The organism is Methylocaldum sp. MU1018, from assembly GCF_053646775.1.
Genome location: NZ_CM132195.1, coordinates 2789520 through 2904862, shown reverse-complemented (window position 1 = coordinate 2904862; position 115343 = coordinate 2789520). Strand labels below are relative to the sequence as shown.

At 59.4% G+C, this 115343-nt stretch carries 103 protein-coding genes, 1 other RNA gene and 4 pseudogenes (2 of these 108 cut by a window edge); 53 read left to right on the top strand and 55 right to left on the bottom strand.

The genetic code is table 11. From position 1 onward, the window contains the following. Positions 1-216, top strand: partial view of an acetylornithine deacetylase gene (argE, locus tag ACWJKU_RS13360; protein WP_454142866.1) — the end only. 951 nt of this gene lie to the left of the window's left edge; the window shows 216 of its 1167 coding nt (coding positions 952-1167); its start codon lies off the left edge, out of view; it ends in the stop codon at positions 214-216. A gap of 7 nt (positions 217-223) precedes the next feature. Further along, the gene (gene argA / locus ACWJKU_RS13355) at positions 224-1564 is read left to right on the top strand and encodes an amino-acid N-acetyltransferase (protein ID WP_454142864.1); all 1341 of its coding nucleotides are present in this window, start codon (positions 224-226) and stop codon (positions 1562-1564) included. Positions 1565-1653: 89 nt separating this feature from the next. Here argA and ACWJKU_RS13350 read toward each other — a convergent pair. The 10 genes from ACWJKU_RS13350 to ACWJKU_RS13305 all read right to left on the bottom strand — a co-directional run bounded on the left by ACWJKU_RS13350 (position 1654) and on the right by ACWJKU_RS13305 (position 18490). Beyond that, positions 1654-2786 (bottom strand): IS630 family transposase gene (locus ACWJKU_RS13350; protein ID WP_454148086.1). Its coding sequence is split into 2 segments (ribosomal slippage): positions 1654-2354 and positions 2354-2786, totalling 1134 coding nucleotides; the frame shifts between segments, so codons are not numbered across the junction. 234 nt (positions 2787-3020) lie between these two features. Then, positions 3021-4895 (bottom strand): glycogen synthase GlgA, encoded by a 1875-nt coding sequence (gene glgA, locus ACWJKU_RS13345; RefSeq protein WP_454142862.1) that lies wholly within the window; start codon positions 4893-4895, stop codon positions 3021-3023. Positions 4896-5142: 247 nt separating this feature from the next. After that, the gene (locus tag ACWJKU_RS13340) at positions 5143-6405 is read right to left on the bottom strand and encodes an alpha-amylase family glycosyl hydrolase (protein WP_454142860.1); all 1263 of its coding nucleotides are present in this window, start codon (positions 6403-6405) and stop codon (positions 5143-5145) included. A 234-nt stretch (positions 6406-6639) separates the two neighbouring features. Continuing rightward, positions 6640-7545, bottom strand: coding sequence for an NAD(P)-dependent methylenetetrahydromethanopterin dehydrogenase (locus tag ACWJKU_RS13335; protein WP_454142858.1), 906 nt, complete (start codon positions 7543-7545; stop codon positions 6640-6642). Positions 7546-7588: 43 nt separating this feature from the next. Continuing rightward, positions 7589-8044, bottom strand: a complete 456-nt coding sequence (locus ACWJKU_RS13330; RefSeq protein ID WP_454142856.1) for a globin — start codon at positions 8042-8044, stop codon at positions 7589-7591. Between the two features lie 213 nt (positions 8045-8257). Beyond that, positions 8258-9175, bottom strand: coding sequence for an NADP-dependent methylenetetrahydromethanopterin/methylenetetrahydrofolate dehydrogenase (locus ACWJKU_RS13325; RefSeq protein ID WP_454142854.1), 918 nt, complete (start codon positions 9173-9175; stop codon positions 8258-8260). A 144-nt stretch (positions 9176-9319) separates the two neighbouring features. Then, complete coding sequence (ppdK, locus tag ACWJKU_RS13320) at positions 9320-12043, bottom strand: pyruvate, phosphate dikinase (protein ID WP_454142852.1); 2724 nt, start codon at positions 12041-12043, stop codon at positions 9320-9322. A gap of 334 nt (positions 12044-12377) precedes the next feature. Then, complete coding sequence (locus tag ACWJKU_RS13315) at positions 12378-13061, bottom strand: LOG family protein (protein ID WP_454142850.1); 684 nt, start codon at positions 13059-13061, stop codon at positions 12378-12380. A 96-nt stretch (positions 13062-13157) separates the two neighbouring features. Beyond that, positions 13158-16007 carry an RNA polymerase-associated protein RapA gene (gene rapA / locus ACWJKU_RS13310; RefSeq protein ID WP_454142848.1) on the bottom strand — a complete coding sequence of 950 codons (2850 nt, stop codon included), beginning with the start codon at positions 16005-16007 and terminating at the stop codon, positions 13158-13160. A 164-nt stretch (positions 16008-16171) separates the two neighbouring features. After that, positions 16172-18490, bottom strand: a complete 2319-nt coding sequence (locus ACWJKU_RS13305) for a protein kinase domain-containing protein (RefSeq protein ID WP_454142846.1) — start codon at positions 18488-18490, stop codon at positions 16172-16174. 299 nt (positions 18491-18789) lie between these two features. Between ACWJKU_RS13305 and ACWJKU_RS13300 the strand changes: the two genes are divergently transcribed. Next, positions 18790-19281, top strand: coding sequence for an REP-associated tyrosine transposase (locus ACWJKU_RS13300; protein WP_454142844.1), 492 nt, complete (start codon positions 18790-18792; stop codon positions 19279-19281). Between the two features lie 150 nt (positions 19282-19431). Here ACWJKU_RS13300 and ACWJKU_RS13295 read toward each other — a convergent pair whose 3' ends face one another. From ACWJKU_RS13295 to ACWJKU_RS13250, 10 genes are all read right to left on the bottom strand, one after another. Then, the gene (locus tag ACWJKU_RS13295) at positions 19432-19950 is read right to left on the bottom strand and encodes a hypothetical protein (RefSeq protein WP_454142842.1); all 519 of its coding nucleotides are present in this window, start codon (positions 19948-19950) and stop codon (positions 19432-19434) included. A 270-nt stretch (positions 19951-20220) separates the two neighbouring features. Further along, a complete protein-coding gene (locus ACWJKU_RS13290; RefSeq protein ID WP_454142840.1) occupies positions 20221-20589 on the bottom strand; it encodes a hypothetical protein in 369 nt (122 codons plus the stop codon). 153 nt (positions 20590-20742) lie between these two features. Further along, the gene (locus ACWJKU_RS13285) at positions 20743-22317 is read right to left on the bottom strand and encodes a hypothetical protein (RefSeq protein ID WP_454142838.1); all 1575 of its coding nucleotides are present in this window, start codon (positions 22315-22317) and stop codon (positions 20743-20745) included. A 63-nt stretch (positions 22318-22380) separates the two neighbouring features. Further along, positions 22381-23892 carry a patatin-like phospholipase family protein gene (locus tag ACWJKU_RS13280; RefSeq protein ID WP_454142836.1) on the bottom strand — a complete coding sequence of 504 codons (1512 nt, stop codon included), beginning with the start codon at positions 23890-23892 and terminating at the stop codon, positions 22381-22383. An 11-nt stretch (positions 23893-23903) separates the two neighbouring features. Continuing rightward, the gene (locus ACWJKU_RS13275; protein ID WP_454142834.1) at positions 23904-24797 is read right to left on the bottom strand and encodes an acetoacetate decarboxylase family protein; all 894 of its coding nucleotides are present in this window, start codon (positions 24795-24797) and stop codon (positions 23904-23906) included. A gap of 22 nt (positions 24798-24819) precedes the next feature. Beyond that, positions 24820-25845, bottom strand: a complete 1026-nt coding sequence (locus ACWJKU_RS13270; protein ID WP_454142832.1) for an alpha/beta fold hydrolase — start codon at positions 25843-25845, stop codon at positions 24820-24822. A 264-nt stretch (positions 25846-26109) separates the two neighbouring features. Beyond that, positions 26110-28326: a GMC oxidoreductase gene (locus tag ACWJKU_RS13265; protein WP_454142830.1), complete on the bottom strand. Its 2217-nt coding sequence runs from the start codon at positions 28324-28326 to the stop codon at positions 26110-26112. A 991-nt stretch (positions 28327-29317) separates the two neighbouring features. Then, complete coding sequence (locus ACWJKU_RS13260; protein WP_454142828.1) at positions 29318-30166, bottom strand: class I SAM-dependent methyltransferase; 849 nt, start codon at positions 30164-30166, stop codon at positions 29318-29320. Between the two features lie 90 nt (positions 30167-30256). Next, complete coding sequence (locus ACWJKU_RS13255) at positions 30257-31426, bottom strand: acyl-CoA dehydrogenase family protein (RefSeq protein ID WP_454142826.1); 1170 nt, start codon at positions 31424-31426, stop codon at positions 30257-30259. A gap of 242 nt (positions 31427-31668) precedes the next feature. After that, positions 31669-32028, bottom strand: coding sequence for an exosortase system-associated protein, TIGR04073 family (locus tag ACWJKU_RS13250; protein WP_454142824.1), 360 nt, complete (start codon positions 32026-32028; stop codon positions 31669-31671). A 627-nt stretch (positions 32029-32655) separates the two neighbouring features. Here ACWJKU_RS13250 and ACWJKU_RS13245 point away from each other — a divergent pair. Then, positions 32656-34155: a DHA2 family efflux MFS transporter permease subunit gene (locus ACWJKU_RS13245; protein WP_454148139.1), complete on the top strand. Its 1500-nt coding sequence runs from the start codon at positions 32656-32658 to the stop codon at positions 34153-34155. 445 nt (positions 34156-34600) lie between these two features. Here ACWJKU_RS13245 and ACWJKU_RS13240 read toward each other — a convergent pair whose 3' ends face one another. The 4 genes from ACWJKU_RS13240 to ACWJKU_RS13225 are packed head-to-tail and all read right to left on the bottom strand — an operon-like array spanning position 34601 to position 36901. Then, a complete protein-coding gene (locus tag ACWJKU_RS13240) occupies positions 34601-35005 on the bottom strand; it encodes a CBS domain-containing protein (RefSeq protein ID WP_414675389.1) in 405 nt (134 codons plus the stop codon). Continuing rightward, positions 35005-35355 (bottom strand): P-II family nitrogen regulator, encoded by a 351-nt coding sequence (locus tag ACWJKU_RS13235; protein WP_454142822.1) that lies wholly within the window; start codon positions 35353-35355, stop codon positions 35005-35007. Before ACWJKU_RS13235 ends, ACWJKU_RS13240 begins: the two co-directional genes overlap by 1 nt. Positions 35356-35366: 11 nt before the next feature. Next, the gene (locus ACWJKU_RS13230) at positions 35367-36146 is read right to left on the bottom strand and encodes a DUF1538 domain-containing protein (protein WP_454142820.1); all 780 of its coding nucleotides are present in this window, start codon (positions 36144-36146) and stop codon (positions 35367-35369) included. Continuing rightward, positions 36143-36901 carry a DUF1538 family protein gene (locus ACWJKU_RS13225; RefSeq protein WP_454142818.1) on the bottom strand — a complete coding sequence of 253 codons (759 nt, stop codon included), beginning with the start codon at positions 36899-36901 and terminating at the stop codon, positions 36143-36145. The genes ACWJKU_RS13230 and ACWJKU_RS13225 overlap by 4 nt, the downstream gene beginning before the upstream one ends. Before the next feature lie 420 nt (positions 36902-37321). On the opposite strand from ACWJKU_RS13225, the gene ACWJKU_RS13220 reads away from it, so the two are divergent. After that, positions 37322-38554, top strand: a complete 1233-nt coding sequence (locus tag ACWJKU_RS13220) for a cation:proton antiporter (protein ID WP_454142816.1) — start codon at positions 37322-37324, stop codon at positions 38552-38554. A gap of 125 nt (positions 38555-38679) precedes the next feature. Here ACWJKU_RS13220 and ACWJKU_RS13215 read toward each other — a convergent pair whose 3' ends face one another. Together ACWJKU_RS13215 and ACWJKU_RS13210 are read right to left on the bottom strand one after the other, a co-directional pair. Next, on the bottom strand, positions 38680-39903 hold the full coding sequence (locus ACWJKU_RS13215; RefSeq protein ID WP_454142814.1) for a site-2 protease family protein: 1224 nt from the start codon (positions 39901-39903) through the stop codon (positions 38680-38682). A 144-nt stretch (positions 39904-40047) separates the two neighbouring features. Next, the gene (locus tag ACWJKU_RS13210) at positions 40048-40764 is read right to left on the bottom strand and encodes a DUF502 domain-containing protein (protein ID WP_454142813.1); all 717 of its coding nucleotides are present in this window, start codon (positions 40762-40764) and stop codon (positions 40048-40050) included. A 345-nt stretch (positions 40765-41109) separates the two neighbouring features. Here ACWJKU_RS13210 and ACWJKU_RS13205 point away from each other — a divergent pair, with 345 nt between their 5' ends. Next, positions 41110-42837 carry a multicopper oxidase family protein gene (locus ACWJKU_RS13205; protein WP_454142811.1) on the top strand — a complete coding sequence of 576 codons (1728 nt, stop codon included), beginning with the start codon at positions 41110-41112 and terminating at the stop codon, positions 42835-42837. Between the two features lie 284 nt (positions 42838-43121). Here ACWJKU_RS13205 and ACWJKU_RS13200 read toward each other — a convergent pair whose 3' ends face one another. After that, positions 43122-43373, bottom strand: a complete 252-nt coding sequence (locus tag ACWJKU_RS13200) for a hypothetical protein (protein ID WP_454142809.1) — start codon at positions 43371-43373, stop codon at positions 43122-43124. A gap of 30 nt (positions 43374-43403) precedes the next feature. Beyond that, a complete protein-coding gene (locus ACWJKU_RS13195; protein ID WP_454142807.1) occupies positions 43404-43895 on the bottom strand; it encodes a DUF2956 family protein in 492 nt (163 codons plus the stop codon). A gap of 308 nt (positions 43896-44203) precedes the next feature. Between ACWJKU_RS13195 and ACWJKU_RS13190 the strand changes: the two genes are divergently transcribed. After that, positions 44204-45316, top strand: a complete 1113-nt coding sequence (locus tag ACWJKU_RS13190) for an RNA ligase (RefSeq protein WP_454142805.1) — start codon at positions 44204-44206, stop codon at positions 45314-45316. 48 nt (positions 45317-45364) lie between these two features. On the opposite strand, the gene ACWJKU_RS13185 is transcribed toward ACWJKU_RS13190, so the two are convergent. After that, a complete protein-coding gene (locus ACWJKU_RS13185; RefSeq protein ID WP_454142803.1) occupies positions 45365-45973 on the bottom strand; it encodes an RNA ligase partner protein in 609 nt (202 codons plus the stop codon). Positions 45974-46168: 195 nt separating this feature from the next. On the opposite strand from ACWJKU_RS13185, the gene ACWJKU_RS13180 reads away from it, so the two are divergent. The 3 genes from ACWJKU_RS13180 to ACWJKU_RS13170 all read left to right on the top strand — a co-directional run bounded on the left by ACWJKU_RS13180 (position 46169) and on the right by ACWJKU_RS13170 (position 49752). Further along, the gene (locus ACWJKU_RS13180) at positions 46169-46552 is read left to right on the top strand and encodes a DUF6394 family protein (RefSeq protein WP_454142801.1); all 384 of its coding nucleotides are present in this window, start codon (positions 46169-46171) and stop codon (positions 46550-46552) included. Then, positions 46549-48261, top strand: a complete 1713-nt coding sequence (locus tag ACWJKU_RS13175) for a potassium channel family protein (protein ID WP_454142799.1) — start codon at positions 46549-46551, stop codon at positions 48259-48261. Before ACWJKU_RS13180 ends, ACWJKU_RS13175 begins: the two co-directional genes overlap by 4 nt. Before the next feature lie 78 nt (positions 48262-48339). Beyond that, on the top strand, positions 48340-49752 hold the full coding sequence (locus tag ACWJKU_RS13170; protein WP_454142797.1) for a M20/M25/M40 family metallo-hydrolase: 1413 nt from the start codon (positions 48340-48342) through the stop codon (positions 49750-49752). 22 nt (positions 49753-49774) lie between these two features. Here ACWJKU_RS13170 and ACWJKU_RS13165 read toward each other — a convergent pair whose 3' ends face one another. From ACWJKU_RS13165 to ACWJKU_RS13130, 8 genes are all read right to left on the bottom strand, one after another. Beyond that, a complete protein-coding gene (locus ACWJKU_RS13165) occupies positions 49775-50626 on the bottom strand; it encodes a radical SAM protein (protein WP_454142795.1) in 852 nt (283 codons plus the stop codon). Positions 50627-51021: 395 nt separating this feature from the next. Further along, positions 51022-51357: a hypothetical protein gene (locus tag ACWJKU_RS13160; protein ID WP_454142793.1), complete on the bottom strand. Its 336-nt coding sequence runs from the start codon at positions 51355-51357 to the stop codon at positions 51022-51024. Between the two features lie 212 nt (positions 51358-51569). Then, a complete protein-coding gene (locus tag ACWJKU_RS13155) occupies positions 51570-51869 on the bottom strand; it encodes an antibiotic biosynthesis monooxygenase family protein (RefSeq protein WP_454142791.1) in 300 nt (99 codons plus the stop codon). Between the two features lie 90 nt (positions 51870-51959). Beyond that, positions 51960-52616 (bottom strand): HAD-IA family hydrolase, encoded by a 657-nt coding sequence (locus tag ACWJKU_RS13150; RefSeq protein WP_454142789.1) that lies wholly within the window; start codon positions 52614-52616, stop codon positions 51960-51962. A gap of 64 nt (positions 52617-52680) precedes the next feature. After that, positions 52681-53193: a hypothetical protein gene (locus ACWJKU_RS13145; RefSeq protein WP_454142787.1), complete on the bottom strand. Its 513-nt coding sequence runs from the start codon at positions 53191-53193 to the stop codon at positions 52681-52683. A gap of 39 nt (positions 53194-53232) precedes the next feature. Next, positions 53233-53895, bottom strand: a complete 663-nt coding sequence (locus ACWJKU_RS13140) for a DJ-1/PfpI family protein (protein ID WP_454142785.1) — start codon at positions 53893-53895, stop codon at positions 53233-53235. A gap of 85 nt (positions 53896-53980) precedes the next feature. Next, positions 53981-54760, bottom strand: a complete 780-nt coding sequence (locus tag ACWJKU_RS13135; protein ID WP_454142783.1) for a class I SAM-dependent methyltransferase — start codon at positions 54758-54760, stop codon at positions 53981-53983. Positions 54761-54868: 108 nt separating this feature from the next. Next, on the bottom strand, positions 54869-55111 hold the full coding sequence (locus ACWJKU_RS13130; protein ID WP_454142781.1) for a hypothetical protein: 243 nt from the start codon (positions 55109-55111) through the stop codon (positions 54869-54871). 17 nt (positions 55112-55128) lie between these two features. Here ACWJKU_RS13130 and ACWJKU_RS13125 point away from each other — a divergent pair, with 17 nt between their 5' ends. After that, positions 55129-55266, top strand: coding sequence for a hypothetical protein (locus ACWJKU_RS13125; protein ID WP_454142779.1), 138 nt, complete (start codon positions 55129-55131; stop codon positions 55264-55266). 98 nt (positions 55267-55364) lie between these two features. Here the strand turns inward: ACWJKU_RS13125 and ACWJKU_RS13120 are convergent. The 3 genes and pseudogenes from ACWJKU_RS13120 to ACWJKU_RS13110 all read right to left on the bottom strand — a co-directional run. Then, positions 55365-55532 (bottom strand): annotated as a pseudogene (locus ACWJKU_RS13120) (hypothetical protein); the annotation flags it as partial. 132 nt (positions 55533-55664) lie between these two features. Next, complete coding sequence (locus tag ACWJKU_RS13115) at positions 55665-56519, bottom strand: hypothetical protein (RefSeq protein WP_454142777.1); 855 nt, start codon at positions 56517-56519, stop codon at positions 55665-55667. Between the two features lie 399 nt (positions 56520-56918). After that, positions 56919-57140 carry an addiction module protein gene (locus ACWJKU_RS13110; protein ID WP_454142775.1) on the bottom strand — a complete coding sequence of 74 codons (222 nt, stop codon included), beginning with the start codon at positions 57138-57140 and terminating at the stop codon, positions 56919-56921. A gap of 275 nt (positions 57141-57415) precedes the next feature. Between ACWJKU_RS13110 and ACWJKU_RS13105 the strand changes: the two genes are divergently transcribed. Then, a protein-coding gene (locus ACWJKU_RS13105) for an IS3 family transposase (protein ID WP_454142624.1) occupies positions 57416-58581 on the top strand; the annotation gives its coding sequence in 2 pieces (ribosomal slippage) (positions 57416-57671 and positions 57671-58581; 1167 coding nt in all). A gap of 15 nt (positions 58582-58596) precedes the next feature. On the opposite strand, the gene ACWJKU_RS13100 is transcribed toward ACWJKU_RS13105, so the two are convergent. The 4 genes and pseudogenes from ACWJKU_RS13100 to ACWJKU_RS13085 form a co-directional block, all read right to left on the bottom strand. Continuing rightward, a complete protein-coding gene (locus ACWJKU_RS13100; RefSeq protein ID WP_454142773.1) occupies positions 58597-58959 on the bottom strand; it encodes a GNAT family N-acetyltransferase in 363 nt (120 codons plus the stop codon). A gap of 61 nt (positions 58960-59020) precedes the next feature. After that, positions 59021-59335 carry a hypothetical protein gene (locus ACWJKU_RS13095; protein ID WP_454142771.1) on the bottom strand — a complete coding sequence of 105 codons (315 nt, stop codon included), beginning with the start codon at positions 59333-59335 and terminating at the stop codon, positions 59021-59023. Between the two features lie 282 nt (positions 59336-59617). After that, complete coding sequence (locus ACWJKU_RS13090) at positions 59618-60478, bottom strand: IS3 family transposase (RefSeq protein ID WP_454148137.1); 861 nt, start codon at positions 60476-60478, stop codon at positions 59618-59620. An 11-nt stretch (positions 60479-60489) separates the two neighbouring features. Further along, positions 60490-60690: pseudogene (locus ACWJKU_RS13085) on the bottom strand (transposase); the annotation flags it as partial. A 51-nt stretch (positions 60691-60741) separates the two neighbouring features. Here ACWJKU_RS13085 and ACWJKU_RS13080 point away from each other — a divergent pair. Together ACWJKU_RS13080 and ACWJKU_RS13075 are read left to right on the top strand one after the other, a co-directional pair. After that, a protein-coding gene (locus tag ACWJKU_RS13080; protein WP_454142769.1) for an IS3 family transposase occupies positions 60742-62006 on the top strand; the annotation gives its coding sequence in 2 pieces (ribosomal slippage) (positions 60742-61054 and positions 61054-62006; 1266 coding nt in all). Positions 62007-62147: 141 nt separating this feature from the next. Next, positions 62148-62558 (top strand): annotated as a pseudogene (locus ACWJKU_RS13075) (tyrosine-type recombinase/integrase); the annotation flags it as partial. A gap of 55 nt (positions 62559-62613) precedes the next feature. Here the strand turns inward: ACWJKU_RS13075 and polA are convergent. Further along, positions 62614-65328, bottom strand: coding sequence for a DNA polymerase I (polA, locus tag ACWJKU_RS13070; protein ID WP_454142767.1), 2715 nt, complete (start codon positions 65326-65328; stop codon positions 62614-62616). 219 nt (positions 65329-65547) lie between these two features. Here polA and rpe point away from each other — a divergent pair, with 219 nt between their 5' ends. The 8 genes from rpe (at position 65548) to ACWJKU_RS13030 (ending at position 73518) form a co-directional block, all read left to right on the top strand. Further along, the gene (gene rpe / locus ACWJKU_RS13065) at positions 65548-66246 is read left to right on the top strand and encodes a ribulose-phosphate 3-epimerase (RefSeq protein WP_454142765.1); all 699 of its coding nucleotides are present in this window, start codon (positions 65548-65550) and stop codon (positions 66244-66246) included. Then, positions 66246-66926, top strand: coding sequence for a phosphoglycolate phosphatase (locus ACWJKU_RS13060; RefSeq protein WP_454142763.1), 681 nt, complete (start codon positions 66246-66248; stop codon positions 66924-66926). The genes rpe and ACWJKU_RS13060 overlap by 1 nt, the downstream gene beginning before the upstream one ends. 147 nt (positions 66927-67073) lie before the next feature. Beyond that, a complete protein-coding gene (trpE, locus tag ACWJKU_RS13055; protein ID WP_454142761.1) occupies positions 67074-68564 on the top strand; it encodes an anthranilate synthase component I in 1491 nt (496 codons plus the stop codon). Then, positions 68561-69148 carry an anthranilate synthase component II gene (locus tag ACWJKU_RS13050; protein WP_454142759.1) on the top strand — a complete coding sequence of 196 codons (588 nt, stop codon included), beginning with the start codon at positions 68561-68563 and terminating at the stop codon, positions 69146-69148. Before trpE ends, ACWJKU_RS13050 begins: the two co-directional genes overlap by 4 nt. Positions 69149-69156: 8 nt before the next feature. Next, positions 69157-70185 (top strand): anthranilate phosphoribosyltransferase, encoded by a 1029-nt coding sequence (trpD, locus tag ACWJKU_RS13045; protein ID WP_454142757.1) that lies wholly within the window; start codon positions 69157-69159, stop codon positions 70183-70185. Further along, a complete protein-coding gene (gene trpC / locus ACWJKU_RS13040) occupies positions 70178-70981 on the top strand; it encodes an indole-3-glycerol phosphate synthase TrpC (RefSeq protein WP_454142755.1) in 804 nt (267 codons plus the stop codon). The genes trpD and trpC overlap by 8 nt, the downstream gene beginning before the upstream one ends. A 100-nt stretch (positions 70982-71081) precedes the next feature. After that, the gene (locus ACWJKU_RS13035; RefSeq protein ID WP_454142754.1) at positions 71082-71891 is read left to right on the top strand and encodes an inositol monophosphatase family protein; all 810 of its coding nucleotides are present in this window, start codon (positions 71082-71084) and stop codon (positions 71889-71891) included. A 262-nt stretch (positions 71892-72153) separates the two neighbouring features. Further along, positions 72154-73518, top strand: a complete 1365-nt coding sequence (locus tag ACWJKU_RS13030; RefSeq protein WP_454142752.1) for a L,D-transpeptidase family protein — start codon at positions 72154-72156, stop codon at positions 73516-73518. 65 nt (positions 73519-73583) lie between these two features. On the opposite strand, the gene ACWJKU_RS13025 is transcribed toward ACWJKU_RS13030, so the two are convergent. Together ACWJKU_RS13025 and ACWJKU_RS13020 are read right to left on the bottom strand one after the other, a co-directional pair. Continuing rightward, positions 73584-74969 (bottom strand): urease accessory protein UreH domain-containing protein, encoded by a 1386-nt coding sequence (locus ACWJKU_RS13025; protein ID WP_454142750.1) that lies wholly within the window; start codon positions 74967-74969, stop codon positions 73584-73586. Between the two features lie 262 nt (positions 74970-75231). Beyond that, positions 75232-75660: an FxsA family protein gene (locus tag ACWJKU_RS13020; RefSeq protein WP_454142748.1), complete on the bottom strand. Its 429-nt coding sequence runs from the start codon at positions 75658-75660 to the stop codon at positions 75232-75234. Positions 75661-75707: 47 nt separating this feature from the next. Between ACWJKU_RS13020 and cutA the strand changes: the two genes are divergently transcribed. The 8 genes from cutA (at position 75708) to ACWJKU_RS12980 (ending at position 82979) form a co-directional block, all read left to right on the top strand. After that, positions 75708-76037, top strand: a complete 330-nt coding sequence (gene cutA, locus ACWJKU_RS13015; protein ID WP_454142746.1) for a divalent-cation tolerance protein CutA — start codon at positions 75708-75710, stop codon at positions 76035-76037. Between the two features lie 71 nt (positions 76038-76108). After that, a complete protein-coding gene (dsbD, locus tag ACWJKU_RS13010; protein ID WP_454142744.1) occupies positions 76109-78346 on the top strand; it encodes a protein-disulfide reductase DsbD in 2238 nt (745 codons plus the stop codon). Beyond that, complete coding sequence (locus ACWJKU_RS13005; RefSeq protein WP_454142742.1) at positions 78343-78885, top strand: TlpA family protein disulfide reductase; 543 nt, start codon at positions 78343-78345, stop codon at positions 78883-78885. The genes dsbD and ACWJKU_RS13005 overlap by 4 nt, the downstream gene beginning before the upstream one ends. A gap of 120 nt (positions 78886-79005) precedes the next feature. Beyond that, the gene (gene aroQ, locus ACWJKU_RS13000) at positions 79006-79449 is read left to right on the top strand and encodes a type II 3-dehydroquinate dehydratase (protein ID WP_454142740.1); all 444 of its coding nucleotides are present in this window, start codon (positions 79006-79008) and stop codon (positions 79447-79449) included. Positions 79450-79452: 3 nt separating this feature from the next. Then, entirely contained in the window at positions 79453-79902 is a 450-nt protein-coding gene (accB, locus tag ACWJKU_RS12995) for an acetyl-CoA carboxylase biotin carboxyl carrier protein (RefSeq protein ID WP_454142738.1), read from the top strand. Positions 79903-79947: 45 nt separating this feature from the next. Continuing rightward, positions 79948-81294, top strand: coding sequence for an acetyl-CoA carboxylase biotin carboxylase subunit (gene accC / locus ACWJKU_RS12990; protein WP_454142736.1), 1347 nt, complete (start codon positions 79948-79950; stop codon positions 81292-81294). Further along, positions 81294-82172 (top strand): 50S ribosomal protein L11 methyltransferase, encoded by an 879-nt coding sequence (gene prmA / locus ACWJKU_RS12985; RefSeq protein WP_454142734.1) that lies wholly within the window; start codon positions 81294-81296, stop codon positions 82170-82172. Before accC ends, prmA begins: the two co-directional genes overlap by 1 nt. Before the next feature lie 3 nt (positions 82173-82175). Next, entirely contained in the window at positions 82176-82979 is an 804-nt protein-coding gene (locus ACWJKU_RS12980) for a zinc-ribbon and DUF3426 domain-containing protein (protein ID WP_454142732.1), read from the top strand. Positions 82980-83187: 208 nt separating this feature from the next. On the opposite strand, the gene ACWJKU_RS12975 is transcribed toward ACWJKU_RS12980, so the two are convergent. Continuing rightward, complete coding sequence (locus ACWJKU_RS12975; protein WP_454142730.1) at positions 83188-83877, bottom strand: hypothetical protein; 690 nt, start codon at positions 83875-83877, stop codon at positions 83188-83190. Positions 83878-84362: 485 nt separating this feature from the next. Continuing rightward, a protein-coding gene (locus ACWJKU_RS12970; protein ID WP_454142728.1) for an IS3 family transposase occupies positions 84363-85528 on the bottom strand; the annotation gives its coding sequence in 2 pieces (ribosomal slippage) (positions 84363-85276 and positions 85276-85528; 1167 coding nt in all). Between the two features lie 392 nt (positions 85529-85920). Here ACWJKU_RS12970 and ACWJKU_RS12965 point away from each other — a divergent pair. The 5 genes from ACWJKU_RS12965 (at position 85921) to ACWJKU_RS12945 (ending at position 92015) form a co-directional block, all read left to right on the top strand. Further along, positions 85921-87342: a form I ribulose bisphosphate carboxylase large subunit gene (locus ACWJKU_RS12965; protein ID WP_454142726.1), complete on the top strand. Its 1422-nt coding sequence runs from the start codon at positions 85921-85923 to the stop codon at positions 87340-87342. A gap of 121 nt (positions 87343-87463) precedes the next feature. After that, positions 87464-87823: a ribulose bisphosphate carboxylase small subunit gene (locus tag ACWJKU_RS12960; protein ID WP_454142724.1), complete on the top strand. Its 360-nt coding sequence runs from the start codon at positions 87464-87466 to the stop codon at positions 87821-87823. Positions 87824-87916: 93 nt separating this feature from the next. Beyond that, a complete protein-coding gene (locus ACWJKU_RS12955) occupies positions 87917-88810 on the top strand; it encodes an alpha/beta fold hydrolase (protein WP_454142722.1) in 894 nt (297 codons plus the stop codon). Between the two features lie 22 nt (positions 88811-88832). Beyond that, on the top strand, positions 88833-89633 hold the full coding sequence (locus ACWJKU_RS12950; protein ID WP_454142720.1) for a CbbQ/NirQ/NorQ domain-containing protein: 801 nt from the start codon (positions 88833-88835) through the stop codon (positions 89631-89633). Between the two features lie 45 nt (positions 89634-89678). Then, positions 89679-92015, top strand: a complete 2337-nt coding sequence (locus tag ACWJKU_RS12945; protein WP_454142718.1) for a VWA domain-containing protein — start codon at positions 89679-89681, stop codon at positions 92013-92015. Between the two features lie 73 nt (positions 92016-92088). Here ACWJKU_RS12945 and rnpB read toward each other — a convergent pair. Continuing rightward, an RNA gene (gene rnpB, locus ACWJKU_RS12940) (RNase P RNA component class A) lies at positions 92089-92458 on the bottom strand. Positions 92459-93065: 607 nt separating this feature from the next. Here rnpB and ACWJKU_RS12935 point away from each other — a divergent pair. Genes ACWJKU_RS12935 through nqrF form a run of 6 tightly spaced genes read left to right on the top strand, consistent with a single transcriptional unit; the run spans position 93066 to position 99065 of the window. Then, positions 93066-94424, top strand: a complete 1359-nt coding sequence (locus tag ACWJKU_RS12935; protein ID WP_454142716.1) for a Na(+)-translocating NADH-quinone reductase subunit A — start codon at positions 93066-93068, stop codon at positions 94422-94424. After that, complete coding sequence (locus ACWJKU_RS12930) at positions 94424-95629, top strand: NADH:ubiquinone reductase (Na(+)-transporting) subunit B (RefSeq protein ID WP_454142714.1); 1206 nt, start codon at positions 94424-94426, stop codon at positions 95627-95629. Before ACWJKU_RS12935 ends, ACWJKU_RS12930 begins: the two co-directional genes overlap by 1 nt. Then, positions 95622-96548 carry a Na(+)-translocating NADH-quinone reductase subunit C gene (locus ACWJKU_RS12925; protein WP_454142712.1) on the top strand — a complete coding sequence of 309 codons (927 nt, stop codon included), beginning with the start codon at positions 95622-95624 and terminating at the stop codon, positions 96546-96548. Before ACWJKU_RS12930 ends, ACWJKU_RS12925 begins: the two co-directional genes overlap by 8 nt. A 4-nt stretch (positions 96549-96552) precedes the next feature. After that, positions 96553-97218: an NADH:ubiquinone reductase (Na(+)-transporting) subunit D gene (locus ACWJKU_RS12920; protein WP_454142710.1), complete on the top strand. Its 666-nt coding sequence runs from the start codon at positions 96553-96555 to the stop codon at positions 97216-97218. Then, positions 97218-97826, top strand: a complete 609-nt coding sequence (nqrE, locus tag ACWJKU_RS12915; RefSeq protein WP_454142708.1) for an NADH:ubiquinone reductase (Na(+)-transporting) subunit E — start codon at positions 97218-97220, stop codon at positions 97824-97826. Before ACWJKU_RS12920 ends, nqrE begins: the two co-directional genes overlap by 1 nt. Positions 97827-97844: 18 nt before the next feature. Then, positions 97845-99065, top strand: coding sequence for an NADH:ubiquinone reductase (Na(+)-transporting) subunit F (nqrF, locus tag ACWJKU_RS12910; RefSeq protein ID WP_454142707.1), 1221 nt, complete (start codon positions 97845-97847; stop codon positions 99063-99065). Positions 99066-99102: 37 nt separating this feature from the next. Here the strand turns inward: nqrF and ACWJKU_RS12905 are convergent, their stop codons facing one another. Continuing rightward, positions 99103-99414 (bottom strand): hypothetical protein, encoded by a 312-nt coding sequence (locus ACWJKU_RS12905; RefSeq protein ID WP_454142706.1) that lies wholly within the window; start codon positions 99412-99414, stop codon positions 99103-99105. 124 nt (positions 99415-99538) lie between these two features. Between ACWJKU_RS12905 and sbcB the strand changes: the two genes are divergently transcribed. The 9 genes from sbcB (at position 99539) to ACWJKU_RS12860 (ending at position 108470) form a co-directional block, all read left to right on the top strand. After that, the gene (gene sbcB / locus ACWJKU_RS12900) at positions 99539-100978 is read left to right on the top strand and encodes an exodeoxyribonuclease I (protein ID WP_454142705.1); all 1440 of its coding nucleotides are present in this window, start codon (positions 99539-99541) and stop codon (positions 100976-100978) included. Positions 100979-101036: 58 nt separating this feature from the next. After that, the gene (locus tag ACWJKU_RS12895; protein WP_454142704.1) at positions 101037-101570 is read left to right on the top strand and encodes an SRPBCC family protein; all 534 of its coding nucleotides are present in this window, start codon (positions 101037-101039) and stop codon (positions 101568-101570) included. 4 nt (positions 101571-101574) lie between these two features. Further along, on the top strand, positions 101575-102573 hold the full coding sequence (locus ACWJKU_RS12890; protein WP_454142703.1) for a YVTN family beta-propeller repeat protein: 999 nt from the start codon (positions 101575-101577) through the stop codon (positions 102571-102573). A gap of 210 nt (positions 102574-102783) precedes the next feature. Then, positions 102784-103812, top strand: a complete 1029-nt coding sequence (locus ACWJKU_RS12885; RefSeq protein ID WP_454142702.1) for a hypothetical protein — start codon at positions 102784-102786, stop codon at positions 103810-103812. Further along, on the top strand, positions 103724-104401 hold the full coding sequence (locus ACWJKU_RS12880) for a reprolysin-like metallopeptidase (RefSeq protein ID WP_454142701.1): 678 nt from the start codon (positions 103724-103726) through the stop codon (positions 104399-104401). Before ACWJKU_RS12885 ends, ACWJKU_RS12880 begins: the two co-directional genes overlap by 89 nt. Positions 104402-104687: 286 nt before the next feature. Then, the gene (locus ACWJKU_RS12875; protein WP_454142700.1) at positions 104688-106208 is read left to right on the top strand and encodes a hypothetical protein; all 1521 of its coding nucleotides are present in this window, start codon (positions 104688-104690) and stop codon (positions 106206-106208) included. Positions 106209-106279: 71 nt separating this feature from the next. After that, positions 106280-107383, top strand: a complete 1104-nt coding sequence (surE, locus tag ACWJKU_RS12870) for a 5'/3'-nucleotidase SurE (protein ID WP_454142699.1) — start codon at positions 106280-106282, stop codon at positions 107381-107383. A gap of 401 nt (positions 107384-107784) precedes the next feature. Beyond that, on the top strand, positions 107785-108042 hold the full coding sequence (locus ACWJKU_RS12865; protein ID WP_454142698.1) for a FitA-like ribbon-helix-helix domain-containing protein: 258 nt from the start codon (positions 107785-107787) through the stop codon (positions 108040-108042). After that, positions 108039-108470, top strand: a complete 432-nt coding sequence (locus ACWJKU_RS12860; RefSeq protein ID WP_454142697.1) for a PIN domain-containing protein — start codon at positions 108039-108041, stop codon at positions 108468-108470. Before ACWJKU_RS12865 ends, ACWJKU_RS12860 begins: the two co-directional genes overlap by 4 nt. A 91-nt stretch (positions 108471-108561) precedes the next feature. Here the strand turns inward: ACWJKU_RS12860 and ACWJKU_RS12855 are convergent, their stop codons facing one another. From ACWJKU_RS12855 to ACWJKU_RS12840, 4 genes and pseudogenes are all read right to left on the bottom strand, one after another. Beyond that, complete coding sequence (locus ACWJKU_RS12855) at positions 108562-108786, bottom strand: IS110 family transposase (RefSeq protein ID WP_454142696.1); 225 nt, start codon at positions 108784-108786, stop codon at positions 108562-108564. Between the two features lie 274 nt (positions 108787-109060). Then, on the bottom strand, positions 109061-109741 hold the full coding sequence (locus tag ACWJKU_RS12850; RefSeq protein ID WP_454142695.1) for an HAD family hydrolase: 681 nt from the start codon (positions 109739-109741) through the stop codon (positions 109061-109063). A 92-nt stretch (positions 109742-109833) separates the two neighbouring features. Next, complete coding sequence (locus ACWJKU_RS12845) at positions 109834-110721, bottom strand: DMT family transporter (protein ID WP_454142694.1); 888 nt, start codon at positions 110719-110721, stop codon at positions 109834-109836. A gap of 297 nt (positions 110722-111018) precedes the next feature. Further along, positions 111019-112179: pseudogene (locus ACWJKU_RS12840) on the bottom strand (IS3 family transposase). Between the two features lie 47 nt (positions 112180-112226). Here ACWJKU_RS12840 and ACWJKU_RS12835 point away from each other — a divergent pair. The 3 genes from ACWJKU_RS12835 to ACWJKU_RS12825 form a co-directional block, all read left to right on the top strand. Then, a complete protein-coding gene (locus ACWJKU_RS12835; RefSeq protein WP_454148135.1) occupies positions 112227-112487 on the top strand; it encodes a site-specific integrase in 261 nt (86 codons plus the stop codon). 185 nt (positions 112488-112672) lie between these two features. Continuing rightward, positions 112673-114748: a glucoamylase family protein gene (locus ACWJKU_RS12830; protein WP_454142693.1), complete on the top strand. Its 2076-nt coding sequence runs from the start codon at positions 112673-112675 to the stop codon at positions 114746-114748. Positions 114749-114785: 37 nt separating this feature from the next. Beyond that, positions 114786-115343, top strand: the 5' portion of a protein-coding gene (locus ACWJKU_RS12825) for an ABC transporter ATP-binding protein (RefSeq protein WP_454142692.1). The gene runs 534 nt beyond the window's last position; 558 of the gene's 1092 nt are visible here — the first part of the coding sequence; it begins with the start codon at positions 114786-114788; its stop codon lies beyond the right edge, outside the window.

Below are 115343 nucleotides of genomic sequence, written 5' to 3'. Positions count from 1 at the left end.
TGCGAAGAGTTGAGCGGCTGCGGATCGGGCGCCGTCGCATTCGGCACCGAGGCGCCGTTTCTGAAACGGCTCGGGCTACAGACCGTCGTCATGGGGCCGGGGCATATCGAACAGGCTCATCAACCCGACGAGTTTCTGCCGCTCGAACATATCCGCTCGGGAACCGAAATCCTGGCCCGGTTGATCGAACGGTTTTGCATCCGGCCCACGGCCTGACCGAAAAATGCCCCTGTCGACTTCCCCTGAAAGCTTCGTCCGTTGGTTTCGCGATTCTTCGCCCTACATTCACGCCCATAGAGGCAAAACTTTCGTCGTGTCGTTCGGCGGGGAGGCCGTCGCCGACGGCGGGTTTCCGAACGCGATTCACGATTTCGCGATGCTCAACGGCTTGGGCGTGCGCCTGGTCCTGGTGCACGGCATCCGCCCGCAAATCGACGCGCGCCTGAAATGCCGTGGGGTCGAGGCACATTATCATCAGGGACTCCGCATCACCGACAAGACGGCGCTCGAATGCGTGAAGGAAGCTGCGGGAACCGTTCGGGTGGAAATCGAAGCCTTGCTGTCGCAAGGTCTCGCCAATTCGCCGATGGCCGGGGTGCGCATCCGGGTGGCTTCGGGTAATTTCGTCGCGGCCAAGCCGGTGGGCGTCCGCGATGGCGTGGATTTCCAGCACACCGGGGAGGTCAGGCGCATCGACGTCGACGGGATTCGCGGAGCATTGGACCGGGGCGATATCGTGCTCCTTTCCGCGATCGGTTATTCGCCCACCGGCGAGGTGTTCAATCTCAATGCCGAACAGGTGGCCACTTCGGCCGCCATCGCTCTCGGAGCCGACAAGCTGCTGTTGTTGACCGAGCAAGACTGTATCTCCGGCGCCGACGGCAAACTGATTCGGCAGCTTACGACCGGCGAGGCCGAGGATTTGCTGAAGAACGAAGACGCCTTGAGCAACCGCGAAGTGATTCCGCATCTCAAAGCGGCGGTCAAGGCATGTCGCGAAGGCGTGCAGCGCGCGCATCTGCTCGACCGTCACATCGACGGTGCCGTGCTGCTCGAATTGTTTACTCGAGACGGTATCGGAACGCTGGTCAGCAAAACGCCCTTCGAAACCATGCGTCCGGCCAAGGTTCAGGATGTCGCGGGGGTGCTCGACCTTATCGCGCCGCTCGAACAAGCCGGCGTTCTGGTACCGCGTTCCCGCGAGCGGCTTGAAACCGATATCGACGATTTCGTGGTGATCGAGCGGGACGGTCTGATTATCGGCTGCGCCGCCTTGCATGCGTTTCCTGAAGAGCGGATAGGGGAATTGGCCTGCCTTGCGCTTCATAACGACTACCGTGGCGAAAAACGCGGCGAACGCCTGCTCGAACATCTGGAAGCGAAAGCCCGCTCTTTGCACATGGAGCGGCTGTTCGCGCTCACCACCCAAACGGCGCACTGGTTCCGGGAACGCGGCTTCGAGCCCGCAAGCACCGCCGATCTGCCCGAGACGCGGCGGGCGTCTTATAACCCCCGGCGCGCTTCCAAGGTGTTGATCAAGCTGCTCAAGCCTTCACGATCTTGAGTCGATCATGTCCCGGTTTTGCGGCGCGAGCCTTGTGTAGGAGCCGGCTTTAGCCCGCGATCGAGCGATTATCGCGAGCTAGTACTCTGTCAGCCCTCAATTGTCGGGTAGAGCTTGCGGAGTTTGATCCGGGCGTCGGCGGTGGTGAACTGCCAGTTCGCTGTCACCTGGACTTGGTTGCGGCGCTGGGTCCAAGCGGCGACGTGCCGGACCAGATCGGCCCGCTCGCCGACCCGCTCCGGGAGGTCGCGGGCCAGGGCGCTCAGTTCAATTTCGGCCATGTCCAGCCAACTGCCGTGCTTCGGCGTGTGGTGAATTTCCAGCCGCTCGGCCAACTGCCGCGCCTCGTCCGGGGGAAAGGCCTCATACAAGCTCGCCGTCGAGTGGGTGTTGAGCTGATCCATCACCAGCACCACCTTCTCGGCGTCCCGGTACCGCCCCTCGACCAGGTCGCGCACGACGTGGGCAAAGTCCTTTCGGGTCCGGCCGTCGGTCACCTGGACTTCGCGCCACCCGGCCAGCGGCTCGAAGACCAGGAACACGCTCGCTACTCCGTGGCGGACATAGACGCTGTCGTAGCGTTCCACCCGGCCCGGCGCCCCCGGCAGCGGTTCCCGCACCTCGCCGATCAGTTGAGTGAAGGTCTCGTCCAAACAGACCACCGGTCGCTCGGCCTGGTACGGCCGCTGATAAACCTCCAGGACATCCTCCATGGCCGCGACAAACTCGGCCGAGGCCTTCGGCGGAATCACCCACATCTTCCGAAGAGGCGGCTTGAGTTCGTTTTTTTAAGCACGCGCCGGACCGTCTCATAGGAGACGGCGTCGACATAATCGAGTTCGACCATCCGCTCGGCCAACAGCCGCAAAGTCCAGCGCGGCTTGCCTTCGGGCGGGGCCGAACAGGCCAGGGCGATCAGGTGCGCCTCCTGAGCCCCGTCCAGCGCCCGTGGGTACACGCGCGGGCTCGGCCTCGGCAACAACGCGGCGGCCAAGCCCTCTTCCACGAACCGTTGCCGCACCCGCTCGATCGTGCGGAGACTCAGATTCAAGGCCGAGGCCACGTCGGTATCGATGCGGCCGGGGCCCCCTGCTGATTCGTCCACTTGAAGCAAAACCCGCGCGTGGGCCAACTTGCGGGCATCCGCCTTACCTTTGCCAATCAGTCCTTCCAATTCGCCCCGCTCCTCGTCTGTCAACGTCACCCGGTACTTCTTGGCCATCCGATCCTCCCGGCCGCTCAGCCTCGCCATGCTCATCTAAAGCATGCTCCATTAGACTCGCCAGAGGACGGGTGATACTGCACTAGAGCGTTTTCAATCCGGATGTAGAGGCGACTTCAGTCGCCCATCTCCCCACGCCAACGACACCAGCGTTCCGCGCGGAATGCCGTCAACGTGAGATGAAAACGCTCTAAAGCCCGCTTCCACGGTCCGCAAACCCATCCGGCAACCGCTCTATTTCTCGCGGATGTAGTCGTAGATATTGAGGTAGTCCTGCCCCGGATTCTTCCATGAGAAATCGTAACGCATGGCGTTTTTCATCAGTTCCCGGAAGTGCTCGGGGTAGTCGTAATAGCAGCTCAACGCTCGTCCCAGCGCCGATTCCAGTCCGCTGTAGTCGTAATCCTTGAACACATAGCCGTTGCGCTCGTGCAGCGGCTTGTACGAATAATCCTTGTCGAACACCGTGTCGGCCAGGCCGCCGACCTCCCGCACCACCGGCACCGTGCCGTAGCGCATGGCGATCAGTTGGGTCAGGCCGCAGGGTTCGAACTGGCTGGGCACCAGGATCATGTCGGCGCCGGCGTAGATGAGGTGCGACAGTTCCTCGTTGAAGCCGATCTCGATGTGGCAATCGGGGTTGTCGTTCAACTGGTGTTTCAGGCTCCAGAAATAGCTGTTGATCTGTCCGTCGGGGCTCGATCCGAGCAGCACGAACTGGCCGCGCCGGTGCAGCGTATAAAAGATGGCGTGGCGGATGAGTTCCAGTCCTTTCTGAGGGTCCAGCCGGCCGACGAAGGCGACGATGGGTTTTTCGTTGTCGGCGATCATCAGGCGATCCCGCAGCGCCTTTTTGTTCTTGTATTTTTCCTCGATATTGTCGACACCGTAGCGGTGCGGGATATGGCAGTCGATTTCCGGATTCCACACGTTGTAATCGATGCCGTTGACGACGCCGCCGTATTTCACGTGGTGGATGTGCAGCGTCGGCTCCAGGCCGAAGCCCTGGCCCTGGTCCTTGGCTTCGCTGGCGTGGCGCGGCGAAACGGTCGTGACGAAATTGGAATAGACCACGCCGGCTTTCATGAGGTTTAGCGCATGCGGATTGAAATTGTCCCGCAGCCGGTCGTAATGGAAATAGTATTCGGGCCGGTTGAGTCCGGTCGCTTGGAGTAGCTGGGCGCCGGTGACCCCCTGGTGCTTGAAATTGTGGATCGTAAAGCATACTCGCGGGTGCGTCATGCCGAGGAATTTGTAGATCTCGAACAGAAACACCGGCGCCAGCGCCGTCTGCCAGTCGTGGCAATGGATGACATCTGGATTCTTGCCGGATTTCCAGAGGAACTCCATGGCTGCCCGCGTGAAGAAGGCGAAGCGCAGAACGTCGTCGTTGAAGCCATAAATGCAGCCGCGGTTGAAGAAATTGTCGCTGGAATGCGGCTCGATGAAGAAGCACTTGCGGCCGTGCACGAATCCGAAATAGACGGTGCAGTGAATGGCGCCGCCGTACCATGGAACCCACAAGTCTTTGTAGGTTTCGCACAGGCCCCAGATGTGGTCGTAACGCAGGCAGTCATATTTGGGCAGGATGATTTCGACGTGATTGCCGCGGATCTCGAGTTCATTGCTGAGTCCGAACACGACATCGGCGAGGCCGCCGACTTTGGCGACGGGCGCGAGTTCGGGCGTGATCTGAACGATGAACATCGGCGGGACGGTCGAGACAGGGTGCCGGGCGACGGATTCGGTTTGAACCGGCGCGGGCGGTTCGGATTCCGGTTCGGGGGATTCCTCCGGTTTTTCAGAGGGTTGCGAATCTTGCGGCGAGGGCTCCGGCGCGGCGGCCGGTTCTGGAGTCGAAGATATATCGGAGGCCGGAACTGCAATGTCCGGCGATTTCTCCAAATCCCGTGACGACGCCTGCTCCGGCGCCGCGGTTGCCGCGAAGGAGGGAGCGGCCTCTTCTCTCGAGGCGCGATCGGACGGTTTCTCGGGAGTTATGAGGGGCGTCGCGTGATCCAGCGAAGTCTCGGACGAGACGCCTGCATCCGCGGCTTTCGATCGAGCGGCTTTGCTGCGGGATTCTTCCTTCGTCGCTGTTTTCTTCATGGCTGTTCCGGGGTTTCCTTTTTGAGATTCGGGAGCGTTTATTTTCGTATCTCGATGCGAGGTCTTGCGGGTCATGAAGTTGCATCCGGGTTGCCTGGTACGAACTCGAGGAGCTAGTTTAAGCGATCCTTTGTTTCGAAAAAAACGCCGCGCAAGCTCAAATCGGGCATTAGCCTATTTCTCGGCGGCTTGTGTCGGCTAGGCCCCGCCCGAAAATCCGTCGGGGCATCCTTGCGGCCGAAGAGGGCTATGGGGTCACCAATACCCGTCCCATCCCCGGCGTCAGTTCGAACCGGAACGGCGTCGGCAAGTAGTCCAGCGGCCATTCCGGCGAGACGTCGAACAGAGGCGGCTCGCTTTGGACCAGGCCGTACAGGTCGTCGGAGAAGAAGTTCTGCCGATGCCAGGGATCTTTGTTCAGGATGATTAATGCCTCGCTGCGGTTTCGGCTGGCGGCTTTCCGCATCAGCAAGATTTCCGGATTGGCATGTTCGAGCACTTGCGTGACGCTTTCTTCGTCGAACACCGGATGCCGGCTTTTGATCCGATTGATCTGTTTGATGTAACCGGTCAGATCGATACCGGTGTCTTCCCAATCTTCCGGCGTGGTATCGACGACATGGAGCGGTTTCCGGAAGCCGAATTCGAAGCCCATCGGTATCATTACCCCGGCGGAAAATAGCGCCGCGAAAAAATAACGCTGTTTGACCGCGTCGACATTCTGCTGGAATTCGGCGAAAGCCCGGGGCGTATCGTGGCTTTCGGGGAAGCTGATGGACGGTACGGTTTCTCGCGTGAGTTGATACTGCTCCAGCAGCCAGGAGGCGGAAAAATCCCACCACTTCGAACTGTTGAAGATGAAGTCGAAACCAGCTTGCGCCGTCTCCCGGATTTGGTCGGCGCTGCAACCCAGGGTCTCCGCAAGAAATACGGTTTCCGGATGCGCCCGCTTGGTTTCTTCGATCAGCTGCGCCCAGAAACGGCTGGGCAACTGGTAGGCCGCATCGCAGCGGAGCCCTTTGAAGCCCAGGCCGATCAGGTATTCGACAATCTCGCGGCAATACCGGTACAGACCTTCCGCGTCGGACGTATGTTGATGATCGAATTGGGCGAGGTCGCGCCAGACGACCTTTTCTCCGTCGTGCATGCAGAACGGGTGGGCGATGCGTTTGCCGTCCTTGACGAACCACTCGGGATGTTGCTTCAGCAAGGCGGAGTCGTAGGCGCAATGATTGATGACCAAATCCACCATCATGCCGAGTCCGAGACTTTCGGCTCGGCTCACGACCGCGCGCAGTTGTTCCTCCGGAGATTGGCCGGAGCGGGCATCCAGCAGTCGCGGATCGATCTGAAAATAGTTCTTGATGGAATACAGGCTGCGGGAGCGGCCGGATTCCTGGACCGGATTTACGAAGATCCAGTCGAATCCCATATCGGCCGCTCGTTCCAGATGCGGCGTCCAACGGTTCAGAGGACCGGCAAGCCGCGGAAAAAGATTGTAGATTTTCATGAATCTCGGGAATCGTTTGGCGTGAAACAGAGTGCCGAGCGGCAGTCCCGCCGCGGGTTGACGCTCGATATCAAATAGACTTGGGCCAACGCAGCCCGGTTCATCTCGCGTTTCCGCACAGGGTCTCTGAAAAACGCGCCGGCATCGTTTTTCGAGCATCAGTCGAAAAAGGATGCCCTGGAGCATCCTTTTTCGTATTTGGCCGAACTTGCGGAAAGGCGATGACCCGGAGCGTCAGACCATGGTCCGCGCGATTTTGAACGCCTCGCGGAAATCGTAAAAAACGGGTTCTTCCTGGGTCAGGAGCGAGCGGAGTAAGTGCTGTTGCAGCTTGTATTTGTAGTCGCCGACCGCCAGTGCACCGATGCCGACCGCGCCCGGCGAATTGACGGCGTGCTTGAGCGGAGTGCCGAGGTCCGTCCGCTTGACGCCCTCGATGCCCAACGGGGGAACCGCGTTGACATCCGCCGCGACCTTGAGCTGGAGGGCTTCCGCCAAAGTGCCGGCCTTTAGAACCTGAACCCCGGCCTTGGCCGTACAGAACACGATATCCGCCTTGTGAAGCAAGTGGGCCTTGTCGGCCTCGGATGCCGCGCAAGTGCCCTCCAATCGGGTCTCGAACAGGCGTCCGTAGGTAGCGGCTTTTTCCAGCGCATTATCGAGCGAGGCGTGATCGACGATCGTCGTTTCCGCTCCGCACAAGGCGGCGATCACTCCGGTGGCTATGCCGACCGGTCCGGTGCCGCCGAACACCACGGCATTGCAGCCTTTCAGTTCCTTGCCGTGCTTTTCCTTGAGCTGCTTTTCGGCTACGGCAACCAGCGCCGCCGCCGTGGTGAAGCCACCGCTGGGGTCGGCCAGGACGGAAAATTGAAAAGGCGGAACCATGGCCTTTTGGGCGGCTTCCAACATGCTCACGGCCAAACCGATGTCGCGCCCGCCGATGAACATGCCCGTTTTCTTCACGCCTTCCGGCCCGCGCGAAAAAATGGCGTCCTGGGTAAGGCCGTTGATTTCTTCCAGTTTTACGTTGTTGAGCGGAATGATCATGTCGAAATCCGCATCAACCGCCATGTTGATATCGAAAGGACTGTTATGGGGCATCGGATCGAGCATGTATAAAACGCTGCGTTTGGACATGTTTTGGTTTCTCTACTTCGATAATAAGGTATTGGGTCGGAGGTTATTCGTCATGCATGGATTTCATGACGGAAATACCGCGATCTACGACGGTTTTCCACGCTTCTTCGAGTTCCGGATTGAATTTCGGATCGCTTTCGGCCACGGTCGACAGAAGGGCTGAAAGCCAAAAGTCGTAAAGTTCCGGTTCTATGTTAAGCCTGTTTCTGGAATGCGATTCGCCGAGCTGGACCATTTTTTCCGCGGTAACGGGGCTAGGCTCGTGAAAGAACAAAATCAGATGCCTGATGCCGTGATCCAGCATTCTCTTCTGGGTTTCCCAATCGGTTTTTCGGAATTTCTCCTCGATCTTGGGAGACGATGAGAGGAAAACCTTGTAAAAATCATCTATGAAAGTCCCCGTGAGACGGCACCGCGTGTAACTCTTGTCCACCATCTCCTTGAGTATTTGATCGTTATCGGCATCCGAGACTTTAATGGCTTCTATAGTATTGCTCATTATTATGCTTCTCCTGGCTAATCCAGTTATTTATTACTATTCGTATGCCGACAATTAAATATCTGAATATTCGTCAATGAATCCTCCGATCGGCTGTCCCTAGCCCATGAGGTCATCGGATAAATAATCGCCAACTGGATAATGGCCGCTCGTTACGCGCTCCATTCGTCCATAGTAAGAGATAGCATATTAATGAATTTCTGCTGTGAGGCTTTAATGTCTCTTGGCGTATTCCCGGGCGACTTCGAAAGCGTCGTTGTAATCGAGAAAAACCGGCTTATCCGACTGGCGCAGTTGGAAACGCATTTTATTCAGCAGTTTATGCTGCGTCTGGTATTTGACGTTGCCGATCGCCAGGGCTCCGACGCCGACGGCGCCGCTGCGCGAGCCCTCGATTTCCGTGCCTTTGTGGTGGGGGCCGAGGCCGGCGATTCCGGACGGCGGGACCGCGTTGACGTCCGCCGCGACTTTGAGTTGCGGCGCTGCGGCGACCAGTTCGGCGCTCAGCACTTCGATTCCGGCCGCGGCGGTAGCGAAGACCACGTCGGCGGTCTTGATGAGCTCCGATTTGTTGGCGTCGGCGTCGCCTTGGATGTTGGTTTGGCCGTCACCGAACTCGGCATTGCACAGTTCCGCGATCTTCTGGGCTCTTTCCAGTTGGCGGCCGATGATCTTTACGTTGGCTCCGGCTTTGGCGGACAGCACGGCGGCGATCTGCCCGACTGGTCCGGTGCCGCCCAAGGCGAGTACGTTTTTGCCTTGCAAGTTCGTCTGATGGCGCTTTTCCAGCTCCCGTTCCACCATTGCGACCATCGCGGCGGCCGTGGTGAAGGCGCCGCTCGGGTCCGCGAACACCGAGATCACGAAGGGCGGAACCATGGATTTCTTGGCGGTGCGGAGCATGTCCATGGCCAATTTCACATCCCGCCCGCCGATGAAGATGCCGGTCCGTCTTACGCCGCTCGGGCCTCTGGAGAAAATCGCGTCCTGCACCAGGGCGGTGACTTCGCCCAGTTCGATGTTGAGATACGGAATGGCGGAAATCCAGCCGGCGTCCAAAGCCATATTGACGTCAAACGGGCTGAGATTCTTTTCCGGGGTGAACATATGCAGGATGAACGGTTTTTCCATGCGTGAATCCTCAATGATTTTTCTGGTGAAGACAAAAATTCGATTTTAACTGTCTGGCAGAGACGGGCGCGGAACGGCCGCGCCCAGCATAACACAGTTCAGACGCACGGGAATCGTCGCCCGGCGCTTGCTTGGGAGGGGCGATTATCGGCTTTCCAGCAACTGCGCATGCGCCGCCGCGAGCCGGGCGATGGGTACGCGATGGGGCGAGCACGACACGTAATTCAGCCCGACGGCGTGGCAAAACCGGATGGAGGTGGGATGGCCGCCCTGTTCGCCGCAGATGCCGACCTCGAGTTGCGGGTTGGTCTTGCGGCCCGATTCCACGGTCATTTGCATCAGAGCGCCGACGCCTTTGACGTCCAGCACCTCGAACGGATTGTCCTGCAAAATGCCGTATTCCGTGTAAAGCGGCAGGAACTTGTTTTCGGCGTCCTCGCGCGAGAAGGAAAACGTCGCCTGGGTCAGATCGTTGGTGCCGAAGGAGAAGAATTCGGCGATTCGGGCCAGGTCTTGCGCGCGCATGCAGGCGCGGACGGTTTCCACCATGCTGCCGAACTTGAATGCCAGTTCCACCTCGAATTCCGTTTCGGTTTCTCGCCGGATCGCGTCCACCCGGGCCTTGACGTGTTTCAGTTCCTGAGCGGTGATGACTTGCGGGACCATGATTTCGGGATTGACCGGCACGCCTTCTTTCAGGCATTGCGCGGTGGCTTGCAGGATGGCGCGGATCTGCATCTCGTAAATTTCAGGGTAGGTGATGCCGAGGCGAACGCCGCGATGACCCAGCATCGGATTGACTTCGCGCAGCTCCCGCACTTTGCGCAGCATCTGTTCCTTTTTGGCGATGACGCTGTTGACCAGATCCTCGCTCAAATCGTTCGCGGCATAAGGGGCATTCAGCGCGCTCAGGGCGGTGCCGCGTCCTTTCACGGCCAGCCGGTACTCCTTCAGCGCCTCGATTTCGTCGAGCAACTGATGTTCGCTCGGCAGAAACTCGTGCATCGGCGGATCGAGCAGTCGTATGACGACCGGCCGCGGCGCCACGATCTTGAGCAATCCTCTGAAATCGTCGCGCTGGATGGGCAGCAGTTTGTCCAGCGCGGCTTGCCGCTCCTCGAAGGTGTGGGCGAGGATCATATCCACCACGAGAGGAAGTCGCTCGCTGGCGTTGAACATGCGCTCCGTGCGGCACAGGCCGATGCCCATGGCGCCGTATTCCAGGGCGACGGCGGCGCCCTCGGGCGTGTCGGCATTGGCCAGAACCTTGAGCCGGGCGGCTTCGTCGGCCCAGGACAGCAACGTTTTCAGCTCATTCGAAAATTTCGGCGGAATGGTCGGAATTTCACCCAGATAGACATGGCCGGTGCTGCCGTCGATGGTGATGACGTCGCCTTCGCGCAGGGTGACTTCGCCCACCCGTGCCAGGCGCGTCCGGCTGTCCACCCGGATGCTTTCGGCGCCGGCGACGCACGCCTTGCCCATGCCGCGGGCCACCACCGCCGCGTGCGAGGTTTTGCCGCCGCGGCTGGTCAGAACGCCTTGCGAGGCGAAGAAGCCGTGGATGTCTTCCGGTTTGGTTTCTTCCCGCACCAGAATGACTTTTTCGCCGGCGCGTCCCAGGATTTCGGCCTGATCGGCGTCGAACACGCAGCGGCCGCTGGCGGCGCCGGGCGAAGCCGGAAGCCCTTGAGCGATGGGTTTCTCCGTGTGGCTCGGATCGATGCAGGGATGCAGCAGTTGTTCGAGATGGGCGGGATTCACCCGCAGCAGGGCTTGTTCCTTGCCGATCAACCCCTCGCCGTGCATTTCCACCGAGGTTCTAACCATCGCCGTGGCGTTCATCTTGCCGTTCCGGGTTTGCAGGCAATAGAGAACGCCCTTTTCGATGGTGTATTCGAAGTCTTGCACTTCCCGGTAATGCGCTTCGAGCTTGTCGCGCAAGTCGACCAGTTGGCGATACAGCTCGGGCATCTCCCGTTTCATCTCGTGTACCGGTTTCGGCGTGCGGATGCCGGCCACCACGTCCTCGCCCTGGGCGTTGACCAGGTATTCGCCGAACATCTCGTTTTCGCCGGTGGCGGGATTGCGGGTGAAGCCGACGCCGGTGGCGCAGTCGTTGCCCATGTTGCCGAACACCATGGTCACCACGTTGACGGCGGTGCCGTTGGCCATGTCCGGCGTGATGTGGAACTCGCGGCGATAATCCACGGCGCGTTTGCCCATCCAGGAACCGAAAACCGCCTTGATGGCGATTTCCAGCTGTTCGAAGGCGTCTTCCGGAAACGGCCTGCCGGTTTCATCCCGCACGATTTTCAGAAACCGTTCGCTGATGTCCTCGAGGTGCTCCGCGCTCAGCGCTATGTCGGCCTTGGCACCGACGGCCCGCTTGACATCCTCGAACGCGGCGTCGAACAGCGCGTCCGGGACGCCCAGAGCGATCTTGCCGAAGAGTTGAATGAAGCGCCGGAATGCGTCATATCCGAAGCGTTCGTTGCCGGTCTGTCGGATGAGTCCGCGCAGCGTGCTTCGGTTGAGACCGAGGTTGAGGATGGTGTCCATCATGCCGGGCATGGACATCGCGGAACCCGACCGCACCGACACCAACAGGGGATTGTCCTCGTCGCCGAACCGCTTGCCGGTCTTTTCCTCGAGCCGTTCGATGTGGTTGCGCACTGCGTCCAACATCCCGTCGGGAAGCCTCTTTTTCTCCAGATATTCCAGGCAGGCTTCGGTGGTGATGACAAAGCCCGGAGGCACGTTGAGGCCGATTTGCGTCATCTCGCACAGGTTGGCGCCTTTGCCGCCCAGAAGCTGTTTATTGCGGCCATCGCCCTCGGTAAAGGCGTACACGTATTTTGGGGTCATGCTCGCTCTCCTCGGATTGAAACGTGGTGTGGTTCGGAATTCCGGGTTTCCGCCCGGACGGGCGAAATGCGTCGGTGCGTCAGGTCGATGGCTTCTAGTTTGGTGTCGTCTCGTTCGTTGAACAAGTGGATTTGCGGCAAGCGGCCTTCCGGCCGGCACTCTCCGGATGCGGCATCCGATCCGCGAGGCCGATTCCGGACCTGCGGCCGGAGCATTTTCATCTCGCGTTGACGGTATTCCGTGCGGAACGCCAGTGTCGTATGCCGTGAGAGGGACGACTGAAGTCGCCCCTACATCGCGCCCATGTCGCCCCTACGACCGCATTGAAAACGTTTTAGCTTTCCGAAAATTCGACGGATTTCGCCTCGACGATTTTTTTGAGCTTCCATTCGCGGTGTTTGTTCATGATGTCGACGACTTCGAGGGGATCGTCTGTGATCGAGAGGTGCCCCAGATCGCTCCTGTCGATCAGTTGGTTGGCGAGCATCGTGTTGTCGATCCAGTCCAGCAGTCCTTTCCAATAGTCCGAACCGAACAAAATCAGCGGCACCGGATGGATTTTGTGGGTTTGCATCAGATTGAGCGCCTCGAACAATTCGTCCAGGGTATCGAAGCCGCCGGGAAAGCAGATATAACCCATCGAGTATTTCACGAACATGAGTTTTCGCACGAAAAAGTAGCGAAACTCCAGGCCGAGGGTTTGATACGCATTCGGCTTTTCTCCGCCGCGGGGTTGGATATTCAGTCCGATCGAAGGCGCTTTCTTGAGGCGAGCGCCCTTGTTGGCGGCCTCCATGATGCCCGGCCCGCCGCCGCTGATGACGGCGTAGCCGTGGCCGGCGAGCACCTCGGCGACGGTTTGCGCGGCCTGGTAGTACGGGCTGCTCGGCTTGATGCGGGCGGAGCCGAAAAACGAGACGGCGAAGCGGATGTCGGACAGCTTGTCGAAGCCTTCGATGAACTCGCTGATGATTCTGAACATGCGCCACGATTCGCTGCCTTTGAGATCGTCAATCATAAGCTTATCCTGGGGTTGAAGCGGGATGGCGCTTTAGAGTATGGCAGCGGATGGCGAAATTTCACCGGTGCGCCGTAGCGCACACCGGCCGAGCGCTTAGACCGTGATCATCAAGCGCACCGAATCCAGACGCAAGTGCGCTCCCTGAATGCAGTTGTTCATCTCGATGGCGTTCTCCTTGAACTGATCCAGCTCTTCCTGGCGCACGTTCGGATTGACTCGGCGCAGGGCCGCGAGGCGCTTGAGCTCGGCCGTCATGGCGTCGAGCATTCTTTTCGCGCTCTCGCCGACGATGCCGGGCAATCGCGCCCGCGCTTTCTTTTCGGCATTCCGGATCAGGCGATTGATGAGCTTTTGCCGGTTGCGGACCAGTTCCAGCGCGTGCTCGCGATCGAACTGCCGGGGCTGTTCGACGAGGCTTTCGAAGGGCAGGGCGCTGAGATCGTTGCCGTCCTGATCGAACAGGACGCGCAGCACCGTGGGCGGAAAGAAGCGGCCGATCTGCAAGCGCTTCGGGGCCGCGCATTCGATCAGATAAATGGTCTCCAGCAGCAGCCGGCCGGCCTCCAGATCCGGATGCCGGACCAGGCTCAGCGCGGCGTTGCCGTGCTCGCTGTTCAGGATGAGGTCCATGGCGCCCCGCACCATCGGATGCTCCCAAGTCAGGAACAGCATGTCCTCGCGCGCCAGTCCGATGTTCCGGTCCAGCGTGACCGTGACGCCGTCGTCGGGCAGTTCCGGGAACTGGGTGCGCATGTGTTCGCCGGGTCTGAGGATGTAGCAATGTTCCGAATGCTCCTCGACGGCGACCCCGTAAGCGTCGAACACCTGTTCCAAATAAGGCCAGGGATTGTGCTCGCGGTCGGTTTTTTCCATGAGCCGGACCAGGCGCTGCGCGGCATCCTTGCGGCAGGAGTTCAATTCCAGCAACCGGTCCCGGCCCTGGTGCAATTCTTCCTGGATGGCATCGGTCAACTTCCGCGCCCGTTCCACCAGTTTGACTTCGCCTTCGGCATCGGGCGTCCGCAACAAGGCGGCCAGGTCTTCCCCGAGCCGGCCGAACACGGGCAGTCCCGCCGGGCTGGGCTGGCTGAACGCATTCAGCCCCCGGTCGTACCAGCGGAACAGGACGCTTTGGGCGCTGTGCTCGAAATAGGCGACATGGATGCGAATGGTTTCGGATTGTCCGATGCGGTCGAGGCGGCCGATCCGCTGCTCCAGCAGATCGGGATTGAGCGGCAGATCGAACATCACCAGATGATGAGCGAACTGAAAGTTGCGCCCCTCGCTGCCGATTTCCGAGCAGACCAGCGCCTGGGCGCCGTTCTCGGTATCGGCGAACCAGGCCGCCGCCCGGTCGCGCGCCACGATGCTCATTCGTTCGTGGAAAACCGCCGCGCGCACGCCCCGGACGCGAAGCGCCTCCTCCAGATCGATGGCGGTCTCGGCTTTCGCGCAGATCACCAGAACCTTGGCCGATTTGAGGCTCTTTATGGTTTCGACCAGCCAATCCGCGCGGCTGTCGAGGCGCCACCATTCGACTTCATCCTTGCAATGCCGGGCATAGAGGGTTTCCGGATGCAACAGGTCTTCGATTCGGGGTTGAGTCTCGGCCAGCAGCCGGCTGTAGGCTTCGGGCAGCGGCAGGGGATAGGCGATCAGTTCCCGCCCGGGGAAACCCTTGACCGTCGCCCGTGTGTTGCGGAACAGGACCCGGCCCGTGCCGTGGCGGTCCAGCAGAAGCTGAATCAGCTCGCGACGCGCCTCCTCGGCGCGCTCCGGGTCGTCCAGCCGGTCCAGCAAATCGTCGGCCAGGTCTTGCGAGATGAGAGACTTCAGTTGGCTCAAGGTTTCCCGGTCCAGAATCGGATCGTCCAGCAGATGATTGATCACATCGGCCAGCGACTCGTATTGCATTTCCTCGAGCTGGAACCGGTCGTAGCTGTAGAAGCGGTCGGGGTCGAGCAGGCGGAGACGGGCGAAATGGCTGCGCTTGCCGAGCTGTTCCGGGGTCGCCGTCAATAGCAGGAGGCTCGGCACGGCCTTGCCCAATCGTTCGACGAACCGATACTCCGGACTGGCTTGCCGTTCCGACCATTGCAGGTGGTGCGCCTCGTCGACCACGCACATGTCCCAGCCGGCGGCGAGCGCAGCTTCCTGGCGTTCCTCGTCGTCCATGAAGAAATCCAGGCTGCACAGGACCAGTTGTTCGCTCAAAAAAGGGTTGCCCTCATCGGTCTGCCAGAACCGCTCCTCGTCGAACAGGGCGAAGCGCAAGTTGAAGCGCCTCAGCATTTCCACCAGCCATTGGTGCAGCAGAGGCTCCGGCACGATGATGAGGACGCGCTCGGCGCGTCCGGTCAGCAGTTGATGGTGGATGATCAGGCCCGCCTCGATGGTTTTGCCGAGCCCGACTTCATCGGCCAGCAGGACGCGCGGGGATTGGCGGTGAGCGACTTCGTGGGCGATGTAGACCTGGTGCGGAATGATGCTGGTGCGGCCGCCGCACAGGCCGCGTACCGGCGATTGCTCCAACTGGCCGATTCTTCGGAGTGTTTCATAGCGCAATCCATACAGCTCCGACGGATCGAGCTGGCCGGTGAACAGCCGGTCTTGCGGCTTGTTGAACTGCATGAAATGGTTGAGATCGACTTCGTCCAGGCTGCGCGGCGTTCCGTCCTCGTCCACTCCCCGGTAGGCGATGAGACCGTTGTTTTCCACCACCTCGACGACCTTGAGCTTCCAGCCCTCCGCGCTTTCGATCGAATCGCCCTTGGAAAATCGCACCCGCGTCAACGGCGAGTTGTCGACGGCATAGGTGCGGCGTTCGCTGCTGGCGATGAACAGGATGGTCACGCGATTGTTTTCGACATTCAACACGATTCCCAAGCCCAGTTCGGGCTCGGTTTCGCTGATCCAGCGTTGTCCGGGGACGAAAGTCGGCAAGGTTGTTTCTCCTGAGGGGCGATATTACGAGATGTCGATCACAAAATTGTAACAGGGCTGTTCGAATTGTCGGCGGTGGCATCCACTTTCAGTAGGAACGGGAAGGGAAGTTCAAGTTTCCGATAAGCTTCGGAGTTGGATGGAGGCGCGCCGGCCGGTTGCCCCTACTTGCGCACGACGGAGAAATACGACCTGGCGACGGCCTTGCTGTTGCCGGCGCGCACTCTGTGCTCGACGGTATAGGTGCCCGATTTCATATAGGAGGGCACGGCCAGTTCGTTCGAGGCCGAGTTGATGCCGCCCGCCGCGGCCAGCTTGAAATCGGAGCCTTCTTTGCCGACGCGTCTGCCGTTCGCCTTCAGCACCCAACTGAGTTCGACACCTGTGCTCCGAGTGCCGGCAGGGAGCGTCAAGGCATATGTCGTGACGAACTTTACCGATTCGCCGGGACTGACCTGGCGCGGAGTCGCCGTGGCGCTTTGGATCTCGACGACCGTTTTATCCGCCGGCTGAAGCGTTCGTTCGGCTGTTCCCGGATTCTCCGCCCGGGCTCCCTCCGCCGCAGCCTCTCTCGCCTGGCCGGCTTTGGCTTTGCGCGAAACCAGTTGGCGCTGGAGGGTTTGCACCTCTTTGGCATCCCCCAGGAGGGCCGCGGCGCGATCGATATAGGCTTGCGCCTTGTCCCATTGCTCTCGGTTGAGGGCTCGCCATGCGAGTCCGATGGTGCGGTCCGCCGCTTGCTTGCGTCGGGCGTCTTCGGCGGCGGATTTCTCGGCATCGGCCTGAGCCTCGCTGGTTTTCGCCTCGTTCGGCAATCGAGCGGCTTGCGCGTCATCGGAGAGGGGCGTCGCAGCCCGCTCGACGGGTTTTTGCCCGGTATGGTCTTTGGGGCGCCCCTTTTCGGCTTCGGATCTGCGGGCGTCGAGTTCCTGGCGCAAAACCTCGGCTTCCGGAAGGACGACCGCGATTTGGTCTATATGCGTCTGCGCCAGGTTCCAGTCCCCTCGCGTCATGGCTTCGCGGGCCGGCTGGGCGAACCGGTCGACGATCTCCTGAATGCCTTGCTTGGCCTGCGGCTGATCGGGAGCTAACGCGAGTACCGATCGATATTTGACGAGAGCATTGTTGTCTTTGGGGCTGATCAGGCGGCCCGCCCTGATGTCCTCGCCGGCCCGCGCCAACAGCTCGAATAATGCGTCGACCTCGGCCTCGTGCCGCTCGGAGTCCGTTTGCGCGCGGGTATCCGTCTCGACGGCCGCGCGGTCGGGCGACGGCGGAGCGACGAGCGGCTCGGCCTCATGCGGCGCGGCTTCTGCGGGCGGATCGATACCTGCCGGATCATCCTCGCGGGCGGTTCGCTCGGCTCCGAATAACGCCGTCAGTCGCTCGGCTTCCCCGAGCAGGTCGCGATTGAACCAGACAAGCCCGCCGACGCCGACCAGGACCATCAAAGAGATGGCCCGGATGCGCGAGCGTGGGGCATCGGAGCTTGGCCGGCGCGGCGGCGCATCGGCCGGGTCGGCGAACACGGTTTCGGCTTTCGCCTCCGGCTGCTTGGGCGCATCTTCAGCCGGAGCCGGCACCTCCGGCGCCAGGGAAAATTCACGCCGCCATGCCGCGACGCTCAGCGGGCGATTCGGCGAATTCAAGCTCAGGGCGTGGTCGACCGCGCGAAGCAAACCTTCGCTGTAGCGAGGTCCGCCGACCTGCACGGCGCGGACGAAGATTTCTTTCGCGGCCACGATGACGCTCTGGCTGCGCTCGAGCGCATCGGGAGGCGCAACGCCGGCTATACCCCGATAAAGGGTCGCTCCGAGAGCGTAGATATCGGTCCATGGCCCGAGCCGGTCGCCTTTCTCATAATACTGTTCCAGGGCCGCGTAACCGGGGGAAAGCATGGATGGGAGGGCCAGCGTCTTTTCTCCCAGGGACTGGCGCGCCGAGCCGAAGTCCAGCAGCACGGGGCTTCCGTCCTTGCGAAGCACGATATGAGCCGGCGTGATGTCGCAATGGACGAAGCCGGTGTTATGTATTTTCTCCAGGCCGTCCAGGACGGGGATCAGGAATCTGAGGAGTTCGCCTTGCTCCAGGGTCCTGCGGCGCTCGAGGACGGTGTGCAGGCTTTCGCCCTCCTCGTAGCCCATCACCATGTAAGCGGAATTGTTCGCGACGAAAACGTTGAGTACCCGCACGATATTGGGATGCTCCACCTTCGCCAGCATGCGCGCCTCGGCGATGAAAAGCTCCAATCCCGCGAGATACGGGTCGCTGCAATCCTCCGCGGCCGGCCGGATCAATGCGGCGCCGTCTCGAACCGCGAGCTTCGCCGGGAAATATTCTTTGATGGCGATGCGGCGGTCGAGCATGGAGTCGTGGGCGAGATAGGTGACTCCGAAGTTACCCTGACCTAGAACTCGTTCTATCGAAAACCACTGTAGGCGATAACCTGGGGTGAGCGCATTCTGGCGTATATTCTGTGACATAACGGTGCGGACGAAAGCGGGGCTGAGCGGCTTCTTCCACCGCAAGGAATGACATGACGGAGAGGGAGCAAATCGGATAGTCTCCGAAACCGTAGGGGTTTTACATTGTGCCGATTGAAAAAAGGTAAGGCAACCTAAACGGCAAAAAGTCAAGCGTGGCGGGGTGCGCATCGCGGGCGCAATAGCGGTCCCGCGTATTGCGCCGCATGAAACGGCGATTGGAAAAGCCATCGTAAATCCGACGTTCCCACGGTCTGCTATTGTTCCTGGGTTATTGGCTTTCCGGATGATGAATCCCGATGCCCGACTGCCGACGTCATCGTGTACCCGGCGGAACCTATTTCTTCACCGTCAATCTGCTCGAACGTTACCCGAATGATTGGCTCGTCCGGCACATCGACCTGCTTCGAACCGTGGTGCGGGCGGTTCGGATCAATCGGCCATTCCATATCGACGCCCGGGTCGTCTTGCCGGATCACCTGCACAGCGTGTGGATGTTGCCGCCCGGCGACGACGATTTCACCAATCGGTGGCGGTTGATCAAGCAAGGCTTTTCCAAAGCTTTGCCATCGACCGAACGGCGTTCAAAGGTCCGCATTGCCCGTGGCGAACGTGGGATATGGCAACGCCGGTTTTGGGAGCACGCCATCCGCGGCGAGGAGGATTATGCGGCGCATGTGGATTATTGCCACATCAATCCGGTGAAACACGGTTATGTCCAATGCGTGGCGGAGTGGCCGTATTCGACGTTTCACCGGTACGTCGAACGAGGTGTGTATCCGTTGAATTGAGCGGGTGGGGTGGAATCCGATATGGATGCGGGCGAGCGAGTTTGAAGCCCGTTCGGCGTAAGCTAGGCCGGCACTCGCCGCCGCCTAGCTCAAAACAAAACTAAAAAAGCTCGACGGCGGCTGGTCGGCCTTGATCGCCAAGTTATATGGTTAATCATAGCCAAATCTATTTAATACTTTGATTTCTGCGTTTCTTACTTCTTGCTCCAGCTCTTTGGTATATTGAGCCGGAAAACGATTTTTATCGCTCACATTGTATGGAGGCAAGCTTTTAATAATATCTTCATCAAAAATTTCACCTGCTAACTTCAATGCAATAATCAAATCTTCGATGAGGTTTTCATATTTCCCTATAAACTCTATTTCATTCCCTTTTTCACCTGCAAAGTCAATAAGCGCATCACCATAGCATCCCGGGTATTTGTCAAGTACATTTTCAATAAACATATGGAAATTATCAGATTTACAGTCCATATCAAGTTGATTCTTTTTGTCCCATCCGTTAGTCATTTTAAACTGCCAATATGAGCGATACAAACTAACTGGATGTCTGATAAATGCAAATTTAAACTTTTCAGGTGCAGGACATTTTTTTAAACCAATGTGCGGATCTCCATCTATTCTAAAGTCTTCACATTCTATGCCTGATGCGATAATTGCTTTTTTCACCCATGAACCTCCTGTTTTTGGGACATGTAAAAAACATGAGTGAGGAAGTATAAGCACGGTTTATTTACTCCATATAACGTGAAGTCGACCTCAAAAACAAAATCGAATCCAAAACCCATCAATATTCAACGTTTTATTTACATCCGTAACGTAGGATGCGGTGACGTAGGAACCGCGTCGTTCGAGTTCGCGATCGATGCGCATCCTTCGTCGGCACATCCTTGTATCTTGTTTTCCGTGATGGTCAGATCCCATGATCTACGCGAGCCGTTATCGGCGTGTGGCCTGTTCTATAGCCGGATCAATGAGCGGTGTTCCCTCGACAACAAAGCTGGATTGACCATAAATGTAAGGGATATACCATGCTTTTTGCGTAATCGTGCCGTCCAATAGCGCAACGGCTCCGGGGACGCTTTCGATTGCCTTGTCCATTGCCGCTTTCACGTTCGGCTGCCCGGTAGGGATAAAGATGATGATGTGTTTGGTATCGTCGCCCGTGACCCTAGAGGCTCCGCGCTTGAAATTAGCCCCTCTTGAGAGGTCGATGTTTTTTGATGACATCATTGTGAAGTCAGCCAAGCGAGTGGCGCAGCCTGAAAGGAGAGTAGCGGACAATATTAGCAGTATTGTTTTTTTCATGTGATTGCTTGTTATTGGTTATAGAAAATACGTGGTCATGCTCAACTCGACCACGTACAAATCATCAGCCGCATAGGGCGGATAGCGTACCCGCGTATCCCAATCGCAAACGGGCATCCAGGGAGCGCCCGGACAACCCTTCCGCCGCCAGGATCATTTCCAATCCAGCTTGTCGCTCCAGGTCAGATTGTCGTTGACCCAATAGCTGAAATTCCTTTTGTCGTCGCCGGGAGCGGGTTTGAGGTCGAGGACGAACAGGGCGCGGCCGACGCTACGGCGGCGGTAGCTGGGCTTGGTTCTTTTCAGGAGTTTGAGGAGCCAGTGCCCGGCGTTCTTTTCCAGGACCTGGTCACGCCAGGTACCGAAGTTAACGTAGGTATAGTTTTGCCCCTTCGCGATGTCCGGTTCTTCTTGCAGAGGGTTGTGGGTGTGGCCTTCGCCGTGGATGTGAAATCCGTAGATGCGATTTTCCGGCAGGAAGGCCGGGAATTTCTTCATCTCTTCGAAAGTGACCGCCTCCTGCCGGTGGTGGCTTCGGAACCAGGCGAGCAGTTTCATGAACCATTCGATCGACTTGAGCGCCAGCGTGTGGTGCAGCATGCGCGCGATGCCCAGCCACCAGCGTAGAAATTTCAGGCCGATACGCCGTTTCCGGGGGGAGCTTTCATAGGTGAAATCCCAGCTCAGCCACTCGGATACGGAGTCTTGCAGGAGCTTTTCGATGGTGCCGGCGATGTCGGGTCGGTCTTTGAGCTTCCGGGTTTCCTCGATGATGCGCGAAACCGCGGCATAGCTCGGCCGGTAGAGATCGAGTTCGTCGAGGACTCGTTCCAGGCGGCTTACCCCGAGGCTTTTCGCTTCCGCTCGGGCTATCCGTCGTTTGTCTTCTTCGGCCAAGGCTTGCTTGGCTTTCCAGATAAACCCGGACAGGACGCCCGCCGCTACCGTGTCGCCGAAGCAGGGATCGGTGAACGGCCGGTAGCGCAGTCGCTTCCAGGTTTCGGTCTGCCAGCCGTTTTCGATGGACCATTCCGGAAGCGCGCGGGAGTTGTCGCCGTCGCGCCATTGGCCGTGAGTGACGAACAGGCGGAAGCCGAGGTCCGCGTAGTAGAACGGGAACCAGGGAGCGCTATCGGGACTTTGGAACAGGCTTTCGTCGCCGTACATCCGCCCCACCTTCAGCCGGTAATCGGCCGGGATGTCTTTCAGTTGCCGGCCCAGGCATTCTTCGTAAAAGAGTTCGAGCGCATCGGGCGCGGACAGGATTTCCTTGTCGTGGTTGCCGAGCAGCACCAGGACGTCGACCTTTTTGACGCCTTTGCCTTGAAGCGATGCCGGCAACTCCCGGAGCATGCGGAAAAACGCGCAGTGACCGCCGGCATGCCCGCAGTGCTGGTTGACGATACCTTGCATGATCGTTTTCACGATGCCGGGAAATTCCGGATGGTCGCGTTCCCAGGGGTAGATTCCCCGTTCCGCCCAATGCTTGGTGCGGATCATGTCCACCACGTCGCCGTCCAGGACGAACACCAGTTCTTCGATCTTGCGCTCCCCGCACAGGAGGGCGATCTGGCCAAAGAAATCGTCCCAGTCGTCGCGGCTTTGCACGCCCACCGTGCCATCGGTGAAATGCACGTCGCTGATACAGACGCATAGGCGGTTAGGCCTGTCCATGTCGGCGACGTCGACGGCGTGAAAGAATTCGAGAGCATCGGGCGGGTTCATCATCGGTCCTCCAGAATCATGGTTTGTTTTAGTTCCCGAGAGCCGTCCCCGACGGGGCGGCTCGGCCTATCCGTACACGTCGTATAATTCGCGGAGGACGAACTTGGCGAAGCGGGCGACGACCTTCAGTCCGTCGGTCACGGTTTGCGTTTCCGTCGCCCGGATGCCGCCCAGCCAGTCCTTGATGCCGCCCATCGACGAATGCAGCATTCCGGTGCCGAGCGGCCGGACGTCGGCCGGGGCGTCCGGTTCCGTCGCGAGCAGTTGCACGGAGAGTGTGGATAAATCGCGCCACATATCGGGGCCGGGATCGTCGTGCAGGATTTGCTCTGCGTTCAGCCGGTAGCGCCGGTTTCCGCTGTCGAAACGAAGTTCGTAACCGATGCGCCGGGTTCGATTCGGCAGGCTGGCCATGAAGAAGCGGCTGTCGTCGAGCAGCACCAGGGGACCGAAAGCGGGACAGCTCAGATGGCCGGTGATCCGCGCGGCGTGTTCGGGGTCGGCGAGAAAGGCTTCGAGGTCGGCGATGTGGATGCAGAGTTCGATCTTCAAATCCTGCTTCGATTCCGGTCGCTGCGCGAGCGAGACATGGCCTTGAAAGCATTTCCGGAAGCGGATTCCGGGCGCCGGATCTTTCATGCGCGAGGGATTGTTCCGCGCTTCGGCGGTCGTTCCGGGCATGGCGCGCAGATAGGATTTTCCGTCGGCATAACCCATCTCGATCAGGGTGGCATGGTCGATCTTGCCGAGATAGAGATCCGGATCGAGCGGTAAGGGATATTCCGGCTTGACGACGTGAACCCGGATCGCTCGGGTTTGGCCGTAGGGGCTGTCGCCGTTTTCGATGCGGCGGTTGATCTCGCGGATGGCTTCCAGTTGATTGTTCAGGGCGGCGTTGGCGCTCATTTCCAGCATCTGGACATACAGATGCAGGGCGCCGCCCCGGTAGGTGCCGGTATTGCCCAAGCCCCACAGGACCCAGAGTTCCTCGGCGCCGTTTTTCACCGCTTCCATCAGGTTCGCGTCCTGCACGAAGCCGGTATCGAGATAAACGCCGCCGTCCTTGCGCACCGGGGGGAAGACGCCGGGCAGGGACATGCCGGCGATGATCATGTCCTCGTCGATGTCCCGATGGGAGATCACCTTGACCGCCTTGTTTGCGTAATCCAGCACGTTATAGCCGGCGGGCGGCGAATCGACCGCGCGGATGCGGGCGGTGTCGATGCCGAAATGAGGCAGCACCTTGTTGCGGAATCCTTTGGCATCTCCAAGACCTTCCAGATTTTCTACTTTCAGATAATCCTTGAGCGGCAGGAAGGCGATGGTGTCCTTGAGATTGAGCGTGCGCCAGCGTCGGCAGATTTCGGCGGGATTCAGCCCGGACAGCAGCATGGACATGTTCAGGCTGCCGCCGGAGGTGCCGTCGAGGTACTGGAATTCGAGGCCGGCCTCTTCCAGAGCGAGCAGGATGCCTGCCTGATAGGACAAGCGGAGGCCGCCCCCCGGAAGGACCAGCGCCCGTTTCGGCTGTCCCGGCTTTACGGCGCCGGTCAGGGGAATCGTGTTGGCTGAGTTCATGGCCGGCCTCCTCAGCGGTTCAGGTTGCCGAAGGTCTGTCCGACGATGGGGGCGGCGGGGGCGGGCGGCCAGGTTTCGTCCAAGGGCAGGTTAATGACGCTTTCCATGCCCTCCGGCGCGACCGTCGGCGGCTGGTCCTGGTGCAGGAACCAGCAATCCATGTGATCGTCCAGGGTGCCGACGGCATTGGGGATGAACGCCGTCATCAGCGGCTTTTCGGCGATTTCCAGGGTCTTCAGGGGTTCCGCCCGCGGATGGTCGCCCAGCACCAGCCGGGCCTTGGCGCTGTTGAACAGGCATAGGCCCGCCTTACCCTGAAAATAGATGTAGGACTTCATCAGCATGCCGCGGAACGAGCAGTAGTTGACCGTGTTCATGTTCAGCGGCAGGCGGGTCGAGGACGGACGGCCGATTTCGATATAGGTCACCAGCTTGCCGTCGAGGTCATACTGGCTGCTGACGGTATCGTCGCCGATCTTGAAATCGAGATTGGCTTGGTGTTTGGGCATGCCCCAGATGCCCTTGCCGCCTTTCACCGAAATCTTGGTGGATACCGGCAAGTCGACCACGTATTGCCCGCTGCCCCAGCAGTTCATGAACAGTAACGGCAACAGCGGCGGCGCGGGCTTGAGGCCGTGGGTGCAGGCGATGCCGATGCTGTATTCGACATAGGTGCCGATATTGGTGCCGAGATAGTTGATGACGGTGACGACCAGAAACCCCTTGCGCCCCACCCGCAACGGATGGACTTCGGCCGGCAAAAGGGCTTTCGCCTTGTCCGGATTGATCGGAAAGACCGCCATGAGAACGGGCGAGGGCGTGCATTGCACGGGTAGCTGGAAAGGAATGGTGTCGACCAGGGAATGTCGGCCCGAAATGGCTTTGATGCGTTTTGGAATACCCATTGTGATCACCTTGTTTTGTTTGTTATTTGGCTAGTTCTTGAATCATCAGAGGAAATACCTCGGCGGCGGCGTTCTTGCCCATGAAAACATCCAGATGGCTGTATTCGGGCAGCACGTGCAGTCCGTGGAAACCCGGCCGCAGCGCGTCGAAGTATTGCCAGGTTTTTTTCTGGCTTTCTGCCAGGAAGCAGCGGTTCTTCCCGCCAGTGAAGAACGCGAAGCGGGCGTCGGTTTTCGGCGGCGAAGCGGCGAAATCCGAGGGCAGACCCGGCAAACCGTCGACCGCGACTAGGTTACCCTTGCGCACGCAACGGGCCATTTGCTTGAAAAAGCGCAACGGTACGTTGCCGAATTCCTGCTTGATCCACTCGTGGGCGAGGTCGGTCAGGTTTTCGTGCCGCCACAGTGCCGGAAACCCGCTGCCGTAGGTGAAGCTGACCATCTTGCATACGGTGTTGTCGCATTCGTGGTGGATCAGTTTCACCAGGCCGGTAATGGCCTTGGCGACCGGGGTCGTCGCCTCGACGCCCCAATGGGGATTGACGTAGGGCGTCAATACGCTGATCGCGGGTACGGCGCAGTTGAGCTTGAAGATCGACCAGGCCGGCACCACCGGATGCAGCGACACGGCGTTGCTGACGATAGTGGTGACCTCCGGCACCAAGCCGGCGACGGCGGACATGGTGAAGCTGGTCGAGCCCTGGCAGTGAATGATGGCTTTGATCTTTTCCCGGCCGGTCTCCTCCACGATTTTGCGTACCGCCCGAGGATGATCGTAGAGCGCGGCCTGATCCAGAGTCCATTCGTTAGGCGCGAAGTCGATGCTGGCGCGCCAGTTTTCCAGCCAGACGTCGTAGCCGGCTTCCACCAGCGCGTCGACCACGGTGGTTTGATCGGGCGTGCGGAAAATGTTCGCCCGCACCCCGGCGCCGTGTACCAGGATGACGGGCTCCCGCGTGGGGGCCCGGTCCGCCGAGCGGACGTTGATGAGATTGAGCGCCAAGCCGTCGCCGGCCGTGAACGGCACGATGCGTTCCGTCAAAGACATGGGATGCTCCTTCCGCCGAGAATGAAAAAACCTACTGCGCGGCCCGATTGCGGCGTTGCGCGGTGCTCGGGCCAATCCGCCAGGAGCGGATTGGGACGTGCGGAGCACGGGGCGTAGCCCGAGCCGCCAGGACGCGGCGAGCACTCCTCATGTACTCCGCTGTACACCCCGGTTCCTACGCGCCGGGGCCCCTTCGACCAAGCTCGGGGCGGGCTTGCAATCGGGCCGCTCGTGACGGTTTTTTCACAACCTCTGCGACGGCAATTAGGGTTGGATGAAGTCCGCGATACGTTCGGCCAGGGCGGCAATGGTGCGGGACGGGTTCAGGCCCACCGCTCTCGGGATGATGGCGCCGTCGGCGACATACAATCCCGGATAACCGAACACCTCGCCTTTGTGGTCGACCACGCCGTCGGCGATGCTGGAGCCCATGCGACAGCCTCCCAAGGGGTGCGGCGTGATCAGGTCTTTCATGACTTCCCAGGTCGCCGGAACCATGGCCACGCCGCCGGTCGCTTCCGACAGCGTCTTGTGCATGTCGATCAGCGCCTGAACCGCGCCTTCGGATTTCTTGATGTCCCATTCCAGGTTCATCTTGTGGCGGAACGGCGGAATCCAACTGCGGGAAAGCTTCAGCACGCCGTCCGAGGCATCGACCGCCTGACCGAACCAGGGCATCACTCCCGACAACGGATCGCTGCCCTTGTCGAGGGATTTCAGGACCGAGAAGAAATGGCCGAAGCTGTGGTCCTTGCTCAGATTCTGAAGGGCGTCTTTGATCAGGTTGGGGAAGCCGCCGTCCTGTACCCAGAAGCGCTGCTTGTGGAAAAAGCCGTCGAGAAAATCGATGGCGCTGGTGATGGTGGGGCCGCGAGTCGGCGAAATCTGCCGGTTCGTGTAAATTCCGGGAGTCAGGAAATCGCCGTTGGAGCTCCAGCCCACGCCCAGCATCGCGCTCAGATCGGGCAGGGTGCCGTACTGATCGCGGCAGCGCAGCAGCAGTTCGTTGGTGCCCATGGTGCCGGCGGCGACGATCACTCTCTTGGCGTTCAAATGTCCCGGGATCAATTTTTTCTTCTTCGTGTCGATCACGTCGAAGTCGACCCGGTAGCCCGCGTTGCCGTGGAGGGGCGTGATGCGCTGGACCAGGTGCAGGGGCTTGACCACCGCGCCGTGCTTTTCGGCCAGGGGAATGTAGTTCAGATCCAGGGTGTTGCGTGCCTTGACCTGGCAGCCGATGTCGCAGTTGCCGCAGTGGACGCAGGTGCCCTGTTCCAGGCCGAACTCGTTGACGAAGGGCTTCGAGTGCTTGTCGTCGAAGGCATCGGGCTTGTCGTAGCTGAACGCGGGATCGAAAGTGACGGCCAGCGGCATTTTGCGGAAGCGCGCCCGATAGCCGCAGCGCTCCGCCGCTTCCTTCATGAGCTTCATCTTCGCCGGCCATTGATTGTCCGGCACTTCCTGCACGTTCAGCATCTTGCCGGTTTTTTCGTAATACGGCTTCAGCGCGTCATGGGTGATTTCCGCCGGCCAGCCCGACTCGAACGCAAAAGGTTCGGCCTCGACGAAAATGTTCGCGTAAATCAGCGAACCGCCGCCGACGCCGCAGCCCTGGGCCACGGCCATGTGCTTGTAGAAGCGGATATCGATCCAGCCGTTGTTCTTTTCGGGCTCTTCGTGAGACCACCACCAGGCATCTTTCGGCCCGCGCGGATAATTCTTCACATCCCAGCGGCGGCCGCGTTCCAGAATGCAGACCTTCATGCCTTTTTCCGCCAGACGGCAGGCGGTGACCGCGCCGCCGAAGCCGCTGCCGATCACAATCGCGTCGTAATGCAGGGTGTCGTCGGCGTGCTTGTCGAAGACCTGCTTGCCGAATTTCGGGATGACGTAGGCGTCCCACAGCTTGCCGGCGAAGAAACGGCCGAATTTTTCGACGGCGGCGGCTTTTTGCGCCAGGTTTTCGGCGTTCGGCACTTCGATGGTCGAAAGCAGGTCGGCCAGTTGTTTGATGCCCAAGGTCAGAATGCCGGCGCCCACCACCGGCCCGGTCTTGTCCTTGCCCTGGTGCAGGGTCGTGTAGAGGGTGGTGGTATCGGACCACAGATCGAATCCGGAATCATCTTTGACGTTTTTGTGCCCGGCGAGGTAATAGTCCTGGCCCTGATGCTGGAAGCCCAGTTCGTAGACCATATAGGTCATGTCGGGATCGTCGGTGGGCTTGAACAGGTTGAACACGCCGGCGGGCGCCTCGATACCCGTGCCCAGTGGCGGAAAATCGATGGTGCCTTTCAGTGAGCCGAGGTGGTTGGGATCGCTGACGAAACGGTCCAGATCGTCGATGCCGACCACCGCGTGCATGGCCAGGGTGGTGCCGTCCCGTTTGCCCCGCTGCGCGCCCTCCGCGGTATCGCTCGCTCCCAAGGCGAAATACCCCGACATGGTTTCCTTAAAGGTCAAGGATAACGTCGTCATCATCATTCTCCTTCTTGTTATGGGTGATGGATATAGTGTTATACGTCGGCGCGAGAACGCCTTTACGGCGGGCAGTCCGGTTTACCCTCGAGTCCGTCAATACGATCCGTGATTCGAAACTCTCCTGGAAGAACTGAATAATAGTCCGCCTTGCGAAAAACGACACCTAGATATTGGAGATATTTAACGCGATGAAATAAAAAACCTTTGGAAACAACGGAAGCTTGGCTTGCGCTGACGTTTCCCGGTCCTTGTCCGGTCGGCTTGGTATTTGCGCAAACCGCTCGATTCTCGCAGTTATTTGCGTTTATCGGGATGGCAATGGCGTGGGCTTCGGAGGTTTCGATCTTCCGGACGGAGAGGCCGGAAGCCGTTTGAGCGAAAGGCGCCTGAAAGACGCGGCCTATCGATGAACCGCATGAGCCGATCCGGCGGTTGCTGCGGCTTGCCAAAGGCCGGAGCAGGCTTCAGCTCGCGATTTTGTGCGCCTGCCGGCGCGGGCTTAGACGCGCTCCTGCGGATCGCCGTCTTTCAAGAATCGGGCTTTTCGAGCGATCGTAGCTTCGACGCTCCGGCCGCCGGCATCTTTTTTAGGAAACTCCGATTAAATCTCCAATTCGGAGGAGCGGCCTGGGCAACCGATTGATTCAACAGCCACTCCCCTCTCCCAGAGGGCAATGCCGTTAAGTTTGGCCGTCATGCCGGCATGACGAAGTAGGCCTTAACTTGACGGCATGGCCCAGAGAGAGGGTTGTTTCAGCTTCCTTTACGGGGGAGGGAATGCGGGTAGTTTTCCGCTCCGGACGATGGATGATTTTTGCCGCTGTTTAAATCGCTGCGACCCTCACGGAATTAACCTTGTCGATTTCGATTGAGTTTCCGTTTCTTGGGATTATGTTCATTTCTATGTTTCAGTATTTAAACGAATATTTAAATACTATTTGAAACTTCATCGCTCGCATTTTTTCTTTCGCGTCCGGAACGATTTCGGGCCATATTATCGGCCATCTTGCGGCCCGGACGATGCCAGATTCGGGTTGCGGTCGATAACGTACATGAACCGGACCAGCGTTCCCCGCTCGGCGTGGTCCTTGAACCAGCCGTTTTCGGCCATGCGGGCCTCGCACAGGAATTCGTTGCCTTCGGCGGCGAACTCGGGTTGAAGCGTCCGGGAGAATTCGTAGTTCTTTATCCAGTGATTGCGAACGTTCGCGGTGAAATCGTGCTGGGTGTAACGGAACGACAAGCCACGCAAGGTTTCGGCCATGCGCGTGTGACCGGGAAGCAGGATCGTGTCGGGATCGTTCTCCTCCTTGGCCTGAAAGGCCGCGATAATCATGCGGCCGCCGGGGGCCAGCTTGGCGTTGAGTTTGGCCACCGTCGCGCCGTAGTCGCCCATGAAATAGATGGAATCGATCGCCAGGATGACATCGTAGTCGCCGCCGGGGAGTTCGTCTCGAATCAGGTCGACGCATCGGAAATTCAGCGTGGCGGCTTTATCCTGCGTCCTTCGCTGCGCCTGGGCGATGGCGACGTCCGAATAATCGACGCCCAGCAGGGTGCAGCCGGCCTGCTGATGGATGTATTCCGTGATACACCCGTTGGAGCAGCCGACTTCCAGAACCTTTTCGCCGGGCTTGAGCAGGGAAGCCAGGAACTCCATCTCGTCCGCGTCCATCATGCCGTGCTGGCACAAGTCCCGGCCGTAAACCGCCTCGCAGAAGCGCGAGTGCGTCGGACTTTCGGCCGCGCGGCGAAAATATTCGTTGTACCAGGCTTTCGAAAACATCTGGGCCTGGCCCATGTCGGCCGTGTGATTCATGAGTTCGCTCATGCTCTGATCCATCGTGCGCCTCCGGTGGTTTTGTAAATTAAGGGATTCTAATATGGCAGCCGCCCTCGGGATTTGTCCCGAGCCTATTGCGCCTTGATGCCGCTAAAATCGGAAAAACGGCCATTCGGGTTCGAGTCCGAGCATGATCTGTCCGACCGCTTGCAGCTTGCCCGCGTTGATGAATCCGTGCTGTGTGATGACGTGAACGTCGCGGAAATGTTTCGAAAACGCATATTCCTCCCGGATTCCCGAGGCTCCCGCGATTTCGTGGACGATGTCCACCGCTGCCGCGGATTCGAGAACGGCGTGAGTCATGGCGAGTTGCATCCTGGCCTTGAGCGCTGTCGTGACGGGCCGGGCGGCGACGGCTTCTTGCCAGGCTTCCTCGAACACCGCGTAGAAGTAGGCGCGACCGGCGCCGACCCTGGCTTCGGCTCGCGCGAGCTGCGCTTGAACCACGGTATGATCCTTGAGCGTCTTGGTTCCGTACGCGGGCGTCTTCCGGGTGACGAGTTCGATCGCTTCATCGATGGCCGCGCGCGCGATGCCGAGCGCCGGCGGCACCAGGGCGGCGATCGCCGGCCAGACCGTCAGCCGGTAAAGAGGCCCTTGGTAAGCGCTACCCGGTTTCTGCAACGGACCCCAGGGCGTCGCCCAGTGTTCCGGAATGAAAGCATCCCGCATCTCGACGTCATGGCTGCCGCTACCGCGCATGCCCATCGTGTTCCAGTTGTCGACGATGTCGGCTTCGGACGCGGGAACCGCGATCAGCAGCGTTTCCGGATGGCCGTCGGGGCCCACGCGCAATTCGTCGCCATCGTGGATGTTGGCGAAGCCGAGAAAAACCGTGGCATGGTGCGCGCCGCTCACGAAAGTCGTGCGCCCCGAGATGCGATAGCCGCCCGCGACCGGCACGGCCTTGCGCGCGGGGTTGAAGGAGCCGACCGGAATCGCGCCGAACCCGAAAATCTCCCGTGCGGCCCGGTCGCCGAACCAGGGGGCGAACATATCGTGGGCAATCGCGATTTGCAGATTCCAGCCCGCCGCGCTGTCGATGCGGGAGACTTCCTCAATCGCGCGAAGGGCAGAGACCGGTTCGACTTCGAACCCGCCGAACGCCTTGGGCCGCCACAATCGATAAAGGCCCGCCTCCTGCATTGCCTTCGCCACCGGCGCCGGCAGCTTACAGTCGCGCTCGGCCTCGGAGGCGTAGCGGCGAATGATCGGTTCGATCTCTCGAACGGTTCTCAGAAGGGAATCGATGGTGGGCATGTGCGCCTCCTCCGTTTACGTCGTCATCGAATGCGGGCGCGGATCGACGGCCGCCTTTAGGCGTCGGAGTATATCAAAGGGCAAAAAGGCCGATGTTGATGCGACATCCCGGCCTGCGGACGCGTGGTCGGTTAAGGGGGGCGAAGCGTGGCGGCGGAATTCGCGGAGTGCGGTTCGTTGTTTACCGCATTCCGCGACTCCTGACTGGAATCCGACGACGGATTCGCGGAAGCGTTTACGAATTACAGGTAGCCGTCGCCATAGGTCGTGGGTTTTTCGAAGCTTTCCCACACATAGGCCGGCTCAACCAGGCTTTTCGACGGAATCGGGCTGGTAATGACGTCGACGAGGCCCGAGGCGGTTCTGCCGAGCGTGTTCAGCGCACCCATGATCAGTCCGCCGGTGCTTCCGATGACGGGATTGCTCTCTTTGCTGACATTCACGAGATTTTTCGGAACTTCACCGATGCCGGTGAACATATTTGCAGCCCCCCGGGTGAGCTTGTTGGTGACGTCCGAAAAATAGCCCTCCGCTTGGCTGGCCGGCGCATAAGCGGCAATGGCGAGGGCTGCGGTTAAGACAAGAGATTTTACGTTGCGCATGGTGTTTCCTCAGATAAATCTTGTTGTTATGTAGTATCGATCCGAAACTTGAGTGTAGAGCGGCAAATGGACGCAGTCAACAGGCGTGACCAAACGGGGTGATCTCCGGGGTTTTTTCGGCCGGCCGAGATCTTTCTGCCCGACGCGACGTTCCTGGCAGCCGAATGGGGGCCGCGTTATGCGTGCGACTTTAAACCGGCGGAAAATCTGTTCTGCTTCAAAGGCTTTTCGGGCTGAAATCCCTTCGTTCGAACGACGCCATGCTCGTCGCGCGGGAGAAATGTTTGCGAACGGGTGGGTTCCTGCTTATTCTAAACTGAACCGTTCAGTTTAGATGGGGCGATCGTGACCATGTCTTTTTCCCTTCGCCGAATTTCCCGCTTCGCTCTCCCGTTCGCGGCCGCGGCGAGATCTGCGGCATTCGCGTTCCGGTTGCGCGAGATACGCATCCGCGAGGCCGCTGGCGGCACGGTCGAGACCCGGGGCCGGTAGCGCGCCGTGGCGGCGAGATCGGCAGAGAAAATCCTTCCCGATAGTCGCGCCGGCAGCGAGCCGGGGAGCGAGAGCGAAGTCCGGGAGGCTCGGGAGCGGGAAGTCGGCCCGTCGGAATGGATCGGCTTCACCGCCATGATCTTCGGCGTCTTCATGGCGGTGCTCGACATCCAGATCGTCGCCAGTTCGCTGGAGCAGATTCAGGCCGGCCTTTCGGCGACGCGGGACGAGATCGGCTGGGTGCAAACCGCCTACCTGATCGCGGAAGTGGTGATCATACCCCTGTCCGGATGGCTGGGCCGGGCGCTGTCGACCCGGTATTTGTTCGTCCTTGCCTGCGGCGGCTTCACCTTGATGAGCTTTTGCTGCGTGCTGGCCTGGGACTTGTCCTCGATGGTGGTGTTCCGGGCTCTGCAGGGATTGTTCGGCGGGGCCATGATTCCGTCGATCTTCGCGGTGATCTATACCTTGTTCCCGCCTCGCCTGCAGCCGGCGATTACCATCCTGGTGGGGCTGGTGGTCACCGTCGCGCCCACCGCCGGCCCGGTGCTCGGCGGTTATCTCACCGAGGCGGTATCCTGGAAAGCGCTGTTCCTGATCAATCTCCTGCCCGGCTTGCTGGTCTGCCTCGGGACCTGGCTGTTCCTGCGAATCGACGAGCCCGAATGGGACTTGCTGAATCGGATCGATTTCCGCGGCATTTTGTACATTGTCGCTTTCCTCGGCAGCCTGCAATTCGTGCTGGAAGAGGGGGCCCGGAAGGACTGGTTCGAAAGCGGCGAGATCGTGTTTTTCGCTTGTCTTGCCGCGATAGGCTGCATCGCGATGTTTTACCGGGAGCTGACGCTCGAACACCCGATCGTCGACTTGTGGGCGTTCCGCAACCGCAATTTCGCCGTCGGCTGCATGTTCAGCTTCATCCTCGGCATCGGGCTCTACACCATGATCTATCTGATTCCGGTGTATCTGGCCGGGGTCATGGGGCTCAACAGCTTGCAGATCGGCCAATACGTCATGGTGACGGGGGTGTTCCAGTTCGTGTCCGCCTTCGTCGCCGGTCCTTTGGCCAAGGTGCTGGATTCGCGCCTGATGCTGGCTCTCGGGCTGGCTCTCTACGGGACCGGCGCCTGGATGAACGGCAATCTGACCGCCGAGGCCGGTTATTGGGAGTTTTTCTGGCCGCAAGCCGTGGAAGGCTTCGCTTTGATGTTCTGCTTTTTGCCGATCAACAGCCTGGCTCTCGGCACCCTGCCGCCGGAAGAGGTCAAGAACGCCAGCGGGCTGTTCAATCTGATGCGCAATCTGGGCGGAGCCATCGGCATCGCCGTCGCCAGTTCCTTGAAGATCCGTTATATCAAGGAACATTACGCCGTGTTGCGCGAGGCCGTCGCGGGAGGCTCGCGGGAGGCGGAAATTTTTATCGCGAACTTGCAGGCGCAGTCGGCCGGATTTCCCTTGCCGGACAGCGAGAAGGCGGCGCTCAAGCAACTTTACGGATGGGTGTTTCGGGAAGCCGAAGTGATGGCCGCCAACGATCTGTTCCATCTGCTGGGAAGCATCTTCTTCGCTTCCCTGCTGCTGATGCCGCTGGTCCGCAAGGTGGAGATGGGCCAGGGAGCGTCCGGCGGGCACTGATACGGCCGAAAACGGAGGATGCCTCCGAGATCGGCTATCCACAGATTCCGTGGACAACCTTGTGGATAAGTAGGGGGATAAAAACGGGCAACGCCTGATGGCTCCGGGCTTTGCGTTGGCCTGAACAGGTTTTTTTCAGAACCGGCCGTTGTACGGGATGAAATCGTAAGTAATTGATTTCGTATATCCGATTTGCGCCGGATCGATGGATCGATAAATTGCGGCGGGGCGGCGGCCGAGCGCCGATCGCTCGATAGCGTGTCCAGTCTTGACAGTGGATAAGTTCCGCTTCGTATCCAAAATGCGTATCCGTGACTCGGAAAGGCGCCGCGACGCGTCGGGCGGTTCGATCATCCGGGGCGTGCGCTTGCCCCGTCCGATCGACGGCGTCTCCGCGGTCGAAGGGTTCCGGAAGAGCTTGCCGGACGGCGGGCGGAGATGCGCCTCAGACGATCTGGTACAGTCCGTCCAGCACGAGTGTGTTGGGACTTATCATGCCCACGACGTTGCGGCCGTCCAGTACCGGGGCGCGCACCAGGTTGTGGTTCGCGAACAGGCGCGAGCAGTAGCGGATGTCCATGTCCGGGTGCACCGAAATCACCGGCTTGCTCATGATTTCGTAGACGTTGACCCGGTCCGGCGCCCGGTCTTTCGCCAGCACGTGCCGCGCGATGTCGCCTGCGGTGATCAAACCGTATTCGTCGTCGTCATGGCGCTTGTTGACCACCAGCACGGAAGTTTTCATCGATTTCATCTTCTTCAAGGCGTCGCTGATGGTGGCGATGCCGTCGATCGTTCCGAAATCGGTCTTCATCACGTCCCGGACCCGGATGATGGGTTTCTTGTCCATCAGATTTCCTCCTCGACGATGCGGGTTAATTTTTCCACCTGATGTGTGATTCCGACTGCGTCTTCCACGTCGATCTGAAGCGCGATTCCGGTGCCGGGCTTTTCGTCGAACTTGCCCGCACGGCCGATGGCTTCCAGGATATGCCGGGTCAGGTGTTCCTCGACCAGGAATAACAGCACGTCCCTCTGGCTTTCCAGGCTTAGTCCGAAAAACGTTTTCTCTTGCTTGAGTCCTTCGCCGCGGGCGTTGGCGATGACTGTGGCGCCGGTGGCGCCGTGCGCTCGCGCGGTTTTCAGAATGAGATCGGTTTTATCGTCTTCCACGAAGGCGATGATCAGTTTGAAGCGCATAAGAGGCCACCTTAGTCGTCGGTTGACTGGTTGCGCCGACTCCACCACATGGCGATCTGGGCGTAACCGAGCACGGTGATTATAGGGATCAGGCAGGTGAACGCAATCAGGCCGAACCCGTCCAGCAGGGGGTTGCGGCCGGGAACGGCAGACGCCAGTCCCAGTCCGAGCGCGGTGACGATGGGGACCGTCACCGTCGATGAGGCCACGTTGCCGGCGTCGTAGGCGAGGCCGACAATGACCTTGGGGGCGAAAGCGGTTTGCACGGCCACTAGGGCATAACCGGTCAGGATGTAGGCGTACGTCGGAGCGCCGGTGACGATCCTGAAGGTGCCGAGCGCGAGTCCGGAGCCCACGCCTATGGCGACGGCGAGACGCAGCGGCAAGGCTCTGATGCTTCCGGCCGAAACCTCCGAGGCCTTGACGGCGACGGCGATGAGCGTGGGTTCGGCCATGGCCGTGGCGAATCCGATGCTGCCGGCGAACAGGTAAACCCAGACATAGGCATGCCAAAGGGCACGGCCGGCATCGTGCCCGATACCGAGAAAATTCGGCGCCGTCAGTTGTTGAGCCATCAGATTGCCGATGGGAAACAGCGCTATTTTCAGTCCTACCAGAAATAGGGCGATGCCCAGCAGGACATAGACGAAGCCCGCGAGAATCCGGCCCGGGTGGGGTAGGGGCTTGCGTATGACCAGAAGCTGGAACAGTACCAGTATCCCGATGATGGGCGTTACGGCGCGCAGGGTCTCCAGCAGCATGTCGCCGAATTCGTGCAGCCACGCGATCATGCGATGATTCCGTATCCCATGACGAAGATCATGGACATCAAGGCGGCGAAGGCGAGCAGTCCGAAGCCGTCGCTCACGGGACTGCGGCCGGGAATGGAGGACGAGAGTCCCACGCCCAACGCGGTTACCAGCGGTACGGTGATGGTCGAGGTGGTGACCCCGCCGGAATCGTAGGCGATGCCGATGATTTCCGGCGGCGCGAAGATCGTCATGACGGCCACGCCGATATAGCCTCCGACGATCACGTAGGGTAGCGGCCAGCCGCGGATGATGCGGATCGTGCTGACGATCAGGGCGCAGCCCACCGCCAGGGCGACGCTGAGGCGAAGCCCGAGCGCATAGGATTTACGCGCCTCTTCCGAGGCCGCGATGGCGCCGCCGTCCGCGGCGATGCGGGCCGATTCGTCGGCGACGGCGATAAGGGCGGGTTCGGCCACGGTGGCGCCGAAGCCCAGGGCGAAAGCGAACGCCAGCATCCAAAATAAGCTGCCCTTGCGAACGAAGGCATAGGCCATGCCTTCGCCGAGCGGGAATAGCCCCTGCTTCAGCCCTTGCATGAAGAAGGTCAGGCCCAGAACGACCAGCAGCATCCCGGCGACGAACCGTCCGGCTTCGGGAATGGGTTGCTGGATCACCAGGATTTGAAAGAGCAGGACGACCGCCACGATGGGCACCAGGTCCAGCGCGCTGGCAAACAGTTGTCGAAGGAAGCGGTTATGCCAAACCCGTTCGGCGAAAGGAAATTTCAACCCCATAACTGCAATTTGCCCGATATTTGGTTTCGTAGACGCCTGACCCGGCGTGATCGTGCCTTGGCGAGCGAGTGTACCCCGGGGCCTAAGCCGTCCTTCCAAGTTCCGACCGAATCGGAGTGGAAAAGATTCGCCTCGAGCCGAGCGGAGCGTCCGGGGACCGGTCCAATAGTCGACCATTTCGGCAGGAGCGCGCAAGTCGATGGTCACGTTCTTAATACGAAATAATCAGGCGGCGCGCCGGGCCGAGGATACGTCGCAATCGGCCCGGCACGGCATGGCCGGCCGCAGTTCGTAGAAAACAGCGGGCAAAATCCGGCGGCGATGTCCGATTGCGGGCAAGGCTTGACTGCCGGGGCGTTTTTGCGTTTTCTAGGCTTTGGATTTACGCAGGGCCGCCAAATCTCGACCGGAAAATACACCATGGAATACGAGGCGCACGGGTTCTTTCTCGATCTTTTGATCATTCTCCTGAGCGCGCGGCTATTTGCCGAATTGTCGGCGTTCGTGCGAGTGCCGCCGGTGATCGGCGAACTATTGGCCGGGGTGATTCTCGGTCCCACGGCATTGGGTTGGATAGAACCGAACCACACCCTCCGCATGCTGGCCGAAATCGGCATCATTCTGCTGTTGTTCGAGGCGGGGCTCGAAACCGATATCCGCCAGTTGACGCGCGCCGGTTTCAAGGCCTCGATCGTGGCGGTCAGCGGCTTCGCCTTGCCGTTCATTCTCGGCTTCTTCGCGAGTTATCGGCTTTTCGGGCGTCCGCTGCTCGAATCCCTCTTCATCGGCGGAGCCCTGACCGCCACCAGCATCGGCATCACCATACGGGTGTTGACCGATCTGCGGCAGAGGCACTCCCACGAAGCTCAACTGGTGCTGGGGGCGGCGGTGATCGACGATATCCTCGGCGTGGTTTTGCTCGCGGTTCTCTACGAGTTTTCCATCGGAGGCGGGATCGGTTATGCGAATGCCGCCCGGGTGCTGCTGTTCATCGTGGTGTTTTTCGTATTGTCTCCCTTTTGCGCCAAGCTCATCGCGCTGTTGATCAGGCGCTTCGATAAAGTCAGCCAGACGCCGGGGCTGATTCCCACGACCGTCGTTTCCCTGGTGCTTTTCTTTGCCTGGCTGTCCAACAAAATCGGCGCTCCCGAGCTTCTCGGCGGATTCGCGGCGGGGCTGGCCCTGTCCCGACGATTTTTTCTGCCGTTCGGCCTGGCCTTGCACGGCGGTTCCGATTTCGCCGACCGCATCGACGATCAGATGCGTCCGATCATTTATCTGTTCGTTCCGATTTTCTTCGTGATGGTGGGGCTGTCGCTCGATCTTCGGGCGGTCGACTGGACCTCGCCCTTCATCTGGACGTTTTCCTTGGCCTTGATCGGCGCCGCGCTGGCGGGCAAGCTGTTCAGCGCGATTTTTATCGGCGAACGCTGGGCCGTGCGTTTCGCCGTCGGACTCGCGATGATCCCCCGCGGCGAAGTGGGCCTGATATTCGCCGAACTGGGAAGGACTTCGGATATTTTCGGCCACGAGACCTATGCCGCGCTGATCATCGTCGTCGCTTTTACCACCATCTCGGCGCCGCTACTGCTGAAAGGGCATTACCACCGGTTCGGCGATCGGCTCGAAACGAAATCGCTTCGCCGGCAGTGACGCCGGCACCGTGCGTAAAAAAAAGCAAAGTCCTATTCGAATTTTCTCATCCCGGCCTTCTCCCGGAGGGTGCGGGCGGCTTTACTTTTTCTGTCGGCAATCGTCCGCTCGCATGGCCGCCCCGGTCAATGAAGAGGTTTCGACATCGGCCGATCGGTTTTGGCTAAAGCCGTACTCGCATGAAGCGACAGCCATTTCAAAATGTCCTCGCGCCGGATCAATCCGAACAGCTCGCCGTTTTTGACCACCGGCAACTGATTCACGTCGCGCTTGCCGAAAAGATCCAGCGCCTCGGCCGCGTATTGCTCGGGAGCGAGAGTCGCCAGTTCGCGCACCGGCGTCATGATGTCGCCGACGGTCGTGGTGCTCCACGCGGCAGGCGGGCGCTTCGGCAGGTCGCGAAGGCAGATCATCCCGACGAACCGGCCGCGCTCCTCGACCGGAAAGGCGCGTTGCCCGCTCGGCATCAGATGTTCGTCGACCAGGTTCTGAAGCGACAACTGCGGTTCCACCCGCTCGAACCGCGTGTGCATGAGGCGCGTTACCGGCACGTCTTCGAGCCATTGGTGAATGAGCAGTTGGCGGTAGCTCATGACCGCTGCGTTGTTGAGAAACCAGCCGATCAGCGCGAGCCACAAGCCGTTGATGAATCCGCCCCCGAATACCGGCACGCGCAATCCCATGATCATGAGAAAGCCCGACGCCATCAGCACCCAGGCAAACCCTTGTCCGACGGCGGAGGCCCGGCGCGTGGCCGCCAGCAAATCGCCGGTCGCGCCCCACAGCGCGGCGCGGAGAATCCGCCCGCCGTCGAGCGGATAGCCCGGCACCAGATTGAACAGGCCGAGCATGATATTGATCGGACCGAGCCACAGAAGGAGGCTGACCACGGGGCCCAGAGCGGCAAACGCTTGCTGGGGGTTGTCCGGATCGATCTCGAGAGGGCCGGCGACGAGCTTGGCCAGCCCGAGAAACACGAAGCCGAGGGCGAGGCTGGTGATCGGGCCCACGGCCGCCATGTACAGCTCCGCGCGCCAGGACGGCGGTTCCTTTTCCATGTGCGCCATCCCGCCGAACATGAACAAGGTGATGCGCGGAATCGGAATGCCCTTGGCGCGCCCGACCAGCGCGTGCGAAAGCTCGTGCAGAAGCACCGAGCCGAAGAACAGCAGCGCCGCGGCAATGGCAGTAGTCCAGCTCAGCAGCGGTTCCCAGTCCGGGTGCCAGGCCGGGAATAATCCGGCTCCGAGACTCAACGTGATGAGAGAGAAGATGATCAGCAGGCTCCAGTCGACAAAGACTTCGATGCCCGCGACGCGCCCCAGGCGAAAAGCGGCTCGTGCTCCCATTGCGATTCTCCGTTCGGTAGGTCCGATCCGGGCGGCGAGACGCGCGCGTTGCGGCTGGCGCTCGATGGCCCTGGTCGAGGTATTCGGTTCTCCATCGACTGTTTGACAATTTCGGGCGACGTAAAGCATCCGGAAGTGCGGTCCTCAGTCCGGTTTGGCGGACGGTTTCGTCGCCGGCGCCCCGCTGCCGTCCGCCCGCGCGGCCGAATAGGCGATCCGCTCGCGCGTGCTGGTCCCGCACGAGATGACGAACTGCATGCCTTCTTCCACGGTCCAGTCGGTCGGCGTGACCTGCGAAAGCGGCACGATTTCCATGTAACCGGACGTCGGATTCGGGGCCGTGGGCATGTAAACGACCGCCAGTTCCTCGCCGCTGTCGGCATCCCGGACGATGCGGGTCACGAAGGCCACGGCTCGCATTTTCTCGGTGGGATAATCGATCAGCACCACTCGCTGGATTTGCTCCGGCTGGGCTTGAAAGGCCGAAAGCAGCCGCTTGGTGGAACCGTAGATGGCTTTCAGCACCGGAATCCTGTCCAGCAGCAGCTCGAACCCGATCAGCATCTGCCGCCCGACCACCCGGCTCGTCAGCCAGCCCAGCGTGAAGAGCAGGAACAGGGTAATCAGCAGGGCGATCACCGAATCGATCCAGCCGCCGGTCATCCAGCCCGCCAGCTTGGGCGAAAATGCGTAAATGGCTTTGTATAAGGTCGGTATCCAGGGCCGCCCGAAAGCGATCAGCTTGGCGAGGATGAAGTCGAAAACCACCCAGGTCAGCAGAATGGGGGCGAGGACGACCAGCCCTGCGAGAATGTTTTTCTGTAGGTAATGGGCGAAAGACCTCGATCGTTTGCGTGCCATATCGACTACGGACCTGCATTTTTCAAAGCCGTCGCGCGGCCGGATTTTCGAGATTTTCCAAGCTCGAAACCGGGCTGCGGATCGCCGGAAACGGCTTCGAGTCTCCGCGCGCCTTTCATTTCGAGAGGGTCCTGCGGCAATCTGTCCATAAGAAAATCATCGAATGATTATCCTGTTGTCCCTGCCCTGGGCGTATCATAGTATCGGTCGGCAGGGCAGCGCGATCATTCGGTTTTCAGGAGGAAAACACCATTTGTACCCCGGGCGCTCGCCGGTCGAGGGGAACGGCCCCGCAAGGCGCGGCCGAGGCGCCTGCGACGATAATGACAGATTACAGGAGAGTTTATGCAATATCCGGTCGATCGTTCGCGCCGCTGTTTCATTTTCCAAGCCGGCGTCGGTCTGCTGGCGGCGGCGGGCATGCCGGCATGGGTGCGCGCTATGGAAATGAACGGCATGACCAAATTGGCTCCCAACCGGGCATCTCCCGACTTCAGGCCGGATATCGAGCTCGAATTGGCGGTCCGCCAAGGGGCCGTATCCATCCTGCCGGGCGAAGCCACCCGGGTGCAGCAGTATGCCGCCAAGCTGCTGCGCGGTCCCAAGGAAACGCTGGCCGAACTGCCCGCAAGCTATCTGGGGCCGATCATTCGCTTGCATAAAGGTCAGAAGGTCCGCATTCATTTACGCAACGAACTGATGGAGCCGACCATCACTCATTGGCACGGAATGCACGTCCCGGCGCTGATGGACGGCCATCCGATGTACGCCATCGATCCGGGCGAGACCTTCGTCTACGAATTCGAAGTGCTCAACCGGGCGGGCCTCAATATCTATCATCCGCACCCGCACGAAATCACCGCGAGGCAGGTTTACTACGGCCTGGCCGGCGGATTGATCGTGAACGACGAGGAAGAAGCGCGGCTCGATCTGCCGTCCGGCGAGTACGAGATCCCCATCATTCTTCAGGACCGCCGGTTCAACGCCCAGAACCAGTTGATCTACGGCGCGCACATGCACGATCGCATGATGGGGTTCTACGGCGATCGGATTCTGGTCAACGGCCGCCCGGATTTCGAGCTCGACGTGGCCAGCCGCGCATACCGCCTCCGCTTCCTCAACGGCTCCACGGCCCGCATTTACAAGCTGGGCTGGAGCGATGGCACGCCGGTGACCGTGATCGGGGTCGACGGCGGCCTGCTGGAATCTCCGGAAAACTTCCCGTATGTGATGCTGGCGCCCGGCGAGCGGCTCGACGTCTGGGCCGATTTCAGCGGCCGGCCGAAAGGCGCCGAGCTGACGATGCGCAGCCTGCCGTTCTCCGGCGTGCTGCCGAAAATGGCCGAGCACATGATGCGAGGCGGCGGAAGGGGAGGCATGGGCGGCGGCATGATGGGCGGAATGGGCATGATGGGCGCCACGGCCTTGCCGGTCGGCAGCGATTATCCCCTGTTCAAGATCCGGGTCGCCCGCGAAACCGGCGACAGCCCCAAGCTGCCGAACCGGTTGTCGAAGATCGACCGGTACACCCTGAATGATGTGGCTAATCCGAACCGGCCCGTGCCGATCGCCATTTCCGAATCTCCGATGGCGATGCTGCTCAACGGCCGGCCTTATGCCTTCAACGACGTGCAGCCGGGCGAACGCATTCCGGTCGATACCGTGCAGCTTCTCGAAATCTTTCACGCCCAGGGCGGCGGGCACGGCGGGCACCTCATGGGCGGCATGGGCCACGGAATGGGAGGCATGAGAGGCCGCATGATGGGCAGGATGGGTGGCCACGGCGAAGGGCAGGGCATGGGGATGATGTTCTCCATGGCGCACCCGATCCACTTGCACGGCCAGCAATTCCAAATCATCAGCCGTACCGTGGGCGGTGAGAGAGCGGACGACTATGCGACGGTAAAAGACGGCCTGGTCACCGGCGGCTGGAAGGATACCGTGCTGGTCATGCCCGGCGAGCGAGTACGCATCATCAAGCCGTTCTATGACTTCAAAGGTGTGTTCATGTATCACTGCCACAACCTCGAACACGAGGATATGGGGATGATGCGGGATTTTTCGATCGAGTAGTCGCAGGATTGGTCTGCCGATCATATCCCGCCACGCCGGAAAACGATGTGTTGCAAGGGTGGGTTAGGCACGTATTATCACCAACCATTCTGTAGCGCAGAACTCTCTGCGCGTCGTAACCCACCGGCTCCGCGGCCTTGCTGGGTGGGTTACGACGCGCAAAAACATCACCGCAAATTTCCAGATTCGGCGCGATGCGCGCCTAACCTATGCCAGAAACATGAGGCGGAATCTTGTTTTCGGTTCAACCAGAGACCGGCAATCCTTCGCCGATGCCTGTCCCTCTAGTCGGCCCTCAGACGCTTTCCGTCGACCTCGATCAACCGGTCCAGCCGTATCACCAGCCCGCTTTTCAGCTTCAGAAACTCTTCCTTGTCTTTGGTGTAAATATCCTCGATGCGGTCTTCGACGGTAGCGGGATTGCCGGAACTGTCCCGGTATGTAATCTCGCTTGTTCGGCGCATTACCGCGAGTGTTTCCAGTTCGTCGTGGAAGTCGCAGCTGATGGGTTCGTAGTTTTCGGTCATCTGTCGCAAGAAACGAATCAGGTTGATGAAACCGGGCTCTCAGCCGCCCGTTCTGAAGGCCTTATAGAAGAACCATCCGGAAAGTCCGGCGAACGACAAGGCGGCCGTCGCGGACGCCCAGGCGGGCAGGGACAGCGGGCCGAAGCTCACGGACCACCCTGCCGGCAGCGATATCGCGAAGATGGCGGACATCGCGGCGAATACCGCTCCGCCGAGAGTCAAGGTTACGCCGACGCCGGGTTCGGTCAGGTCCGACGCGAAAACCGTTTCGTCCTCGTCTCGCAGTCGGTCGGCCGATTCGGCCTGTTTGAGCTTGAGCGCCTTCTTGCGCGCTTTGTCCCGTTCCCGAGCCTTGGCGCTCTGTTGCTTCTTGTAAAGCTCGATGCCCTTGGCGATGCCCTGCGCCACCAGTTTGGTTTGTTCCTTGGTCTGCCCCGGCTTCCGGATGCTTCTGGCGACCTTGAGCGCCTCTTCCTGGATGCTTTCGTTCGCTTGAGCCTGAATTGACGGTCGGAAATCGGTCTTGGACATGGCGTTTTGGGAGAAAAAATCTGATTTCCCCACGTTAGTCCAGAAACGGGGCGTTTGACAATCGCTTTCGCGAGAATACGGCGTCCGAGGGCGTCGTATCGGGGTTCAAACGGGTTGCCACAACTCTCCCGGGGGTTTATTTATCCCAGGGTGGGCACCTCGAAAAACCGTGCACTTCGCCCCGCTCGGTGCGAACGGTTCCCATCGGATCGATCGGTTCCGTTCGTGCCGAGCCTGTCGAAGCCTGAACGGAGTGAGTTTTTCGAGGTGCCCAGGTGCGGGTGATTCCTATCCGGAGCTTACGAATCGTGACCTCGAAAAGCGCAATCGAAGCCGAACGGATTCAGAAGGCGATGCAGTCGGGCAAGGCGACCGAGACCGAAAGCAGCGGTTTGCGCTATGTCCGGTTCGTTCACGATTTCGAGGATATCGCGCGCGGCACCGCCGTGTTCGGCGATGGGACCGTTTACGGCTATCCGGCCATCGGCCGGCTGCTCGCGCTGCGAACCGGGCTCGCCAAGCAACTCTCCGGCCCTTTCTGGATGGAAGAGAAAATCGACGGATTCAACATCCGCATCGCCTGCATCGAAGGCCGGCCGATCGCCCTGACCCGCGGCGGTTACGTTTGCCCCTTCACCAACGATCGGCTGCCGGATTTGCTGGACACGGCGATTTTCGACGACCGGCCGGATCTGGTGCTGTGCGCCGAGGTCGCTGGGCCGGACAATCCCTACATCGAGAGCGCGCCGCCGTTCATTGCGGAAGACGTGAGGCTGTTCATGTTCGACCTGATGCGGCGGAACGCCCCGCGCTTTCTATCGCAAGATGAGAAAATCGATCTGATCCGCCGCTATGCTTTGCCGTCGGTCGAGATCTTCGGACGCTTCGAAATCGGCGATATCAAACCCATTTCGGCCATCCTCAAGCGGCTCGACGAAGAGGGCAGGGAAGGCGCCGTGTTCAAGGAGGATTCGCTGCGCCAGCGGCGCACCAAGCATGTCACCGGCAGCGCCAATCTTTCGGACATCCGAACCAGCGTCTATAGCCTGCTGGATTTGTCGCCGGAATATTTCACCAGCCGGATCTTGCGGCTGGCCTTGTTTGCCGACGAGCAGGAGCGCGATGGCGCCGACGATCTGAACCGGCGGACCGGCGCGGCGTTTCTCGATGGGTTGAGAGAAGCGATCTGCCAGCATCATCGCGAGGGCCGGGTTTCCCATCGCTTCCGCTGCCGTTTCCGCGATCCGGAAAACGCCCGCCGCTTGATCCGATACCTGAAGCGGGCGTCGGGCCATGTTCAGATCGTCCAGCGCGAGCTGGAGCCGGATGGCGGGTTCTGGCGGCTGGAGTTCGACCGGATCTATCCGTCGTTGAACGGCCTGCTGAGCGACTGGCTGGCCGGAAGAATGGTGTTCGATTAGAGAGCGTTTTTCGGAGTGTCTCGATGGGCACGCTGCGCTTTGCTCATCCTACGTCGCTGGCTGGCGGGGAGGGCGGTGTTCGATTAAGGTTTCCAGGACGCTGCGAAGATTTTCCGGCATCAGGATTTTCACGCCGACTTTGTCCGCCCATTTTCTGAGGCCCTCGTCCGCGGACACCAGGACGCCATCCAATTCGTACGCCAAAAGCAGCACGTCCATGTCTTCGCGGCTGTCGATGATGCCCTGCCGCAACGCTTCCCGGTAACGCTCCCTGAGCCGGTTGATGACCCGCCCGGCATCCTGGATTTCGCCGGTTTCTCGGACCATCTTGGCGTATTCCTCGGCGATGTGCTGGCCGCGGTCGATGCGTTTGCGCACTTCTTCGATGAGTTCGTAAACGATCTGGGCGGGAATCTGCAAATTGAACTTGCGCGGCGAGCGGATGCGCACGCTGGCCTCGAAAGCCGGCGGCAGTTTGCCGAGATTTTTCATGAGGCGAAGCTCGTCGTATACCGAGCGCGGCATGAAACATTCGACGGACGTTTGGCGGACCAGTTCGAGAAAGCCGAGGATGGCGCCCGGAGAGTCGGCGCCGAATTGAGCATAGATGTCCGGATTGGTGAAAACGCTGGTATCGAGGACGAAGCGCTCGGTCATGGCGGACTCCCGACAGGGTTTCGGGAGGTTATAGCCAACCGGATCGAGGGCCGTCAACCGTCCGCGCGCGGCGCGCCGGGCCCGTTTCCATGCGGCTTGCGTTCGGCAAGTGTCGGGTCGATGCGGGAATGGCCCGGGTTCTGGATATAATCCGGCTCGTTGCCTGCAAGACGGGCTCATCGAAAGAAAAATCTCATGAATCTGGAAAAAGTCGTTTTCGGGTTCTTTATCGTTCTCGCCGCCACGCTCAATTTCGGCTTTTTCGTCGGCGAAATCGACAAGCCTCATCTTCATCACGTTTCCGAGCTGTTCGCCGCCATCGTGGTCAACCTGATCGCCACCGTGCTCAAGTTCGGCGATCGCACCCAGATCGGCGCGATTCATCTGGCCACCAGCCTGGTGGCCGATCTTCAGTTGATCGCCGCGGCGGTGTCCTGGGCCTACGCGGTTCATGTCTCGGCCGAGGGATTGACGCCCGGCGAGATGGCCGGCGTGGTCTCGCTGTCGGGCGGCGCGCTGCTGGCGAATCTCATTTCGGTGACGATCCTGATCGCCGAGACCGTGACGTTGCGCCGATGAATCCGAGACCGGTCAACACCGCCTTTTTCGTGGCGCTCCGCCACATGAGGGCGCCGCTGATCGTTTTGATCATGATCTTCGCGATTTCGGTCGGCGGACTCGTGCTGATTCCCGGGGTCGACGCGCAGGGCAATCCCTGGCGGATGGATTTCTTCCATGCCCTTTATTTCATCAGTTACACCGCGACCACCATCGGCTTCGGCGAAATCCCCCAAGCCTTCACCGACGCGCAGCGGCTTTGGGTCGTTTTTTGCATTTTTCTGTCGGTGATCGGCTGGGCCTACGCCATCGGCAAACTGTTTGCCGTGGTTCAGGACCGCGGTTTCAAGCAAGTGCTCACCGGGCAGCGCTTCGAGTACTCGGTAAAGCGGCTGAAAGAGCCGTTCTACCTGATTTGCGGGTATGGGGAAACCGGCCAGTTGCTGGCCCGTTCGCTGGATCACCTGAGCATTCGCTTCGTGGTGATCGATGTCGATTCCGAGCGGATCGACGAGCTGGATTTGCAGGATTACCGGTCGGATGCGCCGGGCCTGATCGGAGACGCCAGGCTGCCGAACAACCTGATCATGGCCGGATTGACCCGCCCCAACTGCGAGGGCGTCATCGCCCTGACCAACGACGATTCCGCCAATCTCGCCGTGGCCGTCGCGGTGCGTCTCTTGAACCCGGCCATTCCGTCGCTGTGCCGGGCAACGAGGGTCGACGTGGCCGCCAATATGGCCTCGTTCGGTACTCGGCACATCATCGAGCCGTTCGAGAAGTTCGGCGAATACCTCGCGCTGGCGATCCGGTCTCCCGGCTCCTACCAGTTGCTCCAGTGGCTGACCGGGCTGCCCGGTACCGAACCGGCCGCCGAGCGCAAGCCGCCTCGCGGCCGCTGGCTGGTGTGCGGGTACGGCCGCTTCGGCCAGGCGATCATCCGCCATATCGAGCACGAAAATCTGGACGTGACCCTGATCGATCCGAAGCCGCCCGGTAGCGCCAGCCGGTTGCGCCGGGTCGTCGGCGAGGGCACCCGAGCCGAGACGCTGCGCGAGGCCGGGATCGACCAGGCGGTGGGCATCGTTGCCGGCACCGACGACGATATCGATAACTTGTCGATCGTGGTCACGGCGCGCGAACTCAACCCCCATCTGTTCGTGGTGATCCGGCAGAATTTGCAGGCGAATCGGGAACTGTTCAGGGCCTTCGATTCCGACTTCACGGTGGTGCCGAGCGAAATCATCGCGCACGAATGCCTGGCGATCCTGACGACGCCCCTGCTGCCGCGCTTTCTCGCGATCGTCAAGCGCACCGACGATGCCTGGGCGGACAAGGTCATCGCCCGGATTTCCGCCGCGACGGGGACGCAGGTTCCCGCCACCTGGAGCGTAACCCTCGACAGCCGGCAGGCCCCGGCGGTCGTCGAGACGATCCGCCGCGCGACCATCCGCATGGATACCGTGTTGCGGAATCCCGCCGACCGTAGCCGGCGGATGCCCTGCATTCCGTTGATGGTGGTGCGGGGCGCCGAGGAAATCGAGACCCCGGAGCTGGAGTTCATACTGCGCGAGGGCGACAGCATCCTGTTCGCCGGGCTGTCGTCGGCCATTTCGGACCAGCAGTCGATCCTCCGCAATTTCAGCGTCTTGCACTATGTCTTGTTCGGCACGGAAATCGCCCATAGCTGGGTGTGGCGAAAGCTGACTGGCGCCAAGACCGAGTTCTGAGCCTCCGCGCCCTGGACGCCCCGTTCCCCGCTGTGACAGACTTTTCGTACGACGACTCAGAGCCGAGAAAACATACCGATGACCATTCACTCCGACGCGCTGCGACTATCCATCGATGAATTCTGGGACCGCGAAATCCTGCCCGCGCTCATCGACTACATCAAAATCCCCAATCTGTCGGTCGCGTTCGATGCGAACTGGCAGGCGAACGGCCACATGAACCGGGCGCGCCGGCTGGCGGTGGACTGGCTGCAGGCACATCCCATTCCCGGCTGGACCCTGCACGACCTCGGCATTCCCGGCCGGACGCCGCTGTTGCTCTTGGACATTCCAGGCGATCTGGACAAAACCGTGCTGATCTACGGCCATCTGGACAAGCAGCCGGAAATGGAGGGCTGGCACGACGGTTTCGGGCCGTGGACGCCGGTGCTCGAGGACGGCAAGCTCTACGGGCGGGGCGGCGCCGACGACGGTTACGCCCTCTTTGCCGCGATCGCCGCCTTGAAAGCGCTGGAAGGGCGAAAGCGCCCGCGCGTCGTGATTCTCGTCGAGTTTTCGGAGGAAAGCGGTTCGCCGGATTTGCCGCCTTATCTCGAAAGCCATGCCCATCTGATCGGCAAGCCCGAATTGGTGATCGCGCTCGATTCCGGGGCCGGCGACTACGAACGGCTTTGGTCGACCACCTCCCTGCGCGGGCTGGTGAGCTGCATCGTCGACGTGAAAGTGCTGACCGAATCCGCCCATTCCGGCATCGCCAGCGGCATCGTACCTTCGTCCATGAGGATCATGCGGCAGTTGCTGGACCGCCTGGAAGACCCGGCGACCGGCGACATTCGCCTGCCGGAATTCCATGCCGAAATTCCCGTTCAGCGGCAGAAACAGGCGAAAGCGGCCGCTGCGATACTGGGCTCCGGCGTGCTCGAGAGTTTCAGCGTCGCGCCGAGTCTCCGCCCGGTGAGCGACGATCCGGCCGAACTGCTGCTGAACAATACCTGGCGGCCGACGCTTTCGGTGGTCGGGCAGGACGGCATGCCGCCGCTGAAATCGGCCGGCAACGTGCTGCGCGCCCATACCGCGTTCAAGCTGTCGTTCCGCCTGCCGCCGACGGTGGACAGCCTGAAGGCGCAGGACATCATCCGACGGGTATTGACCGCCGATCCGCCTTACGGCGCCGAGATCGGCGTCGAATTCGAACAGGCCGGAACCGGCTGGGACGCTCCCGCCCTGGCGCCCTGGCTGGAGCAGGCCACGAGCGAAGCCTCGCAAACCTTTTACGGCCACGATGCGGCCTATCTCGGACTCGGCGGCAGCATCCCCTTCATGGGCATGCTCGGCGAGCGGTTTCCGGACGCGCAATTCTTGATCACCGGCGTTTTGGGCCCCAAGAGCAACGCCCACGGGCCGAACGAATTCCTGCACATTCCCTATGCGAAGAAGCTGACGGCGTGCGTGGCTTATATCGTGGCCCGGTACTCGGAGATGGCCGGCTGAGTTCGGCGGAGGAAGGATAAGCCTAGCGGCTGACTTTAACCGTAAACCCGAGCGTCCTTATACGTTCCGCCATCGTTTCCAACGCTTCCGCCGGCAAAGCCGAGAGCCGCGGCGCCTGGCTCTGCATCGACGGCCGTGCGAGACCGTAGAGCAGGATGCCCCGGATCGGCACGTCTCGACGTTCGAGGTCCGCCAGGAAGCTTAAATAGGCGCGTCGTTCCGCTTCCGAAGGCGGCTCGCCGTCGAACGCGAACAGACAGGTTTGAATCCAGGTAGGACAAAGCCCCGCGCAGATCTCCAAATTGCGGCGCACGGCCTCCGGGCTGCGGTTGACCTGGTTGATCCGAAGCATGCCCTCGGCCGTCGCGCTGTCCATCTTGAACCAGACCTCGCCCCCGAACTCGCGCCAGCGCTTCAGCCCTTCCTGCACGACCGGCCTGTGGATCAGGCTGCCGTTGGTGATGAGCACCAGCTTGATCTTGCCGAGCAGCCCGAACTCGCCGCAAACCGCACCGATCAGTTCGACGATCCGGTCGAAGGTTTTGCAACTGGTCGGTTCGCCGTTTCCCGAAATGGCGATGTCCTTGATGGCGCGCTGTTCGCTCGGCATCCGGAACCGTTCGTAGAAATCGCCTCGCAAAACATCGTTCAAGAGCCCGCGAAGTTCCTCCCGCAACCGGTCTTCATCGATGTCGGGCGCGGCGCCGCGGACGAGATTCGGCACCTGGCAATAGACGCAGCGCCAGTTGCAGGCGTTGTTGGGATTGAGATTGATGCCGACGGACAGCCCGCCGGAACGGCGGGAAACGACCGGGTAAACGTAGGTAAGACCTGCGCTGTCGCGGCTGTGGTCGGTGGTGGTGAGTTGGCGCATGGATGTGGCGTGAGACGGCGGAGTCTGATTAGGTTGGGTCGGAGGCAATGTTTCCGATGCCCCGGCTCCCGGCGCAGGCGCATGACGGCGGCGATCAAGATGACATTCTCATCTTCACATTGAAAGACCCGCAAGGGAATCTTCGAAAGTTTCGACTACCCAATATACGCTGAAGACAGCCTCCGCTGCGAGACATGGAGCGAGCGAGTCGAATAGTCCCCGGAAGCCCGCATCGCGGCCGGGCGTCGAGTCATCTGCGGGCGATGTCCGGACCTCTTGTCGAGCCCGGACGAGACGAGCGGGGGCGCACGGGGCGCCGCATGTCAGCGGTAATCGGCGCCGCCACCGAAAGGCCCGCGAAGCGCCTGACGCCGGCTAGAGCATCGTGGCAGACCTCACCTGCATTTGTATGCCTCGCCGGTTACATTAGGACTAGAAGCCCCTGTCACAGATAGCCACATGATATGAGTTGCACCGAGACGAACGGCCTGTTCCTTAGCTTCATTTTTTGCATGATTGATTCTTGCGGATGCGGGAACTATCACCGAGGCAATATTTTCCCAACTTCCCCATCCAGAAGTACCGCTTACGCTTCCGACAAACTTACACTCCGTAGTCGACAGCAGATAATAATCCGTATCCTTTATGGCGCCCACTTTTGATGATGGGGTTGTTGCGCAACTCGATAAAGTCATTGTGATTAAACCGAGCATGGCGAATGACTTGTTCACCGCTTTTCTCCGTAATTATTTTTTAGACTGACAAAACTGTATAAAAAACCTACTTTTGAGCATTTTCAAGCCTGTAATTCGTTGAATGCTAATTAGGGTAAATTTTCGCGCTAAGGGTTTTTATACGCTTCTAGAGCGTGTGGTTGTGACCAAGCCTAACGCATTAGCTGAGAGACGCCGCGTTTTTCGCGACTTTCCTCTCCAGCGCCGGGTTAGGCGCATCCCTCTTGATCTTCGCGCGTAATCCAGCGGTCACGGGGACGAGCAAGAAGGGGAGTGAGTTGGCGAATCGTCTCGGAGTCCTTGTATTTTTCCCGGACAGCATCCGCATCCGCGCGGCTCCGCCACTTAGCGAGAGCCATGATGTGCCCCGGAGCATCCTCATCAATGAGAATTTGATGCGAGATAAAGCCGTCAAAGCTCTGCATGTCAGACCAAACTTGGCGCGTAAGACGCAGCCCTTCTTCTTCCGTGCCGGGTTTCAGCCAAGTATCCCAAACAACCGTGATCATTTAATTCCTCCTGTAAATTGCCAGTGCGACGCAGTTCGACTGTCCAACGTTTGAGTTCAGAGGCGTTGCGCGGCTTCATCGCGCAGCGTCCTACGGAACGGTGGGTTGGGCATTGCCAGCAAATTGAGAAAGCAACAAGGGAAGCTGCGACATATCGTCAAATGGCACTCCATCTCCATATAGCGAGATTTCGCCATCTCGCAGATACTGAAATGCTTTCATTCCTGCTGCCGCGGCTGCACGAATTCCCACATCACTATCTTCTACAACCACGCATTGGCCGGGTAAAAAGCCCATTGCGTTGGCTGCGTATTGGAATAACCCCGGCTCTGGTTTCCAAGAACCGACCTCGTACGAACTGAATAGGCTATCGCCAAAGTAAGATGTGAGGCCACTGACTTGCAGCGATTGACGGATTTTCAAAAGAGGCCCGCTTGAGGCAATACACTTGTGGAAGTTAATGGATTCGAGCATTTCGACAACGCCGGGCATCGGCTTTAATTCGCGAGAGAAGAGCTCTGAAACACGCCGGCGATAACGTTTTTCAAACGTATCCGGCAACTTATGACAAAGGCGGCTCTCAATATCGGCCAGAATTAGGGCCAACTTTTTGCCGCGATAGCGCAGAGTCAATGAATCGACCGTCTCATTCAACTGCGGAAGCAGATCAAGAAACGCTTGGTTGCAAAGTCCCTCGCTGTCTACGAGCGTACCGTCCAAATCAAAGATTACACAGATACTGTTCATTTGCTGAGATGCCCAACGCCACCGCTGAGCCGCCGCGTGTAACGCGGTCGGCTCCAGCGGCTTGTTAGTCGCTTCTTCGTTTTTCGGAGTTACTGCCCGAGCCTAGCCATTTTTCCGGCAGCAACTGCCTACCGCAACCAGGACAAGCGTATGGCTCCACGAGTTGTCCGAGCGAGTGCTGGCGCAACGACATGAGCAGGACTGCGAAGGGTTCGTGTTCTTCCGCCATCATGACGCGCAATGTGCGACGACCACATCTCTTCTCCAACGCAAACAGGCCACGGATATAGGGGTTCGGCGAGCGACGGCAGATCTCCGGCGAGAGTTGCAACAGCCCTCCACACGCCCGACCGAGCTCGATGGTTTGGCCGTTGAGCAGTTCGTTACAGAAACGATGGCCACCGATGGAGTACAGAAAACCCGGCACCTCCGTGGTTACGATTTCCTCGCCAGCATAGCGAAGCCAGCCACGGCCGCCCGAGCGAAAAGCCGTGACGTGAATGGAAACGACACCCTGAAGCTCGGGGGCTAGCCTCTCCTCGAAGGACTTCTTTAGCTTGCTCCACTGCCGATTCATGCTGGCGGTTCGCTCCTTCCAATACGGCTAACGCCAAGCTCAGCCGAGGAAGGTTGTGTCGCGGCCTAACGTCGGCTGGAGCGCTGTGTTATGCGATGCGCTCACCTTCGCAGCCTCAATCGATGACTTAATGAGATCTTCGAAAATGCGAGCCTGTCCCGCCGGAATGAGCTGCCTATGTATCTCACGTCGCTTGGATTCATCACACAAACGTTCAGCCAACCACCCCGTCAGATATAGCGCGGATAAGCACCCGCCTGCCGTAGCAATATTGCCTTCTACGACCAGTGCTTTGTCTTGAACATCGACACCCATAGCTACAAGATCCGGCTTAGCATCCGGATGCGTTGTCGCTTGGATACCTTCTAATAGACCAAGCCTGGATAAGATAAATGAACCGGCGCAGACGGAGCCAATGAGTTGTTTTTGTGGATTCAATTTGAAGGAAGACATAAATTCTTCATCTTTCAATGCGGCCGGCACACCCTTATAACCACTAACAAACAAAACCACGTCAGAGGCATTTGCCTCTGATACATGACCATCGGTTTTTACCGTTATACCCAGCGTGGATATGTGGGTGCTTTTTGTGCCAAGAACTTTTACTTTCCAGTCTGTGCTTGTCCGTCCCAGGATGTCTCTCATTAAGAAAAAATCAATATCCGTAAACTCATCAAAGATGACAATCGAAATTTGGTGCACAATTAGTCCTTCCTTATGGTTATGTATAACGACAAAGCTCGCCGGCAAGCGGTTAGCGAGCCCGGTGGAGCTTCGTGTTAGGCATCTATTTTTTAGCACAGATGGCAAATGCAGGGCCATTTGGATGGTCAAGGTGATCGAAATTAATTTGTATATCTGCAAATCCAAACTGCTCCAATGCTTTTATTATACTTTCTCGAGTCAACCATCTGCTGACTGGTTTAGGACCGCCACAGAAACCTGACCACGCTAAAGCATCTTTATATGATTGTGTAGAGGACTCATAAATAACTCCATCATATTCAAATGAGCTAACAGGACTGAATTTATGGCTTAGCTCCTCCCTGCTCGATATGATCTTTTGATCATAATAATGAGTCCATATGAATAATCTGTCGGAGACTCTTGAGATCAATTTTAGCAACTTAATAGGATCTTCCATGTGATACAAAACGCCACTCGCAACAACCAGGTCATATCTTGAATTATCCTTTTCAAGAAAGGACATAAAATCACCCAGCTTATACTCTACCCTATCAAGATTGAATATTTCTTTAATACATAAGCACTTTAAAAAGGCGCGTGTATTGGCTTCAATGGATATAACCTTATTGGCATTTCTATGTTGAAGCATATATGAATGCCCACCTTCTAAAGGTCCTAATTCTAGTACCTTCCAATCGGATAAGTTACCAAAAATTTGCTCTGCCCATGCAATTCGAATATCTTCAAATAATCCAGCGGTACCTGGCTGTGTAACCAATCCAAAATTGTCAGGAAGTTTGGATGACCATTCCCCTTTAAATATATCAAGCACATTTTGAATGCTTGGTTCTGTTAGTACATATGTGTCTAAAATATTCATTATTTCTACCCAAAATAAAATGATGATGCCTAGCGTTGGAAATCCCTGGACGGAAAAAAGCATAGTCTTTTGACGGTCCGATGGATTGTGATGTCAACCATGCCCTGATTACAGCTTGAGATTAGCTTGTATTTCAAAACGCTTCAGCAATTCTTGAATGCGAGAGTCGCTGCATCCGTTGGCGCGAAATACATCGTCAATCGCTTTTTCTACTGCACTTGTGCGTTGTTTTAAGCCCTCAAAAATGGGATGGTTGCCCTTGAGTTGCACCAACAGATCGTTGCCGGTGGCGATCACGGTTTCAACGGTTTTTTTGCAGATGCAGCGCATCGAGTGTGTAGATTCGCCCACTCAGCCCCAAGGTTTCGATGAGTCGCCTGGATTTCATGGTCCTTGTCGGCATCTTCGATGAGAATTTGGCCGAGGACCATCTGCGCTTCACCGATGAAGGCGCTGAGCACCTGAGCGGCTTTGCGATCCTCGAAGCGGTCGAGACTGCCCCGTAAGGTCTTGCCGTCAAGGGCGATGACCGGTGCCGGCTCGGCGAGGGGGCGCATGAGCGCGAAAGTGCGGGGCGATTCGCGCTCGGGCCTTGCCCCTGCAAGGCGTAACGGATCGAACTGTAGGCCGGCGTCCGTCGCCACCGACAACCGAACGCTGCGTTGAGGCGCTGCTGGTGGGTGCTCATGAACTGATGAATGCGTCGGTACGAGGTCGCTCCGCTCATGACGGCCAGAATGCTAAACAGCCGCAGGTGGGGGAGATCGAACAGCCGCCCTTGGGGCGGCGGTGGTCGGTAATAGACTCTGCTTTAAAGGAGACAGGGGAGGTTTCTCTCAAAAAAACCGAACTTTGCATCAGGTTCAGAGCAGCGAACAGCCCTGCGTCCCTCTCGAAGCCGCTGTTAGGCTATATCCGGCGCTATCCCTCTCCGCATGTAAACCAGCGCAACCAAACCCACAAAGAACAAAGTAAGAGCAGATGGTTCAGGCGCGGGATACGCTGAATACCCCAACCATTGAAGATCAGTGCGTGGGACGGTCTGGTCAATTGGTCCCATCCAGTCAGGTTGCCAAGATGTTGTTATCAAATCACCCTGGTTTCTTATAAAATCTTCGATGATCCAGTCAATCCCATCTGCGCTAAAGTCAGTAAATGATCTGAAATTGCCAGGATTTTGGGAATCCTCAAAAACTGTAGATTGGGGATTCGTTCGCCGCCCTCGGCTCCCTAGAGTTTGATAAACGGTGTTTTCGATACCGGTCGCATAGGTGTGTGCGTCATCATAGGCAGTGCCATCGCGGAGCGAGCCATACATCTGTGCAATCTCGTGAAAAAGAACCGAGGCTCGCGTAGGTCCAACGGTATTTGCGTCACCTATAGGCAATAGCATCAGGTCTGCGACATCCAGAACCTGCCGCTGATTTGCATCGTTTTGATACCATCTGCCAAGTACGACCCCAGGAGTCGCAGAATCTACACCCATGCGTACTGCTTCTGGAGCATTTACTATCGTCCTAAGGTAGTCCGCCAAGGCATTCCCTCCAGCGCCGACAGTAACAGCTCCGGTCGCTGGATCTATTTGTACAAACGTTCCTGTGGCCATATCTAGCTGCTGCCTCACCCATTCAACGTCCTGCGGAGTTCCATTACCAACAGCCTCTATTGTGAGCGTTGTGGCAAAAGCACTAGTAACAAACAAAAACGCAACAACCAAAGAAGTGATCCTTCTGGCAATCTTGGTCTTTGAAGTAAACATTATTTCCTCCTTTTCTTGCCCAACGTTTGCGCTAACCGGCCGCCGAAGGAGCGCAGCGACTGAGGCAGTCCGAGTTGAGCGTATAGTTCGGCATCAGTTTCGATGAACCCAATAGTACGGTTCGCGATGAAGATGCATAACGGCAAGGATCAGCAATTCGGCATTGCTCTCGTCGTGATGGTACACAATTCGATACGGGAACCGACGAACAAGACAGCGGCGAACGCCCCCTTCAATAAATGGCCACATCCCGGATGCGCGATGGCTCGCTCTATCCTCGCTCTATCGCGGCATAGACTTCCGCCGCGAATTGATACCCAAGTGTCTTCTCTCGCTCCTCGTAGTAATCGATTGCGAATCGGAACTCCGTTTGGGCTTCTGGATGGAAGGAGTACCTCATCACGAAAACCGTCTCCAGATCTCTCCAAAGACATCTTCTCCCGATATCGGCTTAACAGCACCTGATTTAATCTCTTCCAGTCGCCGTTTGGCCACTTCAGCCCATTTCTTGTCGATTTCCGATTCTGGCGGGTTCAGGCACTTGAGCACTGAGTCAGCTACCCGCGCGCGCTCCTCGACAGGGAGTGACTCGATTTCTCGCAAAAGATCTTCTGTTTTCATGGGGTCTTCTCCCGAAGAGAGTTGGATTCGTGTAATGTTTCAGTTCACTGCTGTATGAGCTTCTGCGCCCGCCGCATCCTCATTGCCGAACGTGAAGCCAAGGGGCGGGCGCGATAGTGACCGTCCCTCTTGAACGCTGGGTTAGGTTTTGACTTACCGAGCGCGTTTAATAACGAATCCATTTTCAATTTTCTCGAAGCCGACCTTGGGGTGACGTGGTCCAATGCCAGCAGACACCTGAGTTAAGGAGTTAAGCTCTACAACTGAGGTGAGAGATGATGACAAGAAAACGCTATACGAAGGAATTCAAGCTGGACGCGGTGAGGCTGGTGACCGAACACGGGTACACCCAGGCCGAAGCCGGTCGCAACCTGGGGATCAACCCGAAGATGCTGGGGCGATGGATTCAAGAATACCGGGTGGATGAGCAGGAAGCGTTTCGGGGGAATGGCAAACGGACGGCAGAGCAGGAAGAGCTGCGGCGACTGCGGGACGAGAACCGTAGGCTGAAGCAGGAGCGCGATATTCTGGTAAAGGCGGCGGCCTTCTTCGCGAAGGAAGTGGGCTGAGATATCAGTTCATTGATCAGGCGAAGAAGGCTTATTCCGTGAAACGATTGTGCCGTGTGCTGGGGGTGAGCCGGGCGGGCTACTACGCCTTCGTCCGGCGACCGCAGCGCGGTCCAGATCCGATGCGCCAGGCGAAACTGGACGCAGTGCGCCAATTGGCGGCCGACTCGGACCACGTTTATGGCTCGCGGCGCATGGCACGGGAGCTGGGACGACTAGGCTACCGGGTCGGCCGCTATCAGGCACGTGGACTGATGCGCGAGGCTGGGGTGTGGGTGCGCTATCGCCGCCGGTATCGGGTGACGACAAACAGCGCACACAGCCAGCCCGTGTTTCCGAATCGGCTGCAGCGGGGTTTCCGAGTAGCAGCGCCGGACCGGGTATGGGCCTCGGACATCAGCTATGTCTGGACGGCCGAAGGCTGGTTGTATCTGGCCGTCGTGATTGACCTATACGCCCGCAAGGTCGTGGGTTGGTCTCTGGGAAAGCGCCTCACCAGCGCCTTGGCATGTGACGCGCTCCGGATGGCGCTGTGGCGCCGGCAACCGCCCCGGGGTCAACTGCTGCATCATTCTGATCAAGGCGTGCAGTATGCCAGCCGGGCGTTTCGGGGCCTGCTGCAGGCGTATGGGATGACAGGCAGCATGAGTCGCAAGGGCGATTGTTGGGATAACGCTGTGGTCGAGAGCTTCTTTGGCTCGCTCAAATCCGAACGGGTCCATTGGCGGAGTTACCAGACTCGAGAAGAAGCGCGCCGGGATATCGTCGAGTACATCACGATGTTCTACAACTGTCGCCGTCTGCATTCGTTCCTGGGTTATCGCAGCCCGGACGAATTTGAGAAGAACGGCCATTTGGCCAATGCCGCTTAACTGGGGTGTCCGCTATCACTTGACCAGGTCAGGGTAATACTCCATTGCTTCAGGCGCTGATAGTAGAACGAGCGCCACCTCTTCTCCAATAGCAGAGCGAACTCGGGCAATAAGCTCGCACCCGATGCCGTGTTTTTGAAAATCCTTATCCACTGCGAGATCGGACAGATAGCAACAATAGCTGAAATCAGTCAGGGCGCGGCACACTCCAACGAGCTTGCCTTCATGCCAAGCGGAGAAAATTAGGTTTGCATTGGCAAACATACGTTCAATCCGCGCCAAATCATGGGTAGGGCGGCGAATGCCGGACGCATCGAAAACCGCAGCCACATCTGCAGCCGCAAGGGGGAAATTATGGCGGTATTCAATCGCGGACATAAAAGCCTAACACCTAGCTAAGGGACGCGCAGCGAAGCGGAGCATCCCTTTGAGCGCTGTGTTATGCCTCTGCGTATTCAATTTTCACCTTCTTAAATTCCCGAAGAGCACGCGTTCCTTCTTCGTCCACAAGGTTAATCAAATAATCATCAGTTGCCAAAAGGTTTGCCGCTTCGGTAAGTGAAGAGGCAAAAACCTTATTAACCGCTTTGTTAGTCGGATCGATAGAACTTGATGAGGTCTTTTTATTTAACACGTATCGACCAGACGAATCCGTTTTGGCAACAAAGATTTTACCTGTTACTTTGCCGCGTGTTCCGATGGCGCTTATTTTAGTTACCGTTTTTGTCACATTATATCCTTCAAATTGAGGCATAACTTTGTATTAGACACCTACATCAGGTGTATAACACCGATCCATGAGGTGTATAACTCGGGATGTTCTATCCTAAGCTTTTGTATTTTATAAACTCGTTTCATGTTGACGGGGCTCATGGCTGAAGCAAATACACCGCCGGTCGCAGGTGGCCCGAAACTGCTGGACCAGCGCGGTAGGGCGCAATAGCGTACCCGCGTATTGCGCCGCATGGAGACCGAATCCATCCGGCGGAATACGGGAGTACCCTATGACCTGGTCAAGTGATAGCGGACACCCCAGTTAAGCGGCATTGGCCAAATGGCCGTTCTTCTCAAATTCGTCCGGGCTGCGATAACCCAGGAACGAATGCAGACGGCGACAGTTGTAGAACATCGTGATGTGCTCGACGATATCCCGGCGCGCTTCTTCTCGGGTCTGGTAACTCCGCCAATGGACCCGTTCGGATTTGAGCGAGCCAAAGAAGCTCTCGACCACGGCGTTATCCCAACAATCGCCCTTGCGACTCATGCTGCCTGTCATCCCATACGCCTGCAGCAGGCCCCGAAACGCCCGGCTGGCATACTGCACGCCTTGATCAGAATGATGCAGCAGTTGACCCCGGGGCGGTTGCCGGCGCCACAGCGCCATCCGGAGCGCGTCACATGCCAAGGCGCTGGTGAGGCGCTTTCCCAGAGACCAACCCACGACCTTGCGGGCGTATAGGTCAATCACGACGGCCAGATACAACCAGCCTTCGGCCGTCCAGACATAGCTGATGTCCGAGGCCCATACCCGGTCCGGCGCTGCTACTCGGAAACCCCGTTGCAGCCGATTCGGAAACACGGGCTGGCTGTGTGCGCTGTTTGTCGTCACCCGATACCGGCGGCGATAGCGCACCCACACCCCAGCCTCGCGCATCAGTCCACGTGCCTGATAGCGGCCGACCCGGTAGCCCAGCCGAGTAAGTTCCCGCGCCATGCGCCGCGAGCCATAAACGTGATCCGATTCGGCCGCCAATTGGCGTACCGCGTCCCGTTTCGCCTGGCGCATCGAATCTGGACCGCGCTGCGGTCGCCGGACGAAGGCGTAGTAGCCCGCCCGGCTCACCCCCGGCACACGGCACAATCGTTTCACGGAATAAGCCTTCTTCGCCTGATCAATGAACGGATATCTCAGCCCACTTCCTTCGCGAAGAAGGCCGCCGCCTTTACCGGAATATCGCGCTCCTGCTTCAGCCTACGGTTCTCGTCCCGCAGTCGCCGCAGCTCTTCCTGCTCTGCCGTCCGTTTGCCATTCCCCCGAAACGCTTCCTGCTCATCCACCCGGTATTCTTGAATCCATCGCCCCAGCATCTTCGGGTTGATCCCCAGGTTGCGACCGGCTTCGGCCTATAGTGGACCCCGTTTTCGGGACAGTCATTTAAGATGGTGACGGAGGAGAAACTGGAGTCCGTAGTGAGCGAGAAGAAACGCAAGATATTCAGCGGGGAATTCAAGGCGAAAGTAGCCTTGGAAGCCATCCGGGAGGTGAAGACGATCAACCAAATTGCCCAGGAATTCGGGGTGCATCCGACCCAGGTCGGACTGTGGAAGAAGGCGTTACAGGAACAGGCGGGGAGCCTGTTCGAGACCAAACGCGGCCCGAAACCGGTGGACGAGTCGGCGAGTCCCGAGCGGCTGTATTCCGAAATCGGGAGGCTGAAGATGGAACTGGACTGGCTCAAAAAAAAGTCCGGGATCAGCCGTTAAGGGAGCGCGAGGGCTGGATCGACCGGGAGGGACCCTTGGCGCCGAGCCGCCAGTGCGCCCTGGCGGGCGTCTCCCGCTCGATCCTTTATGCGCCCCGCCGCGAGGTGGAGCCCGATTCGGAGGACCTGGAACTGCTGGCGCTGATCGACGCGGAATACACCCGGCATCCCTTCTACGGCAGCCGCCGGATGACGATCTACCTGCGTGATCTGGGATACCGGGTCAACCGCAAGCGCGTCCAGCGGCTGATGAGGACGTTGGGGCTGGCGGGGATGGCGCCCGGGCCCAATAGCAGCCGTCCGCATCCCCGACACCCGGTGTATCCCTACCTGTTGCGGGGCGTGGAGATCGACCGTCCGGACCAGGTCTGGAGCGCGGACATCACGTACGTGCGCCTTCCCCGTGGGTTCGTGTATCTGGTGGCGGTGATCGACTGGTACTCGCGCAAGGTGCTGGCCTGGCGGGTCTCGAACACGCTGGACAGCGGCTTCTGCGTGGACTGCCAGGAACAGGCGCTCCGGGTTTATGGCGCCCCCGAGATCTTCAACAGCGACCAGGGCTGCCAGTTTACCGCGGAAGCTTTCACGGGGAAGTTAACGGAGTACGGGATCGCCATCAGCATGGACGGGCGCGGGCGGGCCTTGGACAACATCTTCGTCGAGCGCCTCTGGCGGAGCGTCAAGCACGAGGACGTGTATTTGAGGGGTTATGCGGGCCTGCCGGAATTGCTGGTGGGGCTGACATGCTACTTCGAGTTCTACAACACGGAGAGGAAACATCAGTCGCTGGGCTACCTCACGCCGGACCAAGTCTACCGGACCGCCATCGGCGGTGGCGCCAGGATCGTGGACAACTTCACCGGCGGGGAAACCGCCGAAAAATCAAACCAAACCAAATCGGGGCCGCGCCGTTCCGCGGCGAGTGATCCGGCACCCTCTTAAATTCGGTTCGAATTTGTCTTGACCAGGGGTCCACTTAAGGCGATCTTGTTCCTTGACCGGGAGGTGTTAGGGATCGAACTGCCCTGGCTGGAGAATGTGACACGGGCTAAAAAGCCCCAGCGTTTACCCGTGGTGCTAACGATGCAGGAAGTCAAAAGCGTGCTCGCCCATTTGGATGGGCGCAATTGGGTGATGGCCAGTTTGTTGTATGGCTCTGGCCTTCGTTTGATGGAGTGTGTGCGGCTGCGGGTCAAGGATGTGGATTTCGCGATGCGCCAGATCGTTGTGCGCGACGGCAAGGGCGCGAAGGATCGGGTAACGATGCTGCCGGATTCACCCGTGGAACCGTTCAAGCACTATTTGGAGAAGGTGAGAGCAGTTCGCGTAGGGCGCATGAGCGTTAGCGTAATGCGCCGAATGGAACGTTCTCATTCGGCGGAAGGGTTGTCCGGGCGCTTCCCGGACAATCGTTTGCGATTGGAATACGCGAGTACGCTATTCCGCCCTACATGGAATTACAGCCGGACGATTGCCAGTTTTTGCTTTAAGTCTGCCAACATGACGGCTCAAGGTATCGAGGCAGGAGAAAGTAATGGAATTCCGCGAATCAATGCGCCTCATCCCAATTCGACCCGATCCCCACGTCCACCACCAAAGGCACCGCGAGCTGCGCCGCGCGGCACATGCGGTTGCCGATTTCGCGGGCGGCCTCGTCCACATAATCCTCCGCCACTTCGAATACCAGTTCGTCGTGTACCTGCATGATCATGCAGACCGGGCAGCCGGATTCCTGAATCCAGGCGTCGACGGCGATCATGGCGCGCTTGATGATGTCGGCCGCGGTGCCTTGCATAGGGGCGTTAATAGCGGTGCGCTCCGCATACTGGCGGCGCTGGGCGTTGCGGGAGTTGATTTCGGGAATATAGAGGCGCCGGCCGAACAAGGTCTCCACATAGCCTCTCTCCCGCGCCATGTCGCGGGTTTTTTCCATGTAGCCTTTGACGTCGGGATAGCGGGCGAAATAAAGGTCGACGTAGCGTTGCGCCATGTTGGTGGGGATGCCGAGCTGTTTCCCGAGGCCGAACGCGGACATGCCGTAGATGAGGCCGAAATTGATCGCCTTGGCGGAACGGCGCTGGTCCGGCGTGACCTGTTCCGGCGGCACGCCGAACACTTCGGCGGCGGTGAAGCGGTGGACGTCGGTATTGTCGTGGAAGGCGGCGCGGAGGATCGGATCGCCCGAAATATGCGCCATGATTCGGAGCTCGATCTGCGAATAGTCCGCCGCGAGGATCTTGTAGCCGGGTGGTGCGATGAAGGCCTGACGGATGCGCCGGCCTTCTTCGGTGCGCACCGGGATGTTCTGCAGGTTGGGATCGGAGGACGACAGCCGTCCGGTGGCGGCCACGGCCTGGTGATAGGAGGTATGGACGCGCCCGGTGCGGGGATTGATCTGTTCCGCGAGCTTGTCGGTATAGGTCGATTTGAGTTTGGCTACGGAGCGGTAGTCCAGGATCAGCCGCGGCAGATCGAAGTTCTCGGCCAGTTCCTGTAACACCGATTCGTCGGTGGACGGTTGTCCGGTCGGCGTTTTCTTGACCACCGGTAGGTTCAGCTTGTCGTACAGGATGGCCTGGATCTGCTTGGGCGACCCCAGATTGAACGGGCACCCCGCCGCCTTGCAGGCGTCCTGTTCGATCTCCAACATGCGCTTTTCGAGTTCCCGGCTTTGCTGGGCCAGCTTGTACACGTCGACCAGCACGCCGGTGCATTCCATGCGGGACAGGACCGGCACCAGCGGGACCTCGATACCTTCATAGAGCGCTTTGAGCGAAGCTTCCGCTTCGAGCTTCGGCCAAAGGTGATGATGCAGGCGCAGGGTGATGTCGGCGTCTTCCGCCGCATACTCGGTGGCGCTTTCGATGCCGACCTGCCTGAAGGGAATCTGTTTCGCGCCTTTGCCGGCCACATCCTCGTAATGAATGGTCCGATGATTGAGATACAGTTCGGCCAGAGAATCCATGTCGTGCCGGGTGGCGGTGCTGTTGAGCACGTAGGATTCGAGCATGGTGTCGTGGCGGATGCCGGTCAGCGCGAGGCCGTGATTGGCGAGGACATTGGCGTCGTATTTGAGGTTTTGTCCGAGCTTCGGGCGGTCTGGGTCTTCCAGCAACGGCCTGAGCTTTTCCAGAACGTAATTGCGGCTCAGTTGCGCCGGCGCGCCGGGATAATCGTGAGCCACCGGGACGTAAGCCGCTTCGCCGGGTTCCACTGCAAAGGACACACCCACGATTTCCGCCCGGCTGTAGTCGAGGCTCGTGGTTTCGGTGTCGAAAGCGAAGTATTCCGCGGCTTTCAGTTTTTTTAGCCAGTGCTCCAGTTCATCCTCGGTCAGGATCGTTTCGTAGCTGGCTTTGATCGCGGTTTGCGGGACGTAGGCCGCCGCGCTTTCGACGCCGCTCGATGCATCCAGTTGCCGGAGCCAGGAGTTGAATTCGAGCCGGACCAGGAGTTCCCGCAGGGCGGATTGGTCCGGTTCGGTTCGTTGGAGATCGTCCGGTCCGATCGGCAGTTCCACGTCGCATTTGATGGTGGCCAACTGTCGCGACAAGGGGATTTGATCGAGGTTTGCGCGGAGATTCTCGCCGACCTTGCCGCCGATTTCCTCGGCGTGGGCGACGATGGCATCGAGCGAGCCGTATTGGCTCAGCCATTTCGCCGCCGTTTTCGGTCCCACCTTGGGAATGCCGGGGATGTTGTCCGAGGTGTCGCCCACCAGGGCCAGATAATCGACGATACACTCGGGCGGCACGCCAAACTTGGCTTTTACGCCCTCGACGTCGAGGCGACTGTCGAACATGGTGTTCTCCAGCATCACCCGGTCGTTGACCAGTTGCGCCATGTCCTTGTCGCCGGTGGAAATGACGACCGAATACCCTTGCTCGACCGCCTTCATCGTGAGGGTGCCGATGACGTCGTCCGCTTCTACGCCTTGCTCGATCAACAAGGGCAGGCCTAGCGTCCGGATGATGTCGTGCAGCGGCTGAATCTGCGCCCGAAGCTCGTCCGGCATCGGCGGCCTATGGGCTTTGTAGTGCTCGAAAAGATCGTCGCGGAAGGTCTTTCCGGGTGCGTCGAACACGACGGCGATATAGCAGCTCTCGTACTCTCCGATGAGCTTCCGCAGCATGTTGGCGACGCCCAGCACCGCGCCGGTCGGTTCGCCGCGCGAGTTGTTCAGGGGCGGCAGGGCATGAAACGCACGGTACAAAAATGAAGAGCCGTCGACGAGGACGAGGGTTTTCGGAGATGTTTCGGGCATGGTCTGGAATGGGTTTTTCAATCGGTCGGAGGCGGGCGGCTTGCTTGCCCGTGTGAATTCTAAATGTGAAAATAAACCGCAACAAACCGCAGTAGAGCTTTGCTCTCGCTGGAAAGCCTGCCGCGCTGGAACTGCCGCCCGCGTTGGGCGAGCGACGCACACGACGATGCCGCTGGCCTTGTCACCGGAACCCGATATTTACGAGTAGAGCACACAATAATGACGAATCAACCCTGGATCGCTCCTTCGATTTTGTCCGCCGACTTCGCGCGTTTGGGCGAGGAAGTGCGGAACGTATTGGCTGCCGGCGCCGATATCGTTCACTTCGATGTGATGGATAACCATTACGTTCCCAATCTGACCATCGGCCCCCTGGTGTGCGAGGCGCTCCGGAAATATGGCGTCACCGCGCCCATCGACGTGCATTTGATGGTCAAGCCGGTGGATCGCATCATCCCGGATTTCGCCAAGGCCGGCGCTACTTATATCACGTTTCATCCGGAAGCGTCCGAGCACGTCGACCGCAGCCTTCAACTGATCAAGGATCTGGGCTGCAAGGCGGGGCTGGTGTTCAACCCGGCGACGCCGCTCAACTACCTGGATCACGTGATGGAAAAGCTGGACATGATTCTGCTCATGTCCGTGAACCCCGGTTTCGGCGGTCAGTCGTTCATTCCGTACGTGCTGGACAAGCTGCGCGAGACCAAGCAGCGCATCCAGGACAGCGGCCGCGACATCCGCCTGGAGATCGACGGCGGGGTGAAAGTGGACAACATCCGCGAGATCACCGCGGCCGGCGCCGATACCTTCGTGGCCGGATCGGCCATTTTCGGCGCGGGCAAGGACAGCGATCCGAACCGTTACGACTCGGTCGTGCGTGCGCTGCGCGATGAAATAGCCAAGGCCAGCGCCGTTTGATGCTGGATCGCACGCCCGAACTCATCGCTTTCGACCTGGACGGCACGCTGGTGGACAGTTCGCCGGATCTGGCCGACGCCATCGATGCCATGCTCGGCCGGCTGGGCTTGCCCCCGGTCGGAGAGTCGCGGGTGAAAGGCTGGATCGGCAACGGCGTGGACATGCTGGTGAAACGCGCGCTGACCGGGGAAATGTGGCCGCAAGGTGAGCCGGCGCGTTTCGACGAGGCCCTGCCGGTCTTCATGGACCTGTACGAGGCAAACGTCTGCAACCGCAGCCGCTTGTTTCCGGGCGTCGCCGACGGGCTGAAGCAGCTCAAGGCGGCGGGTTTTCGCCTGGCGTGCGTCACCAACAAACATTCGAGGTTCACCCGCCCGCTGCTGGATCGGTTGGGCGTGTTGCAGGACATGGATTTCGTCGGATGCGGCGATCAATTCGAAAAGCACAAGCCCGATCCGTGCCCCTTGCTGAAGACCGCCGAATTTTTCGCGGTCGAGCCTTCCCGCGGTTTGATGGTCGGCGATTCCGCCAACGACGTGAAAGCCGCGCGGGCGGCAGGATTCATGGTCGTCTGCGTGCCTTACGGCTACCACGGCGGCAATGGCGTCGAGTGCCTGGAGCCGGACGCCGTCGTTTCCTCCCTGACCGAGTTGCCCGCCTTGTTCAAGAAAGCCGCGTGAGCACCATGCATCGACCTGTTCTGAAAGAGCGATGGCGTCACTGAACCAGCCTCAAACCTAGCGGGTTCGGCCGGCAGGCCGTAACCCGGCGAATGGCCCGTTGGGTTATTCTTCGCAAATCCGCCTTACCTCGATGGATAAAACATCATGACGCCCGAACGATTTCAGCAGTATGCCGACCAAGGCTACAACCGCATTCCGCTGGCCCGCGAGGTTCTGGCGGACCTCGATACGCCTTTGAGCGCGTATCTCAAGTTGGCCGACGCGCCTTATTCCTATCTGTTCGAATCCGTGCACGGAGGCGAGCAATGGGGGCGTTATTCCATCATCGGCTTGCCGTGCCGCACCGTGATCCGGGCGTGCGGTCCGGAAATCATGGTCGAGCGGGACGGACGCATCGTCGAGGCGAACCGCGTCGACGATCCGCTCGACTGGATTCGGCGCTACGGCGCGCGCTTCAAAGTTCCGCAGATCGAGGGCCTGCCCCGCTTCACCGGCGGGTTGGTCGGCTACTTCGGCTACGAGACGATTCATTACATCGAACCCCAGTTGCACTGCGAGAAGCCCGATCCGATCGGGGTTCCGGACATCCTGCTGATGGTGTCCGAGAATGTGCTGGTATTCGACAACCTGTCCGGCAAGCTGCTGGTTCTGACCCACGCCGATCCCGCCGAGCCGAACGCTTACCATCAGGCACAGGACCGGCTGGAAACGCTGATTCAGGGACTTCGGCAAAACCGCTTGCCGGCGAACCGCGGACAGTCGCTGCCCAAGCAGGTCGACGAAAGCGACTTCGTCTCCGGCTTCACCCAGGAGGGTTTCGAGAATGCGGTGCGCCGGGTGAAGGAATACATCGTCGAAGGGGACGTGATGCAGGTCGTCCTTTCGCAGCGATTGTCCATTCCGTATTCCGCTTCGCCCATGGATTTGTACCGCGCCTTGCGCTGTCTGAATCCCTCGCCTTACATGTTCAACCTGAATCTCGGGGATTTTCACGTCGTCGGCTCTTCGCCGGAAATCCTGGTGCGCGTCGAGGACGAAACCGTGACCGTTCGGCCGATCGCCGGCACGCGTAAGCGCGGCAAGACGCCGGAGGAGGATCTGGCCCTGGAGCGGGAGCTTCTGGCCGATCCCAAGGAAATCGCCGAGCACCTGATGCTGATCGATCTCGGCCGCAACGACACCGGGCGGGTGGCGGAGACCGGCAGCGTCCGCGTTACCGACAAGATGATCATCGAGCGTTATTCCCACGTCATGCATATCGTGTCCAACGTCACCGGCCGTTTGGCCAAGGGCAGGGACGCTTACGACGTACTGGCCGCGACATTCCCCGCCGGCACCGTCAGCGGCGCGCCCAAGATCAGGGCCATGGAAATCATCGCCGAGCTGGAGCCGGTCAAGCGCGGGGTTTATTCCGGCGCCGTCGGCTACATCGGCTGGTCCGGGAACCTGGATACGGCCATCGCCATCCGCACTGCCGTGATCCGGGACGGCACCCTGCACATCCAGGCCGGAGCCGGCGTGGTGCACGATTCCGTTCCCCGCAACGAGTGGGAGGAAACGCTGAACAAGGGGCGCGCAGTGTTTCGCGCGGTCGCCATGGCCGAAGCCGGGATCGAAGGAGGGCGGAGCTTATGAGCGCTCGCGTATTGATGATCGACAATTACGATTCGTTTACCTACAACCTGGTCCAGTATCTGGCGGAGCTGGGCGCCGACGTGGAAGTGGTGCGCAACGATCAGATCGACGTCGAGGAAATCGAAGGTTTCGCCCCGGACAAGATCGTGATTTCGCCGGGACCCTGCACGCCGAAAGAGGCGGGCATTTCGGTGGACACGATCCGCCGCTATGCCGGCAAATATCCCATTCTGGGCGTCTGTCTCGGCCATCAGAGCATCGGCTATGCGTTCGGCGGCAATGTCATTCACGCCAAGAGCATCATGCACGGCAAGTGCTCGATGGTGCACCACCGGAATAAGGGGGTATTCCGCGGGCTGAACAATCCGTTCCAGGCCACCCGCTACCATTCCCTGGTGATCGAGCAGGAGACCCTTCCCGAATGCCTGGAAGTCACCGCCTGGACCGAGGGCCGGGACGGCAAGATCGAGGAAATCATGGGCGTCCGGCACAAGCAGCTCGCCATAGAAGGCGTGCAGTTTCATCCGGAATCCATCCTGACCGAGCAGGGCCACGACCTGCTGCGAAATTTTCTGAGCCAGTGAGCATTCGCATGGATATGCCGGCCGTCTTGCAGGCTTTATTGGATAGACAGAATCTCGGCGCATCGCAGATGCGCAAAGTCATGCGCACCATCATGAGCGGCGGCGCCACGCCGGCGCAGATCGGCGCCTTTCTGGTCGCTCTTCGCGCCAAGGGCGAAAGCGTCGAGGAAGTGGTGGCGGCGGCCCAGGTCCTGCGGGAGATGGCCACTAAGGTTTCGATCGAGGGCGATCATCTCATCGATACCTGCGGTACCGGGGGCGACGCCAACCACACGTTCAACATCAGTACCACGGCGGCGTTCGTGGTGGCGGCGGCCGGCGGCCAGGTGGCCAAGCACGGCAACCGCTCGGTCTCCAGCCGTTCAGGCAGCGCCGACGTGCTGGAGGCGGCGGGCATCAATCTCGATCTGACGCCGGACCAGGTCAAGGCGTGCATCGACCGGGTCGGCCTGGGGTTTCTCTTCGCCCAGCGGCATCACGGCGCCATGAAGTACGCGATCGGGCCGCGCCGGGAAATCGGCGTGCGCACCCTGTTCAATCTGCTCGGGCCGCTCACCAATCCGGCCGGCGCGCCCAATCAGTTGGTGGGCGTCTATTCCGATATCTGGGTGGAGCCGCTGGCGGAAGTGCTCAGGCAACTCGGCAGCAAGCACGTGCTGGTGGTGCACGCCGAGGACGGGCTGGACGAAATCAGCATCGGCGCGTCCACTCACGTCGCGGAACTCAAGGACGATCGGATCACGACCTATACGCTGACGCCGGAACAATTCGGCATCGAGCGGGCTCCCTTGAAGAAGCTGACCGTCGATACCGCCGCCGCGAGTCTAAAGATGATGCTGAGCGTGCTCGACCAGGAGCCGGGTCCGCCCCGGGACATTACCGTCCTCAACGCGGGCGCGGCGATTTACGCGGCCAATCTGGCGGACAGCTTGGAAGCGGGCGTCGAGCGCGCGAAAGCGACCATCGACGACGGCTCCGCCCGGCGCAAGCTGGATGCCCTGATCGAATTCAGCCAATCCATCGCCACTCATGAATAATCCCCCCGATATCCTGCAAAAGATTCTGGCCCGCAAAGCGGAAGAAATTACCGAGCGCCGGTCGCACGCGCCGCTGGAAGAGCTTCGGCGACGGGCGCAGGCTGCCGATGCTCCCCGCGGCTTCGTCCGCGCCTTGCGGAGCAAGATCGAAACCGGCACGGCCGCGGTCATCGCCGAAATCAAGAAGGCTTCGCCCAGCAAGGGCGTGATGCGGCCCGACTTCCGTCCGGCGGACATCGCCCGGAGCTATGCCGCTCACGGCGCGGCGTGTCTGTCGGTGCTGACCGACCGGGATTTTTTCCAGGGTTCCGAAGAGTACCTGAAGGAGGCCAGGCGCGTTTGCCCGCTACCGGTACTGCGGAAGGATTTCATGATCGATCCGTACCAGGTGTACGAGGCCCGTGCGATCGGCGCGGACTGCATCCTGCTGATCGCCGCTGCACTCAGCGACGAAACCATGCGGGAACTCTCGGATATCGCCGTCGACCTCGGCATGGACGTGCTCGTGGAGGTTCACGATGCGGCCGAGCTGGAACGCGCTTTGCGCCTCGATTTGCCGCTCGTCGGCATCAACAACCGGAATCTCCGCACCTTCGAGACCCGCCTCGACACGACGCTCGACTTGCTGGAGCGGATTCCCCGCGACTATCTGGTCGTGACCGAAAGCGGCATTCATACGCCGGAGGACGTGTCGTTGATGCGCCGCCACGGCGTCCATGCTTTTTTGGTCGGCGAAGCGTTCATGACGGCGGAGGATCCGGGCGTCCGCTTGCAGTCCTTGTTCGCTTCGCCTTGAGGCGAATACGCGGCACCGGTTAACCTAGCCCGTGTCCGAATCGATGACGGGTTGAATTCGGTCATAGGGTGTTCATTGAGCCGACAGAGGGATTGCCTTCATGCTTCCTCATCTCGACGATCTCGCGGCGCTGATCAAGGAAGTGGCCAGGGAAGAATTGCGGCCCAGGTTCGCCGGAACCGAGCGCCGATTCAAAGCCGACGGCAGCGTCGTCACCGAAGCCGATCTCGCCGTACAAAACCGGCTGACCGTCCGCTTGCGCGAGCGCTGCCCGGAGTTCGAACTGCTGGGCGAGGAAATGGACGCGCAGCGGCAACAGGCGTTATTGGCGCAAAGCAGTCCGGGGCTCTGGTGTCTGGACCCTCTCGACGGCACCAGCAACTTCGCCGCGGGGTTGCCGTTTTTCGGCATTTCGCTCGCCTTGCTCATCGAGCACAAACCGGTCTTGGGGATCGTCTACGATCCGATCCGCGACGAATGCTTTACCGCGGAGCGCGGCCGCGGCGCCTGGCTGAACGGCGTCCGCCTCGAAGTCCGGCCCGCCGGCCTGCCGTTGCAGCGCAGCCTGGCGGTGGTGGATTTTAAACGCCTGGGGCCGCTGGCGGCGAAGCTGGCCGCCCGTCCCCCTTATAGCTCGCAGCGCAATCTGGGTTCGGTGGCCCTGGAGTGGTGCTGGCTGGCGGCCGGCCGATTCCATGTCTATCTGCACGGCAAACAAAAGCTCTGGGACTATGCCGCGGGTGCGCTGATCCTGTCCGAAGCCGGCGGCCACGCGGAAACTCTGCAAGGCGAGCCGATCTTCGGCCCGGAATTGCAGCCCCGTTCGGTAGTCGCTGCGGGCGACGCGCGTCTGTTCGAGGAATGGAAGACCTGGCTGGCCGCACACGCGAGCGATACCGGCCTTTCCTGATCCCTTGCGCGCGCCGGGCGCCGTTTCAAAGGACGACGGCCGTTGCCGGACAGGCATCGAGCCGTTTGCAAAATCGCATTGCTTTCCGACGCGCGGCATGGTGCGATCGCCGCCATGAACGATCGTGCCGCGCCCGAGGATGAATCTGCGTGGATGCTGATGGCGGACGCCTTGTCTGCGCGGCCGGGAATGGCAGGCATTGTTGGCGCGTACTTTGCAGGGTTTCCTGCTTTATGGGCTAGACGCGGAGGGGTTGAAATTGATGAGGAATGCTTCTGCCATCGCATGCGAGGGATCGCTGCGCTCGGATCGTCCGGGGCGCGCCGATGCTCGGCTGCGCCTGCCGTTGATCCTTTGTTTCGTCGGTTTTCTTCACGCCTGCTCCTGGTATTCGCCGCTCCGTCAGGAGCCGGCGGCTCCCGTCGAGCCGACGGTCGAAAACATCGAAAGCAACCGCTTTGCGTTGGGCAAAGACGACAGTGTCGCGGGACAGTTGGCGACCGTGAAAGTCGGAGAAGGCGATTCTCTTCCGGACGTGGCCCGGCATTTCGGCCTGGGGCTGGAAGAGATCGGCGAGGCCAATCCCGAAATCGATCTTTGGGCGCCACCGCCGGGCAGCCGGGTGATCTTGCCGATGCAGTTCATCGTGCCGGATGTTCCGCGCACGGGTATCGTCGTCAATCTCGCCTCCATGCGCCTGTTTTATTTTTCGAAAAAGAAAGGCGGAGAAGTGGTTACCTATCCGGTCGGCATCGGCCGCGAAGGTCGTTCCACGCCGACCGGCGAAATGCGCGTCGAGCGGAAGACCAAGCACCCGACCTGGCACGTTCCGGCGTCGATCCGCAAGGATCATGAGCAGAAGGGCGATCCTCTTCCGGCGGTCGTGTTGCCGGGGCCCGACAATCCGCTGGGCGATTACGCCCTGTATCTCAGCCGCCCGAGTTATTTGATTCACGGCACCAACAAGCCGTACGGCATCGGGCTTCGCGCCAGCAACGGCTGCGTCCGTCTCTATCCGGAAAACATCGAGACGCTTTACCGGGAAGTGCCGGTCAAGACGCCCGTGCGCATCGTCAATCAGCCCTATCTGGTGGGCTGGCGCGACGGCGAGCTTTATCTGGAAGCCCACGAGCCTCATGACGAACTCAACGCCAAGCAGCTCAAGAAAAATCTGATCGCCGGGCTCAAGATGATCGAAAAGAAACAAGGCCGGAAGCTGGACTGGCCGCGGGTCGAGCAGATCGTGAGCGAGGCTCGGGGCATTCCCATACCCATTTTGGAGAACAGCGAAAATCTCGATCGGCTCGTGGCCAAAGCCGTGGCTCTGAAATATCCGGACGAGTTGTACGGCCAGCCGAAAACGCCGGCCATGACCGACAGCGGCTGGTACATCACGGCGCTGGAATCCGGCGACGAATTGAGCGCGCAGCGTCTGGCCGCGGTCCTGAATCATCAGGGACCGCAGATTCCGGCGCGGGCGGTGGCTTTGGGGGGCGGGCGATTCAGCGTCGTCGCCGGTCCCTTCAAGGACGGCAAGGCGACCAAAGCGGCGGCGAAGCGGATGAAGATCGATTTGGACATCACGGGCGATATCGTTTCGCCGAAAGAACGGCTGAGTCTAAAATGACCGCGGCGCAGCCGGCGCATTGAACCCGCCGCTCGCCCAAGGCGACGGCGCCGGCCGTCTTGCGATTACGGCCGGTTCGGCCCGGGGCGAGCGGGAGCATCCTCAACCACGAACGACCCCGGAATCATCCCCATCCAGCAACTCCAGGGAATCACGCCCGCCTGTCGCGGCGTGAATTCGATGGTTTGCTCGCCTTTGACCACATCGAATTCGAGCCCCAGCGCCGGGACGATAATGCGATGATTGCAGTAGTTCAGCTCCTTGCCGTCGATGATCCATTTCACGGGGACGTCTTTTTTCAATACGAACGTGTCGGGCTGAAAGCCCCGTTTGTTGACCTCCATGCGGATCACCTGGTATCCGGCCGCGGACTCCGCCGAATTTTCCTTCTTCGCCAGGTTCTCCAGATGCGTTGCGGCCAGGGTGGCCAGGGTCCGAAAGTCGTAGCCGGAACCGCTCATGACCAGGCCGCGGTTCAGCATGATGAGCCCGAGAGCCATCACCAGAAAGGCGGAGGCTTTCAACAAACCGCGGGTCGCCTGGGCGGAAATCAGGCTGGTCAGCACCCCGAAGCCGAACAGGATTGGCAACGTGCCTAGTCCGAAGACGAAAAGGAGCTTGGCGCCTTCGACGAAACTGCCGGTGCCTGCGGCCATGATGTACATGGCCTGGAGCGGACCGCAAGCGATCATCAAGCCGTTCAGCAGGCCGATCAGGAACGGACTCTTGCTTTTTTGCGTCCTGCCGTACACGAAGCAGCTCAAAAAGCCCGGTATGCGGATGCGGAATCGGCGGAGGCTCTTGAACCAATCCAGCATATTGAGGCCGAACAGTATCAGAAAGATGCCGGCGGCTATGGCGGCGATGCCGCGGATTTCCGGCGTAAAGGCTATAACCGATCCGAGCAGTCCGAACGTGCCGCCGATCAGGGTGTACGACAGCGTTTTGCCGATGCCGTAAAGCATGTGGGACAGCACGTAGGAACGTTTGCCGGCCGCGGCGATGCGCGCGGTATAGCCGACGACGAAGCCGCCGCACATGCCGACGCAGTGAAAGCCGGTGAAAAGACCGACCAGGAACAGCAGGCCGTAGCTCATGTCCCGGTCGAACCGGGGTAGGTGCATGTGTTCGGCGAGGCTGTCGCCTTCGATCAGGAGCGCGACAATGCCTGTTAGCGCGAGCAGGACGACGAGCGATCGTCCGAAGGTGCGGAGCCGCGGCGAACCGCCGGGGGGCGCTAGCGAGCACTGGTAGCCTTGGCTATCGATGGTCTCCACGATTTTTCGGAGATCGGTTCGAGCGGGGTCGAAGGTGACGATGGCGGTTCCGGCGACAAAATCGGCCTTGACCTCGCGGATGCCGGAAAGCCGGGCCACCGATTGCTCGATCGTCGTTTCGCATCCTTGGCAGTGCATGCCGCCGACGCGGAATTTCCGGGTTATCGTGGCCATAACGGTACCTGCTGAGGGATTTTCGGTTCGTCACCCGGAGCGGGCCGGGCAGGGCGGCTTAGAGCGGCGCTTTTCGATGGACGGATTCAAAAGCGTCTTGCGGCGGCTGCGGGTTTCGAGCGGATGCACCGAGGCGATCGGTCGCGGCGAAGGCCGTGAGGAGCGGGTCTTAGCCGAAACGGAGTTCGGCTAAACGATGCAGGCGCTTCGATGAAGTGCTCCGGGAACCCGATTTTCGGCAATGTCCTTCGGAGATTCTGCGTCAGTCTTCACGCCTGAATTCGCCTTCTATCGTGTATCGGGTCTCGCGCGCCGTCTTTTCGGCAGAGCGCGCGACGCTGCTTTCGAGAATGCGTTGCGCGATGCGTTTCCGGGTGACCGGCAACAAGCAGAACAACGCCAGCAGATCGCTGATGAAACCGGGTATCAGCAGCAGTACGCCGCCGGCGGCCACCAGGCCGCCCTCGATGATCTCGCGAGCCGGCAATTCGCCGCGCGCCAAGGCTTGCTGCACCCGGAACCAGGTAGTCCAGCCCTGTATCCTCAACAGAAAAGTGCCTAGCGCCGCCGCGCCGAGCAACAGGAGAAGCGTCGGGAAAAAACCCAGCGAACCGATTAGCTTGATCAGCAAATAAATCTCTAAAATCGGCAAGCCCAACAGTGCGAGCAATAGCCATTGACCGATGTTCATTGCATCCTCATACGTATAGAATTCACATTAACTCCGTGCTTTTTGCCATGTCTACCGAATACTGTCTAGTTTTGTGCACCTGCCCGGACGCGAAAACCGCTGAGGCGCTGGCCGCAGGCCTGGTGAACGAACGGCGGGCCGCCTGCGTCAGCATCGTTCCCGGACTGACATCCGTTTATCCTTGGGACGGCAAGATAGAGACCGCGCAGGAGCATCTTCTCCTGATAAAAACCGAAACGGCTTCGTTCGAAGCGCTGGAGACTTCCATCCGCGAGAAACACCCCTACGAACTTCCCGAAATCATCGCGGTCCCTATACTGCGAGGTTCGACCGCGTACCTTGATTGGATCGGCGAATGGCTGCACCCCAGAAATTGATGGGCCGTCCGGGCAATCGCTCCCGAACAAGAGCCCGCATCCTGACCTTCTTCTTACAGAGTGATTTTGCTATGCCGCAGTTCCGCGAGTGGGTTTTGCTGTTGTTCGTCTTTATGCCGCTCTGGACGGGCACGGCTTGGGCCATTGACGGCGAAGAGCTTTTGCCGCCCGAGCAGGCTTTCCGGGCATCGGCAAAAATCGATGGCGATGCCGCCGTGGTCGGATTCGACATCGCGGACGGCTATTATCTGTACCGGCAAAAATTCAAGTTCGCCTCCAAGACTTCGGGCATCGATTTGGGCGAGCCGGCCTTTCCGAAAGGCGAGATCAAGCAAGACGAATTTTTCGGCGAGATGGAAATTTATCGCGGGCACGTCGATATCCGCCTTCCCCTGGCGCGGCGCGACGGTGCCGGCGAGGCCCTGGCTTTGGACGTCACGTCACAGGGCTGCGCCGATATCGGCGTGTGCTATCCGCCGTATAAGCAGACGGTGAACGCGCAATGGCCGTCGAACGGCGCAAGCGGCGCCAAGGCCGATTCGCTCGGAAAGCTGGCCGATGTCTTCAAATCGCTGGGCGTCAAAACCCAGCCCGTCGATTTGCTGCCGCCGGACGAGGCGTTCCGCTTTTTCGCCGAGGTCAGGGACGCCGATACGCTGTGGGTCAATTGGCAGATTGCCGATGGGTATTATCTTTACCGCGAGAAATTCAAGCTGGCCTTGCTCGACGCAAACGGCGTGGCGCTCGAAAATTACGAGATTCCTCGCGGCGCGCCCATGCACGACGAAGAGTTCGGGGCGGTGGAGGTATTCCGTCGGGAAATCGGCTTTGCCGTTCCGTTGTCGCGCGTCGACGGCCGGCCGGTCACCGTTCGATTGCAGGCGAATTATCAGGGCTGCGCGGAGAAGGGGGTCTGTTATCCGCCGATGCAGAAGACCGCCAGCCTGGATTTGCCGGCCGGCGGCGTCGGGACGGTCGCGTCGGTCGCGGGGGTGGCCGATCCGGTATCGGAGCAGGATCGGATCGCTTTCGCGCTGCAAAGCGATTCCGCCTGGGCGACGATCTTCAGCTTTCTGGGATTCGGGCTGCTGCTGGCGTTCACGCCGTGTATTTTCCCGATGATTCCGATTCTGTCCGGAATCGTCGTCGGGCATGGTCACGCGATCACGACGGGACGGGCTTTCATGCTGTCGCTCAGCTATGTGTTGGCGTCGGCGCTGGCGTATACGGTTTTCGGCGTATTGGCGGGGCTTTTCGGCAGCAATCTCCAGGTGCTTTTTCAGGACCCCAGGGTGATCGTTGCGTTCAGCGCGCTGTTCGTGTTGCTGGCCTTGTCCATGTTCGGCGTCTATACGCTGCAAATGCCGGAATTCATTCAATCCCGCGTCGCTTCGATCAGCAATAGACAGCGCGGCGGAACCTTGGCGGGCGCGGCGGTGATGGGAGCGCTCTCGGCGCTGATCGTCGGACCGTGCGTGGCGGCACCCCTGGCGGGCGCGCTGATCTATATCGGCCAGACCGGCGATGCCGTGCTCGGCGGGCTGGCTTTGTTCGCCCTGGGACTGGGCATGGGAATTCCCCTGCTGGTCATCGGCGCATCGGCGGGGAAACTGCTGCCCAAGGCCGGAACCTGGATGAATGCGGTCAAGGCCGCTTTCGGCGTAGGGCTTTTGGCGATCGCGGTCTGGCTGCTCGAGCGTATTCTTCCCGTCACCGCATCCATGTTCCTGTGGGCGTTGCTGCTGATCATCCCGGCGATTTATCTCGGCGCCCTGGATGCCCTGCCGCATCCGGTTTCCGGGTGGCGCAGGCTGTGGAAGGGCGTCGGCATCGTCATGCTGACGTACGGAGTGCTGCTGTTGATCGGCGTCGCCTCGGACAGTACCGATCCGCTGCAGCCTTTGCGCGGGATGTACGCGACGACGACCAAGGCGTCGCCGCAGTCCCTGGTTTTCCGGAAAGTCGGGAATATCGACGATCTGCACCGGGAAGTGGCTCGGGCGGAGGCCGATGGAAAATGGGTCATGCTCGATTTCTATGCCGACTGGTGCATCTCCTGCAAGGAAATGGAGCGCTATACCTTCGCCGATCCCAAAGTCCGGGGCGCGCTCGGCGACGTGGTGCTGCTTCAGGCCGATGTCACTCAAAATTCCGCGGACGATCAGGCTCTGCTGAAAAATTTCGGTCTCATCGGGCCGCCTGCGACGCTCTTCTTCGGACCGGACAGGCAGGAGCGGAAATCGTTCCGAGTGGTGGGTTATATGAATGCGGATGAATTTTTGGGGCATTTGCAAAAGGTATTGCGATGAAGTCGATGAAGTTCCTGTTCGGAATGCTCGCGCTGGCCGCCCTTCTTGCGGGCGTTTTCGCCCAGCGCTGGCTGAGCGGCGGGGCGAACGACTCCGGCGCTGTCGCGATCCCGGAGCGCCCGATGCTTAGAGATTTCGACGGCAATCCGCGCGATCTTGCCGAATGGAAGGACAAGATCGTCGTACTCAATTTCTGGGCGACCTGGTGTCCGCCTTGTCGGGAGGAGATGCCGGAGTTCGTTCGTCTGCAGACCGAGTTGGGCGGCAAGGGCGTTCAGTTTGTCGGCGTTGCCATAGACGAGTCGGAGGCCGTGCAGGAGTTTTTAAAAGAGACGCCGGTCAATTATCCCATCTTGCTGGGCGACGAAAGCGCCGCCGCTTGGGCGGAGAGCCTGGGCAACCGGCTTAACGTCTTGCCGTTTTCCGCCGTTTTCGACCGCGGCCGACGCTTGGTCGCCGCGCATACGGGACCGCTGTCGAGAGAGCGGCTCATGGCGCTTGTCGAGCCCCTGTTGAGCGCCGGCGTATCCTCGAAATAGCTCTAACTGCGTCGAATGTAAGCGAAAACCTTCATTTGTGGACAGATTTTGCTCATTTCGGCAAAATAGCCGCGATTTTTCGGCTTTTGCGGTAATTGGAAACAAGTCTGCTTTCGTACTATGGCAAACATCCTCGTGCTCAACGGTCCGAACCTCAATCTGCTCGGGGTTCGCGAACCCGGGCTATATGGCAGCCAGACGCTGAGAGACATCGAGGCTGCTCTCGGCTCCAGGGCGCAAACGCGCGGTCACCGTCTCGATTTTTTTCAAAGCAATGCCGAGCACGAGCTGATCGACCGTATTCACCAGGCGTTCAGGGAATCCGCAGACTTCATACTCATCAATCCGGGCGCTTATACGCATACCAGCATCGCGCTTCGAGATGCGTTTCTTGCAACCCGTATTCCCTTTATTGAGGTCCATTTATCCAACGTTCATGCACGGGAGCCATTCCGTAAGCATTCGTATTTGTCCGATATCGCCAGAGGGGTTATTTGCGGATTGGGCACGCTCGGCTACGAGCTCGCCTTGACTGCCGCCATACACATCGTTGAAACAGGCTAAAACATGGATATTAGAAAAATAAAAAAACTCATCGAAATGATTGAAGAGTCGGGGATCGCGGAAATCGAGATTCACGAGGGAGAGGAGTCGGTACGCATCAGCCGGTACAGCAGCGTTGCGCCGCAACCGGTGCCGGTTTTGCAGGCCGCCGCACCCGCCATTACGGTACAGCCCGGGGCAGCGCCTCAGGCGGCCGAGGCAACGGCGGACAAGCTGACCGGGCATATCGTCCGATCGCCCATGGTGGGAACTTTTTACCGGTCGCCGTCGCCGGGAGCGAAAGCTTTCGTGGAGGTCGGCCAGCGCGTGGAAGCGGGCGATACGCTCTGTATCATCGAAGCCATGAAAATTTTGAATCAGATCGAGGCGGATAAATCCGGTGTGATCGCCAAAGTGCTTGTTGAAAACGCCCAACCGGTGGAATACAACCAGCCTTTGTTCGTCATCGAGTAACCTTCCGTTGCTCCTTATTCCGGCCTATCTTCCAGGTGTCTGTTCATGCTCGGTAAAGTTCTAATCGCCAACAGGGGTGAGATCGCCCTGCGCATTCTTCGTGCTTGCCGCGAACTCGGTATCAAAGCCGTGGCCGTGCATTCCGAGGCCGACCGCGACTTGAAGCACGTGCGGCTTGCCGACGAGTCCGTGTGTATCGGTCCGGCGCCGTCCAAGGAAAGCTATCTGAATATTCCGGCCATCATCAGCTCGGCTGAAGTCACCGATTCGGTGGCTATTCATCCGGGTTACGGGTTTCTGTCGGAGAATGCCGACTTCGCGGAGAAAGTGATCCAAAGCGGCTTCATTTTCATAGGCCCTCGTCCGGAAACCATCCGTCTCATGGGCGACAAGGTTTCCGCCATCGAAGCCATGAAAAAGGCCGGCATCCCGTGCTTGCCGGGCTCGGACGGTCCCTTGGGCGAAAATCACGACGAAAACTTGAAAATTGCCCGCCGGATCGGTTTTCCGATCATCATCAAGGCGGCCGGCGGCGGCGGCGGACGAGGCATGCGGGTGGTCCACAGCGAGGCCAATCTGCCCAGCGCCATCACGCTGACCCGCGGCGAGGCTGCGGCGGCATTCGGCAACGATATGGTTTACATGGAAAAATTCCTGGAAGATCCGCGGCATATCGAAATCCAGGTGATTGCCGACGGTCATGGGAATGTGATTCATCTGGGCGAACGCGATTGTTCCACCCAGCGTCGCCATCAGAAAGTCATCGAAGAGGCTCCTGCGCCGGGCATCACCGAGGAGCAGCGCCGCCAGATCGGCGAGCGTTGCATCAAGGCCTGCCAGGAAATCGGCTATCTGGGCGCCGGGACTTTCGAATTTCTTTATCAGGACGGCCAGTTTTACTTCATCGAGATGAATACCCGGGTACAGGTGGAACATCCGGTGACGGAGATGGTGACCGGCTTCGACATCGTCAAGGAGCAGCTCCGCATCGCCGCCGGCGAGATCTTGTCGATCAAGCAGGAAGACGTCAAGCTGCGCGGCCATGCCATTGAGTGCCGGATCAACGCCGAGGACCCCCACAGCTTTATTCCGAGCCCCGGCATGATCGAGCAGTTTCACATGCCCGGAGGCCCGGGTATCCGGGTCGAAACCCATATCTACAACGGCTACAAGGTGCCTCCCTACTACGACTCGATGATCGGCAAGCTCATCGCCCACGGCGAGACGCGAAGCAGCGCCATTGCGCGCGCGCGGATGGCTCTTCAGGAAATGGTCATCGGCGGCATCAAGTGCAATATTCCTTTGCTGCTCGACATCATCAACGATGCGGCTTTCAATGCCGGCGGGCAGAATATCCATTACCTAGAGCAGAAGCTCGGCTTGAAGCACTGATGTGGCGTCAGCTGGCGATTACGGTCGACGAATCTCTGGCGGAACCGGTTTCCGACCTTTTGTCGAGCCTCGGCGCGGTTTCCGTCAGTTTCGAAGATGCCGGCGACCAGCCGCTGTTCGAGCCCAAGCCGGGGGAGACGCCGGTCTGGCAGCGGACCAAGGTGATCGGATTGTTCGATACCGATGTCGATACAGATCGCGTAAGAGACTCGGTCGAGAAGGCATTCGGCGGACGGGTGTTCCAATGCCGGGTCGATGATTTGGAAGACCGCGTCTGGGAGCGGGCCTGGCTGGATCATTTCCAGCCGATGCGCTTTGGCCGCCGGCTCTGGATTTGTCCGACCGGCTTCGAGCCTCCGGAACCCGAAGCCGTCAATGTGGTGCTCGATCCCGGCCTGGCTTTCGGAACCGGCACCCATCCCACGACCGCGCTTTGCCTCGAATGGCTGGACGGCCAGGATCTCGAAGGCAAGACCGTGATCGATTACGGCTGCGGTTCCGGCATTCTGGCGGTGGCCGCATTGAAGCTGGGCGCGGCGAAAGCCTATGGCGTGGATATCGACCCGCAGGCGCTCACCGCCTCGGACGAAAACGCGCGCAAGAATGGCGTGGAAGCCCGTTTGGTGCTCGGTTACCCGCGTGAGATCGCTGCCGTTCGGGCTGACGTGCTGATCGCCAATATTCTGGCTACGCCTTTGATCGAGCTGGCGGCGGATATCGGCGAAAAAATCCGGCCCGGCGGAAGCCTGGCCCTGTCCGGAATTTTGGCGACGCAGGCCGAGACCGTCCGCTCGGCTTACGCTTCCCGATTCGATTTCTTTCCCCCCGCGGTTCGCGAAGAATGGGCATTGCTCACCGGCATCAAACTTCGAGGTTGAATCGTGTATACGCGCTGCCCCGAGTGTAAGACCGCATACCGCATCAGCGTCGGGCAATTGCGCGCCGGACGCGGAGAAGTGCTTTGCGAGCACTGCCATATCGTCTTCAATGCGCTGGTGTCCTTGGCTCATGTCGTGAAGGAAGCGGTTCCGGGCGGCGCAGGGCAAGTCAGGCCCCCGGTGCTGGGGACTCAAGAGGCGGTTGTCGTTCGAAAGTTCGAGCGGGAACTGTTGGACGAATCCGATATCGACAGGTCGTCGGGCGCGGAAAGCGCGGGCAAGCCGCTCGACCCCGATTCCCGCAGAGTCCAAGGCAAAGCGACGGCAGCGCCGTTTCCGGTATCGCGCGAGATGCTCTGGGGGGCGAGCGTTTTCGGGTTGCTGGCTCTCCTGATCGTCCAAATGGTCGTCTTCGAGGGCGAAAGCATGGCGCAGAATGGACGGATGCGGCCGTGGCTGGACATGGCGTGCAAGATCGCTCGCTGCTCTTTGCCGCCATACAAGGATGTGCGTCGAATCCAAATTTTCGACCGCGCTTTGCGGCCGGACTCGAATCGCGATGACGCTCTGGAATTCCAGCTCGTTTTCGCGAACCAATCCAGCTTGCCGCAAATGCTTCCCAATCTGAAGCTGGTTCTTACGGAACTCAACGGAAATCCCGTTGCGGAACGGATATTCATGCCCGCGGAATATCTCCCCGAAGGGGAAAAAGCCATGCTAATGCCGGTCGGCAAACCGTTTGAAGTCCGCTTGCTGTTAGCCAAACCCAGCGGCGATGTGGGCGGTTTTGCTTTCGAATTGCGTTGATCCTTCCGAATTTCCTCGTTTCTGCGGCTTTCGGTCTGCACCGGGCTGTCGACGAAGCCGGCTTCGGCGGCAAGCGCGGCCGCCTGCTTCGGGCGTGACGAAGAGCCTATACTCGGTCGGGTTCCCGGCAGGCGGCTCGAAAGAGACTATTCGGATCGATTGACCTGCACGGTGCGCAAACCGAATTCGCAGGAGAAACTTCCGCAGGTCAAATCCCCGATGTTTTGCCGGATCGTCTCGATATCAGACCCAAACCGGCGATGGCCGAGCCGAACAGCCAGATCGCCGCAGGAATCGGGACGGGCGCCGGAGCTATCCCTGGGCCGTCGCCGCCGGCAAAATAGCCGCTCGTAATACCGTCGGGGCCCGAAAAGTCCGTGATGTGCGCCGCGTACCAAGCGTTTCCCTCTCCTGCGCCTCCGCTGGAGGGGGCGTGGTAGGAGTCAGGAGTATCGCCGTCGATTCCGGTGATGCTGAAGGTCAGCGGTTCCTGGCGATTGCTTCCCGTGCCGAGCACGACCACGTCGAATTTACCGAAACCGTTCAATCTCCGGTCGAAATCAACGGTCCAGCCGCTTGGCAGCCCGCTGATGTTGCTTGCCGTCAGATGAGCGTGGTTGGCGTTTGCAGAGTCGAGGCCGGTTGCGAGATTGAATCCGAACGCCTGGATGCCGAAGTTGGGCAACTCCTTTCCGGCAAAGGGTTGGCCCGGGCCGTTCAGCGCATCGATATTGAAGGTGACATCGTTTCCCGACGTGCTTGTATCGACAATCAAATAATCCTTTCCGTCGACGAAGGATCCCTGGTCGATGTTCGTTCGGTCTCCGAAATAGGATGCCGCCTGAGCTTGACCGGTCAAGGCCAGGGTCGCTCCCAGGTAAGCGAGTGCGCGCTTCATGATTTCCTCCTTGAAAAACCTGTTTGGCCAGCTTGTCTGGCGAAATCCGAGCCGGATGCATCCGATTCGTCCTCGTGCCGCACGAGAATGTGAGGCCATAACTGTGTCGACGCGTTTGAAGCGCGATAGTTCAGGAGCGTTAGCAAAATCTTACGCGCCGCCGCGCATTTGGGACAAACGCCATCCGGCTCGGGAAATTTCTTGGAAGTAATCGATTTCAAATCGATTAACCTGAAGCGGCGGGGCGCGGAGGCTTTACGCAAGGAGCGGAATCGGTAGACGGCAGGGCGGTCAACGGCCGTTTCCGGCCTTAAGGAAGTTCTGGTTAAGTCCTTCGACAGGCCTGTCGAAGGGCTCAGGACGAACGGTAATGTATCGATTCCATTCGTGGTGAGCTTGTCGAACCATGAAGAGTTTCCTCAAAAGGATCGGGCAAGCGGTTTTGGAGGACAGGTGACCTGGTCAAGTGATAGCGGACACCCCAGTTAAGCGGCATTGGCCAAATGGCCGTTCTTCTCAAATTCGTCCGGGCTGCGATAACCCAGGAACGAATGCAGACGGCGACAGTTGTAGAACATCGTGATGTACTCGACGATATCCCGGCGCGCTTCTTCTCGGGTCTGGTAACTCCGCCAATGGACCCGTTCGGATTTGAGCGAGCCAAAGAAGCTCTCGACCACGGCGTTATCCCAACAATCGCCCTTGCGACTCATGCTGCCTGTCATCCCATACGCCTGCAGCAGGCCCCGAAACGCCCGGCTGGCATACTGCACGCCTTGATCAGAATGATGCAGCAGTTGACCCCGGGGCGGTTGCCGGCGCCACAGCGCCATCCGGAGCGCGTCACATGCCAAGGCGCTGGTGAGGCGCTTTCCCAGAGACCAACCCACGACCTTGCGGGCGTATAGGTCAATCACGACGGCCAGATACAACCAGCCTTCGGCCGTCCAGACATAGCTGATGTCCGAGGCCCATACCCGGTCCGGCGCTGCTACTCGGAAACCCCGTTGCAGCCGATTCGGAAACACGGGCTGGCTGTGTGCGCTGTTTGTCGTCACCCGATACCGGCGGCGATAGCGCACCCACACCCCAGCCTCGCGCATCAGTCCACGTGCCTGATAGCGGCCGACCCGGTAGCCCAGCCGAGTAAGTTCCCGCGCCATGCGCCGCGAGCCATAAACGTGATCCGATTCGGCCGCCAATTGGCGTACCGCGTCCCGTTTCGCCTGGCGCATCGAATCTGGACCGCGCTGCGGTCGCCGGACGAAGGCGTAGTAGCCCGCCCGGCTCACCCCCGGCACACGGCACAATCGTTTCACGGAATAAGCCTTCTTCGCCTGATCAATGAACGGATATCTCAGCCCACTTCCTTCGCGAAGAAGGCCGCCGCCTTTACCGGAATATCGCGCTCCTGCTTCAGCCTACGGTTCTCGTCCCGCAGTCGCCGCAGCTCTTCCTGCTCTGCCGTCCGTTTGCCATTCCCCCGAAACGCTTCCTGCTCATCCACCCGGTATTCTTGAATCCATCGCCCCAGCATCTTCGGGTTGATCCCCAGGTTGCGACCGGCTTCGGCCTGGGTGTACCCGTGTTCGGTCACCAGCCTCACCGCGTCCAGCTTGAATTCCTTCGTATAGCGTTTTCTTGTCATCATCTCTCACCTCAGTTGTAGAGCTTAACTCCTTAACTCAGGTGTCTGCTGGCATTGGACCACATCACGGCGGACCTTGCTTCGAGCATCGACGAGAAGGGGGCTACACGAGAGAAAAAATGGCAGCTTTAATCGCGGCGGAACAAATCCTCGTTGGAGCGGTGGAAGTCGTTGGCTTATTCTATCGCTCGAACCGGAGCGCCCGCCGTATCCGGGTTCCGAGAACTGGCAATGCAATATAAGCCAATCTTATCGAAGTAATCATAACAATTTAATTTTGTTTATGAACGGAACGGCTTATAGTTTCTCGCCGTGAAAGGCGACACGAATTGTGGTCCAAGAAGGACCCTAAAACCATTTCTGAGAACAATCCACATACGTGGTAGGAGGAAAGTATGGCTGTAAAAACCTATAACGCGGGCGTGAAAGAATACCGCGAGACATACTGGATGCCGGATTACACCCCGGCGGATACCGATCTCTTGGCCGTCTTCAAAATCACGCCCCAGCCGGGAGTGCCGCGCGAGGAAGCGGCGGCGGCGGTCGCGGCCGAATCGTCCACCGGCACCTGGACCACGGTGTGGACCGATCTTTTGACCGATCTCGACTATTACAAAGGCCGCGCCTACCGGATCGAAGACGTTCCGGGCAGCGACGAGCAGTTCTACGCCTTCATCGCCTATCCCATCGATCTGTTCGAAGAAGGGTCGGTGGTGAATGTTTTCACCTCTCTGGTCGGCAACGTGTTCGGTTTCAAGGCGGTTCGCGGGCTGCGCCTGGAAGACGTGCGTTTCCCGATCGCTTATGTGATGACCTGCGGCGGCCCGCCCCACGGTATCCAGGTCGAGCGCGACATCATGAACAAGTACGGCCGTCCGCTCCTGGGCTGCACCATCAAGCCCAAGCTGGGGCTGTCCGCGAAAAACTACGGTCGCGCCGTGTACGAGTGCCTGCGCGGCGGTCTGGATTTCACCAAGGACGACGAGAACGTGAACAGCCAGCCGTTCATGCGCTGGAAGCAGCGTTTCGACTTCGTCATGGAAGCCATCCATAAGGCGGAACGCGAAACCGGCGAGCGCAAGGGCCACTACCTGAACGTGACCGCGCCGACCCCGGAAGAAATGTACAAGCGCGCGGAGTACGCCAAGGAAATCGGCGCGCCCATCATCATGCACGACTACATCACCGGAGGCTTCTGCGCCAATACGGGCCTCGCCAACTGGTGCCGCGACAACGGCGTTCTCCTGCATATCCACCGCGCGATGCACGCCGTGATCGACCGCAATCCGAACCACGGCATCCATTTCCGCGTGCTGACCAAGATTCTGAGATTGTCGGGCGGCGATCACCTGCACACCGGCACCGTGGTCGGCAAGCTGGAAGGCGACCGCGCCTCCACCCTGGGCTGGATCGACCTGCTCCGCGAACGCTACATCAAGGAGGACCGCAGCCGCGGCATCTTCTTCGATCAGGACTGGGGCTCCATGCCGGGCGTTTTCGCGGTCGCATCGGGCGGCATCCACGTCTGGCACATGCCGGCTCTGGTCTCCATCTTCGGCGACGACGCCGTGCTGCAATTCGGCGGCGGCACTTTGGGTCATCCCTGGGGTAACGCAGCGGGCGCCGCCGCCAACCGCGTCGCTCTAGAGGCCTGCGTCGAAGCCCGCAATCAGGGACGTCAGCTCGAAAAGGAAGGCAAGGAGATTCTGACGTCCGCGGCGAAGAGCAGCCCCGAACTCAAGGCGGCGCTGGAAACCTGGAAAGAAATCAAGTTCGAGTTCGACACCGTCGACAAACTCGATGTGGCGCACAAGTAATCACCCTGAACAGTCGGATGTGGGTGAAACGATACCGTTGACGAGTTAGATATCGCTTCAAGGCATTCCCCCTCTCCGTAGGGGGAGTGCAAGCGACAATTGAACGAGGATTGGAACAACCATGAGCGAAATGCAAGATTACAAATCCAGCCTGACCGATGTTTCGAGCCGCAAATTCGAGACTTTTTCCTATTTGCCGCCGATGGACGCCGCCCACATTCGGAAACAGGTGGAGTATATCGTCAGCAAGGGCTGGAACCCGGCGATCGAGCACACCGAGCCGGAAAACGCCTTCGATCACTACTGGTATATGTGGAAACTGCCGATGTTCGGCGAAACCGACGTGGACCGGATTCTGGCCGAAGCCGAGGCTTGCCATAAGGCGCATCCGAACAATCATGTGCGGCTGGTCGGCTACGACAATTACAAGCAGTCGCAAGGCGCTTCCATGGTGATTTACCGGGGGCCGATCAAAGTCTGATCCCGTCCCGGGTCAGGCTCGAAAGCCCCGCTCTGTGAATGCAGGCCGGGGCTTTTTTGTCGAAACGACGATTTCGCCAGCGAGTGAAAGAACATGAGGGCCAGCGAACGGCTTAATCAGACCGTCACGCTCAAAGACGGGCGCCGGCTCGGTTTTGCCGAAATCGGCGATCCGGCCGGGATGCCGATCGTTTACTGCCACGGGTTTCCGGCTTCCCGGCTGGAGAGCGTTCTCATCTCGCAGGCGGCCGAACATCAGCGGGTGCGCATCATCGCCCCGGATCGACCCGGATACGGCCTGTCGGATTGCAAATCGGGGCGGACCATCGGGGACTGGGCGGATGATGTCGCCCAACTGGCGGGCCGACTCGCCATCGAACGGTTTTCGGTGCTGGCCATATCCGGCGGCGGGCCTTACGGGCTGGCGTTGGCCGCGCAGTTGCCGGACCGGGTGCGGACGGTCGGGATCGTTTGTGGTCTCGGACGCTTGCACGGTACGGAAGCGATGCGGGCGATGCGCTGGCCGGCGCGTTTCGGATTCGGCGCAGCCCGCAAGTCACCCTGGCTGCTGCGTTTGATCTACGGCGAGATTCTCGGCCGCTTGATCAGCCGGAAACCGGAAGCGGCACTGTCTCTTCTGGCCGTAGGCAGCCCGGTTTCCGACCGGTCGGTCTTGGCGCGTCCAGGAATCAGAACGGCCTTGTCCGCTTCGGTGCGGGAAGCCTTGCGCCCGGGAGTGCAGGGGGCCTTGCGGGACATGATCTTGTATGCCCGCGACTGGGGATTCGACCTGGCGCGGGTGCGGATGCCGGTCACCTTCTGGCACGGCGAGGCGGACGCGACCGTGCCGTTATCCCACACGCTGGCGCTCGCCCGAAAATTCCCGCAGGCGAAAGTTTACACGTTTCCGGGCGAGGGCCACTTTTCGCTGCCGATAGAGCATGCGGGCGAAATCATCGAGACTCTGATCGAGTCGGCGAAACGTTGAAATCCGTCGAGAGGATTGAGCGATGACCATTTCAGAACAATATTTGATCGAAGAACAGCCTTATTACCGGCCGGTCGCCAACGAGATCGATCTGTTCGAGGCCGCCTACGCCGCGGGCATGCCGGTCATGCTGAAAGGCCCGACCGGGTGCGGCAAGACCCGCTTCGTCGAGTTCATGGCCTGGAAGCTGAAACGGCCGTTGATTACCGTCGTCTGCAACGAGGACATGACGGCTTCCGATCTGGTCGGGCGTTTTCTGCTCGACGCCACCGGCACGCGCTGGCAGGACGGCCCGTTGACCACGGCAGCCCGGATCGGTGCAATCTGCTATCTGGACGAAGTCGTCGAAGCGCGCCAGGACACGACCGTGGTCGTTCATCCGCTGACCGATCACCGTCGCACGCTGCCGCTCGATAAAAAGGGCGAACTGGTGCATGTACACCCCGATTTCCATCTGGTGATTTCCTACAATCCGGGCTACCAAAATCTTTTGAAGGATTTAAAGCAATCGACCAAGCAACGCTTTGGCGCCCTGGATTTCAATTACCCGAAGACCGAATTGGAAACCGAGGTGATTGCCCACGAAACCGGCGTCGACGCCAAAGTCGCCGAGAAACTGGTGCAGATCGCCCATCGCGCCCGCAATCTCAAGGGGCACGGTCTGGACGAGGGCATTTCGACGAGGCTCCTGGTATATGCGGGGCAACTGATCGCCAAGGGCGTCGAACCGAGAGCGGCGTGCCAGATGACTCTGGTGCGTCCCCTGACCGACGATCCGGACATGCGGGATACCCTGGACGCGGCGGTCGCGACCTTTTTCTGAGTAAGGTCCGAGCCGGACGCGGATTAAGACAAAAAGAGGCGAGCCATGAGCATCAACCTCGAAGACTACCGCGAGTATCTGGAACGGGTCGAGCCGCACATCAAGGACACCCTAGAGGCCAGCTTCCACGAAGCGGCTCGGGTCATGTCGCCGGGCGGCTTGCGCCATTATATCGAGGGCGCCCGCGCACTTTCGGAGCTCGGGCGCGGACCCGAACTGGTCGTGTCCTACATTCAGGAAATGCCTCTCGTGACCAAGGCGGTGGGGGACGAAATCATTCCCGATGTGGTGACTGCGGTGATGAAGCTGGCCTCGATGGTCAGCGGAGGCGTGATCGCCGCGCTGTTCGACAGCCTGCCCACCGCGGCCAACCGGCTCGGCGACGCCGATTTGCTGAGGCAATATCTGGTCCTGATCCATCAGCTTTCGGCGAAGGCGCCGCGCGGATTGCGTCCGATGCTCCAGCGGCTGGACCCGCTGTTCGACAAGTTGACGCTGGGCGGGCTGCGCCGCTGGGCGCTATGGGGGGCGCAGGCGCACGGGCGCGATTTCGAAAACCTGGCCAGATATTTCAGCCTGGAAACCGCGGACAGCCTTGCAGTGCTCCAGAAAGAACGCCGCGGCACCCTGTTCGTCGACACCCAGCGCAAGCTGAACTTCTATCTGCGCGCACTGTGGGGCCGCGATTTTTACCTGCGCCCGACCGCCGGCGATTACGAAACGCGCGAAGGACTCAAGCCTTTCATCGAGTTTCCGGTTATCTACCTGCCGGATGCGTTCGACGATTACGGCGGCATTTCGGGCAAGGAACTATACCGGGCCGCCTGCGCTCATGCCGCCGCACATTTGGTCTACACCCGAAAGGCGATTTCCGCGGAAGCGCTGAACCCGGTGCAGATGTTCATGATCGGGTTGATGGAAGACGCGCGAGTCGAGCACCTGGCCATCCGGCAGTTTCCGGGGCTTCAGCAGCTTTGGCTTCCGCTGCACGAAGCGGCCCCCGAAGGAGGGGAGAGCCGCGATCCCGCGTTGTCGTTTCTGGAAAAATTGGCCCATGCGCTGCTCGATCGGACATTCGAACCCGGCGATGTGCTGATTCGGGAGACCGTGGCGGCGTTCCGGGAGGCATTTGCGGCGCGCCCTCACGACGGCCAGATCAGTTGGGATCTGGGCGTGACGCTGTACAACAAGATCAAGGACCGCATGGCCATCCCGCCGCTGCGAGTTCTGGAAGGCATCCGTATTCCGTATCGCGACGATAACCGCTTCATTTGGGCGTTCGCCGAACGGCTCTGGGATCAGGCCGAATACGCGCCGCCCGGTGAGCGCCAAGTGCGCAAGAAAGTCTCGTTGATGGAAATGGTGAACGAGGTGGATTGCGAACTGGCGGGCGACGACGCCCAGGAAGTCTGGACCCTGGAAACGCCGTTCTACCTGGATCAGGAAGGCTGCACCATCAACGAACTGGAGGGCAAGGAGCCGGTCAGCGAGCCTTATCACTACCCCGAATGGGATTACCGGATGCAACTGCACCGCCCCAATTGGGCGACGGTTCTGGAAAAGCGGCAACGGCGGGGGGGGCGGGATCTGGTCGATCGAATCCTGGTCGAGTACAAGCCTGTTGCCGGCCGTCTCAAGCGCGTCATCGATGCCCTGCGGCCGCAAGGATTGATCCGCCGGCGACGGCAAGAAGATGGCGACGAAATCGATCTCGACGCCGCCGTTCGCGCCTTGGTCGACATTCGCATGGGTGAGGCGCCGGACTCCCGCATCAATATTCGCTACATCCGCAAGGCGCGGGATTTGGCCGTGCTGGTACTGCTCGACTTATCGGAATCGACCAACGAGACCTTGCCCGGATCGGATCGCGCCGTGATTCAGCTCGCGCGCGAGGCGACCGCCTTGCTGGCCTGGGCCATAGAGGGCGTCGGCGATCCCTTCGCCATCCACGGATTCGCGTCGGACGGACGGCACGACGTGCAGTATTACCGCTTCAAGGATTTCGATCAGGCTTTCGACGATCAGGCGAAGGCGAGGCTGGCGGGCATGCAGGGCGGGCTTTCGACCCGGATGGGAGCGGCGCTGCGCCATGCCGGAAAGTTTCTGCTGCGTCAGCCGCAACAGAAGAAGCTCCTGCTCCTGGTATCCGACGGTGAACCGGCGGATATCGACGAGCGCGATCCGCAGTACCTTCGCTTCGATACCAAGAAAGCGGTGGAAGAACTCTCGACCGTCGGAGTCGTGAGCTATTGCCTCACGCTCGATCCCGAGGCGGACGAGTATGTGTCCGGAATTTTCGGACCCAACCGCTACACCGTCGTGGACCACGTGCAGCGATTGCCGGAGCGTTTGCCTTCGCTGTTCGTCGGCTTGACCGGATAGACGGATCGATGAAGGTGCGCCGGTCCCGAATCTCGGCGCTCGGGAATATGGCGCGAAACGGCGCCGAGGAATCATGGGGAGTCGGCCGATAAGCCGGGTTCAGTCGTGGACAGTCATTCATCTAGGGCGCGCGTCGCCGCGTGCCTCGAGCGACCTACCCGGGAGCCGTGCGGGCCGCACGTCTGGGGTTGTCCCCAATGCCCCCCTATTTGGTCTTGCTCCAGGCGGGGTTTGCCCTGCCACTTCCGTTACCGGAAGCGCGGTGCGCTCTTACCGCACCATTTCACCCTTACCGCGTTCCCGGAGGCGCGCGGCGGTATATTTTCTGTGGCACTTTCCGTAGGCTTGCGCCTCCCAGGCGTTACCTGGCGCCTTGCCCTTTGGAGCCCGGACTTTCCTCTCCCCGTGTCTACGACGCGGGCAGCGACTGTCTGGCCGACTCCCGAAGCTATTGTATTAAGAGATCGGCCGGGCGGCCAGTAACATAATCGGTACGTCGCAGCAGAAAAAGCGTGTTTATTGATTTAGGTCAAAATCGTACGGCCCCGTCGAGGCTAGTATTTTCATCGCGTGAGAACGCACCGAGTTGATTTACCTCCACTCCTCTTGGGTCGACCAACCAGGTTATAGCATTCTCCGGGTTAGCGACATTGCGTTTAAGACCTCTTAATCCTCTGGGATGTTGTCACGGGCCGAGGCCTTGCCAAGGCCCGTCTTTTTATACCGATTTTTGAAACAGTCCCGTAACCAGAATTAGAATCTCGAGGGCCGCAATTCCTTGCGGCTCAAGAACTCCGTGCGTTGAGCCACAAGGGTATTTGTGTTCTAATACCTGACGGTTTACCTAAGACTTAGGGAAACGCCGAGCACCTCTCGCTGCGCGCGGCCTCGCTCCGAGGGCGCGACGTTTTTGATAAAAACCGTAGCACTCCCTCGGCGACCTTAAGCCGAAAACATCTCAGCACTCCTTCTGCCATCTTCTTTGAACCTATTGCAGGAATGCGAGAGGAGTGGTTTGGCCGTTAATTTGTGCGATCCACAGGCGTATATATGCTAATCAAAACAAAGAAAGGCTTGAATCTGCCGATCACTGGGGAGCCCGAGCAAGCGATACACGACGACGGTAACGTTGTTAAATCAGTAGCGTTACTGGGCTTGGATTATGTTGGGTTGAAACCCTCCATGCATGTTGCGGAGGGTGACCGGGTCAAGCTCGGCGACGTGCTGTTTTCGGACAAACAGTATCCTAAGGTTTTGTTCACCTCGCCCGGCTGCGGCGTGGTCAAGGCGATCAATCGCGGCGCCAGGCGCGTGCTTCAATCCGTCGTCATCGAATTGGACGGCAACGACAGCGTTCAGTTTCAATCGTATGACCCATCCCGTCTCGCCGACCTGACGGCCGAACAGGTCAAAGAGAACCTGCTGGCTTCCGGCTTGTGGACCTCTCTCCGCACTCGCCCCTACAGCAAGGTTCCCGATCCGGATACGGCGCCGCATTCGATTTTTGTGACGGCGATCGATACCAATCCGTTGGCTGCGCGGCCCGATGTCATCATCCAGGACCGGGTACAAGATTTTAAAAACGGATTGACGGTCATTTCCAAGTTGACCGAAGGGAAGATTTATCTCTGTACGGCCCCGAACCATTCGTTGCCGTCCGGTGACAGCAACAAGATCGAGATAGCCGAATTCGACGGGCCGCATCCTGCCGGTCTCGTAGGCACTCATATCCACTACCTCGATCCGGTCAGCGCTACGAAGACGGTCTGGCATCTCGATTATCAGTCCGTGATGGCGATCGGCAGCTTGTTCACCACCGGCCGGTTGAATGTGGAGCGGGTCGTTTCTCTCGCCGGGCCTATGGTCAATCGTCCCCGCCTGATTCGTACCCGGTTGGGCGCCAATCTGGACGACTTGGTACGGAACGAAACCGTTGCCGACAAGGAAGCGCGGGTGATTTCCGGGTCCGTGCTGAACGGCCAGAAGGCCGACGATTGGTCGGATTACCTCGGGCGTTATCACAACCAGGTCAGCGTCATCGAGGAAGGCCGGCAAAGAGAATTCATGGGCTGGATAGTGCCGGATCATGGCAAGTACTCCTTCCTGAACGTGCTCTTATCGAGCCTGCCCAAAGAGCGGGGCCGCAAGTTCGCTTTCACCAGCGCCAAATACGGCAGCGCGAGAGCCATCGTGCCTGTCGGCGTTTACGAAGATGTAGTACCCCTGGATATTCTGCCGACGCAGTTGCTGCGTTCCTTGATCGTGGGCGATACCGATACGGCGCAAGCCTTGGGGTGTCTGGAACTGGACGAAGAAGACCTGGCGCTTTGCACCTTTGTCGATCCGGGCAAGCACGACTTCGGCCCGGTGCTTCGCAAGAATCTTACCCAAATTGAGAAGGAAGGCTAATGTCTCGTACTAGGCAATTCTTAGACAAGATACATCCGTACTTCGCGCATGGCGGCCGATTGGAGAAGCTTTATCCGATCTATGAAATGGTCGATACCTTTCTCTACAGCCCTCCCGATGTGACGAGCGGCTCGGTTCACGTTCGCGATGCGGTCGATTTGAAACGGGTCATGACCTATGTCTGGATCGCGGCCCTGCCGTGTTTGCTGATGGCCCTGCTCAACACCGGCTACCAGGCCAACTCCGCCATGGAAAGTATGGGTATCGCCTCGGCGCCGGGCTGGCGTGGGGCGATCATGGACATTTTCGGCTACAACCCGAGTAATCCGATTTCCGTCCTGATCCACGGCGCGCTGTATTTCTTCCCCATCTACATCGTGACGATAGTCGCCGGCGGTATCTGGGAGGTTTTGTTCTCCGTCGTCCGCAAACACGATGTGAACGAAGGGTTCTTCGTATCCTCCATCCTGTTCGCGCTGACCCTGCCGCCCAATACGCCTTTGTGGCAGGTGGCGATCGGTATTTCGTTCGGCGTCGTGATCGGCAAGGAAATTTTCGGCGGCACCGGAAAGAACTTCCTGAATCCGGCGCTCACCGGACGCGCCTTCCTCTACTTCGCCTACCCGGCATCGATGTCGGGCGATGCGGTATGGACCGCCGTGGACGGGTTCAGCGGCGCCACCGCCCTGGGCTTGGGGGCGATGGGAGGGCTCGACGCGATCAAGGCGGGCGGTATCTCCTGGTGGCAAACCTTTTTCGGTTTCGAACAAGGATCCTTGGGCGAAACCTCGACCTTGGCCTGCATGTTGGGCGCCGCGTTCCTGATTTACACGCGGATCGCCTCGTGGCGGATCATGGCCGGCGTCCTGGTCGGCATGATCGCGACCTCCACTCTGCTGAACGTCGTCGGCAGTGATTCCAATGCCATGTTCGCGGTGCCCTGGTACTGGCACTTGACTATGGGCGGCTTCGCATTCGGCACGGTATATATGGCCACCGATCCGGTCAGCGCGGCCCATACCAATGTCGGCCGATGGCTTTTCGGTGCGCTGATAGGCTTCATGACGATCGTGATCCGCGTCATAAACCCGGCTTTCCCGGAAGGCATCATGTTGGCCATCCTGTTCGCCAACATCTTCGCGCCGCTGATCGACTACGCCGTAATTAAAGCGAATATCACCAAAAGGGTTAGACGTCATGCCTGATTCAGCAAATCCCAATACAGCGGGAACGCAGGTGTCCGATAAAATCGCCAGATGTATAGAAAAAGCGAACCAGTACGCACAAAAGATTCTGGTACTGCCCAACGACAGCTTCCAGAAGACGCTTGCCGTGGCTTTTGCATTGTGCCTGGTCGGGGCCGTCTTGGTGTCGGGTTCGGCCGTTGCGCTCAAGCCGTTGCAGGAGAGCAATAAATCCAAGGACGAGAAGGTCAATATTCTCGAAGTGGCGGGCCTGTTGGACGAAACAACCAATATCGACGAGGCCTTCAAGGGCATCGAACCGAAAATCGTCGACTTGGCGACAGGCGATTACGTCGATTCGATCGATCCGAAAACCTTCGACCAGCGCAAGGCGGCCAAGGATCCGGCGATGAGCGAAGCCATCCCGCCGGAGAAGGACACCGCCAACATCAAGCGCAAGCCGAAGTACGCCAAGGTTTATCTGGTCAAGGAAGGCGGCCAGTTGAAGTCGGTGATCCTGCCGGTCAGCGGTTACGGACTGTGGTCGACCATGTACGGTTTCATGGCCTTGGAAGCCGACGCCCAAACGGTGATCGGCCTGAATCTTTACGATCAGGCCGAAACGCCCGGCCTGGGCGGCGAAGTGGTGAATCCAAAATGGAAGGCGCTCTGGAAAGGCAAGAAAGTCTATAACTTCACCGGCAAGGAACTGTACGAGAGCACTTTGACCGAGAAAGGACAGCAGATCGAGATCGGCGAAGTGGCCCTGGGTCTGGTAAAGGGCACGGTCGATCCGTCCAAGCCGGGTTCGGAATACCAGGTGGACGCGCTTGCGGGAGCCACGCTCACGAGCCGGGGCGTCAGCAATCTGGTGAACTATTGGATGAGCAAGGAAGGCTTCGGAATCTATCTGGCAAAGCTTAGATCTCAAAAGGGCTAAAGCGATGAACCTAAATGCAGAACATAAGAAAGTTCTTGTCGAACCGCTGGTCGATAACAACCCCATCACCTTGCAGGTGCTGGGGATCTGTTCCGCTCTGGCGGTCACCTCTCAGCTATCGACGGCGTTGATCATGAGCCTGGCATTGACCTCGGTCACTGCCTGCTCGAGCGCCGGTATCGCATTTATCCGAAATCACGTTCCGAGCAGCATCCGCATCATCGCCCAGATGGTGATCATCGCCTCGCTGGTCATCGTGGTCGATCAGTTGCTCAAGGCATTCGCCTACGAGATCAGCAAGCAGTTGTCGGTATTCGTGGGTTTGATCATCACCAACTGCATCGTCATGGGGCGCGCGGAAGCCTACGCGATGAAAAACCCGCCGTGGGAAAGCTTTCTGGACGGCATAGGCAACGGCCTGGGTTACAGCCTGATTCTGATTTCCGTCGCCATCGTCCGCGAATTGTTCGGATCCGGAAAACTGCTCGGCATCGACGTGCTGCCGCTTCTGAAGGATGGCGGCTGGTACGTGCCGAACGGCTTGCTGCTGCTGCCGCCGAGCGCCTTCTTCCTGATCGGTTTGCTGATCTGGGCGATACGCACCTGGAAGCCGCAACAGGTTGAAAAAGCCGACTTCGCCATCATGCCGGCTCACGGGGAGGCACACTGATGGAAGCCTATATCAATCTGTTCATCAAGTCGGTTTTCATCGAGAACATGGCGCTGTCCTTCTTCCTGGGGATGTGTACGTTCATTGCCGTCTCGAAGAAGATCGAAACCGCCGTGGGCCTCGGCATCGCCGTGGTCATCGTGCAGACGCTCACGGTTCCGGCCAATAACCTGATCTATTCCTACCTGCTGAAAGAGGGCGCGCTGTCCTGGGCCGGCCTCGAAAACGTCGATCTGAGCTTTATCGCCCTGATGGCCTGCATCGGCGTCATCGCGGCGATCGTGCAGATCCTGGAAATGGTGCTGGATCGCTTTTTCCCGGCACTTTACAACGCTCTGGGTATCTTCCTGCCGCTCATTACGGTGAACTGCGCCATCCTTGCGGGCAGTCTGTTCATGATCGAGCGCGATTACAACTTCAACGAGAGCGTGGTCTACGGCATCGGTAGCGGGTTCGGCTGGGCCTTGGCCATCACCGCCATGGCGGGCGTTCGCGAAAAGCTGAAATACAGCGACGTGCCTCCGGGTCTGCGTGGACTGGGCATCACTTTCATCACGGCAGGCTTGATGGCGCTCGGATTCATGGCGTTTTCAGGCATTCAACTGTAAGGGGCGGGGCATAAGACAATGTTGGAAATCATCCTAGGCGTATTGTTTTTTACCCTGATCGTCATCGCCCTGGTCTTCGTGATTCTCGGGGCCAAGTCGAAGCTCGTGGCATCCGGTAACGTCGATATCCTGATCAACGACGAGAAGACCATTCACGTTCCCATCGGCGCCAAGCTGCTGACCGCGCTGGCCGACAACAACCTGTTCGTATCGTCGGCCTGCGGCGGCGGCGGCACTTGCGCCCAGTGCCGGGTAAAAGTGCACGAGGGCGGCGGCGACATTCTGCCGACCGAGCTTTCCCACATCACCAAGCGCGAAGCGGCGGAAGGCGACCGCCTGGCCTGCCAGGTCACCGTCAAGCAGAACATGAAGATTCATGTGCATGACGAAGTCTTCGGCGTCAAGAAGTGGGTGACCACGGTTCGCTCGAACCATAACGTCGCGACCTTTATTAAGGAGTTGGTGCTGGAGCTGCCGAAAGGCGAACACGTCAATTTCCGCGCCGGCGGCTACATCCAGATCGAATGTCCGCCCTATCATTCGAAGTTCTCGGATTTCGCCGTTGAAGAGCGCTTCCGCGACGAATGGGACAAGTACAACCTTTGGCGGTACGAATCCGTAGTCAAGGAACCGGCCATTCGCGCCTACTCCATGGCGAATTATCCGGAAGAGAGCGACATCATCATGCTCAACGTCCGTATCGCCACGCCGCCGCCGGGAGCCGACGGCATTCCGCCGGGCGTCATGTCGTCCTACATCTTCAATCTGAAGCCGGGCGACAAGGTGACGATTTCGGGGCCGTTCGGCGAATTCTTCGCCCGCGATACCGACAACGAAATGGTCTTCATCGGCGGCGGCGCCGGTATGGCGCCGATGCGCTCGCACATCTTCGACCAGCTTCGCCGCTTGAAGACCAAGCGCAAGATGACCTTCTGGTACGGCGCGCGAAGCTTGCGGGAAATGTTCTACGTGGACGAGTTCAACAAGCTTCAGGAAGAAAATCCGAACTTCAAGTGGTTCATCGGTCTTTCCGAGCCGAAACCGGAAGACAATTGGACCGGCTACGTCGGATTCATCCATAATGTCCTGTACGAAAATTACCTGAAGAACCATCCGGCGCCGGAAGACTGCGAATACTACCTTTGCGGTCCGCCCATGATGAACACCGCCGTGATCAAAATGCTGGAAGACATCGGCGTGGAAAGGGAAAACATCATGCTGGACGATTTCGGCGGCTAATCGGGCCGATTCGTTCGGTCGGAAAAGCGGGAGGCGTTTACGACGCCTCCCGCTTTTCTTTTTTCGAAAATGTAGTAAAGTCGGCAGCAATCTTAGGGTGCGCCGTTTTCGGTTGCCGCACGCAGGCGGCGATCGGGCGGCTTGCCTTGAAGTCGTCGAAATTGATTGAGGCGAGGCGAATCATGACACTGTTTCTGATTACTTTTGCGGTAATAGCGGCCGTTATCTTTTTTATGGCGATAGGCGTCATGTTCGGCCGAGGGGCCATCAAAGGCACCTGCGGCGGCGTGAACAACGGCGAATGCATTTGCGCACAAAAATGCGAGAAGCGGCGAAAACTGGAAGCCATGGCCGAGAACTCTTGATCGAGAGCATAAAGGGCCTTTTCCCGTAATCGATTCCTGCCGAATGACGAATACTCTAGAGGTTTAGCTTCCTCGGTCTGATGCGTAAACCTCGGGTATTTTCGGCACATGTCCTCTTGTTCGTCTTTATATTGGTACGATTACGAAACTTTCGGAACCGATCCCAGGCGTGACCGTCCCGCGCAATTCGGCGGAATCCGGACCGATCTGGAACTGAATCCCATCGGCGATCCCATAACGCTGTTCTGCAAGCCCGCGCGCGATGTCTTGCCGGTTCCCGAAGCCTGTCTGATTACCGGCATAATGCCGCAAACGGCGGCGGAGCGGGGTGTCGCCGAGGCGGCGTTCATCGCGGCGATTCACGACCGGTTCTCGGTGCCGGGAACGTGCGTGGCCGGCTATAACAATATTCGGTTCGACGACGAAGTCACCCGAAACTGTCTTTACCGCAATCTCTTCGATCCCTACGAAAGGGAGTGGCGCAACGGTAACTCCCGCTGGGACGTCATCGACATGTTGCGCTTGACCCGGGCGCTCCGGCCCGAAGGCATCGAATGGCCCACCGACGATACCGGTAGGCCGAGCCTTCGATTGGACACACTGACGGTCGCCAACGGCATTCAGCATGAGAATGCGCACGATGCCCTGTCCGATGTTTGGGCGACCATCGCCGTAGCGCGTCTGGTCCGGGAGCGTCAGCCCAAGCTCTTCAACTTCGTTTTTTCTAATCGCGGCAAGCGGGAGTCCTTCGAGTTGCTGCGGTTCGGTGCGATGCAGCCGGTTTTGCACGTATCGGAAAAGTACGCCGCAGATAGGCACTGCATCGCCGTCGTGGTGGCGCTCGCCAGGCATCCGCGGAATCCGAACGGGATCGTCGTTTACGATCTTTCCGTCGATCCCGAACCTCTCATCGCCTTGAGTGCGGAAGCGCTTCGGGAGCGCCTGTTCACCCCGGTCGCGCAACTGCCGCCCGGCGTCGAGCGCATCCCGCTGAAAACGGTCCACCTGAACAAATGTCCCGTTATCGCGCCGTTATCGGCCCTGCGTCACGAGGATGCGGAAAGACTGCAAATCGACCTGGCCCGCTGCGGTCGAAACCTCGATTTGCTCAAGCGGGAATGGACGTTGCCGAAGAAGATTCAGGAAGTGATGGCATTCAATGGCGTGGAGACGGGCACGAACGATCCCGATCTCATGCTATATGACGGATTCATCGGCGATGCCGATCGCGCCATTCTGAAACGGCTGCGCGGTTTGAGCCCCGATGAACTGAGCCGCGAGCAACCCATATTCGAAGATGCGCGCCTGCCGGAACTGGTTTTCCGCTACCGCGCTCGAAACTTTCCCGAAACCCTGACGGCGGAAGAAACCGCCCGTTGGGAAGACTATCGCATCCGACGGTTGACGGTTCGGGGATCCGGCGGAAGCCTCGTTCTGAGCGAATATCAGGCCAGAATCGATGCGCTGGAAGCTTCTTCCGACCTGTCCGCCCGGCAGCGGGAAATTCTCGCCGGCTTGCGAAGTTACGCCCGGGAAATTATCTCTTAACCCCTAGGCGATTTGCCTTATACTTTCGGCTTTGTTCGTTTGTACCCAGGAGAAAATAATGAAAAAGCTCTTGTCATTTGTCGCCGTTCTGTCGTTGCTGTGGGCGGGATTTGCGAATGCCCACGGCCCGAGCCGTCAAAAGGTTACCGAAACCGTCGACATCAACGCTGCGCCGGATGCGGTTTGGGCGGTTGTCGGCGATTGGGCGAATCTACAGAACTGGTTGTCGACGGTTGAAAGCACGACGGCACAAGGCGGCACCGAGAAAGGCGCGACCCGGGAACTCAAGCTGAAAAGCGGCGGCGTGATCAAGGAAGAACTCAAGAGCTACGATGCCGCCAAAATGACCATGCAATACAAGATCACCGAAGTCGATCCCAAGGATCTGCCGGTCGCCAACTACTCGTCGACCATCAAAGTCGAACCGAATCCGGCCGGAGGTTCCAAGGTGGAATGGAACGGCGCCTTTTATCGCAGCTTCATGAACAACAATCCGCCGCCGGAGCAGAGCGACGAAGCCGCCCTCAAAGCGGTGACCGAACTTTACAAGGCAGGGTTGGCGAACCTGAAAGCTGTCGTCGAGAAGAAATAACGACATGTTTGGCGTTTACGATTCGGTAAACCGGGCGAAAACGGCGGCGTGCGCCGCCGCACTCCTGCTTTCCGCGGCCGGCGACGTTTTCGCCGAACCCTATGCTTATGTCACCAACCAGAAAGACAACAGCGTATCGGTGATCGACACGGCCGCCGGAACCGTCGTCAAGGCCGTGAAGGTCGGATCGGAGCCGGCGGGGGTCGCCGTCAGCCGAAACGGTGCCAGGATTTGTGTGACCAATCCCGGCAGCAAAGACGTTACGGTTCTGGACGGCCGCACCCAAAGCGTGATCGCCACCATGCCGGTAGGCGAAGGGCCTTTGGGCATCGCGGTCGACCCGGCCGGAACGCGGGCCTATGTGGCCGATTGGTACGGACACTACCTGTCCGTAGTCGATCTCGATAGCCTGAAAGTGTTGAAGCGAATTCCGGTAGGGCATTCTCCTTCCGGCGTCGCCGTGAGCCCGGACGGCGCCAACATTTACGTCTCGAATCGGGACGACGATTCGGTTTCGCTGATCGACGCCGCCGAACTGGAGGTCAAGAAAACGGTCGCGGTCGGCAAGCATCCCTTCGGCATTACGTTGGACCCGAAAGCCAACCGCCTTTATGTCGCCAACGTGGAAAGCAACGACGTCTCCGTGATCGACGCCGAGGCGATGACGCTGCTGAAGACCATCCCGGTCGGCGACAGGCCCTATGCGGTGGCTTCCGGCGCCGGCGGCACCCGCCTGTTCGTGACGAACCAGTACGACAACACGGTATCGGTCATCGCGGCCGACCGCGGCGAAGTCACCGCCACCATTCCGGTGGGCGAATACCCCGAAGGCATATCCGCTCATCCCGACGGCAAGCGTATCTACGTCGCCAATTGGTTCAGCAACTCCGTTTCCGTCATCGATGCGGAAACCTTGCAACTGGAAAAGACCATTCCTACCGGCGACGGCAGCCGGGCCTTCGGCGAATTCGTGGCCCAGGCCGTTGGCGCGAATCCGCAGTAGCCTCACGCGAAGCCGGCGCGGAATAGGTGTTTCAGCCGCGGATGGCGCCGGATTGGCGACGCCGGGGTTTTTCCGGTAGATCCTTGAAATCGGCGAAAAGAGAGCCATATTTCCCGAAAGACGGGAAGGGTGCCCCTGTTGACCGGCACTTCCATGAATTTATAGCATCGACCGATCATCTCGGGTGAGTTCAATCGTTCGGAGGGAACCATGACATCGCGGCTCACGTCGGTCATGTTGGCTGTAGGGATGAGCGTCATTCCATTCGTCACGGCATCGGGCGAGGCTCTTGAAGCCGCCCGGGAGCCGGCCAAAACCTCGGCTGTAACATCCGGCGCGCTGACTGTCGATGCGGATGGATTCCATCTCGCAGCGCGCCATTACAGGCTGGATACGCTCCTGGCCGAATTGTCGCAGATCGGCGGGATTGTGTTCGATCGGCCGGAAAGCTTGAAAGATCAGCCGGTGACGGCAAAGGCCGACGCAAGCGATTGGGCGTCGATCGTTCGCGCCGCGCTACACGGATTCAACCACGTCGACCAATTCAGCCGGGCCGGGGCGATCGAGCGGATCGTCATCACCGGACTCAACGGCGACGGAACGGATCCGCCCGCGCCCGGTCCGAGCCTCTTCACCGAAGGCGTGGTGAAAAATTCGACCCAGAACCTCCTTCCATCCAACCTGGCCCGACTGCCCAGGAACGCGATTCGGCCCATCCGTCTCGATCGGGCGCGGCTGATGGCGATCAAATTAGGCGAGGAGTTGCCGTTGAATCTGCCCGGCGGACAGCGTGCCTTTGTTCACGATAACCGCTACACCCATGAAAACGGCGATGTCACCTGGGTCGGCTATCTCAAGGGCGACGGTCGAGCTTTTCGTGCGGTGATGACCTTCGGGGATGATGGTCCCGTGGGACAGGTCTCGACGCCCGAAGGGCTCTATCAGATCGAGCCGGGCAGAGGCCGGCAGCAGTGGTTGGTCGATATCCAGGCCGCAGGTTTGAGTCATTCGCCGCAACACGGTCGGGCACTGGTCCCCTCGCGAACGGTCGGGACGGCGGTCGAGGCCAACAGGCCCAAAGACCGACAGAATCTCTCCTGCGGCAAACTCTCCCATCGATGCCTCGACGCCGACGACCGTCGATCTGCTGGTGCTCTACACCCCAGGCGTCGCCTCGGGCAAGGCGATCACCCGCATCAATCAGTTGATCGCGCTGGCGAATCAAGCCTTCGTCGATAGCCGGGTCGCGATCGCCTTGCGGCTGGTGAAAGCCTTAAAGGTCGATTATCCCGAAGCCGGCGACAACGGGACGGCCTTGCGCGATCTGACGTTCGGCCAAGGCGCTCTTCGGAACGTCCGCACCTTGCGGCAGGAATTCGGGGCCGATCTGGTCGCACTGATCCGACCGTTCGATCACACCGCCCACAAGGGCTGCGGCAGCGCTTGGCTGAACGGGGCCGGCGGGAGCCCGCTTTCTCCGAACCGCGCGTTTTCCGTCGTCAACGACGGCCGAAGCGGTTCGTATTACTGCTCGGATTACGCACTGGCGCATGAACTGGCTCACACCATGGGAAGCGCGCACGATCGGGCGCACGCCAGCATCGGAGGCGCCTTTCCCTATTCCCATGGATATAGCGCCCCGGGATCCTTCGGAACGATCATGAGCTACACCCATCCCCGCTTGGGTCTTTTCTCCAATCCCGAGATCTCGCTGTGCAAGGGCGGCCCATGCGGGCTGGACGCCGCCGGTCCTGCCGCGGCGGATAATGCGTTATCGCTCAACTCTGCGCGCGCGCTCGTAGCGGGCTTCAAACCGGCGGTTCGCTAAGCGTTTCCGGAAAGGATGTGCGGTCGCGGGAGCGGGCTCTAGCCCGCGGCCGCAATGAGCGATCGTTTTCCAAACCGGCTAACGGGTGTCGGTTCTTGAGCTTGCGAGGCAAAGAATTAATCCTCCCATTCTTCCGTTTGTCAGGTCGACGCCAGCGGAACAAAAGCGGAACAAAGCAATCAAGCACATTATGGCGGCATGAAAATACTCTGATCCATGTCAGTAGTGCGAGGGCGGCACGCTGCATCCGTTTCATTCAGGACACGACGGTCGGTCAGGAGGACCTATGAGAACCCAAACGCTTTGCCTAGCGTCCGCTGCGATGATCGCATTTGCGTCAGCAGCGAACGGCTGGAACAACGGTTCGAGCAACGACAATCAGCTCCCCGAGTCGCTGGAGCGGAAGGTCCGGAATCTTCAAGCCGACCTCGAGGCGAAAGGCTACGAAGTCACGCGCGGCTTCTGGGACTTGTTCACCATCGAGGATTGCCGGTTCGCGATCGCTATCATTGGAAACTGTTTCGGGAACAACCCCGCGGCGCCTTATATCAACCCCTCCGTTCCGCTCTGGCCGGACGAATTCGTGGACGAGCATATAAAGGATCTGTTCGGGCCGATGCCGGAGGATACTCAGGTCATCTTCCGCCTCGATGAGCGGGAGGCCATCGTCGTGCTGGCGCAGCTTCCGCCGCCCGGGAAATACTTCGGCATGCACACCTACGTCTTCTCGCGCGAAGAGCTTATCGACCCCGCGAATATAGTCTTCCAGTCGGTCACGGACCCCTTCCTGAAGGAATTGCTCTTCGCCCCTTCGCCGAACCTTGCCCGCTCGCAGGTAAACGCGACCTTCGGCAACAGCATCAACAACGTCGTCATCGAGCGGCAGTCTGGAGCCGCCTTCGATCAGCAGCGTTTCTTCATCATCACGCCGGACGCGGTGATGGAGCGCGCAGTGACCGGGGCGCTCCTGCGGGCGGGCGTCCCGAATCGCAATCAGGTATTTATCGCGCCCGTATCCAAGGAGGTTTTCCGGGTTGGGCTCGGGCCCGAGGCGGATGACCTGTCGATCTTCATACGCTATACCCATCCCGATGACGAGGCGGCGGGTGATGAGTGGCGCCGGCAGCTTCCCCTGGCCGTGCTGCGAGTGAGGGACATGAACACGGCGCGTCCGACCGAGCCCTATCCCAAACCCGCTTACGATGAGCGGACCGCCCGTTCCGAGTTGGGGCTCCAAAGCGACTTCGCGGCTCTGATCGAGGCGGTCAAGCAATATTGGGGGCAGACTTCCGCTCCCGAGCAGCCGTTCCAGGCCCTGGAACTGACCGTGGATCTCGTCGGGCAGCACTGCCTGGAACGGCCTATGAACTGCATCGGCGATAATCAGGGCGAAGACTGGCGGCTCAGCCAGCGCTCCAGCATCGATTCGGGCCAGGTGTTGGCCGTCGTGGGGACTCTCAAAACGGCTACCGGCAACGCCACTTACTCAAGCATCGCGCTCAATCGCTCGTCGGTTCTCCAGGGCATCGGGAACGTCTTCGACGAAGATCTCGCGGGGAGCGCGTCGGCGTTTTCTGGAACGGTCGACCATGCCGACCGGTTTTACGTCCAGTACTTCGCGCGCGACTGTACGGGACTCGCCCACTGCTTTGAAATTACGGAGGAGATGATTCCGAAAGGCGAGACAGTGGCGTTCATCGAGCGGAACTACGTCGTTCCGGGTACGGCCCGCGGCGCCGATTCCAGGCAGACGCTGACGCCATTGGTCATCATCTTCGATGGCAAGGCACGGCCGTCGAGCCGCTGAGTCACGTGTGCCGCTGAGAGCGTCCACGAACGCAAGCGTGGCTGCAAGACGCCCATACACCGAGGTAAACCATGCGTCCCAACGACCTCAAGGAAGCTCTGATGAAGTCCTTCGACAGGCTCAGGACAGGCTTGTCGAACTGCGAACGGAATCCACTTGTTCAGAGCTTCCTCAAGCACCGAGGCCTCGTCGCCGCGGTACTCGCCGCCCTGTTGCTCGTCTCCTCGCCCGGCGTCCGGGCACTCACCATCGCCCTCAGCGACGACGACGGCTGGGATGCCATCGGGATTCAAGCCGCCAAGCGGGCGCTGGCGGCCGCCGGTCACACCGTGATCCTCGCCGGCCCGCTCAATGAGCAAAGCGGCAGCAGTGCGGCGATCAACCTGACGGACCTCCGGATCACCAAGCGACGTGACGACGAGGGCGCGCTCGAGTATTCCGTCGCGATCGGCGACGGGACGGAAGGCGCCGAACCCGCGACCAGCGCGCTCGTTGCCATCGATATCGCGCGGCAACGCACCGGCCGATTGCCCGACCTGCTGGTGTCCGGGATCAACGTGGGCGCCAATATCGGCGCCGCCACCCAGTTTTCGGGTACGGTCGGTGCCGCCATTGCCGCGCTATCCCCCATGCTCAACGGCATCGTCCCCGCCATCGCGATCAGCACCGATCCGGTGTGCGGCGAGTCCACACCGGATTGCAGGGCCTCGAACGAGGCTCATTTCGCGCAGGTGGCGGACTTTCTCGTTGCCGTCATTGCCCACCTCGAACGCAAGGCCGGCGCCCTGAACGCCGAAAAGGGCCTGCTGCCGCAGGGGATAGGTCTCAACATCAACTACCCGCCGCTATCCGAGCCTGCCGGCGTCGTCGTCACCCGGCAGGGTCGCACGGTCACCTTTGCGGACGATCTGACGGTGAGCTTCGGCGCCCCAACGGTCACCGTCAACATCGGCTGTCATGAGCCCTGCGCCGACGTACCGGTCGGAACCACGCTCCGGGGCGGGATCACGAAAATTGTCCCGGACAAGACACCCGAGATTCCCGGCGCCGACACCACGTGGTATGGGCGAGGGTACATCACCATCGTGCCGATCACGCCCGACTATACGGCTGAGGTGCCGAGTTCCTTTCCTCTCAAGATTGATATTAAGAGTGGTTTTGGTCGGAGGCGATAGGTGGAGATTTCTGTTCCTTGTGGGGAACGGGGCAGTTCTTTGATGTTGGAATGTGAGAGCTGGCCCCTTTCATTTTCATTCGGCATTTCGATGACAACCATACCAATACGGTAAAGCACGGGTAGTTTTTCGTGCCGCCGATTGGCTGTAGTCCAGGTTCCATCGTTAGGACCACGCCGTCACCACTGGGCGCATCGAAAAACCTACCCCGTTCAGGCTTCGACCGGCTCGGCACGAACGGAACCGTTCGCACCGAGCGGGTCGAAGTGCGCGGTTTTTCGATGCGCCCCACTGATATCCCGATCGTTTGGCGGGTGATACTCGCCCGACCTGACTATTTGACGCCGACAGTCTCCGATCGCTATGATAGCGATGCATGCATTGCATACACGGAGCCCAACATGGCTAGTCTCACCATTCGCAATCTCGATGAATCCATCAAGGCAGGCTTGCGTTTGCGCGCGGCCATCCATGGCCACTCGATGGAAGAGGAAGTGCGGCAAATCCTCAAACAGGCGGTGCAAGCTTCGTCCGCCGAAACCGGCCTGGGACTCCGCATCCATAGTCGGTTTGCCGCGATTGGCGGGGTTGATCTGCCGTTGCCGGAACGGACATATATCCGCCCGCCGCCGGACTTTAAGGACAAAGGCGATCCATGATCCTACTGGACACCAACGTAATCTCGGAGTTGATGAAAGCGCAGCCCGATGCGCACGTTCTCGGCTGGCTGGACAGGCAATCACGGGGCGACATCTTTACCAGCGCCATCACCCAAGCCGAAATCGAATTGGGCATAGCCTTGCTGCCCAAAGGCAGACGCCGGGATGCGCTGGCAAATGCGGCACATGCAATGTTTACCGAAGACTTTGCAGGAGCCGTCCTCCCTTTTGACGAACGCGCCGCCGAACATTACGCGACACTTGTGGCACATCGTACCCGCATCGGTCGCCCAATTACGGTTGAAGACGCGCAAATCGCGGCAATTGCTGTGAATCACAGTTTGGTATTGGCAACCAGAAACCTGAAAGACTTCCAGGACATAACGGAAATTAGGTTGATCGATCCCTGGCAACCAGAAGGATCGTAGCGGGTTAGCTCGTGTCCGGCGCATTAGGTTTAGCGTAATGCACCGAATGGAGATTCCCATGCGGCGGAATACGCGAGTACGCTATTCCGCCCTATACGGGCTCGTACAGAAACTCGGCGGCAGGCTCTCCATAGATACCTGTCGCCGCCGTGCAAGCATGGACATCGATGGCACCATGGTCATCAAGCCAGGCGAGGAGGGCCTCATGGCCGGCTTGATCGTTACTGAATGGCTTGTGCTTTAGCTTGCCGTCGCGGAGGAGTGCAACGTCGAACTTCTTCTTGGAGATGTCGATGCCGAGCGCCTTCTTGTTCATCTTTGCTCTCGCTTACCTCGTCATGCAGGCTCACCGAAGGTGGCCTAAGATACCGTCCAGCGTGTTAGAACAAAGCCGGCCGGGGCGCCTATCTGACCCACAGGTTCAGGGCCTAAAGTCTCGGCGATGTCTCCCGGCCGCGTTGCAGATCCGATTTAATCAGCAACGGGATCAAGGTACGAGGTCTTATAATCACGCGTGATTGCAAGACCTGACCCCGTCGATTGTGACCCCGTCGACCAAATCAAAGATTACACAGATACTGTTCATTGGCCTAAGCTTCATGCAGCAGTCCGCGAGGAAATTGCTCCAAGCTATCAATGACCGTTGATACCTCGGCAATAGCTTTAAGCCGAGGATGCTCAGTTGTGGGGCCAAGTCCAATGATGTGACCAATGCCAGCTGCGTGCGCTGATTTGAAGCCAGACACTGCATCTTCGATAACGATACATTTCTCCGGATGTTGTCCCACCTTCTTTGCAGCAAGCGCATACATGTCTGGCGCGGGCTTACCCGGAAGAAAGCCGTCATCGTAAACAATCAAATCAACGTCGAACCATTCGTCAAGACCAAGATACTTAATGAAGAAATTTAGATTTGTAATCTCCGATGCGGTGGCAATTGTGATCGGAGTTCCTCGCTTAACGAGAAAATTCAGAAGGGCTCTTGCTCCAGGGGACAGAGTAAACGTCTTTGGATTTTCAAGGCACAAACGGCGGTACATCGACTCTTTAAATTGGATTAAATCTAGTAGCTCTTGCCCATGAACTGAGCGTCCGAGCAGATGGCTCAGGATATGTGAATTGGATCGGCCATGTACGTGAACCAAGAACTCTTCTTCTGAAAATTTGGAACCTCTTAGTTCCAGCGCGGCAGCTTGCCACGCCTCTTCATGAAGAGGCGCATCCCAAAGAAGAACACCGTTGAAATCGAAAATGATTGCAGAGAATTTCATTTGGATGCCCAACGTTCCGCTTGAGCCGCGGCTTGCCCTGGAGCGCAGCGGAAGGGTAAGCCGTCGGACTCGAAGCGGTTGTTAGAGCAAAATCATGTGCGTGGCTGTGGAAGAGGCTGCATGCACTCAATTTTCTTCCGCTCCCGGTTCAGGTTGATAAAGTTACCTGCCAGTATCAAGCCTGCGCCCAAGACCAGATACTCATCTACCTGCTCACCGTAAAGCGCGTAGCCAACCAGCGCTATGAGTGGTAAGCGCAGGAAATCTAAGGGCACCACTACCGAGGCATCCGCCAGGGAAAGCGCCCGCACCATGCAGTAGTGCGCACTGAGACCGGTAATGCCGACCACGATGAGCCAAGGCCAATGTGCTGCTGCAGGGGTAACCCAAGTAAACACCGCTGGCACCAAACCTAGAGGCAACTGAATCAACATCATGTAAAAGAGGATGCACAGCGGTGTATCTCGCCCCGCCAGCTTCTTGGTCAGCGTATGAGACAGTCCATACGCAAAGGCACCGGCCAGCATTACAAGCGCCGCCGGATGAACGACCGACCAGCCGGGACGAAGGATAACCAAAACACCGGCGATGCCTAGAACAACCGCCAGCCCCCGACTCGGGGAGATACGCTCACTCAGCAGTAGTGCCGCGAATACCACCGTCCAGAGCGGCACGGTGAACTCAATGGCAAACACCGCCGCCAGCGGAATAAACGCAATGGCATAGAACCAACCGAACTGCCCACAAAAGTGAACGAAGTTCCGCCCGAGATGTAGTCTAACGTTCCGAAACGAAACCTGCGTCCAACCGACTCTAGTGAGTATGGCCGAGATAACAGCCAAGCCGATGAGGCTGCGGATGGCAAGAAGTTGGAACGTGCCAAAGTTCGCGGAAAGTTCGCGTACCGCAACGGCCATTGTGGAAAATGAGAGTAAGGCGCCAACCATCCAAGTGGCAGCAACAACTACTGGGTGGCGCATACACACATCAACGCACATATCAACGGGGTCAGGTCTTGCAATCACGCGTGATCACAAGATCTGACCCTCTCATGACTCTGTTTATCCGCACCTGGTTTTCCTAAATCAAAGAAATTCGATGCATTCAACGGATCTATCCTTTGGGAAGTTAAAACATATAACTTTGATAATGACAAGGACGGTTTTTTTAGGAGCACAGTAATTCCTCAATTCGATTTACCTGAAGCAGCCAAAGAGCATGACATGGCGAAAGTTTGCGGCTGAGCTTGACTATGTTTTCCGGATACCGAGGCGCTCTCATGCCGCCAACCTTTGCTTCGTGATCCAGGCAGCGTAATGCTCCGCCGGACTGCGGTAGCCTAAGGCGGAGTGACGGCGTCTCCGGTTGTAAAACACCTCGATATACTCGAACACATCGCGCTTCGCATCCTCCCGTGTCGTGTAACCCTCATGGAAGACGCGTTCGCTCTTCAATCTGTTGAAGAAGCTTTCCATTGGCGCATTGTCCCAGCAATTGCCTTTCCGGCTCATGCTCGCCACCATGCCGTATTCGGCCAGCAGCGCCTGGTAATCGTGACTGCCGCGATCCGAATGATGCAAGACTCCAGGCGCCGGCTTGCGGCGGAAACGCGCCATGCGCCATGCATTCATCACAAGTTCCCGCGTCATTCGGCTATCCATCGACCCGCCGACGATCAGGCGCGTGTACAAGTCCATCACCACGGCCAGATACAGCCAGCCTTCGCGCGTCGGAATGTACGTGATGTCCGCTGTCCAGACTTGATTCGGCGGACTCGTCTCGAATTGCCGGTCCAGCCGGTTCGGCGCGACCGGCAATGCATGCTTGCTGTCGGTCGTCGCCTTGTAGCGCCGCTTGTGTTTGGCACGGATGCCGTTCTCCCGCATCAAGCGCTTGACCCGATCCAGGCTCACCGGAATGCCTCGGGATTTCAATTCCTCGGTAATCCGCGGCGAACCGTGCGCTTGCCGGCATTCCCGCATGCACTGAGCGGATGAGCGCCAGCAATTGCTCATCCGAGAGCCAGTGCGTCGGTCCGCTGCATTTCTTCCAATCGAAATAGCCGCTGGTCGATACGCCCAGCATCTCGCACAGCGCTTGCAAGGGATGGGAATCGCGTTGGCTGTCGATCCAGGCATACCTCACAGCGATTCCTTCGCGAAGTATGCCGCCGCTTTTTTTACGATTTCCAGTTCCATTTTCAGGCGGGCATTTTCCGTCTTGAGTCGCGACAGCTCCATCTGTTCCGGTGTCACGGGTTTGCTGTTGCCTGTCCCGAGCTTGCCCGCCTTGGCGGCCTTGCGCCAGTTCGCCAGCGTTTGCTCGGCAATGCCAAGATCGCGCGCTACCTGCGCCGGGCTCTTGCCTTCCGCTTCGACTTGCCGAACCGCTTCCTGCTTGAATTCGATCGTGTAATTCTTCTTCGGAATCTTGTACATCCGTTACTTCCAGTGCTCAGTTTAAACTGTCACCGTAGGTATCCGAAATTCGCAGCCAACCTCAAGACGCTTACGTCCATGGGATCAAACGGTTCATATTCTTCCATGGCAAACGCCACCCCAAGGATATGTCCGCACCGGAAGTCGAAGCCTTTCTCTCTCACCTGGCGACGCAGCGAAACGTCGCGGCATCCACTCAGTCGCAGGCGCTTTCGGCGATCTTGTTCCTTGACCGGGAGGTACTGGGTGTCGAGTTACCCTGGCTGGAGAACGTGACACGGGCTGAAGCGTTTTCAATACGGACGTAGAAGCAACGTTAGGGGCGACACAAGCTTCCGGGCGGAAGGCCGCTAACGCGAGATGAAAACGCGCTAGAATCGGGCAAACCCATCGCCCCGCGAATTGAGATGCCCTCCGGCATCCTCTATTCTTTGCATCTTCGACGAAATTGAGCCGGGTTTTGTTGAGTGATCGACAACCGGCAGGCGGGCACGTGAATCCGATTAAAAGACTGTTTTTGATGGTTGGCTTGGGTGTGATGGCGTTTTCGGCGGGGGGAAGCGACCTGGCCGTGACCGATGAACCGGTGCTGAAAGAGCTTCGTTTGGCGGATTTCGACGGCAAGACGGACGAAGCCGCCTTGTCTGGCGATTGGAAGATCCTTGCGGAGCGGCAGCCGGCTGGCGTGGCGTTTCGGCTGGACGAAGACCGGGCGAACGCCGCTTCCGGGCGCTCGCTCCATGTGAGCTACGCGCTGCCCTTGCCGACCGATTCGGTGGATCTCCCTGAAACCGGCGGCGAGTTCGGCGCGTCGCTGGATTTGAAAGGTCTAGATGCGGCGGACTACGATCATCTGAGCTTTTGGGTCAAGGGCGATCCGGCCGAAGGCTTCAACCCCGAGTTCGAGGTGCAGTTTCGCCGTCCGGATTCGGCGGGAAACGGGATGAAGGAAGTCGGCAGCTTCATGGTCAGCGGCATTACCGATCGGTGGAAACGGGTCATCATACCCTTGAATTACATGATCGGCATCAAGGATTGGAGGCAGTTGTCCGCTTTCGTCATCAGTCTTCCGCCGCGCGAGATGCGCGTCCGCAAGGGGGCTTATTGGGTCGACGATATCGCCCTGATCAAGACCGGCAAACCGGGGCCCGGCACCGGCGATCCGGTCGTCGCCGAAAAGAAGAAGGCCTGGGAGGACGCTTTGGGCGGCGAAGCGGCGGCGCGTTCCAAGCTGCGGGAGCGGCTGGCCGGCTGGCCCGCTGCGGCCTTGATCGACGGCAAGACCCTGCCCGCCGACGAGCGCGAGTTTCTCTATCGCATCGCCAGCGATACCTGGCGCGGGCTCGATGCCCTGACCGACAAGCTGCACGGTCTGCCGCTGGATCGGGTTCATTTCGGCAACGGCTCGGTCAATCTCTCCGATTCGAAAATCGGCGATTACACCAGTGTCACCAATATCGGATTTCATTTTCTCGCGGTGACCGCCGCCCACGAACTCGGATTCATCACCCGGGAACAGGCGCTGGAGCGGCTCTCGGCGACGCTCGCGACCCTGGAGGCTCTGGAAACCTACCGGGGCTTTTATTTCAATTACTACAACACCACGACGCTGGAGCGCACCAGCCATTTCATCTCTTTCGTGGACTCGTCCTGGCTGACGGCGGGACTCATGGTCGCACGGCAGGCGTTTCCGGAACTCGCCGACCGCTGCACCCGGCTGATCGACCGGGAGGATTACCGGTTTTTTTACGATCCCGGCCACAAGCTCATGTCCCACGGGTATTACGTGAACATGGCGCTGCGTTCGACCTTTCATTACGGGGTGTTTTACGCCGAATCCCGCATCGGTAGCCTGATCGCCATCGGCAAGGGCGATGTTCCCGAGGAGCACTGGTTCCGCATGGCGCGCACGTTGTCGGCGGAATTCGAGTGGCAGTCGCTGCCGCCCCTGGCGCGCAACGAAAAGAGCGCGAACGGTTTTCGCTGGATCGGAGGTTATTATCAGTGGCGGGATTACCGCTACGTGCCTTCCTGGGGCGGCAGCCTGTTCGAGGCGCTGATGCCGTCCCTGGTACTGGACGAAGCGCAGTACGCGCCGGCCAGTCTCGGCTACAACGGCAAAGTCCATGCCGACATACATCGGGTGTACGCTCTGGAGTCGCTCGGTTATCCGGTCTGGGGTATGTCGCCGAGTTCGACGCCGGGCGCGGACCGCTATTCGGAGTACGGCGTAAAGGTTCTCGGTACGGCGGGTTATGCCGACGGCGCGGTAACGCCCCATGCGGCGGCGCTGGCCTTGCTCGCGGAACCTTCGGGAGCCGCCGCCAATCTGCGGAAACTGGCCGAGCTTTATCCCGTTTACGGCGATTTCGGCTTCTACGACGCCGTGAATCCCGTGACGGGCGAAGTGGCGTACAACTATCTGTGTCTGAACCAGGCGATGATTCTGGTGGCGCTGGCGAACCATCTCGCCGATCATGCGGTACAGAAGCGCTTCGCGGCCGATCCGATCGTACAGCGGGCCTTGCCCTTGATCGGGTTCGAAAAGTTCGTCGATCAGGCGCCGTGAACCGAGTGGCTTATCATCCGATTTAGGCATTTCAAGGATGGCCAGCGTCGAATTCGAGCGCGTCGATAAAACCTATCCCAACGGCCATCGCGCCGTCTCCGATTTGAGCCTTCGCATCGAGGACGGCGAGCTGATGGTTTTCGTCGGTCCCTCGGGTTGCGGCAAATCCACCTTGCTGAGAATTCTGGCGGGACTCGAGGAGATCACGTCCGGCATCATCCGGATCGGCGACCGTGTGGCGAACGATCTCAGTCCGCAGCAGCGGAATATCGCTATGGTGTTCCAGGACTACGCCCTGTACCCGACCATGACGGTGCGCGGCAATCTCGAATTTCCCCTGAAGATGCGGAAACTCTCGAAAGATGAAATCAGGCGCCGGGTGGGTTGGGCCGCCGACATGCTCGGATTGGGAGAAGTCATGGACCGCTTGCCCAAGCAGCTTTCCGGCGGGCAGCGTCAGCGCGTCGCCATGGGCCGGGCGCTGGTGCGGGAGCCGACGGTGTTTCTGCTCGACGAGCCGCTGTCGAACCTGGATGCGAAGTTGCGCACTCAGGTGCGGGCGGAAATCGGCGATTTGCAGCGGCGCACTGGCGCG

Bases quoted from the DNA above. Each gene is read 5' to 3' on its own strand.
- ACWJKU_RS13270 (WP_454142832.1), bottom strand. From the start codon at position 25,845: ATGTCTTTGACGGAACGCATCGTGCCGTTCACGGCCGGCGACGGCTTG.
- ACWJKU_RS13030 (WP_454142752.1), top strand. From the start codon at position 72,154: ATGAGGAATGCTTCTGCCATCGCATGCGAGGGATCGCTGCGCTCGGAT.
- ACWJKU_RS12850 (WP_454142695.1), bottom strand. From the start codon at position 109,741: ATGAAATTCTCTGCAATCATTTTCGATTTCAACGGTGTTCTTCTTTGG.
- ACWJKU_RS13170 (WP_454142797.1), top strand. From the start codon at position 48,340: ATGACCATTCACTCCGACGCGCTGCGACTATCCATCGATGAATTCTGG.
- ACWJKU_RS13215 (WP_454142814.1), bottom strand. From the start codon at position 39,903: ATGGGAGCACGAGCCGCTTTTCGCCTGGGGCGCGTCGCGGGCATCGAA.
- ACWJKU_RS13325 (WP_454142854.1), bottom strand. From the start codon at position 9,175: ATGGAAAAACCGTTCATCCTGCATATGTTCACCCCGGAAAAGAATCTC.
- rpe (WP_454142765.1), top strand. From the start codon at position 65,548: ATGACGAATCAACCCTGGATCGCTCCTTCGATTTTGTCCGCCGACTTC.
- ppdK (WP_454142852.1), bottom strand. From the start codon at position 12,043: ATGACCCCAAAATACGTGTACGCCTTTACCGAGGGCGATGGCCGCAAT.
- ACWJKU_RS12920 (WP_454142710.1), top strand. From the start codon at position 96,553: ATGAACCTAAATGCAGAACATAAGAAAGTTCTTGTCGAACCGCTGGTC.
- ACWJKU_RS13165 (WP_454142795.1), bottom strand. From the start codon at position 50,626: ATGCGCCAACTCACCACCACCGACCACAGCCGCGACAGCGCAGGTCTT.
- nqrE (WP_454142708.1), top strand. From the start codon at position 97,218: ATGGAAGCCTATATCAATCTGTTCATCAAGTCGGTTTTCATCGAGAAC.
- ACWJKU_RS13290 (WP_454142840.1), bottom strand. From the start codon at position 20,589: ATGAAAAAAACAATACTGCTAATATTGTCCGCTACTCTCCTTTCAGGC.
- ACWJKU_RS12845 (WP_454142694.1), bottom strand. From the start codon at position 110,721: ATGCGCCACCCAGTAGTTGTTGCTGCCACTTGGATGGTTGGCGCCTTA.
- ACWJKU_RS13245 (WP_454148139.1), top strand. From the start codon at position 32,656: ATGATCTTCGGCGTCTTCATGGCGGTGCTCGACATCCAGATCGTCGCC.
- ACWJKU_RS13110 (WP_454142775.1), bottom strand. From the start codon at position 57,140: ATGAAAACAGAAGATCTTTTGCGAGAAATCGAGTCACTCCCTGTCGAG.
- trpE (WP_454142761.1), top strand. From the start codon at position 67,074: ATGACGCCCGAACGATTTCAGCAGTATGCCGACCAAGGCTACAACCGC.
- ACWJKU_RS13195 (WP_454142807.1), bottom strand. From the start codon at position 43,895: ATGTCCAAGACCGATTTCCGACCGTCAATTCAGGCTCAAGCGAACGAA.
- accB (WP_454142738.1), top strand. From the start codon at position 79,453: ATGGATATTAGAAAAATAAAAAAACTCATCGAAATGATTGAAGAGTCG.
- ACWJKU_RS13100 (WP_454142773.1), bottom strand. From the start codon at position 58,959: ATGTCCGCGATTGAATACCGCCATAATTTCCCCCTTGCGGCTGCAGAT.
- ACWJKU_RS12935 (WP_454142716.1), top strand. From the start codon at position 93,066: ATGCTAATCAAAACAAAGAAAGGCTTGAATCTGCCGATCACTGGGGAG.
- ACWJKU_RS12855 (WP_454142696.1), bottom strand. From the start codon at position 108,786: ATGAACAAGAAGGCGCTCGGCATCGACATCTCCAAGAAGAAGTTCGAC.
- ACWJKU_RS13035 (WP_454142754.1), top strand. From the start codon at position 71,082: ATGCTTCCTCATCTCGACGATCTCGCGGCGCTGATCAAGGAAGTGGCC.
- ACWJKU_RS13115 (WP_454142777.1), bottom strand. From the start codon at position 56,519: ATGTTTACTTCAAAGACCAAGATTGCCAGAAGGATCACTTCTTTGGTT.
- ACWJKU_RS13210 (WP_454142813.1), bottom strand. From the start codon at position 40,764: ATGGCACGCAAACGATCGAGGTCTTTCGCCCATTACCTACAGAAAAAC.
- ACWJKU_RS13235 (WP_454142822.1), bottom strand. From the start codon at position 35,355: ATGCGCTTCAAACTGATCATCGCCTTCGTGGAAGACGATAAAACCGAT.
- ACWJKU_RS12965 (WP_454142726.1), top strand. From the start codon at position 85,921: ATGGCTGTAAAAACCTATAACGCGGGCGTGAAAGAATACCGCGAGACA.
- ACWJKU_RS13330 (WP_454142856.1), bottom strand. From the start codon at position 8,044: ATGAGCAATACTATAGAAGCCATTAAAGTCTCGGATGCCGATAACGAT.
- ACWJKU_RS13095 (WP_454142771.1), bottom strand. From the start codon at position 59,335: ATGCCTCAATTTGAAGGATATAATGTGACAAAAACGGTAACTAAAATA.
- ACWJKU_RS13240 (WP_414675389.1), bottom strand. From the start codon at position 35,005: ATGGACAAGAAACCCATCATCCGGGTCCGGGACGTGATGAAGACCGAT.
- ACWJKU_RS12960 (WP_454142724.1), top strand. From the start codon at position 87,464: ATGAGCGAAATGCAAGATTACAAATCCAGCCTGACCGATGTTTCGAGC.
- ACWJKU_RS12945 (WP_454142718.1), top strand. From the start codon at position 89,679: ATGAGCATCAACCTCGAAGACTACCGCGAGTATCTGGAACGGGTCGAG.
- ACWJKU_RS13250 (WP_454142824.1), bottom strand. From the start codon at position 32,028: ATGCGCAACGTAAAATCTCTTGTCTTAACCGCAGCCCTCGCCATTGCC.
- ACWJKU_RS13265 (WP_454142830.1), bottom strand. From the start codon at position 28,326: ATGATGATGACGACGTTATCCTTGACCTTTAAGGAAACCATGTCGGGG.
- trpD (WP_454142757.1), top strand. From the start codon at position 69,157: ATGGATATGCCGGCCGTCTTGCAGGCTTTATTGGATAGACAGAATCTC.
- ACWJKU_RS13025 (WP_454142750.1), bottom strand. From the start codon at position 74,969: ATGGCCACGATAACCCGGAAATTCCGCGTCGGCGGCATGCACTGCCAA.
- ACWJKU_RS12875 (WP_454142700.1), top strand. From the start codon at position 104,688: ATGAGAACCCAAACGCTTTGCCTAGCGTCCGCTGCGATGATCGCATTT.
- ACWJKU_RS13020 (WP_454142748.1), bottom strand. From the start codon at position 75,660: ATGAACATCGGTCAATGGCTATTGCTCGCACTGTTGGGCTTGCCGATT.
- trpC (WP_454142755.1), top strand. From the start codon at position 70,178: ATGAATAATCCCCCCGATATCCTGCAAAAGATTCTGGCCCGCAAAGCG.
- ACWJKU_RS12975 (WP_454142730.1), bottom strand. From the start codon at position 83,877: ATGAAGCGCGCACTCGCTTACCTGGGAGCGACCCTGGCCTTGACCGGT.
- ACWJKU_RS13305 (WP_454142846.1), bottom strand. From the start codon at position 18,490: ATGTCACAGAATATACGCCAGAATGCGCTCACCCCAGGTTATCGCCTA.
- prmA (WP_454142734.1), top strand. From the start codon at position 81,294: ATGTGGCGTCAGCTGGCGATTACGGTCGACGAATCTCTGGCGGAACCG.
- polA (WP_454142767.1), bottom strand. From the start codon at position 65,328: ATGCCCGAAACATCTCCGAAAACCCTCGTCCTCGTCGACGGCTCTTCA.
- ACWJKU_RS12860 (WP_454142697.1), top strand. From the start codon at position 108,039: ATGATCCTACTGGACACCAACGTAATCTCGGAGTTGATGAAAGCGCAG.
- nqrF (WP_454142707.1), top strand. From the start codon at position 97,845: ATGTTGGAAATCATCCTAGGCGTATTGTTTTTTACCCTGATCGTCATC.
- ACWJKU_RS12885 (WP_454142702.1), top strand. From the start codon at position 102,784: ATGACATCGCGGCTCACGTCGGTCATGTTGGCTGTAGGGATGAGCGTC.
- ACWJKU_RS13260 (WP_454142828.1), bottom strand. From the start codon at position 30,166: ATGGATCAGAGCATGAGCGAACTCATGAATCACACGGCCGACATGGGC.
- ACWJKU_RS12890 (WP_454142703.1), top strand. From the start codon at position 101,575: ATGTTTGGCGTTTACGATTCGGTAAACCGGGCGAAAACGGCGGCGTGC.
- aroQ (WP_454142740.1), top strand. From the start codon at position 79,006: ATGGCAAACATCCTCGTGCTCAACGGTCCGAACCTCAATCTGCTCGGG.
- ACWJKU_RS13275 (WP_454142834.1), bottom strand. From the start codon at position 24,797: ATGGGTATTCCAAAACGCATCAAAGCCATTTCGGGCCGACATTCCCTG.
- ACWJKU_RS13280 (WP_454142836.1), bottom strand. From the start codon at position 23,892: ATGAACTCAGCCAACACGATTCCCCTGACCGGCGCCGTAAAGCCGGGA.
- ACWJKU_RS12925 (WP_454142712.1), top strand. From the start codon at position 95,622: ATGCCTGATTCAGCAAATCCCAATACAGCGGGAACGCAGGTGTCCGAT.
- accC (WP_454142736.1), top strand. From the start codon at position 79,948: ATGCTCGGTAAAGTTCTAATCGCCAACAGGGGTGAGATCGCCCTGCGC.
- ACWJKU_RS13300 (WP_454142844.1), top strand. From the start codon at position 18,790: ATGCCCGACTGCCGACGTCATCGTGTACCCGGCGGAACCTATTTCTTC.
- ACWJKU_RS13150 (WP_454142789.1), bottom strand. From the start codon at position 52,616: ATGAACAGTATCTGTGTAATCTTTGATTTGGACGGTACGCTCGTAGAC.
- ACWJKU_RS13220 (WP_454142816.1), top strand. From the start codon at position 37,322: ATGGAATACGAGGCGCACGGGTTCTTTCTCGATCTTTTGATCATTCTC.
- ACWJKU_RS13315 (WP_454142850.1), bottom strand. From the start codon at position 13,061: ATGATTGACGATCTCAAAGGCAGCGAATCGTGGCGCATGTTCAGAATC.
- ACWJKU_RS13230 (WP_454142820.1), bottom strand. From the start codon at position 36,146: ATGATCGCGTGGCTGCACGAATTCGGCGACATGCTGCTGGAGACCCTG.
- ACWJKU_RS13180 (WP_454142801.1), top strand. From the start codon at position 46,169: ATGAATCTGGAAAAAGTCGTTTTCGGGTTCTTTATCGTTCTCGCCGCC.
- dsbD (WP_454142744.1), top strand. From the start codon at position 76,109: ATGCCGCAGTTCCGCGAGTGGGTTTTGCTGTTGTTCGTCTTTATGCCG.
- argA (WP_454142864.1), top strand. From the start codon at position 224: ATGCCCCTGTCGACTTCCCCTGAAAGCTTCGTCCGTTGGTTTCGCGAT.
- ACWJKU_RS12930 (WP_454142714.1), top strand. From the start codon at position 94,424: ATGTCTCGTACTAGGCAATTCTTAGACAAGATACATCCGTACTTCGCG.
- ACWJKU_RS13335 (WP_454142858.1), bottom strand. From the start codon at position 7,545: ATGTCCAAACGCAGCGTTTTATACATGCTCGATCCGATGCCCCATAAC.
- ACWJKU_RS12895 (WP_454142704.1), top strand. From the start codon at position 101,037: ATGAAAAAGCTCTTGTCATTTGTCGCCGTTCTGTCGTTGCTGTGGGCG.
- ACWJKU_RS13145 (WP_454142787.1), bottom strand. From the start codon at position 53,193: ATGAATCGGCAGTGGAGCAAGCTAAAGAAGTCCTTCGAGGAGAGGCTA.
- ACWJKU_RS13205 (WP_454142811.1), top strand. From the start codon at position 41,110: ATGCAATATCCGGTCGATCGTTCGCGCCGCTGTTTCATTTTCCAAGCC.
- ACWJKU_RS13155 (WP_454142791.1), bottom strand. From the start codon at position 51,869: ATGATCACGGTTGTTTGGGATACTTGGCTGAAACCCGGCACGGAAGAA.
- cutA (WP_454142746.1), top strand. From the start codon at position 75,708: ATGTCTACCGAATACTGTCTAGTTTTGTGCACCTGCCCGGACGCGAAA.
- ACWJKU_RS13005 (WP_454142742.1), top strand. From the start codon at position 78,343: ATGAAGTCGATGAAGTTCCTGTTCGGAATGCTCGCGCTGGCCGCCCTT.
- ACWJKU_RS13135 (WP_454142783.1), bottom strand. From the start codon at position 54,760: ATGAATATTTTAGACACATATGTACTAACAGAACCAAGCATTCAAAAT.
- glgA (WP_454142862.1), bottom strand. From the start codon at position 4,895: ATGAAGAAAACAGCGACGAAGGAAGAATCCCGCAGCAAAGCCGCTCGA.
- ACWJKU_RS13175 (WP_454142799.1), top strand. From the start codon at position 46,549: ATGAATCCGAGACCGGTCAACACCGCCTTTTTCGTGGCGCTCCGCCAC.
- surE (WP_454142699.1), top strand. From the start codon at position 106,280: ATGCGTCCCAACGACCTCAAGGAAGCTCTGATGAAGTCCTTCGACAGG.
- ACWJKU_RS13225 (WP_454142818.1), bottom strand. From the start codon at position 36,901: ATGGGGTTGAAATTTCCTTTCGCCGAACGGGTTTGGCATAACCGCTTC.
- ACWJKU_RS13255 (WP_454142826.1), bottom strand. From the start codon at position 31,426: ATGCCCACCATCGATTCCCTTCTGAGAACCGTTCGAGAGATCGAACCG.
- ACWJKU_RS12905 (WP_454142706.1), bottom strand. From the start codon at position 99,414: ATGGCTTCCAGTTTTCGCCGCTTCTCGCATTTTTGTGCGCAAATGCAT.
- ACWJKU_RS12865 (WP_454142698.1), top strand. From the start codon at position 107,785: ATGGCTAGTCTCACCATTCGCAATCTCGATGAATCCATCAAGGCAGGC.
- ACWJKU_RS13285 (WP_454142838.1), bottom strand. From the start codon at position 22,317: ATGATGAACCCGCCCGATGCTCTCGAATTCTTTCACGCCGTCGACGTC.
- ACWJKU_RS13050 (WP_454142759.1), top strand. From the start codon at position 68,561: ATGAGCGCTCGCGTATTGATGATCGACAATTACGATTCGTTTACCTAC.
- sbcB (WP_454142705.1), top strand. From the start codon at position 99,539: ATGTCCTCTTGTTCGTCTTTATATTGGTACGATTACGAAACTTTCGGA.
- ACWJKU_RS13340 (WP_454142860.1), bottom strand. From the start codon at position 6,405: ATGAAAATCTACAATCTTTTTCCGCGGCTTGCCGGTCCTCTGAACCGT.
- ACWJKU_RS13125 (WP_454142779.1), top strand. From the start codon at position 55,129: ATGAGTCGCCTGGATTTCATGGTCCTTGTCGGCATCTTCGATGAGAAT.
- ACWJKU_RS13060 (WP_454142763.1), top strand. From the start codon at position 66,246: ATGCTGGATCGCACGCCCGAACTCATCGCTTTCGACCTGGACGGCACG.
- ACWJKU_RS13185 (WP_454142803.1), bottom strand. From the start codon at position 45,973: ATGACCGAGCGCTTCGTCCTCGATACCAGCGTTTTCACCAATCCGGAC.
- ACWJKU_RS12950 (WP_454142720.1), top strand. From the start codon at position 88,833: ATGACCATTTCAGAACAATATTTGATCGAAGAACAGCCTTATTACCGG.
- ACWJKU_RS12955 (WP_454142722.1), top strand. From the start codon at position 87,917: ATGAGGGCCAGCGAACGGCTTAATCAGACCGTCACGCTCAAAGACGGG.